The sequence below is a fragment of the Paenibacillus sp. FSL P4-0184 genome, from assembly GCF_038004625.1.
In the GTDB taxonomy this organism is placed as follows: domain Bacteria; phylum Bacillota; class Bacilli; order Paenibacillales; family Paenibacillaceae; genus Paenibacillus_AQ.
In genome coordinates, this window is sequence record NZ_JBBORN010000001.1 from 3079973 (window position 1) to 3195315 (window position 115343).

93 protein-coding genes, 2 riboswitches and 1 other annotated feature (2 of these 96 running past the window's edge) are annotated in these 115343 nt (G+C 44.1%); of the genes, 65 read left to right on the plus strand and 28 right to left on the minus strand.

Annotated features, from left to right (window positions below; genetic code table 11):
* The 18 genes from MKY52_RS13530 to MKY52_RS13615 all read left to right on the plus strand — a co-directional run.
* A protein-coding gene (locus MKY52_RS13530) for a copper amine oxidase N-terminal domain-containing protein (RefSeq protein WP_341051721.1) crosses the window boundary here: on the plus strand, positions 1 to 2478 show its 3' portion. Its footprint begins 186 nt before the window's first position; the window shows 2478 of its 2664 coding nt (coding positions 187-2664); its start codon lies off the left edge, out of view; the stop codon is at positions 2476 to 2478.
* Between the two features lie 243 nt (positions 2479 to 2721).
* On the plus strand, positions 2722 to 3648 hold the full coding sequence (locus MKY52_RS13535) for an EamA family transporter (RefSeq protein ID WP_341053416.1): 927 nt from the start codon (positions 2722 to 2724) through the stop codon (positions 3646 to 3648).
* A 159-nt stretch (positions 3649 to 3807) separates the two neighbouring features.
* On the plus strand, positions 3808 to 4596 hold the full coding sequence (locus MKY52_RS13540) for an isocitrate lyase/PEP mutase family protein (RefSeq protein WP_341051723.1): 789 nt from the start codon (positions 3808 to 3810) through the stop codon (positions 4594 to 4596).
* Positions 4597 to 4603: 7 nt separating this feature from the next.
* Positions 4604 to 5668: a bifunctional transcriptional activator/DNA repair enzyme AdaA gene (locus MKY52_RS13545; RefSeq protein WP_341051725.1), complete on the plus strand. Its 1065-nt coding sequence runs from the start codon at positions 4604 to 4606 to the stop codon at positions 5666 to 5668.
* 193 nt (positions 5669 to 5861) lie between these two features.
* Positions 5862 to 7394 (plus strand): response regulator, encoded by a 1533-nt coding sequence (locus MKY52_RS13550; RefSeq protein WP_341053417.1) that lies wholly within the window; start codon positions 5862 to 5864, stop codon positions 7392 to 7394.
* A 25-nt stretch (positions 7395 to 7419) separates the two neighbouring features.
* A complete protein-coding gene (locus MKY52_RS13555) occupies positions 7420 to 9225 on the plus strand; it encodes a sensor histidine kinase (protein WP_341051726.1) in 1806 nt (601 codons plus the stop codon).
* A 15-nt stretch (positions 9226 to 9240) separates the two neighbouring features.
* Positions 9241 to 10779 carry a response regulator transcription factor gene (locus MKY52_RS13560; protein ID WP_341051727.1) on the plus strand — a complete coding sequence of 513 codons (1539 nt, stop codon included), beginning with the start codon at positions 9241 to 9243 and terminating at the stop codon, positions 10777 to 10779.
* Between the two features lie 115 nt (positions 10780 to 10894).
* Positions 10895 to 12598 (plus strand): sugar ABC transporter substrate-binding protein, encoded by a 1704-nt coding sequence (locus tag MKY52_RS13565; protein WP_341051729.1) that lies wholly within the window; start codon positions 10895 to 10897, stop codon positions 12596 to 12598.
* A gap of 84 nt (positions 12599 to 12682) precedes the next feature.
* Positions 12683 to 13654, plus strand: a complete 972-nt coding sequence (locus MKY52_RS13570) for an ABC transporter permease (protein WP_076120957.1) — start codon at positions 12683 to 12685, stop codon at positions 13652 to 13654.
* A 59-nt stretch (positions 13655 to 13713) separates the two neighbouring features.
* The gene (locus MKY52_RS13575) at positions 13714 to 14616 is read left to right on the plus strand and encodes a carbohydrate ABC transporter permease (protein WP_076120963.1); all 903 of its coding nucleotides are present in this window, start codon (positions 13714 to 13716) and stop codon (positions 14614 to 14616) included.
* Positions 14617 to 14663: 47 nt separating this feature from the next.
* Positions 14664 to 16196 carry a glycoside hydrolase family 43 protein gene (locus tag MKY52_RS13580; protein ID WP_341051732.1) on the plus strand — a complete coding sequence of 511 codons (1533 nt, stop codon included), beginning with the start codon at positions 14664 to 14666 and terminating at the stop codon, positions 16194 to 16196.
* Positions 16197 to 16224: 28 nt separating this feature from the next.
* Entirely contained in the window at positions 16225 to 17244 is a 1020-nt protein-coding gene (locus MKY52_RS13585) for an endo-1,4-beta-xylanase (RefSeq protein ID WP_341051734.1), read from the plus strand.
* Positions 17245 to 17355: 111 nt separating this feature from the next.
* Complete coding sequence (locus tag MKY52_RS13590; protein WP_341051736.1) at positions 17356 to 18150, plus strand: Nif3-like dinuclear metal center hexameric protein; 795 nt, start codon at positions 17356 to 17358, stop codon at positions 18148 to 18150.
* Positions 18151 to 18235: 85 nt separating this feature from the next.
* Positions 18236 to 18409, plus strand: coding sequence for a hypothetical protein (locus MKY52_RS13595; RefSeq protein ID WP_170880375.1), 174 nt, complete (start codon positions 18236 to 18238; stop codon positions 18407 to 18409).
* 221 nt (positions 18410 to 18630) lie between these two features.
* Positions 18631 to 18815: riboswitch (cyclic di-AMP (ydaO/yuaA leader) on the plus strand.
* 106 nt (positions 18816 to 18921) lie between these two features.
* Positions 18922 to 19731: an alpha/beta fold hydrolase gene (locus MKY52_RS13600; protein ID WP_076300380.1), complete on the plus strand. Its 810-nt coding sequence runs from the start codon at positions 18922 to 18924 to the stop codon at positions 19729 to 19731.
* Positions 19732 to 19887: 156 nt separating this feature from the next.
* Positions 19888 to 20946 (plus strand): selenide, water dikinase SelD, encoded by a 1059-nt coding sequence (gene selD, locus MKY52_RS13605; protein ID WP_341053418.1) that lies wholly within the window; start codon positions 19888 to 19890, stop codon positions 20944 to 20946.
* A 57-nt stretch (positions 20947 to 21003) separates the two neighbouring features.
* A complete protein-coding gene (gene mnmH, locus MKY52_RS13610) occupies positions 21004 to 22041 on the plus strand; it encodes a tRNA 2-selenouridine(34) synthase MnmH (RefSeq protein ID WP_341051738.1) in 1038 nt (345 codons plus the stop codon).
* Between the two features lie 51 nt (positions 22042 to 22092).
* The gene (locus MKY52_RS13615) at positions 22093 to 23205 is read left to right on the plus strand and encodes a cysteine desulfurase family protein (RefSeq protein WP_341051741.1); all 1113 of its coding nucleotides are present in this window, start codon (positions 22093 to 22095) and stop codon (positions 23203 to 23205) included.
* A gap of 97 nt (positions 23206 to 23302) precedes the next feature.
* Here MKY52_RS13615 and MKY52_RS13620 read toward each other — a convergent pair whose 3' ends face one another.
* Together MKY52_RS13620 and MKY52_RS13625 are read right to left on the minus strand one after the other, a co-directional pair.
* Positions 23303 to 25024: an exosporium glycoprotein BclB-related protein gene (locus MKY52_RS13620; protein ID WP_341051743.1), complete on the minus strand. Its 1722-nt coding sequence runs from the start codon at positions 25022 to 25024 to the stop codon at positions 23303 to 23305.
* 238 nt (positions 25025 to 25262) lie between these two features.
* Positions 25263 to 26144, minus strand: coding sequence for a helix-turn-helix transcriptional regulator (locus MKY52_RS13625; protein ID WP_341051744.1), 882 nt, complete (start codon positions 26142 to 26144; stop codon positions 25263 to 25265).
* Between the two features lie 160 nt (positions 26145 to 26304).
* On the opposite strand from MKY52_RS13625, the gene MKY52_RS13630 reads away from it, so the two are divergent.
* The 4 genes from MKY52_RS13630 (at position 26305) to MKY52_RS13645 (ending at position 38007) form a co-directional block, all read left to right on the plus strand.
* Positions 26305 to 27702, plus strand: coding sequence for an MATE family efflux transporter (locus MKY52_RS13630; protein WP_341051746.1), 1398 nt, complete (start codon positions 26305 to 26307; stop codon positions 27700 to 27702).
* Between the two features lie 471 nt (positions 27703 to 28173).
* Positions 28174 to 28887 carry a DUF3153 domain-containing protein gene (locus MKY52_RS13635; protein ID WP_076285284.1) on the plus strand — a complete coding sequence of 238 codons (714 nt, stop codon included), beginning with the start codon at positions 28174 to 28176 and terminating at the stop codon, positions 28885 to 28887.
* A 134-nt stretch (positions 28888 to 29021) separates the two neighbouring features.
* Positions 29022 to 30032: a ketoacyl-ACP synthase III gene (locus tag MKY52_RS13640; protein ID WP_341051748.1), complete on the plus strand. Its 1011-nt coding sequence runs from the start codon at positions 29022 to 29024 to the stop codon at positions 30030 to 30032.
* A 454-nt stretch (positions 30033 to 30486) separates the two neighbouring features.
* On the plus strand, positions 30487 to 38007 hold the full coding sequence (locus MKY52_RS13645) for an S-layer homology domain-containing protein (RefSeq protein ID WP_341051749.1): 7521 nt from the start codon (positions 30487 to 30489) through the stop codon (positions 38005 to 38007).
* A gap of 114 nt (positions 38008 to 38121) precedes the next feature.
* Here the strand turns inward: MKY52_RS13645 and MKY52_RS13650 are convergent, their stop codons facing one another.
* Positions 38122 to 39138, minus strand: coding sequence for a LacI family DNA-binding transcriptional regulator (locus tag MKY52_RS13650; protein ID WP_341051751.1), 1017 nt, complete (start codon positions 39136 to 39138; stop codon positions 38122 to 38124).
* A 307-nt stretch (positions 39139 to 39445) separates the two neighbouring features.
* Here MKY52_RS13650 and MKY52_RS13655 point away from each other — a divergent pair, with 307 nt between their 5' ends.
* Entirely contained in the window at positions 39446 to 44341 is a 4896-nt protein-coding gene (locus MKY52_RS13655; RefSeq protein WP_341051753.1) for a carbohydrate binding domain-containing protein, read from the plus strand.
* A 60-nt stretch (positions 44342 to 44401) separates the two neighbouring features.
* Here the strand turns inward: MKY52_RS13655 and MKY52_RS13660 are convergent, their stop codons facing one another.
* Entirely contained in the window at positions 44402 to 44962 is a 561-nt protein-coding gene (locus MKY52_RS13660) for a GbsR/MarR family transcriptional regulator (RefSeq protein WP_042191677.1), read from the minus strand.
* Positions 44963 to 45221: 259 nt separating this feature from the next.
* Between MKY52_RS13660 and MKY52_RS13665 the strand changes: the two genes are divergently transcribed.
* From MKY52_RS13665 to MKY52_RS13700, 8 genes are all read left to right on the plus strand, one after another.
* Positions 45222 to 46418 (plus strand): quaternary amine ABC transporter ATP-binding protein, encoded by a 1197-nt coding sequence (locus MKY52_RS13665; RefSeq protein WP_042191675.1) that lies wholly within the window; start codon positions 45222 to 45224, stop codon positions 46416 to 46418.
* Entirely contained in the window at positions 46418 to 47251 is an 834-nt protein-coding gene (locus MKY52_RS13670; protein ID WP_042191673.1) for an ABC transporter permease, read from the plus strand. Before MKY52_RS13665 ends, MKY52_RS13670 begins: the two co-directional genes overlap by 1 nt.
* Positions 47252 to 47266: 15 nt before the next feature.
* A complete protein-coding gene (locus MKY52_RS13675) occupies positions 47267 to 48136 on the plus strand; it encodes a glycine betaine ABC transporter substrate-binding protein (RefSeq protein ID WP_341051755.1) in 870 nt (289 codons plus the stop codon).
* Positions 48137 to 48400: 264 nt separating this feature from the next.
* Positions 48401 to 49012, plus strand: coding sequence for a TVP38/TMEM64 family protein (locus tag MKY52_RS13680; RefSeq protein ID WP_076285278.1), 612 nt, complete (start codon positions 48401 to 48403; stop codon positions 49010 to 49012).
* 145 nt (positions 49013 to 49157) lie between these two features.
* The gene (gene yunB, locus MKY52_RS13685; RefSeq protein WP_445670993.1) at positions 49158 to 50240 is read left to right on the plus strand and encodes a sporulation protein YunB; all 1083 of its coding nucleotides are present in this window, start codon (positions 49158 to 49160) and stop codon (positions 50238 to 50240) included.
* Positions 50241 to 50309: 69 nt separating this feature from the next.
* Positions 50310 to 51764, plus strand: a complete 1455-nt coding sequence (locus MKY52_RS13690; protein WP_341051757.1) for a hypothetical protein — start codon at positions 50310 to 50312, stop codon at positions 51762 to 51764.
* Entirely contained in the window at positions 51761 to 52963 is a 1203-nt protein-coding gene (locus tag MKY52_RS13695) for a hypothetical protein (protein ID WP_341051759.1), read from the plus strand. Before MKY52_RS13690 ends, MKY52_RS13695 begins: the two co-directional genes overlap by 4 nt.
* Positions 52960 to 53691, plus strand: coding sequence for a glycosyltransferase (locus MKY52_RS13700; protein ID WP_341051760.1), 732 nt, complete (start codon positions 52960 to 52962; stop codon positions 53689 to 53691). The genes MKY52_RS13695 and MKY52_RS13700 overlap by 4 nt, the downstream gene beginning before the upstream one ends.
* A gap of 26 nt (positions 53692 to 53717) precedes the next feature.
* On the opposite strand, the gene MKY52_RS13705 is transcribed toward MKY52_RS13700, so the two are convergent.
* From MKY52_RS13705 to MKY52_RS13720, 4 genes are all read right to left on the minus strand, one after another.
* On the minus strand, positions 53718 to 55667 hold the full coding sequence (locus MKY52_RS13705; RefSeq protein ID WP_341051762.1) for a glycosyltransferase: 1950 nt from the start codon (positions 55665 to 55667) through the stop codon (positions 53718 to 53720).
* Between the two features lie 14 nt (positions 55668 to 55681).
* Positions 55682 to 57103 (minus strand): tetratricopeptide repeat-containing glycosyltransferase family 2 protein, encoded by a 1422-nt coding sequence (locus MKY52_RS13710; protein WP_341051765.1) that lies wholly within the window; start codon positions 57101 to 57103, stop codon positions 55682 to 55684.
* Positions 57100 to 59142 carry a glycosyltransferase gene (locus tag MKY52_RS13715; RefSeq protein WP_341051767.1) on the minus strand — a complete coding sequence of 681 codons (2043 nt, stop codon included), beginning with the start codon at positions 59140 to 59142 and terminating at the stop codon, positions 57100 to 57102. The genes MKY52_RS13710 and MKY52_RS13715 overlap by 4 nt, the downstream gene beginning before the upstream one ends.
* A gap of 153 nt (positions 59143 to 59295) precedes the next feature.
* Complete coding sequence (locus MKY52_RS13720; RefSeq protein ID WP_341051768.1) at positions 59296 to 61077, minus strand: DUF6385 domain-containing protein; 1782 nt, start codon at positions 61075 to 61077, stop codon at positions 59296 to 59298.
* A 479-nt stretch (positions 61078 to 61556) separates the two neighbouring features.
* Between MKY52_RS13720 and MKY52_RS13725 the strand changes: the two genes are divergently transcribed.
* The 4 genes from MKY52_RS13725 to MKY52_RS13740 all read left to right on the plus strand — a co-directional run bounded on the left by MKY52_RS13725 (position 61557) and on the right by MKY52_RS13740 (position 66767).
* On the plus strand, positions 61557 to 62093 hold the full coding sequence (locus tag MKY52_RS13725; RefSeq protein WP_042191654.1) for a hypothetical protein: 537 nt from the start codon (positions 61557 to 61559) through the stop codon (positions 62091 to 62093).
* Between the two features lie 18 nt (positions 62094 to 62111).
* Positions 62112 to 62693, plus strand: a complete 582-nt coding sequence (locus MKY52_RS13730; RefSeq protein ID WP_341051770.1) for a hypothetical protein — start codon at positions 62112 to 62114, stop codon at positions 62691 to 62693.
* A gap of 151 nt (positions 62694 to 62844) precedes the next feature.
* The gene (locus MKY52_RS13735) at positions 62845 to 63510 is read left to right on the plus strand and encodes an alpha/beta hydrolase (protein WP_341051773.1); all 666 of its coding nucleotides are present in this window, start codon (positions 62845 to 62847) and stop codon (positions 63508 to 63510) included.
* A 263-nt stretch (positions 63511 to 63773) separates the two neighbouring features.
* Complete coding sequence (locus MKY52_RS13740) at positions 63774 to 66767, plus strand: carbohydrate binding domain-containing protein (protein WP_341051776.1); 2994 nt, start codon at positions 63774 to 63776, stop codon at positions 66765 to 66767.
* Between the two features lie 126 nt (positions 66768 to 66893).
* Here MKY52_RS13740 and MKY52_RS13745 read toward each other — a convergent pair whose 3' ends face one another.
* Positions 66894 to 67925, minus strand: a complete 1032-nt coding sequence (locus MKY52_RS13745; RefSeq protein ID WP_341051778.1) for a LacI family DNA-binding transcriptional regulator — start codon at positions 67923 to 67925, stop codon at positions 66894 to 66896.
* Positions 67926 to 68046: 121 nt separating this feature from the next.
* On the opposite strand from MKY52_RS13745, the gene MKY52_RS13750 reads away from it, so the two are divergent.
* A complete protein-coding gene (locus MKY52_RS13750; RefSeq protein ID WP_341051780.1) occupies positions 68047 to 69747 on the plus strand; it encodes an alpha amylase N-terminal ig-like domain-containing protein in 1701 nt (566 codons plus the stop codon).
* A gap of 170 nt (positions 69748 to 69917) precedes the next feature.
* Here the strand turns inward: MKY52_RS13750 and MKY52_RS13755 are convergent, their stop codons facing one another.
* The gene (locus MKY52_RS13755; RefSeq protein ID WP_042194496.1) at positions 69918 to 70991 is read right to left on the minus strand and encodes a M23 family metallopeptidase; all 1074 of its coding nucleotides are present in this window, start codon (positions 70989 to 70991) and stop codon (positions 69918 to 69920) included.
* 294 nt (positions 70992 to 71285) lie between these two features.
* Here MKY52_RS13755 and lipA point away from each other — a divergent pair, with 294 nt between their 5' ends.
* Positions 71286 to 72191, plus strand: coding sequence for a lipoyl synthase (lipA, locus tag MKY52_RS13760; protein WP_341051783.1), 906 nt, complete (start codon positions 71286 to 71288; stop codon positions 72189 to 72191).
* Positions 72192 to 72538: 347 nt separating this feature from the next.
* Positions 72539 to 73156 carry a YutD family protein gene (locus MKY52_RS13765; RefSeq protein ID WP_081951311.1) on the plus strand — a complete coding sequence of 206 codons (618 nt, stop codon included), beginning with the start codon at positions 72539 to 72541 and terminating at the stop codon, positions 73154 to 73156.
* A 128-nt stretch (positions 73157 to 73284) separates the two neighbouring features.
* Here the strand turns inward: MKY52_RS13765 and MKY52_RS13770 are convergent, their stop codons facing one another.
* The 4 genes from MKY52_RS13770 to ylbJ all read right to left on the minus strand — a co-directional run bounded on the left by MKY52_RS13770 (position 73285) and on the right by ylbJ (position 78229).
* Entirely contained in the window at positions 73285 to 74724 is a 1440-nt protein-coding gene (locus MKY52_RS13770; protein WP_076285267.1) for a S41 family peptidase, read from the minus strand.
* Between the two features lie 20 nt (positions 74725 to 74744).
* The gene (locus MKY52_RS13775; RefSeq protein ID WP_341051786.1) at positions 74745 to 75929 is read right to left on the minus strand and encodes a copper amine oxidase N-terminal domain-containing protein; all 1185 of its coding nucleotides are present in this window, start codon (positions 75927 to 75929) and stop codon (positions 74745 to 74747) included.
* Positions 75930 to 76086: 157 nt separating this feature from the next.
* The gene (locus tag MKY52_RS13780) at positions 76087 to 76890 is read right to left on the minus strand and encodes an NAD kinase (protein WP_042191633.1); all 804 of its coding nucleotides are present in this window, start codon (positions 76888 to 76890) and stop codon (positions 76087 to 76089) included.
* 76 nt (positions 76891 to 76966) lie between these two features.
* On the minus strand, positions 76967 to 78229 hold the full coding sequence (gene ylbJ / locus MKY52_RS13785; protein WP_341051788.1) for a sporulation integral membrane protein YlbJ: 1263 nt from the start codon (positions 78227 to 78229) through the stop codon (positions 76967 to 76969).
* A 412-nt stretch (positions 78230 to 78641) separates the two neighbouring features.
* On the opposite strand from ylbJ, the gene MKY52_RS13790 reads away from it, so the two are divergent.
* Positions 78642 to 79025 carry a globin domain-containing protein gene (locus MKY52_RS13790; RefSeq protein WP_042191628.1) on the plus strand — a complete coding sequence of 128 codons (384 nt, stop codon included), beginning with the start codon at positions 78642 to 78644 and terminating at the stop codon, positions 79023 to 79025.
* Between the two features lie 36 nt (positions 79026 to 79061).
* A complete protein-coding gene (locus MKY52_RS13795; protein ID WP_341051791.1) occupies positions 79062 to 79772 on the plus strand; it encodes a DUF2225 domain-containing protein in 711 nt (236 codons plus the stop codon).
* Between the two features lie 92 nt (positions 79773 to 79864).
* Here MKY52_RS13795 and MKY52_RS13800 read toward each other — a convergent pair whose 3' ends face one another.
* Complete coding sequence (locus MKY52_RS13800) at positions 79865 to 80095, minus strand: hypothetical protein (RefSeq protein ID WP_042130921.1); 231 nt, start codon at positions 80093 to 80095, stop codon at positions 79865 to 79867.
* Complete coding sequence (locus tag MKY52_RS13805) at positions 80092 to 80283, minus strand: YycC family protein (RefSeq protein WP_149645011.1); 192 nt, start codon at positions 80281 to 80283, stop codon at positions 80092 to 80094. The genes MKY52_RS13800 and MKY52_RS13805 overlap by 4 nt, the downstream gene beginning before the upstream one ends.
* 118 nt (positions 80284 to 80401) lie before the next feature.
* On the opposite strand from MKY52_RS13805, the gene MKY52_RS13810 reads away from it, so the two are divergent.
* Together MKY52_RS13810 and MKY52_RS13815 are read left to right on the plus strand one after the other, a co-directional pair.
* Complete coding sequence (locus MKY52_RS13810; protein ID WP_341051794.1) at positions 80402 to 82201, plus strand: M3 family oligoendopeptidase; 1800 nt, start codon at positions 80402 to 80404, stop codon at positions 82199 to 82201.
* A 426-nt stretch (positions 82202 to 82627) separates the two neighbouring features.
* Positions 82628 to 83038, plus strand: a complete 411-nt coding sequence (locus tag MKY52_RS13815; RefSeq protein ID WP_076285261.1) for an O-methyltransferase — start codon at positions 82628 to 82630, stop codon at positions 83036 to 83038.
* 149 nt (positions 83039 to 83187) lie between these two features.
* Here the strand turns inward: MKY52_RS13815 and MKY52_RS13820 are convergent, their stop codons facing one another.
* Both MKY52_RS13820 and MKY52_RS13825 read right to left on the minus strand, forming a co-directional pair.
* Positions 83188 to 83418: an alpha/beta-type small acid-soluble spore protein gene (locus MKY52_RS13820; RefSeq protein ID WP_042130917.1), complete on the minus strand. Its 231-nt coding sequence runs from the start codon at positions 83416 to 83418 to the stop codon at positions 83188 to 83190.
* A 202-nt stretch (positions 83419 to 83620) separates the two neighbouring features.
* Entirely contained in the window at positions 83621 to 84595 is a 975-nt protein-coding gene (locus MKY52_RS13825; RefSeq protein ID WP_076300354.1) for an aldose 1-epimerase, read from the minus strand.
* A gap of 134 nt (positions 84596 to 84729) precedes the next feature.
* Positions 84730 to 84969, plus strand: a binding site (T-box leader).
* A gap of 61 nt (positions 84970 to 85030) precedes the next feature.
* Here MKY52_RS13825 and trpS point away from each other — a divergent pair.
* Positions 85031 to 86017 (plus strand): tryptophan--tRNA ligase, encoded by a 987-nt coding sequence (trpS, locus tag MKY52_RS13830; protein ID WP_042191616.1) that lies wholly within the window; start codon positions 85031 to 85033, stop codon positions 86015 to 86017.
* 1 nt (position 86018) lies between these two features.
* Here trpS and MKY52_RS13835 read toward each other — a convergent pair whose 3' ends face one another.
* Both MKY52_RS13835 and MKY52_RS13840 read right to left on the minus strand, forming a co-directional pair.
* On the minus strand, positions 86019 to 86207 hold the full coding sequence (locus MKY52_RS13835) for a hypothetical protein (protein ID WP_042130914.1): 189 nt from the start codon (positions 86205 to 86207) through the stop codon (positions 86019 to 86021).
* Positions 86208 to 86315: 108 nt separating this feature from the next.
* Entirely contained in the window at positions 86316 to 87317 is a 1002-nt protein-coding gene (locus tag MKY52_RS13840; RefSeq protein WP_042191614.1) for a metal-dependent hydrolase, read from the minus strand.
* Between the two features lie 241 nt (positions 87318 to 87558).
* Between MKY52_RS13840 and cyoE the strand changes: the two genes are divergently transcribed.
* Both cyoE and MKY52_RS13850 read left to right on the plus strand, forming a co-directional pair.
* Entirely contained in the window at positions 87559 to 88491 is a 933-nt protein-coding gene (gene cyoE, locus MKY52_RS13845; RefSeq protein WP_042191612.1) for a heme o synthase, read from the plus strand.
* A 17-nt stretch (positions 88492 to 88508) separates the two neighbouring features.
* Positions 88509 to 89132: an SCO family protein gene (locus MKY52_RS13850; protein ID WP_305953490.1), complete on the plus strand. Its 624-nt coding sequence runs from the start codon at positions 88509 to 88511 to the stop codon at positions 89130 to 89132.
* Between the two features lie 125 nt (positions 89133 to 89257).
* Here MKY52_RS13850 and MKY52_RS13855 read toward each other — a convergent pair whose 3' ends face one another.
* Both MKY52_RS13855 and MKY52_RS13860 read right to left on the minus strand, forming a co-directional pair.
* Positions 89258 to 89605, minus strand: coding sequence for a DNA primase (locus tag MKY52_RS13855; protein WP_042191609.1), 348 nt, complete (start codon positions 89603 to 89605; stop codon positions 89258 to 89260).
* 131 nt (positions 89606 to 89736) lie between these two features.
* Complete coding sequence (locus tag MKY52_RS13860; protein WP_341051797.1) at positions 89737 to 90924, minus strand: MFS transporter; 1188 nt, start codon at positions 90922 to 90924, stop codon at positions 89737 to 89739.
* A gap of 270 nt (positions 90925 to 91194) precedes the next feature.
* On the opposite strand from MKY52_RS13860, the gene MKY52_RS13865 reads away from it, so the two are divergent.
* The 13 genes from MKY52_RS13865 (at position 91195) to MKY52_RS13925 (ending at position 105589) form a co-directional block, all read left to right on the plus strand.
* Positions 91195 to 91632 carry a hypothetical protein gene (locus MKY52_RS13865; RefSeq protein ID WP_042191604.1) on the plus strand — a complete coding sequence of 146 codons (438 nt, stop codon included), beginning with the start codon at positions 91195 to 91197 and terminating at the stop codon, positions 91630 to 91632.
* Between the two features lie 61 nt (positions 91633 to 91693).
* Complete coding sequence (locus MKY52_RS13870; RefSeq protein WP_076300350.1) at positions 91694 to 92839, plus strand: transglutaminase domain-containing protein; 1146 nt, start codon at positions 91694 to 91696, stop codon at positions 92837 to 92839.
* A 267-nt stretch (positions 92840 to 93106) separates the two neighbouring features.
* Positions 93107 to 95182, plus strand: a complete 2076-nt coding sequence (locus tag MKY52_RS13875) for a peptidoglycan D,D-transpeptidase FtsI family protein (RefSeq protein WP_341051800.1) — start codon at positions 93107 to 93109, stop codon at positions 95180 to 95182.
* A gap of 26 nt (positions 95183 to 95208) precedes the next feature.
* Positions 95209 to 97314: a peptidoglycan D,D-transpeptidase FtsI family protein gene (locus MKY52_RS13880; protein WP_341051803.1), complete on the plus strand. Its 2106-nt coding sequence runs from the start codon at positions 95209 to 95211 to the stop codon at positions 97312 to 97314.
* A 77-nt stretch (positions 97315 to 97391) separates the two neighbouring features.
* Positions 97392 to 98147, plus strand: coding sequence for a Cof-type HAD-IIB family hydrolase (locus MKY52_RS13885; RefSeq protein ID WP_341051805.1), 756 nt, complete (start codon positions 97392 to 97394; stop codon positions 98145 to 98147).
* A gap of 36 nt (positions 98148 to 98183) precedes the next feature.
* Complete coding sequence (locus tag MKY52_RS13890) at positions 98184 to 98669, plus strand: DUF456 domain-containing protein (RefSeq protein WP_042191598.1); 486 nt, start codon at positions 98184 to 98186, stop codon at positions 98667 to 98669.
* Positions 98670 to 98696: 27 nt separating this feature from the next.
* Positions 98697 to 100325, plus strand: coding sequence for a putative polysaccharide biosynthesis protein (locus MKY52_RS13895; RefSeq protein ID WP_341051806.1), 1629 nt, complete (start codon positions 98697 to 98699; stop codon positions 100323 to 100325).
* Positions 100326 to 100403: 78 nt separating this feature from the next.
* Entirely contained in the window at positions 100404 to 100748 is a 345-nt protein-coding gene (locus MKY52_RS13900; RefSeq protein WP_341051809.1) for a thioredoxin family protein, read from the plus strand.
* Between the two features lie 89 nt (positions 100749 to 100837).
* The gene (locus MKY52_RS13905; protein ID WP_341051811.1) at positions 100838 to 101803 is read left to right on the plus strand and encodes a COX15/CtaA family protein; all 966 of its coding nucleotides are present in this window, start codon (positions 100838 to 100840) and stop codon (positions 101801 to 101803) included.
* Between the two features lie 120 nt (positions 101804 to 101923).
* A complete protein-coding gene (locus tag MKY52_RS13910) occupies positions 101924 to 102658 on the plus strand; it encodes a Cthe_2314 family HEPN domain-containing protein (protein WP_042191592.1) in 735 nt (244 codons plus the stop codon).
* Positions 102659 to 102757: 99 nt separating this feature from the next.
* A riboswitch (SAM riboswitch) is annotated at positions 102758 to 102897 on the plus strand.
* A 100-nt stretch (positions 102898 to 102997) separates the two neighbouring features.
* The gene (locus tag MKY52_RS13915; protein ID WP_341051816.1) at positions 102998 to 104014 is read left to right on the plus strand and encodes a methionine ABC transporter ATP-binding protein; all 1017 of its coding nucleotides are present in this window, start codon (positions 102998 to 103000) and stop codon (positions 104012 to 104014) included.
* Entirely contained in the window at positions 104014 to 104673 is a 660-nt protein-coding gene (locus MKY52_RS13920; protein ID WP_339243424.1) for a methionine ABC transporter permease, read from the plus strand. Before MKY52_RS13915 ends, MKY52_RS13920 begins: the two co-directional genes overlap by 1 nt.
* Before the next feature lie 58 nt (positions 104674 to 104731).
* Positions 104732 to 105589 carry a MetQ/NlpA family ABC transporter substrate-binding protein gene (locus tag MKY52_RS13925; RefSeq protein ID WP_341051819.1) on the plus strand — a complete coding sequence of 286 codons (858 nt, stop codon included), beginning with the start codon at positions 104732 to 104734 and terminating at the stop codon, positions 105587 to 105589.
* A gap of 155 nt (positions 105590 to 105744) precedes the next feature.
* Here MKY52_RS13925 and MKY52_RS13930 read toward each other — a convergent pair whose 3' ends face one another.
* Positions 105745 to 105993: a NifU family protein gene (locus MKY52_RS13930; RefSeq protein WP_042130899.1), complete on the minus strand. Its 249-nt coding sequence runs from the start codon at positions 105991 to 105993 to the stop codon at positions 105745 to 105747.
* 81 nt (positions 105994 to 106074) lie between these two features.
* Here MKY52_RS13930 and MKY52_RS13935 point away from each other — a divergent pair, with 81 nt between their 5' ends.
* Positions 106075 to 106329, plus strand: a complete 255-nt coding sequence (locus MKY52_RS13935; protein ID WP_042191582.1) for a YuzB family protein — start codon at positions 106075 to 106077, stop codon at positions 106327 to 106329.
* A 67-nt stretch (positions 106330 to 106396) separates the two neighbouring features.
* On the opposite strand, the gene MKY52_RS13940 is transcribed toward MKY52_RS13935, so the two are convergent.
* Together MKY52_RS13940 and mqnE are read right to left on the minus strand one after the other, a co-directional pair.
* Positions 106397 to 107458 (minus strand): NAD(P)/FAD-dependent oxidoreductase, encoded by a 1062-nt coding sequence (locus tag MKY52_RS13940; protein ID WP_042191580.1) that lies wholly within the window; start codon positions 107456 to 107458, stop codon positions 106397 to 106399.
* Between the two features lie 49 nt (positions 107459 to 107507).
* Complete coding sequence (gene mqnE, locus MKY52_RS13945) at positions 107508 to 108614, minus strand: aminofutalosine synthase MqnE (RefSeq protein ID WP_076285245.1); 1107 nt, start codon at positions 108612 to 108614, stop codon at positions 107508 to 107510.
* Positions 108615 to 108985: 371 nt separating this feature from the next.
* Here mqnE and MKY52_RS13950 point away from each other — a divergent pair, with 371 nt between their 5' ends.
* Positions 108986 to 109345 carry a HesB/IscA family protein gene (locus MKY52_RS13950; protein WP_042191575.1) on the plus strand — a complete coding sequence of 120 codons (360 nt, stop codon included), beginning with the start codon at positions 108986 to 108988 and terminating at the stop codon, positions 109343 to 109345.
* Positions 109346 to 109446: 101 nt separating this feature from the next.
* Positions 109447 to 109899: a GNAT family N-acetyltransferase gene (locus MKY52_RS13955; RefSeq protein WP_076285244.1), complete on the plus strand. Its 453-nt coding sequence runs from the start codon at positions 109447 to 109449 to the stop codon at positions 109897 to 109899.
* 67 nt (positions 109900 to 109966) lie between these two features.
* On the opposite strand, the gene MKY52_RS13960 is transcribed toward MKY52_RS13955, so the two are convergent.
* Positions 109967 to 110176: a hypothetical protein gene (locus MKY52_RS13960; protein WP_042191571.1), complete on the minus strand. Its 210-nt coding sequence runs from the start codon at positions 110174 to 110176 to the stop codon at positions 109967 to 109969.
* Between the two features lie 330 nt (positions 110177 to 110506).
* Between MKY52_RS13960 and MKY52_RS13965 the strand changes: the two genes are divergently transcribed.
* Positions 110507 to 111169 (plus strand): YheC/YheD family protein, encoded by a 663-nt coding sequence (locus MKY52_RS13965; protein ID WP_042191569.1) that lies wholly within the window; start codon positions 110507 to 110509, stop codon positions 111167 to 111169.
* A gap of 314 nt (positions 111170 to 111483) precedes the next feature.
* Positions 111484 to 111627, plus strand: a complete 144-nt coding sequence (locus MKY52_RS13970) for a sporulation histidine kinase inhibitor Sda (protein ID WP_036685584.1) — start codon at positions 111484 to 111486, stop codon at positions 111625 to 111627.
* A gap of 131 nt (positions 111628 to 111758) precedes the next feature.
* Here MKY52_RS13970 and MKY52_RS13975 read toward each other — a convergent pair whose 3' ends face one another.
* The gene (locus MKY52_RS13975; protein ID WP_094877850.1) at positions 111759 to 112733 is read right to left on the minus strand and encodes an NAD(P)/FAD-dependent oxidoreductase; all 975 of its coding nucleotides are present in this window, start codon (positions 112731 to 112733) and stop codon (positions 111759 to 111761) included.
* A 331-nt stretch (positions 112734 to 113064) separates the two neighbouring features.
* On the opposite strand from MKY52_RS13975, the gene MKY52_RS13980 reads away from it, so the two are divergent.
* Together MKY52_RS13980 and MKY52_RS13985 are read left to right on the plus strand one after the other, a co-directional pair.
* A complete protein-coding gene (locus MKY52_RS13980) occupies positions 113065 to 114258 on the plus strand; it encodes an NAD(P)/FAD-dependent oxidoreductase (RefSeq protein ID WP_042130890.1) in 1194 nt (397 codons plus the stop codon).
* Position 114259: 1 nt separating this feature from the next.
* The gene (locus tag MKY52_RS13985; RefSeq protein ID WP_341051822.1) at positions 114260 to 114538 is read left to right on the plus strand and encodes a hypothetical protein; all 279 of its coding nucleotides are present in this window, start codon (positions 114260 to 114262) and stop codon (positions 114536 to 114538) included.
* A 59-nt stretch (positions 114539 to 114597) separates the two neighbouring features.
* Here the strand turns inward: MKY52_RS13985 and hemQ are convergent, their stop codons facing one another.
* Positions 114598 to 115343, minus strand: partial view of a hydrogen peroxide-dependent heme synthase gene (gene hemQ / locus MKY52_RS13990; RefSeq protein WP_042191564.1) — the 3' portion only. 7 nt of this gene lie beyond the right edge of the window; only the last 746 of its 753 coding nucleotides appear in the window; its start codon lies off the right edge, out of view; the stop codon is at positions 114598 to 114600.

Consider the following 115343-nt stretch of genomic DNA (forward strand, 5'->3'; position numbering starts at 1 on the left):
AATGCCACCATCAAGTGGAATCAAAAAGCACAAACTGTAACTGCAACTAAAGATGATACAACGATTATGTTAAAGATTGGCTCAAAGACCGCCACTATTAACAATAAGGCTGTAACTCTAGACGTGCCTGGTTTGAATCTGAAGGGGAGAACGATGGTCCCAACAAGGTTCGTCAGTGAAGCACTGGGCCATGAAGTAGGATGGAACCCCAAGACGCAAGTTGTAACTATAACGACTTCAGCCTCTAACGTTGGAAATGCAGGCCCAGTATCCAACGTAGTAGCGCAGGATGTGAGTGATTTCGGTGATGGTCGTGATCTTCAGGTTAGTTTCACTCGAGCGGCAAATGAGTCACTAGTGGATCATTACCGTGTTTTGATTGTGAAATCAGGGAATATTCTCAACTTGTCGTCCGCACAAACGATAACCTCTTACAATTATTCTACTGTATTACCAACAGGTACTAATCCTTCGATTAAATTGACTTCTGCTTCGAGGACTGTTGATGGTGATTCAATTAAGAGTAATCAAGCGTATGTGGCTTATGTCTTGACGGTTGGCAAAGGAAGTAATACCAGTGCACTTTCTAGTGGATCCTCCACTATGACACTAGTGAATAAGACTGTAGCGGCATTAAATAATGTACAAGTAAATGATATAAGCGATTATGGAGATGGAAGAGATTTATCGGTCAGCTTCAATAAGCTGTCAGATGAGTCGAAGGTAAGTTCTTATCGGATATTTGTTGTCAAAGCTACTAATTATTCGAATTTTAATTTAGCTACAGCAAATAATGTGACCACTGCTAATTACACGTTAGTCAGCAAGACGGGAAATAATATCACGCAAATTTTATCTTCAGGAGCCAGAGATGTGGACGGAGCTCTTGTTAAAACTGGCGTCAGCTACAGAGTGTTTGTCATGGCGATTGATAACAGTAATACAGCTAATAATGTATTGTCTTCTGTTTCCTCTGCAATAACGCTGTCCAATATAGGTGTCTCTAACTTAACTGTCAGCGACGTTAGCAACTATAATGATGGCCGAGATTTAAGGGTGTCATTTACTCATGCGACGGACGAAACCAATATTAGCCAGTATCGTATCCTGGTAGTTCCGACGTCCTATTACAGTACCTTTAGTTTAGCTGAAGCAAATAATGTATCAATTGCCAACTATACAGCGGCTAGTACAAATGGTACTTCCACCAGCCTAACATTGAGCTCGTCAGCCAGAGATGTACGTGGAGCTTTGATAAAGAATGGAGTCAGCTATAAAGTATATATCTTATCTATTGGAAGCGGAAGTAATTCAGGAGGGAATGTTCTTTCGAATGCTTCATCGGTAATTACATTAATTTATGATTCCAGTGTGAGTACAGTCTTTAACTTGAGTGTTAGCGACGTTTATGATTATGGAGATGGCCGAGATTTGAGAGTGTCATTTACTCATGCTTCGGATGAAACATACGTCAGTCAGTACCGAATTATGGTAGTTCCGACTTCATTTTATGGCAGTTTTGATTTATATGCAGCTAATAATGTATCAAGTGGCAACTATACAGCGGTTAGCACAAGTGGGGCTTCTACCAATCAGGTCTTGTATTCGTCAACTAGAGATGTTCTTGGTGATCTGATAAAGAGTGGGAGTAGCTATAGAGTGTATGTGTTATCTGTTGGAAGTGGAAATTATCGGGATTCTAATGAGCTATCTTCCGCTTCATCTATAGTTACACTGTTTAATAATACCAGCTTGAAGGCTGTTACAAACTTAAATGTTAGCGATGATAATGACTATGGTGATGGCCGAGATTTGAAGGTGAGCTTTAATCACGCCACAGATGAAACGTACATTAACCAATACCGAATTATGGTGGTACCAACGTTATATTACAGCAGCTTTAGCCTGTCCGATGCGAATAATGTATCCAGTTCTAACTATACAACGGTAAGTACTTCAGGCAACAGCACCAGTCAAGTATTAGATTCCTCCGCCAGAGATGTTCGTGGTGACGTGATAAAGGCTGGAGTGAGTTATAAAGTGTATGTGTTAACTGTGGGTAGTAATAATTATTCAGGTTCCAATGCATTGTCCTTGGAGTCTTCGATGATTACTTTGTTGGCAAACAAGACTCCAGTGGTCTCTGTAACCAATGTAACGTATAAAGAGGACAATGGTAGAATTCTGATCAGTTTCGTAAAATCAGCCAATGAGTCCAACATTTCAGAATACCGTGTATATGTGGTTCCGTCCAAACAAGGCTTTGGTACGGCGGATGCTCTTGCGGTGAATTCCTCTTATTATTCGTCGGTAGCCCCTAACGGAACGAACCTTTCAATATACACTGCGACAAGGGATGTTAACGGTGTTGCAATTGTTAAAGGTATCAAATATAAGGTGTATGTTCTTGCTGTAGCCAATAATAGCGGTGTACAGAATGGCGGTCTTTCAAATTCAACAGAAGAGTTTGAAATATAACCGAAATAAAGTTAATGTAAACATTTCAAGTTGACACCCTGTGTGATTTATCATATTATAATCCGTGTTGTTATAAGTAAATAAACCAAACTCTATCCAGTGGATGGAGTGGCGGAATTTTGTCAAAGATGTATTCTTTGGTTTCAGTCGCCCCTTGTCATTTCGATGACAAGGGGCTTTATTATGTGATTTGGACGGTTCAATAGGACAGTTCAACAGAAAGGAAAGAAGATTACGATGAATATGAAGTTACTCAAATATGCTTTACTAGTATTTATAGGAGCATGTAGTTATGGATCGCTGTCTACGATCGTCAAGCTTGGAATGAACGATGGATTTAGAATGCAGCAACTGGTCGGGTCGCAATACTTTTTTGGATGGTGCATGCTGCTCTTGTTAGTTGTTTTATTTTCCCGAAAAAAACTCGGGTTAAAGGTGGGTGCTTCGTTATTAGGCGCGGGGATTACCATTAGTATGACGGGTATTTTCTATGGTTTTGCCGTTGAACAATTACCTGCTTCGATTGCGATTGTTCTCTTATTCCAATTTACTTGGATTGGTGTGATTCTGGAGGCTGTTGTAGATAGAAAATGGCCTAGTCGAGAGAAAGTAATTTCGATGGTTATCCTTCTGATAGGAACAATATTAGCTGGGGGGATTCTAGAACCTAGTGTAGGCGAAATGACTACGAATGGTATTGTTTTCGGTTTGATGTCTGCGGTGTCGTTTGCCTTTTATATTTTTGTCAGTGGGAGAGTGGCTACGCAGGTACCTGCTGTGAATAAAAGCTTGTATATGACTACAAGTGCAATGATTATTATTATGGTTGTTTTTTCGCCTTCCTTTATTTATGACGGAGCACTTACAGATGGACTTTGGAAGTATGGTCTTCCTTTAGGGTTGCTTGGTATAGTTATTCCTGTGCTTTTCTTTTCTATTGGTGTTCCGAAACTGGGATCAGGTCTGGGAACGATTCTTGGTGCGGCGGAGTTGCCGGCAGCTGTTGTAGCCTCCGTGTTAGTCCTGCAAGAAGACGTGTCTTTGCTTCGGTGGGTTGGAATTTTCGTAGTTCTGATCGGAATCGCGGCACCTCAAATCATACCGATGCGAACAGGGGAAAAGTCACCTAAACCATCCTCCAAACCATCACTCCGTAAGGTGGAACTTTAAACTGTATACTAACATCGATGGTATGATCAGGTCCTTATAGGATGAGATCATCAATCGGTGTTTTTTTTTGCGAAAAAAGATTGGTGTTAATTTTTCTGGTATAGCGAATCATTGTCTATTATATAGTGGTGCTATTCTATTTAATGGAGATGACCACTGATGAACAGAAATGACTATGACTATTTTAAGTCTTTGCACGATCAAGAGAATCCGCTAGTGCTATATAACTGCTGGGATGTAGCTTCGGCTAAAGCGATAGAAAAAGCCGGTTCAAAGGCTATAGCCACAAGCAGCTTCGCTATGGCGGATGCATGGGGGTATTCGGATGGTGAACAGCTCTCATTTGAGCAGCTACTGTGGGCTGTTACGAGAATAGCAGAACATGTATCTGTGCCATTGACGGTAGATATTGAGGGTGGGTATGCTGTAGATGTAGAGTCCTTAGCCAATAACATAGAACAATTATTCCAATTAGATATATGTGGGATCAATTTCGAGGATCAAAAGGTGAATCATCCGAATGATGAATTATGGGCAATCGAGGAACAAAGTCATCGTATTCGAACTATACAGCAAGTGGCAGCCAAACTTCAAAAGAATGTGTTTATTAACGCCAGAACCGATCTCTTTTTCAAAAACGGGGAGCATTCTTTGGATTTAGTGAATGAAGCAATAGATCGTACCTGTGCTTACGCTGCTGCTGGAGCGGATGGGATTTTTATACCGGGACTCACCGATCGAAACTTGATTGAATATTTTGTGCAGCAGTCACTACTGCCTGTAAATGTTATGGTAATGGATGGTATGATTTCAAATGTTGAATTGGAAGAGCTTGGCGTAAAAAGAATTAGCTATGGACCGTATAGTTACTTTCAAGCACAGCATAATCTTCAAGAAGATGCTCGAGCTATTCTGCAGATACCTGCACATTATTCAGAAATGAGCTAACAACACTATGATCACTAATAAACAGCAAATCGATAAATATTATGAGATGTTAGTCGAAAAAAACTCCAATTATGAAGGTGTATTTTTTGTTGGCGTAAAAACAACAGGTATTATGTGCAGGCCAACTTGCCCCGCTAAAAAGCCTTATAAAGAAAATTGCGAGTTTTTCGCAACAGCCAAAGAAGCTTTGTTAGCTTCATATAGACCGTGTAAAAGATGCCAGCCTTTGTCCAATCCCACGAAAATGTCCTTAGAAGTAAAGCTTCTTGTTGAAGCTATTGAGCGTAATCGGGAAAGAAAATGGACCGATAAAGATTTTGATGAGCTGTCGATAAGTGCAAATACAGCGCGCCGGCAATTTAAGAAGCAATTTGGGATGACCTTTATTGAATATGCACGTTCCAGACGTTTAGGGCTGGCATTCAAACATATCAGGAATGGGGATTCTATCATAAACGTACAACTGGACAGCGGGTATGATTCGAGTAATGGGTTTAGGGATGCTTTTTCAAGAACGATGGGAACGGTCCCGAATCACTCTAAGCAGATTAAAGTGCTGTACTGTACCTGGATAGAAACGATATTAGGGTCTATGCTTGCGATCTCAGATGAAGAGTGCCTTTTACTGCTGGAATTTGTGGATCGAAAGGGACTTGAGAACGAAATTAAGAAATTACGTACTCGCTTGAATGCAACTGTTTTGCCTGAAAAAGTACCGGTGCTTGAGCAAATTGAAGAGGAATTAACTCTTTATTTCGAAGGGCAACTTACGGTGTTTAAATCACCGATTCGCTATTTAGGTTCTGATTTTCAGCAAAAGGTATGGAATGAACTTCGTAGAATTCCTGTAGGCCAGACGGTATCTTACAAGGAGCTTGCAGAGAATATAAACAACCCTTCGGCTTGTCGAGCTGTAGCCAGAGCTAATGGAGCGAATCAATTATCGATCTTGGTTCCGTGTCATCGCGTGATCAATAGTAATGGTGAATTAGGGGGCTACGGCGGCGGCATTGCAAGAAAAGAATGGTTAATCAACCACGAGAACAACGTTAGTTCGAAGGTAGCTTATTAACTAAAAACATACTGAACTCGATGTGTCTGAAAGTCTGGATACGTCGTTTTTTTATGCTTTTACCAGGTTTAAAAGTACTGTTTTAAGCAAAAGAAGGAAAAATTATGAATTCACAACAATATCCAATTGTGTTAGCATAATATATATTTTCATAAGAAAGCGAGCCTTATCTTAGGAGATTGGAGTGAACATCATGCTGAAGGTTCTGATCGTGGATGATGAGCCCTGGGTACTTGAAGGGCTGAGAACGATGATTGAATGGGAAAAATATGGCTTTGAAGTGTGCGCGGAAGCCCATAATGGCTCAGAAGCATTGAGACTTATACAAGAATATAAACCGGAACTGGTCCTAACGGACATTAATATGCCGGTTATTAACGGTCTCGAGCTTATCGCAAAATTGAATGAAGTGATGACAAAGCCTCCGAAGTTTGTGGTATTGACTGGGTATGATGACTTTAAATATGCACGTACGGCATTGCAGCAACGAGTGAATGACTATTTATTAAAACCTATTGATGATGAAGAAATAGAGTCCTTATTAAGCAGGATTACGCCTATGATTCAAAATGAAATCGCTTCCAATGAGGAGCTTGATAAGAAGCAATTCTTTGTCGTAAATAATATCGTCAACCGCCTAATACAAGGCGAGTATAACGAAAATTTAGAGCTTCTAACCCAGAGCACGTTGAAGCTTCAAGCGAATGCAGAATTAATGTGTATTCTTATCGAACCAGCCACATCTTTGAATCCATTTCTTCCACGAACCGTCGACTACTTTCCTCAGGAAAGTACCCATTTCTTTCAAGATCGATCGGGAAGAACAGGGATTATTCTTGAGTCTGCTTATATTGGGAATGAGAGTCTGGACGCTATCGTCAACCAGATTCGTTCGGATTTTGCTGAACAATCACATGAGCCGGTACTCCTGGCGATTAGCACTAGGGGGGTAGGCGTGTGTTCGATTCGAGAAATCTATATGCAGGCGCTTGATGTATGGAAGCGCAAGACACATCAGCAGAAGAAGGGGGTTTTTTATTATTGTGAGCTTAGGGCTCTAAAGAAGAATGAACACCATGAGGATCACTTCAAACTGCTGCTGGATAAGGTCCTGGCAAACGATATAGAACAGATACAGCCATGTGTAAAAGAAACGTTTGCTTTTTTCGTAGAGAATCTATTGACGATTGAAATCGTGCAAGCCCAAGTGGCTCATTTAGAGCTTACAATTTGTACTCTTATAGCCCAAATGAATGGTACTCCAGATACGATGATGATAAAGATTCAGCAAGAATATGGAAATTTAGGGGGATTAAATGATTATTTTGCATTAAGCCGCTATGTTCAAAGTCTATCTATGCTGGCGACGGTCTATTTATCTGAATTAGAGCAGCAGAATGAACAAAATACGATTTACAAGGTGATTCAGTATGTGAATCGTGAATTTCGGAATAAATTGAAGCTTCAGGATTTAGCGCGGCAATTTCATATCAATTCTACCTATTTGGGACAGCTTTTCAGGAAACAAACGGGTCAGGGCTTTAGTGAATATTTAAATGCCAAAAGGATTGAGGAAGCCAAAAGTCTGCTTAAGCGAACGCAGCTGAAAATATCGGATATTGCGGTGCAGGTGGGATTTTCAAATACAGACTATTTTATAGACAAGTTCAAGCTGATTGTAGGGGTAGTCCCATCCGTCTATAAAAATGAAAATAAAAACCAATAGCTCTAGGGGAAGCAAGGTGTTTCGTATGGAGAGAAAAAAATTCAGATTTAGAAAAGCAGTCAATGACATTCCACTGAACTATAAATTTTCCCTCATTTATATTATAGGTGTGCTTCTCCCTATCATTATTATCAACCTTGTTTTTTTGGATCGGATTTCCGATTTGATCAAATCCAGAGAACAGCAAAACTTAGAAATCTCTTTAGAGAGGGCCAGAAAGGATATTCAAGATTTCATTGAGGGTGGAGTAGCAGTTAGTTATACGCTGTCCTCCGATAAGAATCTGTATGAATTGCTAGAGCGGAGGTATGGGAACATGATTGAATTTTATGACACCTTCGACGAACAGCTTCGAGATCGGATGAACAGTTATATGCCAGTTAACAATCAGCTTGAACGAATTACTGTATTTACGAATAATGACTCCATTGTTTCCGGGAGTAACTATCAGGTCATCACGGACAAGGTAAGGGAGAGTGAGTGGTATAAGCAGTTCAGTGCTGCGAATAAACATATGTTTCTTGCTGCTTATCAAATGAGCACAGCGCCTAATGTGGCTTCTAATGCCCCATATTTAAGTGTAATTGAGCGAATGGATGTATACAGCTCACTAAATACCTATGAGAAGCTGCTTAGAATTGACCTGGATCTCAGTAAAATATATGACATTATAATTAGAGAAAAGGATTATTTGAGTCTTTACTTGGTTAACGGGCAGGATGAAATCATTATGTCTGCTCAGAGCGGTTATCAGAGAGGTACGAAGGATCCTTATCCTGTATTCGAGCTTCAGGATGATGAGCGCAAGGAAGACATACATATTGTACCCGTTGGCGGGGCTAGTTATATAAAAAGCTGGCGAATTATAGGGGTTACGCAAGGGGAGCGTATTGCTCAGGCGATTCTGGAGATTCGGATTTATGCAGGTATTTTGGCTTCCATTGTCACCTTGCTCACAACCGCCTTTTTATATGTGATGTTAAGATCCTACAATTATCGGGTGAAACGGTTGTCTAGGCATATGCAGAAAGTAACGAATGAGAAATTCGATCTTATTCAAATCGATGAAGGACAAGATGAGATTGGTGACTTGATTCATAACTTTAATAGAATGACCACTAAAATTAATTCTCTAATTAACGATGTATACAAACTGGAGATTCAAAAGAATAACCTGGAGATGGAAAGAGTAAGGGCTGAACTGAATTTTTTGCAAAGTCAGATGAATCCCCATTTTCTCTTCAATACTTTAAATGCCATTTTAGTGGTCTGTACCAAAAATAATTATTCGGACGTTACAGACATCATTAAGAGTTTATCCAAGTTGCTCAGAAGACTACTTAGCTGGAAAGAAGATCTCGTTACATTGGAAGAAGAAATGACGTTCATTGAGATGTATCTGAAAATAGAAAAATTCCGGTTCAGAGATAAATTTGACTATCAATTTGAGATCGATGAGCAGTCGCTGCAATATAAAATTCCAAAGCTAAGCATGCAGCCGTTAGTAGAAAATTCCTGTAAGCATGGTCTGCAGGCCATAGAAGGACTCGGTATCATTAAAGTAAAGACGGAAATCGAGGATAGTCGTTTGCAAGTTACGATTTCAGATAACGGTAAAGGGATCGAACCAAGCCAGCTTAAAGAAATTTTATTTAATGTTCAAAATGAAGAAGCCTCCTCAGGAACGAATATCGGAATCCGCAACGTGTATCGCAGACTGGAGCTATATTATGAAGATCAGGTTCGCTTTGAAATCAGCAGTGTCCCAAATGAAGGGACCGTTGTCACGTTTGGTATTCCGCTAAAGCTCCTGGAACGAAAAAATAGCTAGAAGGTGAGGGAGCCTATGAAATACAAAGTATTGTTGATCGATGATGAGCCTAGTGCTCTTGAGGGGATGCAGCTATGGATAGACTGGCAGGCGCTTGGCTTTGAAGTATGTGGAACCTCCAGTAATGGCAAAGAGGGCTTACAGTTAATAAGGCAGCTACTGCCGGATCTTGTCATTACAGATGTAAATATGCCGCTAATGAATGGTCTGGAAATGGTTTCCGCCTGGCAGCAAGAGGAGACTAAACCGATTAAGTTTGCCATACTAAGCGGTTATAGTGAGTTTGAATATGCTAAGACAGCTATACGTTATGGCATTAACCATTATCTGATGAAGCCGCTATTCGAAGAAGAGGCTTCAGAAGAATTGAAGGAGATATATCGGGAATTAGAACAGGAAACTCAGAAGCGAAGCTTAAATCAAATGGCAAACTCAGAGGAAGTTGTCGCTCTTCTTAAGAGCATATTGAATGAGAAGGCAGAAGATAAGTCAGACTTTACAGTACTTACACGTCTATCGGAAGGCAAAAGCCTTTGGAATATTTGTTTACTACAGACAGACCCGACGATGTATACGGAAATCAGAGAGAAAGCAGTAGCTCTCCTAACGAATACGGAATCGATGTTTCTGATCGATCTGGAGGCTTATTGCTTTGGAATCGTATACGGCTATCCTTCGGAGTCAGATGAGGGTGCTGCAATATATCCTGCAGTAGCTCCCTTGCTGAAAGAACACCCCAAGCAAGCCATGTATATTGCAGTAGGGGATAGCGAGGGCTCTTTGCTTCAAATTGCGAATAGCTACCGAACGGCGAAAGAAGCACTAATGTATTATTTTTATAATTCGGATCATTCAGGATTCTTGACCTATAAGGGAACCAAAGATAGTCAGTTCAGCTATCACTATGATCAAATTCAACTGATGGATGACTTAATGAGACCCATTAACACACTGGACATAAAAGGCTTTAAACAAGCTGTGGGCTTGGCCTCTCGCAGTTTTCGTGAGATGCGCATTGCTCCAGAGGTTGTGAAGAAGATCGTTATTCATATTATGTATAAGATCGTTGAGTTTACTTCGAAAGCTAGTGAAGTTCAAGTATCCTCCCTGTTAACTCAAATAACAATCCCCGAAATGCGGGACTCGATGATGAAGTTGAACGATTTAATGCGTAATCTTTTATCATGTGGTGAGGCGAGTATTGATATTCTTATAAGAGAACAAAGCCAAAAATCACAAGGGATTGTACAGGAAATCAACAACTATATTGAAGCGCATTATCACGAAAATCTTACAATTAAAAAGCTGTCGGAGGTATTCTTCCTGCATCCAGTATATCTGGGACAATTATTGATCAAGAAGAATGGCATTCATTTTAATGAGCAGCTGCATGACCTCCGGATTAAGGAATCAGCACGTTTACTTCAACACAATAAGTTGAAAAACAGTGAGATCGCGGAGAAGGTAGGATATTCCAATTACAGTCAGTTTCTCAAACAATTTGAAAAAAAGATGCATATGAGCCCTAATGAATTTAAACATAAGAATACCTAAACTTTTTGGGGGTATACCTTTAGTTCTGGCGTATTAACAGTGGCATCATCACCTCTATAATTTAACTTGTAAGGGCTTACAATATGGTTTCACCAACAAAATATGGAGGTGCTTTATGGGGGGCAAGTTAATATCAAAGTTCAAACTTAGTCTGATTGCTGTGTTATCCCTAAGTTTTGCTCTAGCAGGGTGCGGTGGAAATAACAGCGGTAATGCTGCTAAGGGGGAAAACAAACCGGCAGAAACAACAGCTGCAACTGCAGCTGGAACCGATGACAAGAAGGTAGAGCCTTTTGAAGTTAGTATCTTTCTTGGAGAAGCAGGTCAGCAACCCACACCAGATAACAAAATTTACAAAATGATCAAAGAAAAAACAGGTGCATCATTCAGTTTCGAATTCTTGGCAGGAGATCTTAAACAGAAGCTTGGTGTTATGATTGCCGGTTCGGATTATCCGGATCTAATGAGTTCTAATACCCAACTGACGGCAGCAGGCGCTTTTATTCCTCTTGAGGACTTGATTGAAGAACACGCTCCGAATTTGAAAGCGCATTACGCAGCTTACTGGAACATGATGAAGGATCCAAATGATGGACATATTTATACCCTTCCAAACTATGGTGCGTATAACGGTGAGATGAATACAACCTACTATTCTGGCCCAGCTTTCTGGATTCAGAAGGCTGTACTAAAAGATGCTGGTTATCCAACAATTAAAACTTTGGACGAGTATTTCGATCTTATCGTGAAATATAAAGAGAAAAATCCAACCATTGATGGTCAACCAACAATTGGGTTTGAGATTCATAACAAAGACTGGAGAAACTGGGGATTGTTCAACGCTCCTCAGCATCTGATCGGGCATCCTAATGATGGCGGAGTAGTAGTTAAGGATAACGTAGCAGAAATCTTTGCGGATAAAGACTATGCTAAGCAGTACTATAAAAAGCTTAATGATATGAATGCGTTGGGTATTATTGATAAAGAAGCATTTGTAATGGATTATGACCAATATTTAGCTAAATTGTCTAGCGGAGCCGTACTGGGAATGTTTGATCAGCACTGGAACTTCCAGAAAGCAGAAGATTCACTCAAAACACAAGGGAAAGATATGAGCACTTATGTAGGTTTGCCTCTTGTATATGATACTAACACCAAAGATTATTATCTGGATCGCCCTGCTCTTAACTTGAATAATGGATTCGGGATCACCGTCAATGCTAAGGATCCAGTGAGAATCCTTAAACTTATGGACACATTAATTCAAGAAGATTGGCAAAAAACCCTCACTTGGGGTATTGAAGGCGAAGATTATCAAGTGGAAGCCGGTCGCTTTATAAGAACCCAAGAACAACGGGACAACGCAGTTGATGCAACATGGAAGCTAAGTAACAAAGCAGAAGCTTGGTATGCTACTGCTCCTAAAATGCAAGGGTACTTTGCAGACGGTAACTCAACGGATGCGGCAGCCCAACCAGAAGAATATAAAGCAGGGTTGGAAGCGTATGACAAGGAAGTCCTTGACGCATATGGATTCAACAGCTATGTAGATTTCTTCAGTAAGCCTGGACCGAACCCAGTGGCTTATCCAGCTTGGTCGATAGATCTTGTTGAAAATTCTCCAGCAAAAATTGCTGATACGAAGATGGGAGAAGTTAAAACCAAGTACCTGCCAAAAGCAATCTTGGCTAGCCCTACCGATTTCGATAAAGTTTGGACTGAATTTGTTGGAGAACTTCATAAAGCGGATATTAAAGCTTACGAAGATAGAATCAATGAACAGCTTAAATGGAGATTTGATACTTGGAGTGTTAAATAGTTAGAGCTTGCTTAAAAATCAGAAAGTGGTGGCTTATTAGCCAACCACTTTCTGAAATATATGGATGATGTGGGGAGAAAATATATGGATGAGATTTTAACGGGAAAAAAAGTTAACCGGCATCCTAAAAGAAAAAAGAAGCAACCGATTACTATGACCTTGATTAAGAATCAGAAACAGTTGATTTGGATGTCAGTTCCATTGCTGCTGTATATTGTACTATTTGCGTACGTACCTGTTTGGGGATGGACCATGGCTTTTCAGGATTATAAACCAGCTAAGGCATTTGGCGAACAAACGTGGGTTGGCTTGAAGCACTTCAAGGCAATATTTACGGACGATACCTTTCTAAGGGTATTTAGAAATACATTGGCAATGGGTTTAATTAATTTCATTCTAGGATTTATTACCGCGATAGGATTAGCCTTACTTCTTAATGAAATCAAAAATGTATTTTGGAAAAGAACCGTGCAGACCATATCCTACTTGCCGCACTTTCTCTCTTGGATCATTGTAACAGGGATTGTAGGTGTCTCCCTTTCGGTTGGTAACGACGGGATTATCAACATCTTACTCATGAAATTAAATCTTATTGACTCACCAATCCTTTGGCTCAGTGAAGGAAAATATTTCTGGGGTATTGTGGGTGCTTCAACCGTCTGGAAAGAGGTGGGATGGGGTACAATCATCTACTTGGCTGCTATTGCTTCTATAGATCCAGCTTTATATGAGGCTGCTGAGATCGATGGGGCAAACCGGTACAGAAAAATGTTCAATGTAACATTACCTGGAATTAAACCAACCATTGTAATCCTGATGATCATGTCCATAGGACATGTACTGGATGTCGGATTTGAGGTTCCGTTCTTGTTAGGGAACGGTCTTACTGCAGACTGGTCGGATACGATAGATATATTTGTATTGAAATACGGGATTGGGCAAGGGAATTATTCCTTAGCCACTGCGGGTGGTATATTTAAAACAGTCGTAAGTGTAACGTTGCTGCTATTAGCTAACTGGACCTCGAAGCGGCTAGGGGAAGAGAGGCTGTTATAATCATGGAGAAAACTCAATTATTACCTCATAAATCTCCAAAAAGTAATGGTGGAAGACGCATGAGAAATATAGGTCTTGAACCAGTATTGTTCGGTACCTTTAATGCTGTATTTATGGTATGTATAGTTATAGTTACCTTATATCCATTTCTAAATACTATAGCAGTTTCATTGAATGCGGGGAACGATACGATCCGTGGCGGCATTTATCTATTGCCTAGGGAGTGGACTATACAGAACTACAAAGCCGTTTTTGCCTCAGGTACCATTATTCCTGCTTTTTGGATTTCGGTTGCACGAACAGTGATATCTACGATCCTGAATCTATTTCTAACCACAATGCTTGCTTATACTTTAAGCCGGAAAGAATATGTTTTCCGCAAACCGATTACCATTATTTTCGTCCTTACCATGTATTTTAATGCGGGTCTGATACCAAACTATTTCCTTATTAAGGAGCTTCATCTGCTAAACTCGTTTTGGGTATATGTAATACCGACTATGATAAGTGCATTTAATATGATCGTTATTCGTACTTATATTGGTAGCATACATGAAAGTCTTATGGAATCCGCGAGAATCGACGGTGCCGGGGATTTCAAGATTTTCATGAAAGTAGTCTTCCCTTTATGTAAACCTGTTCTTGCTACCATTGCCCTTTTTGTCGCAGTAGGTGCATGGAACGCATGGTTTGATGCTTTTATCTACACCTCTTCCCGCCAGCACCTCAGCACATTGCAGTATGAATTAATGAAGCTAATACAATCTAGTATGAATGCGAACAGTAGCGCAAGTGTAGCTAACGGGGCAGGGGTAACTGCGGAGTCAGCGGGGTCATTGGTAACTCCAAAGTCCATTCGTGCAGCCGTTACTATCGTTGCTTCGGTTCCGATTCTGCTAGTCTATCCATTCATGCAAAAGTACTTTGTAGTTGGAATGAACGTAGGAAGCGTGAAGGAATAAGCAGCTTACAATCACTATTAAGGAATAGGAAGGTTGTTTGTTAAATTATGACCCAATCTCCAATCACATACACAAATCCAATACTTCCAGGCTTTTATCCAGATCCTAGTATTACACGGGCTGGAGACGACTTCTATTTGGTTTGCAGCTCCTTTGAATATTTCCCTGGGGTACCTATCTTTCACAGCCAGGACTTAATTCATTGGACACAAATTGGTCATGTGCTCAATCGTGAAAGTCAGCTAGATACACGTAAGAGCAAAAGCTCTGGAGGTATATTTGCACCAACTATTCGTTATTATGACGGAACCTTCTATATGATAACGACCGAAATACACGGGAAGGGGAATTTCTATGTTACGGCTACGGACCCAGCGGGTCCGTGGTCAGATCCAATCATTATTCCTTACGGAGGCATTGACCCTTCTCTAATGTTTGATGAGGACGGAAAGGTATATGTAACTACCCAGCAGGGGGCAGAGTATGACTCCCACGCCATTCAATATGAGATTGATATTGCTACGGGCGCAGCTTTAACAGAACCAGTTGTCATCTGGACTGGTGATGGTGGACCTTGGACGGAAGGACCACATTTGTACAAAATTAACGGAATGTACTATATCATGTCTGCTTCAGGCGGTACGGCGAAGGAACATCGTGAGATCATTGGTCGAAGTTCCTCGCCGTATGGGCCATTTGAGCGATTGCCTCATCCGATATTAACGCACAGAGGTACCGACAGTCCTATTCAGTATTTAGGACATGCCGATTTGATTGAAGATCGAAACGGTGATTGGTGGGCCGTATTCCTTGGAGTACGACTAGTAGGTTCTAAATATACAGTGCTAGGAAGAGAGACGTTCCTTGCCCCTGTAACGTGGAATGAAGACGGATGGCCGATGATTGATAATAACGAAGATATCGTAGGACTGGATATGAAGGTTCCGCGTGTACCGGGTCAATCACCAAAGCCTGCGCTAAGCGGAAGGTATGACTTTGATGACCATGAATTGCCGTTGGGATTAGTCTTTCTGCGGAATCCGGCAGAGGAAAGCTGGTCACTAAACCAACGTCCGGGTTTTCTAGCTCTTCGAGGGCAATCGAAAGACCTTAATGAAGTGGGTCAGGTGGCCTTTATAGGAAGAAGACAGCAGCATACTTCAGCAGAATGGAGTACATTACTGGATTTTAACCCTACCGTGGACGGTGAAGAGGCAGGGCTTTGTGCCAGATTGGACGAGGATGCACATTATGAGATTGGCTTGGTGCAAAAAGATGGCCACAGAGTCATTGCAGCACAATTAACTATTGATGGAATAACCCGTGTAGAAGCAGAAGTACCAACTACAGCTGAGCGAATTTATCTGAAAATACAGGCGGAGCTTACCGAATACACCTTATTGTTCTCCTTGGATGGGCAGGAATGGAATAAGCTATCTACAGCGGCAGCATACCCATTATCCCCACAGGCCGTAAAAGGAAATGGATTTACAGGTGTTCTTATCGGTTTATACGCGACAGGTCATGGTAAAGTAGCTGAGGTACCTGCCCACTTTGATTGGTTCGATTATCGGTCATAATGAATAGCGTTTGTTAGGAGGGAAATTGTTGAGACAAGCTAGTGATTTTACAGAGCCTGCACTAAAGACAGTGTTCGCAGAGGATTTCAAGATTGGCGCAGCCGTCAACCCATTAACTATCCAATCACAGAAGCATTTGCTTGCTTATCATTTCAACAGTATTACCGCTGAGAACGAGATGAAATTTGAAAGTCTGCATCCACTTGAGGACACTTATAACTTTAGGGCAGCAGACCAGCTGGTTGCCTTCGCCAGGGAACATCATATGGCGATGCGCGGACATACCTTGATTTGGCACAACCAGACAACGGACTGGCTGTTTGAGGATAAGGGCGGAGGACCTGTAAGCAAAGAGATTCTGCTTGCACGAGTTAAATCACATATTCAGACCGTTGTAGGACGTTATAAGGAAGAAATTTATGCTTGGGATGTTGTAAACGAGGTAATCGCTGATGAGGGAGAAGAACTTCTTCGCCAGTCGAAGTGGCTCGACATTGTGGGCCCAGACTTTATCGCCAAAGCGTTTGAATTCGCGCATGAAGCCGATCCAAAGGCTTTGTTGTTCTACAATGACTATAACGAATCCCATCCATTAAAGCGTGACAAAATCTATAAACTGGTGAAGTCGCTATTGGAACAAGGCGTGCCGATCCATGGCGTCGGATTGCAGGCACACTGGAATTTATACGATTCTAGTCTGGATGATATTCGTACAGCGATCGAAAAATATGCATCCTTAGGACTTCAGCTCCAACTGACAGAGCTGGATGTATCCATGTTCCGTTTCGATGATAGACGAATGGACTTAAAGGCAGTACCTGCTGATCTGCTCGAGCTTCAAGCAGATCGATATGAAGCGATGTTCGCACTGCTGAGAGAATACCGGGACGTGATTAGTTCGGTCACGTTCTGGGGAGCAGCGGATGACTATACCTGGCTGGATGATTTCCCTGTTCGTGGGCGGAAGAACTGGCCGTTCCTATTCGATGAAGGGCATAAGCCTAAGCCAGCTTTCCATCGAATTATCACCTCTGCCACGAAATCATAGAGTGGACAAGCTGCTCAAATAATGAACTGTGAACCCGTCCTTATATCGATTAAGGGCGGGTTATTTATACGTTGATAGATTAGTAGAGTAGATCTCAAAGGGCGGATTAAAGTGAGCGTGACAATTAGAACGATTCTGGAAGATTTAATAGGAGCTATGGAACAGATAGATGGGACTGTGGATACTCTTAAGCCGGGGAATCCAGAAATGGTGATTACAGGGATGGTTACGGCATTTTGCGCTACGCAATATGTTGTGGAACGAACGATTGCTATGAACGCCAATTTGTTGATCACACATGAAGGTGTGTTTTACAGTCATCATGAGACGAGCAAGTGGTTAAAGGATGACCCTGTGTCTCGCGCGAAACGGAGTTTGATTGAGCGTTCTGAACTGGCTATTTTTCGTTATCATGATTATTGGCATCGGCATCAACCGGATGGGATCATGGTGGGCTTGCTACGAGAGCTTGAATGGTCAGCCTATGTGGTTGAGCAGCAATCCACTGCTACAATCCTATCGATTCCAGCTATGACGGTAAGTGAAGCGGCTCTGTATATAAAAAGAAAGCTAGGCATCTCCTATGTACGTGCTGCCGGAGACCTATCCCAGATATGCAGACATGTGGGGATATTAGTAGGTTACAGAGGAGGTGGGACGATGGCTATTCCTCTTTTTAATCAGCACAATCTTGATTTAATTATTGCTGGCGAGGGCCCCGAATGGGAAACTCCAGAATATGTGAGGGATGCTGTCCACCAAGGCAGATTAAAAGCGCTGATTATGTTAGGTCATGCGGAAAGTGAAGCTCCAGGAATGAAATATTTAGCTGAAGTTCTGGCACAGAAATACCCAATGATTCCTACTTATTTTATTGCTGAACAACCGGTCTATCAGCTGGTTTAATTTCGTATAAACCGAAATGAAGAATAAATTTGCATATTATGGAGAAAATGATTGGAAACTAGGTCACTGAGAAAGGAGTGTTTCAATGGAAATTCCTTTGGAGGCTGATGAAGTGTTAAGTCGTATCAAAAAGCTTCAAACCGATGGAAGCTCGATCAGCAAAAAACAAGTGAAGCAAAGCGATCCTGATCTTATGAGAAGTGCGCTGTTCTTTTTTCCGAGCTGGGAGCATGCATTGAAAAACGCCGATCTGTTGTAGCCATATGATTGTATAACGAAGCCGAGTGGTTCAGGGATTGATCTCTGATGGCCGCTCGGCTTTTTTTAGATATATTGAGTAAACAAGAGCAAAAGAAAGAGAAAACGAAGTGTATGCTTAATATGAAATGAAAAGCATGGCTTTCAACATTATTTTGCCCACGGCTCAACTTTACAAGAAACCTTACACGGAGTATGATTCATCACATAACTGACAATTACATAAGAAGTCCGCTTAATTTCCGTTAAGGAAAGCGGGGGAACCAACAACTGGGAACCAGTGTAACAATCGGTACTAGTTATGGGGTGAATCCTGTTCCAGGTGCATAAATGCATCCATGCAGGTAGGGCAACTCTCACTGCCCGAATCCGACAGCTAACCTCGTAAGCGTATGGAGAGAGGATGAATGGCGTATTTGATGATGAATAGCCACAGAGAATCCCTCTGTGGTTTTTTGCTGCGTTAAAAAGCAGATATAGTTGTAGAACCTATCTATGAAAGAGGTGTTAACTTTGCCTATTGCTAAACTGAATGGAACTTCGCTCTATTACGAAATCAATGGAACAGGGACTCCGGTTGTGTTTATCCATGGACATGGATTAACACATAGTATGTTCAAGCCACAATTGGAGTATTTTTCTGATAAATATAAAGTGATTCTGTGTGATTTACGGGGGAATGGCAAATCAGGTGAACTACTGCAGGCCCCAAATGAGATTATTGAAACCCAATGTCTAGATATAATTATGCTATTGAATGATTTGGGTATTCGTGAGGCTGTTTTTGTCGGGAGTGCCTATGGGGGGCTCGTCGTTCAACATATTGCGAAACAATATCCAGAGCGAGTAAAAGCGATTGTTGTCGCGGATAGCTTTTGTAGAAGTCAGGCGTCAACGATAATCGGTAAAATCCAGCTTATGGCTGCTTATTGTAGTTGGTTAATGTATTACGCTCCAAGTGAGCTTGTACTGCCTTCGATTCGTATGATGTACCGGGAACGCTGGAATCTGGCTTATAACGAGATTAGAAGAGGACTTCTCGATAAACGTCCACGGGAATTGTATCGGCAAAGGCTGGCTACGAGCCATGTGGATTACACTAGATGCTTAAAGTCTTTTAAGCGTCCCGCCTTATGTATTGTAGGTGACTTTAGTGAATTTGGAGTTAATTGTATGAAGGATATGGTGTCTCAGCTGCCACATGCTCAGTTAGTGATCATCCCTAACGCATTAGATCCTAGTAATCTGTGTCAGCCGGAGAAATTTAATGCTATACTTCAGCGGTTTTTGGAGAAACAGCAGGAAACTCAGCAGATTAGTTGATCTTAGTGGTAAGTGAGAAATGAGGGGCGTCCCATAGCCGGGGAGTATGTACTGGCTACGGGGCGTTCTTCTGTATGTCTGTATTTTGTACAATGCTGTCTACTGATGTAAGATTAAAGATATTCGAGATTAACTATCTAAAGGAGCTGAGTCATGATGTCTCAAGCCGAAACCATAAAATTGACCTCATTATCTTCAAAAGGGGGCTGCGGCTGCAAAATCGGTCCCGCCGATCTCATGCAGGTTATTCGCAGTCTACCACCAACCGTTCCTAATCCGGATCTACTTGTAGGTCTGGATACCAGTGATGACGCTGGGGTATATCGATTAAGTGATGATCTAGCGTTAGTGCAAACTGTTGATTTTTTCACGCCGATCGTGGACGACCCTTATTCCTTTGGGCAAATTGCAGCAGCTAATGCGTTAAGTGATATTTATGCTATGGGCGGCAAGCCGCTTACAGTGCTTAATATTGTGGCCTTCCCTATTTCTGTTTTGGACAAAAGCATTCTCGGTGACATTTTGCGCGGTGCAGCAGATAAAGTGCAGGAAGCAGGAGCAACGCTTGTGGGCGGACATTCCATCGACGATAAAGAGCCTAAATTTGGATTGGCCGTTACGGGCCTTGTGCATCCGGACAAAGTAAGAACGAATGCAGGTGCGCAGGTAGGAGACAAGCTGATTTTGACTAAACCTATCGGTGTGGGCATCTTAACGACTTCTATTAAAAAGGATCAGCTATCCCCAGAAGAAACTACACGCCTTACGACAGTAATGTCTACATTGAATAAAAAAGCGGCTGAAATCATGGAGCCCTATGATGTACATGCTTGTACAGATGTTACCGGATTCGGGTTGCTTGGACATGCCTCGGAAATGGCAAAAGGGAGTAATCACGGACTGATTATTCGTCAAGGCGATGTACCGATGCTGCCAAGAGTAAGAGAGCTCGCGGAGCAGGGCTTTGTTCCAGGCGGTACTAAAAATAACTTTGCCCATTTGGAGGGCAGTATTCTTTATCCGGAAGAGATGGACCAATTAAGCCGTTATATTCTGTGTGATGCTGTGACTTCCGGTGGACTGCTGATTTCTGTTGCTCCTGAACAAAGTGAGGATTTGCTAAAAGAGTTAGTAGATGCAGGTGTGGAAGCGGCATTGATCGGAGAGGTAACGGAAGAACATCCGGGTCAGATTGTAGTTATAGCTGCGCAATAACGCTGTAGTTCAGCTTAGAGGCGACCTAAGAAGTTAGCCACCAGAGGAGAGAGCGCATTGTTTCAGGATATTACACTGGAAGAACTAAGAGTGTTAAAGAATAAGAAGCAGATCACCGTTATCGACGTTCGATCTCCTTCTGAATATAAAGATTCGACATTGCCAGAGAGCTTGAATATTCCTTTTTTTGACGATGAGGAACGAGCTGAAGTAGGTACATTGTATAAACAGACAAGTGTGCAGGCTGCGAAAGAACGCGGTTTGGAGATTGCTGCGGCGAAGCTACCTTCCTTTGTCAAAGAATTTGCTGCGATTCAAGGGGACAAGGCTGTATTCTGCTGGAGGGGAGGTATGCGCAGCCGTACAACTGCGACCGTACTTTCTTTAATGGATATTCACGCTTACCGATTGATTGGCGGCTATAAAGCTTACCGTAAATGGATACTCGATGAACTGGAGTCCTATGAATTCAAGGCGAAGCCTTATGTCATTCATGGAAATACGGGTACAGGTAAAACAAATCTGCTGCACCGCCTGAAGGCACAGAGCTATCCTGTTTTGGATTTGGAAGGAATGGCAGGTCACCGCGGTTCTATCTTTGGCGAGATCGGACTTCATGCAAACAATCAAAAAACGTTCGATAGTCTCCTTATGGAGGAATTAATTAAGCTTGGGGATGCTCCTTATGTACTGTTTGAAGCGGAGAGCAAAAAGATTGGGAAGGTCGTAATGCCCCCATTCATGGCCGAGCAGAAAGAGATTGGAACACAGATTTGGATTGAGATGCCACTACAAGCCAGAGTGCAGCAAATCCTTGAGGATTATCGACCAGAAGAATATAAAGAACAGTGCATTTCAGCATTTCGAAGTATCAAATCGCGAATTCATATCCCCATTGCGGCGGAAATCGAGCGTTGCTTGCAAGCTGATATGTTCGGAGAGGCTGTTGCGCTGCTGTTAGAATACTACTATGATCCTAAATACGATTATACGTCTACTCAGTATGAAGGTATTGAGAGAGTTACCTTTAAGGTGAACAATTTGGATGAAGCTGAGGCTGCGGTGATCTCTTTTTTAAGTAATCAGAAGGTATAAGCTTTATGTATCGTAAAGTATGAGGGGTTTAGAGGAGGCTCGGATTAACAAATGATCTATTTAGACTATAACGCTACAACACCTGTAGATAAGGAAGTAGCAGAGGTTATGATTCCTTATCTTTATGGTCATTTTGGCAATCCTTCAAGCAGTCATTCTTTGGGACAAGAAGCTAAAGTCGGAATCGAGCGAGCAAGAACACAGGTGGCTAATTTCCTGAATTGTACGCCGGGTGAGGTGCTTTTTACAGGAGGGGGCAGCGAGTCGAATAATACCGTCATCAAGGGCGTGGCCCAAACGTATCGACATAAAGGCAATCACATTATTGTGTCTGCTGTGGAGCATCCTGCGGTAATTAAACCGTGTCAGTATCTGGAGCAGTTGGGCTACACGATTACTTATGTACCTGTTGACGCGTATGGAATGGTGCAGGTAGATGATGTGAAAAATCAGCTTACAGACCAAACTATGCTAGTCTCGATTATGCACTCTAACAACGAAACGGGCACGATTCAGCCGATCAAAGAAATAGCCGAGGTCTGCCATGAACGGGGTGCCCTTATACATACCGATGCTTCGCAGTCCGCTGGAAAAGTAGAGCTTGATGTGGCTGAGTTAGGGGTGGATTTTCTAACGCTGGCAGGCCATAAATTATATGCGCCAAAAGGGATTGGAGCATTGTACATCCGAGAGGGCATTCACATCGAGCCATTAATTCACGGAGCGGGTCATGAGCAGGGGAGACGTGCCGGAACGGAAAACACCCCTTATATTATTGGATTAGGAAAAGCCTGTGAGCTTGCTACGGACTTTGCTTCCAGAGAGCGTGTGAAAGAAGTAGCCGATTATTTCTACGATAGATTGCAGAACGCATTTGGCGACAGAATTCACCTGAATGGTCATAGGGATAAACGATTGCCCAACACGCTTAACGTTAGTTTTCTTGGAGCGGTGGGTCACGAAGTGATTGCTTCGCTGGAAGATGTGGCTGCCTCAACAGGTTCAGCTTGTCATTCTGGAGAAACATTGATTTCACCTGTTCTAAAGGCAATGAATGTCTCAGCATGTATTGGGCAGGGAGCGGTTCGTTTTAGTGTGGGACGATATACGACTAAAGCGGAGATCGATGAGGTTATCGGTAAGCTAAAGAACAGCGGCTTCTAAATCCGAAAGATTAGAAAGCTAATGCATCATTAATTTTCAACAAAAGCATTTGTCACTCCTTTAGTAGAGAGGGCAGATGCTTTTGTTGTATTAGTGATTATACGATAGTAAAGCCAGCACTTGCATAACCAGTGACTGTATTTACAAGGGTAAGACCTGTAGCAGTGGCTGAGAATACCATAAGAAGGCGTGTCTGAGGTGTTACAGTGAAATTGATACCATTCGTAATTCCGCTGACAAAAGTTCCTAGATTAATAGTACCAGTGATAGATGGAAGTGGTACTATTGCGCCTGGAATAGGAGTAAATGTGTTATTTGGTGTGGCCGATTGGTACAATTGCGCTGTTACATTTATCGTAGTACCAAGAAGCGATAAAGCAATGGTATTACTGAAGTAAGCAGCAATAGATGTAATCACTCCTGAACGAGGAACCGACATGGCAAAGTTGATAAGAGGTCCAAGAACAGTACCTGTCAAATCAATATTTCCACCAACAAGAGAAATGCCAGTAGCTGAATTTCCGAAGCCTATGAGGCTTGTTGTTCCAACCAAACCACCTAAAACCGTGGTCATAATAATAGGTCCTCCAGATGCTAGCGGAATGATTGCGCCATCACCGGTTGCCCCAGTAACTCCGGTAACCCCAGTAACTCCTGTAACTCCGGTAACCCCCGTAGCTCCAGCAAGCCCGGCAGTACCCGTAGCCCCCGTCGGGCCAGCAAGCCCGGCAGTACCCGTAGCCCCCGTCGGGCCAACAAGCCCGGCAGTACCTGTAGCGCCCGTCGGTCCAGCAAGTCCGGCAGTACCTGTCGCACCCGTCGCGCCAGCAATTCCAGCAGTACCTGTCGCGCCCGTTGCGCCAGCAATTCCAGCAGTACCTGTCGCGCCCGTTGCGCCAGCCAGCCCCGCAGTACCTGTCGCGCCCGTTGCGCCAGCCAGCCCCGCAGTACCTGTCGCGCCTGTCGCTCCAGTTGCCCCTGCTCCAGGACCTGGAGGCCCCTGTATACCTTGCGCCCCAGTCGCACCCGTCGCGCCTGTCCCGCCAACACCATATTCTCCTTGAGGACCCTGAGGACCCTGCGCCCCTTGAGGTCCTTGCGGACCAGTCGCGCCTGTCGCTCCACCAGCAATTAGTAAATAATCTGACGAACTACCTGGTGTTCCTTTGGGTCCGGCAACAGTTGCTATATAAGTGCTGCCATTAAAGGTTACTACTTGACCCGCTGGATACAATGGGCTTTGTGCCGGATTAAAGACTACAATACCTTGCAGCCCTGCACCAGTGGCTCCTTGAGGACCCTGAGGTCCTTGAGGACCTTGAGTTCCTTGGGGTCCCTGAGGACCTTGTGGCCCCGTCGCACCCTTAATAGGTAAGCCGAGCGCTTGTGAAATAGAAGCTTGAATATGTCTGATTTGAATTACCAACTGATCTTTGCAATGAGAGTCTATTTTCGTGGCGAGGACAAAAGATAATAACTCGGCTAACAGCTGTTGAAGATTAGTACCCACGCTCACGACGGAGAAGGGACTGACCTCAGTAGATACAATTGTTATTTCTACTACAGAAAGAAGCTCCGTTCTAAAAGGGCTGCATATCCTAGCCTCATGCAAGAATTCCATGAGCTCTCTTAACACTCTTTGAAGATTGGAAATATGAAGTGTAGTGGGATTCGTAAGTGCGGGAGGTACCACTGTAGCAAGCTCTGTGACTATTTTTAATAGTGCAGCACACTCTCTTTTTCTAACAGGACTGCTTATTCTTCCTTGTTTGTTTAGGATAGCGTCACCTTTAAATGGTCTATGATAATGATCTGACATGCTTCTGTATCTCCTCCTTGAGCTTCTCCTTTTCATACCTTTAAAAATTGGGAACCTGCCCAATCAGCATATTCAGAGAAGCTGAAGTTGTTACAATAATCGTTCTGAAACTCGCTTTAGATGAATCTCTATCAAAAAAAGCAGGCCACCGCAAATTACCGGTAGCCTGCCTTATTGATAGAGTAGTTAAGTAGTATCGTTATTAATAATTGCTAACCCTTTTTACATTCAAGGGAGACTACGAGAAGCGCTGGCGGAATTCCCGCGGAGTGGTTCCCTCAATGCGGACGAAGCTGGAGCTGAAGTAAGGCGCTTGATTGAAGCCGACCTCCTCGGCGATCCGGGCAATCGTGTAACTGGTCTGCATCAGCAATAGTTTACTCTGCTGAATTCGGTAGTGCAGCAGGTAATCCATAGGTGCACAGCCGTATTCCTTTTTCATGCAACGAGCGATATATACAGGATGAAAGTTCAGGTTCTCCCCTAGCTGCTGTGCTGTGATGCGCTCACGGAAATGACTGCGCAAATAGGAGGCAGCTTGCTCTGCACATATTTTGGAGGGAGAGGGACGCTCATGGCGCAGAGAGGCAGATAATTGCTGGAGAACCTCTTGGAATAGCAGCTGCTGCTGAAATGGAGTATCGCTCAAATGGGAATTAGGCGCTAGTTGATTCAGCTGCGAGAGCAGTTCTTCCATCTTGGACGGTTGCAGTAGAGAGGTATATTGGGGCAGCTGTAAGGTAAAAGTGCGTATATTAAATTCGTCTGAATGAAGAGGATGCTCCACTCTGGTGTGTTCTGTCTCTGGTGCTGTAGCCGTAGCCTCGGAGATATTCCAATCGCCCACTGTCTGAAAATGCAGCCAATAATAAGAGGTGTGTTCCTTGCAGCTGTCCGTACTGAAATGATGGCTATCTGGACGAAGAAGCAGTGCCTGACCTGCACGTACCTGAAAGGTGAGACCTCCTTCATTCATATATAGGCAGCCCTGCTTGACTACAAGTAAGTCAAAAACCTTGATATTGTGGCGGCTCATGTGGTAATGCCCTGGTGAGAAGGTGTGCAATCCACTTACGATATAATAGGGCATTGGCGGGACGGTAAAATTAATAATGTTCATGGAGAGATCTCCTTTTATGAGGTTGAAATAATGAAATTATTGGTTTGAAATCTGTACCATCACCAAAAGTATATCATCTATAATTTAGTCTGACCTAAAGAAAAAATATGCTGTTTCTTAGGTCCAGTATGCATGTTTGGTTTAAGGGGAGGTTTATTTAGTGAAAAAAGAAAGACAGGGCTTTGGACTATGGGTATTGGCTTGGCCTATATTTATAGAGGTGTTTCTTCAGACCCTGCTAGGTACGGTAGATACACTCATGGTCAGCCGTATTTCAGACGATGCAGTCGCCGTAGTCGGCATTTCCAATCAATTGTTCGGTGCGTTGACCACACTTTTTACCACCTTTGCGGGCGGGGCGGGGATCCTGATCGCGCAAAGAATGGGTTCAAAACGTTTCAGCGAAGCGCGTACGATTGCAATTATGGGCGTATCGGTTAGTCTCATTCTTGGTATTGTCGTGAGTATCATCCTGTTCTTCTATGCGGGTCCAATAGCGGGGATTCTAAATATATCGCCTGAGCTATTATCACTGTCCAATATCTATATCTCGTATGTCGGTGGAGGTCTGTTTTTGGTGGGGATGATTGCTTCCCTTGGAACAGCAATTCGTAATACAGGGAACACCAGAGGACCAATGTACACAGGGGTCATCATAAATGTCATTCACATTATTCTGAACTATACTTTTATATTCGGGATGTTCGGTCTGCCACAGCTAGGGCTTGCGGGAATCGCAATCTCAAGTATTATCAGTAGACTGGTCGGTGTGATCATGCTGTATACCATGTTTAGAGGTTCCTTCGAGATTAAGATTAGACTTAGGGACTTCCGTATATTCAACGGTAAGCTATTCAAGGAAATTATAAGGATTGCTTGGCCTCTAGGGATTAATTCTTCCTGCTGGGTGTTCTCTCAGTTGATTGTCTATTCCTTTCTAGCCGCACTGGGGGCTGAAGCGTTAGCCGCACGGACATATCTCAACACCTTAGAGTCCTTTTGCTTCACGTTAGGGTATGCAATCGCGCTGGCTGGACAGATACAGATCGCGCATTTGTTCGGGGCAGGGAAGCTGAAAGAGGCTTATCGTAGTGCATATCGCACGCTGTATATCGGCTTGGCTATTGTATCAGCGAACATGTTACTGCTATTTCTTTTCGGCAGGAATCTACTAGGTTATTTTACTTCCGACTCGCGGATTATTGCGATTGGGATTTCCCTACTGGCCCTAAATCTCCTACTGCAACCTTGCAAAATGCTGAATATGGGCATGGGTAATGCGCTGAACGCCATCGGCGATACCCGTTATACGATGTATACTTCCATCGTGTCTATGTCCATTATTGGAGTGGGATGTTCTTACTGGTTTGGAATCAGCTTAGGCTGGGGGCTCACAGGGATCTACTGCTGTATGATTGCTGATGAATTTGTGCGGGGGATGCTTGTTCTAATGCGCTGGAGAGGGAGGAAAGTTATCCGTCAGGCGGATATCGGTTTGAGTGAAGGGAATGCCTCACTACATGGAGCCGGGAAAAGGAGTACTTCGTTAACTATATGAGCGGGACTCTATAAGCCGACCATGGTGGGCAATGGAGTGTAATGATGTCTTTTTGCACCAATAGTGTCTCTGGGGTCCGATAGTTGCCCAAAAGAGCCGTTTTTTCGAAAATAGCGACTCTGGAGTCCAATAGAAAGTTTGAGAACTGCAAGTAACATTGAGCGACAACAAATATCAAGCATTCCAAGCATAACTGAGCACCCTAAGTGCGCCAAGCACCAATCCCCATCTGCTGCGCAATCGCCCACCGAGCTATGGGTGTTGTGTGATGTTTTTGGAGAGAGGCTACCTATGAGTAAATAATTACTTAAGGGTTAGCCTCTTTTTTGTGCGAGTATAAAATTTAAGTTTGATGGTTCTGAAATTTGATTATTCATTCATATAGAATTTGATTCTATGATATAAATGAGTTAGCCTTTAGAGCATGGGTACCTGTTTTATGAATACATACTACTGAAGGGTTTGAGGAAAATGCCGTTAAAATGGAGAGGCTTGACGATCCTAACACTGCTCTTAATGATGATACTAATATCGGGATGTTCTAATGGTACCGTTCACGTCACGGTGAATAAGAATCAAAGCGTAGATTTAGCAATGAATGTGAAATTGGATTCCCGAACAGAAGCATTGATCAACGATAAAATGGAGAAGAGTCTGACAGACAAATTGAAGGAGGAAGGGATTCAGCTAGAAAAACGACAAGAAGGTAAGTCTACAGTCTATGAAATTCAGAAAAATTATGCTTCATTTGAGGATATAGGTTCAACCTCTATGGGGCTGGATATTGTGGATCTACAGCTCGTTACTAAAAAGAACTTGTTATATACCACGTATGATGTTGAGGCACAGCCTCAATTTAATAGTTATATGGATACCATTATGGATAACATGGGGACATTGAGTTTATCAAAGCCGATTATTCGGGCGGTGCTGAAAAACTTGGCATTTGATTTTAAACTAACGTTGCCAATAGATCTAATTGGTGATAATAATGCAGCTGTTGATGAAGGCAGAACACTTACCTGGAATGTTACCCTGGGGGATACGGAGCCGATCAAAATGCAGCTTTATGTGCCAAATGTATGGAATATAGTGATTGTGTTAATCATCCTAGTGGTGGTGATCATTGCTGCGATTCTATTTTTCGTCAGAAAAAGAAAACACCGTAAAGTAAATCGTGCTTAAGTGGTTCGAGATGTATTGATAGTGAGTGCCGGGAAGCCATGCTGCTTTACCGGCTTTCTTTACTTTATAGCAGGTGTAGAGTTATAATTAGTACCAAGTACTAATATCAGATACTAAATGAAGAGGTGATTGGAATGACAGGTGCAAAAATTACAGCTATCGGAACTTATGTCCCGGAAAAAAGACTGACGAATGCCGATCTTGAGCAGATGGTGGATACTGATAATGAGTGGATTGTGGGGCGGACTGGAATTCGTGAACGCAGAATTAGTCGGCAGGATGAATACACAAGTGATTTATGTGTATCGGCAGTACAGGATCTAATGAAACGTTATGGAAAAAACGTTGAGGATGTGGATATGGTCCTTGTAGCTACTAGTACACCTGATTTTTCCTTTCCCTCAGTAGCTTCTTTGATTCAAGACCGCTTAAATATTCCGCAGACTGCAGGAGCTATAGATTTGAGCGCAGCCTGTGCGGGTTTTGTATATGCACTTCATACAGCTCATAGCTATGTTGCTTCAGGGATGCACCGTAAGGTTCTAGTGATTGGTGCGGATACAATCTCCAAGATTACAGATTATACTGATCGCAGTACATGTATCCTTTTTGGTGATGGGGCCGGTGCAGTGCTTGTGGAGAGTGATAAGCAATCGACGGGATTTTTAGGCTTTCAGCTAGCTAGTGATGGCAGCGGCGCGCATCATGTGTATCGCACGGGTCTAGCCCATACGGTGAATAATATTGAACTGGTAGATACACAGATGCTCGTACAGAACGGACGCGAGGTATTTCGCTGGGCGGTCAGAACCGTTCCTCTCGGTGTACAGCAGCTGCTTGAAAAAGCAGAAGTGGGTCTGGAGCAAGTCGATTGGTTTATTCCACACAGCGCAAATATGAGAATGATTGAGCCGATTTGCGAGCGTATGAACTATCCGATGGAGCAAGTGCTGCATAGTCTTGTGAATTTTGGCAATACTTCTGCCGCAACAATTCCCTTAGCTCTTGATTTGGGCATTCGTGAAGGCAAAGTAAAGAACGGGCACAAGATTCTGATGTATGGCTTTGGTGCGGGGCTGACGCAGGCCGGTCAACTGGTAGAGCTGAACTTGGATGATCAAGCAGGGGAGCCGACTTTATTGTGAGTTGTTCAGGTAAACATAAATAATAAAACTTTGTTAAAGCAACGACCGTTTCTCGGTATTTTTTCGAGGAACGGTCGTTTTTGTTTCATTACTAAAAGTATTTTTGGGCATGTATTATGCATGTATTAGGCTACTTTTGTGATCATATTCGGCTAATGGTATGCATATGTTATTCATTTATTAGGCATCTTTTGGGATTGAGTTGGGCGTTTCGACCCATATCACAGTCTTTGGATGCATCTTTTGAATTTTACAGATATTTAATGCTAGGCAAATAAACCATACCTACAATATACACAGCAGACTCCAGTCTACCCAAAAAAAGTATGGGTTGAATGGGATGAAGAAAGGAGGAGTTATCGAATATATCCGAGATAAGGGGAGCTAGCTCATCTGTTGATGGAGAGTTTTCATGTGATTCAAAACTATAAAATAATGCTTGGGAGAGATGATTTTGTACAGAAAAGGTAGGAAATTTGTTGCATTATTACTGGCACTCACAGTGATTTGTTCTACGATGCCGAATATCACCCCTGTGTTTGCAGCTGAAGAATCTGAGATTCTATCTGTAGATCAACCAACGACTTCTGTACCCACCGGCCGATATGAAGAAGCACAGACGATCCACCTCACAACTGCAACGCAGAATGCTGACATTTACTATACACTCGACGGCACGCTTCCGGATGTTCATAGTTTGAAATATAACGGGTCGATCTCGATCTCCAAAACAACGAATTTGTCAGCCATTGCGATCAAAAGTGGTGTGGCAAGTAAAGGAGTAACCTTCTCTTATATCATCAAGACCAAAGAAAAGCCATTGCTCCAGTTTGTAGCGATGTCAGACGTACATGTGGGCTCACATGCTTCAGCAGATGCACGTTATACCCAATTCTTTAATACGATAGGGTCGATTTTCCCGAACCCGGATGCGATACTCGTCGTTGGCGATATGATTAATGATAATGGGAACGACAAGCCTAATGACCATGTGATGGTTCGGGAAATTTTTGAGCAAAATTTAGCTAGAAAGCAGTGGAATAACACCCAGATCCGAATGGCTATAGGTAACCACGATTCCACCGTTGCTAAAGTCAACGAACATTATCCCACGGACTGGTTCACAAGCCAGCCGAATGGCTATTATGAATCTGAAATCGGTGGCTATCATTTCTTATTTTTAAACGGGAACAACTACAACTCAGATACAGGTCAGCGTAATTGGCTAAAGGGTAGACTTGCAGAACTTACAGCTGATCCGAAGAATCAGAATACCCCCATCTTCGTGAATGTGCACCAACCTATATCGAATACGGTAATGGATGGGCAACAGGCATCGAATCCTAATCTTTATACGGATCTCAAAGACTATCCTCAAGTGATTACCTTCTCCGGACATTCCCATCTGAATATTAGTGATGATCGCTCTATTTACCAGAAGGATTTCACTTCAGTTAACCTTGGCTCCATGTCTTACATTGAATCCGATCGCGGTTACTCCCAAGTGACTAAGAAGGGACTTGAAGGACGTTTTGAATTTCCTGTCAGTCAGGCCGACTTCGTTGAGGTATATGCGGATCGGGTTGAGGTGGATCGGATTGCGTTTAACGCAGATCCTGGAGATATCTACACAGACGGTAAATGGACGGCTGAGCCGCAGCCTCCATTCAACAGTGCGGGTACAGTTGCTGGAGACAAGTGGGTCATTCAGCTAAAAGGCTCGACGAATGAAGCAATTAAGAGCAATTTCAAGTACACTACAGCTAACCGTAATAAGGTTGCTCCTGTATTCAATAGTGAACTCGATATAACGAATCAGGATACGGTACCTTTACTTTCCTTTAAGCAAGCGAAAGATGATCAATCTATGCATCATTATGAAATCAATGTTATCGATAAAAGGTCTGGAGTTAGCAGCAAATCTGTGAATGTATTCTCTGACTATTACTTTTCCCCGGTTCCGAATGCAATGAATATTCCACTCGAAGGACTTGCACCTCAAACTTCATACATTGTTCAAGTGACAGCTGTTGATGCCTACGGGAATCGCTCTGCAACGCTAGAGCAATCGTTCACAGCCGGCAATGAAGCACCTGAACTGACGCCAATTGATCCATCGACCATGTGGAAGGATCTAGTTGTCGATATGAGATTGGATGGTAACCTATCCGATGAAGCTAAAGACGTGACAGGGCTTGCAAGTCTAGCAGGCAATGTAACGTATGTCGATGGTAAATCCAATAAAGCTGCGCTCATTGCAGCGGGTAATAGTAATTATATTGATTTGGGCAAACGTGATGATTTGAAATTCGGAGCAGGAAGCTTCACCGTGTCTTTCTGGCACAAAGGCAATCTTTCCGGGGATCAGACTATCCTTTCCAATAAAAACTGGAATAGTGGCGGTAATCTAGGTTGGTATATTGGACCTGCCTCCACCAATGGTATGACCTTAAATATTAGTGATGGAACGAAAAGAGCGGATATTACAGCATCAAGTGTAGGAACGGAGTGGCATCTCTTTACCATTACAGCGGACAGAACAAACAACTTAGCAAAAGTTTATGTAGATGGGACGGAGAAGGCATCGGGGAGTATTGCCTCGCTTGGTACTCAAAGTGTAGATACAACCTTTAACACGCTGATTGGTGTGGATGGAAACAAAGGAAATGGCGGAGCAACGATTACCATAGATGATCTGAGAATCTGGAAGAGATCGCTCACAGCCACGGAAAACAAAGCATTGTCGGATTCCTATAAGGGTGTTCAGCTCTTTACCTTTGAACAGCTCACCACATTAATTCATGACGCTGCATCCTTCCAAAAGAACAGCGATAAAGTCAGTGGTGTATCTTACCCGAAAGACCAGCTGGACGAGCTTGCGAACCAACTTCAGAAAGCCAGACAACTGACGGCAAGTAATAGCCCAACCGAAATTGACCTTGCTTATGTCGAGCTTCAGTGGGTCTATAAAAAAATACAACAGGCAGCAATATATTCCTTTATTCCTAAGAACGCATTCACTATCAACTCCTTTAGTTCTTATGCGGACAATGAAAATGCCAATGCTGCGAACATCCTAGATAACGATACGGCTACGATTTGGCATTCAAAATGGCAGGAGCCTGTCGCTTCATTTCCACATTGGGTGATAATCGACATGAAGGGCAGTAAGAACTTAACTGGTATTGGGCGCACTAGCCGCTTAAGTCAGACGGCTCTGGAATTTCCAAAGGATTTTGAACTCTACGCCTCGGATCAATTATCGGATTTGACCGATCCGGCGTACCTGAGCAATCCGGCGAATAAAGCGATCGGCATATTCCAGAAAACCTGGAAAGGCACGAGCTATCAAGACTTCAATATTCTGGATAAAGCGATACAAGGTAGATATGTGAAATTTGTTGTCACGAGCACCTATAACCCAACCGCTTTATTCACCAGTATGAGTGAAATCGATTTTACTGGTAGCTCAGTGCTCTCTGCGGATACACTTCTACAGATGTCCTTCGAGAATAATTTGGAGGATCAATCTGTAAATGCTATACCGGCAACACCGGTTAAAGATCCACAGTTCGTGAAAGGTCGCGTCGGACAAGCCTTGAGTATCGATTCCAAGAGCTCAGCGCTGCAATATGTTGATCTTGGCAAGCCAACAAGTCTGCAATTCGGCAAGGACAAGAACTTCTCGTTCGCATTTTGGGTTAAATCGCCTTCTGTCTCAGGAGACCCTGCGATTCTATCCAACAAAAATTGGGATTCCGGTGCAAATGTAGGTTACGCCTTAGCGCTGAAGGGAAGTGCACTCCAATGGAACTTTAATACATCCGGCGAATCGCGTGCAGATGCCCAAATTCCAAATGTTGTAGACGGCACCTGGCATCATATCGCCATATCGCATGATCGTGCTTCAGGGCGAGTTGATTTTTATAAAGATGGTGTTCCTGTAAATGTGACCAAAGTTAATGGCACGAACTATCAGGGTATAGCAAGTACCATGACCATTGCAGGTCGAACGGGTACGCTGGATACAGGATTGTCAACCATGATCGGAAATGATGGTACAGGCAATTACAGCAATGCTCTGCAAGTACAGCTTGATGAGCTTCATATGTATGGAAGAACATTAACCGCGCAGGAAGTTTCTAATATGTATAACAGTGCTCCGCCGCTTGCTTCCATTGAGGATTTTTCAGGTTCATTAAATCTGATCGGAGCTAAGCACACGGTTCAAGGTACGCAATTCCGATATAATCTAGATCTGCGTACACCTGATATGACGACTAAAGTGGACAAAGCTGTCGTTGAGATAGCTTATGATCCAGAACAGTTCGAATTTGTCAGCGCATCTCGTGCAACGAAGACAGACGCTTCGACCCCTGGTATCGTTAGACTAGAACTGCCAGGAGGTAATGTCTATAACATCGAGAATCCGCTGGAGTATGCAAAGTCCAGAATCTCGGAGCTCAAATTCAATACGCTTGGTGCTTCCGGCCAAGGCATCATTGAAGTTAAGCATGCGGATTTCTATACTGGATCAACAAAACTAACGATTAAGGCATTTGATTCGGCGCCTGCCGTTATTCAGATCCATGCTAAAGCTTCCGAAGATCTTAATGCAGATGGTTATGTTACGATAGGTGACCTTGCACTTGCGAAAGGCATTTCGGATGAAGAGCTGGCAGATATGGCAGCCCAAGCCCAATACCAGCCCTATAAACGTGTAGTTGTCATCGGGATTGATGGTGGGGGTGTAGCGGTCTCCAAGGATGCTCCTTATTGGGAGACGCCTAGCTCCAAGAAAGAAAAGGTAGGCGATCGCCTGCAAATTCCAGCCATTCGGAACATTATCGAGCATGGAGCTATTAGCTATACGGCTAAAACTACTTTACCTTCCAGCTCATCCCCAAACTGGGGTTCGATGATTAATGGTGTTGGTTATGAAAAGCATGGTCTATATAATGACGATACCGCAGCCTACACATACAGTGAATCATGGGACTACCCAACGGTATTCAAAAAAATTAGGGAGGCATTGCCTGCTACTAAACAAACGGTATTCTCCACCTGGAGCAACATTGTTCAGGGGCATATTGAACCTTCTGTTGGTGTCGAAGGTTATTCCCTAGGAGATGAAGCTGATGTAGCGGCGTTCACGCAATACGCAGCTAGCGGCAAAGCGAAAGATACCTCGTTAATTTTCTTCCAATTGGATGATATGGATGGGGCGGGCCATGGTGATGGATTCTATACGAAGTCGTATTATGAGCAAATAAAGAAGACGGATAAGAACATCCAGACCATCTATGATGCTTTAAAGAACAATCATTTGTTGGAAGACACGCTCATCCTCATGCTGCCTGACCATGGTGGGGGTAAAGAGAATGCAGACGGAACTTTGGGCATGGCAACAAGTCATGGGCAAGACGAGCCCCTTGCCACCACAATCTTCTTCGCGGCGAATGGTAGAACAGTAGCCACCGAAGACGGGAAGGAAAAATTATTGCAAGGTGGGAATACAAGAGACTTGGCTGCAACAGTTCTAACTGCACTTGGCCTGAACCCATCCATTGGAGATTCTCATGTCATTGACGGTATGTTCATACCTCAAACCGAACAGAAACAATCGGGTGCTGCAGATTTGCGATTCACAAAATTAGTTGATGCTGCTACACAAAAGGTTAACGGTTATGAAGTATCAATCAACAATGAGACTTCAGATGTGACAGCCATCGATTTGAATATAGACTCCAGCAGTCTCATCTTCTCATCGATTGAACCGGCTCAACCTGGCGTTAAGATTATGCGCAAAGAGATGGTTAATGGAATGACAAGAATCATTCTAACCTCAACGAATGGCATTCAAGCTGATGCTCCGATTCTTAAGCTACGAGTATCACCACAAGAAAAGGCTACTGCTGTACAAATTACGCAAGCGATGATTGCAGATGCGAAAGGGCATGAAACGATGCCGAATTTGACCACTGCAACTAAAGAAGTACAGATCTCTCAGGCAACACTAGTAGATCTTCAGGTAAACGGTCAATCGTTGATCGGCTTCACACCGGATCAAATGAACTATGCGATTCGTGTACCGAATAATGTTTCGGTCGCAGAGGTCACTTATAAGGTAGCAGATCCTTTACTAAGCGTTCATGTCATAGGTGGTAAATCTCTGCAAGTAGGCGAGAATATGGTGGAAGTGCATGTCCAAGCTCCAGACGGCAGCTCGAATGTGTATACCATTATCGTCATCCGTGAGTCAGAATCCTTACCTAACCAAATTCTGCTGTCCGATCTACGAATGAATGGGGAAACTCTACCAGCTTTTGCACCTAGTACGTTGAACTATAACGTAACGGTTCCCTATAGTACGTCGGTAACGGATATTACCTATACGGCATACGATCCGACTAGCGTAGTTAAGATTACGGGTAGTGGAGCCCTTGAGGTTGGTAGGAACGTCGTGAAGGTTACCGTGACAGCTCAAGACGGATTACAAAATATTTATACGATCATCATTACGCGTCAGCCTGAAGCGGAGTCTTCAAGCAATGCAGATCTGGTAGATCTTCGCGTTAATGGAACTACGATTCGTGGATTTACCTCTGGGCAATACAACTACGAACTGACTGTACCTTACTCGACAACCGTTACGCGAGTAACCTATACAGCAGCGGATCCTATGGCTACTGTATCGATAACAGGCAGTGGAGATTTACATGTCGGCACTAATATGATCACCGTAACTGTGACAGCTCAAGATGGAACCAGACAGATTTACACTATTGCTGTTATGCGCGAAAATGATACCTCGACAACACCACCAACGGGTGGGGGGAACCCAGGATCAAGCGTTACGCCGCCAGTGGTGGTGAAGCCGGAGCTGCCTGCAGGGGCGGTTGTTATCCCAGATGAACTCTTAACGAAGAGTGCTGAAGGAAACATCATCTTGCAGCTTCAAGCGGATAAGAATCAAGTTATGATTCCGATCGATCAACTCGATCAGATCGGCAATAGAGATCTAGAGATTCAAGTGAATGGGGTTCGTGCCATTATGTCCTCCAAAGTATTGAACGAGCTTCGTAAGCTTCTGCCATCAACTGCGAAGACAGCAACAATACTTTTGAAGATGGAAGCCATTCAATCGAATCAACTTACAATAACTACACCGTATTCACGGGTTAGTGACATCATGGACTTCTCATTAATCATGTCAGATGAGTCTGGTAATAAATATTCACTGAAGCAATTCCCAGTACCCGTGAAGATAACACTACCGATTCTAAATGGAACCAATCCAGCTCTAGCGGGTATTTATCGTATTGAGGAAAATGGCAGCTTTACCTATCTAGGGGGGACGATGAATCCGTCCAAAACCAGTCTTACCGTAGATTTGAATCATTTTAGCCAATACGTTGTTCTTTCGTTCCAAAACAGCTATCGAGATGTACCTGAAAGTCACTGGGCATACAAGACTATTCAGGAACTATCTGCTAAACAAATTGTGAAGGGACAATCTGACTCTATGTTTAACCCATCGGGTTCCATCACAAGAGCAGAATATGCAGCTCTCCTCAGCAGAGCGCTTTCCTTAACTGCGAGTCGTCCGACTTCATTCCAAGATGTAGTCGCTGGATCGTGGTACGAAGAGGCGGTCAATGCAACCTTTGAAGCAGGTATTATTCAAGGCGTATCCGAGGATCGTTTTAACCCGAATCAACAGATTACCCGCGAGGAAATGGCAGCTATGCTGGTAAGAGCCTATGCATATCGTACGGGCGTTAAGCCGGAAGCAAGCTCATTCCATGCGACTAATGACAGCTCTAAAGTTAGTTCTTGGGCAGTAACCTATGTACAAGGTGCGCTAGAAGCTAAGCTTCTGACGGGTCATCAGGATGGTAACTTCCTTCCGCAATCGATGACAACCCGTGCCGAGGCAGCTCAGAGTATTTCAAATCTACTTGCGAAATTCTAAAATGAAATTGTAAGTTCCCTACATGAAAAATCCCCTCAAGTTAGACAGTGCCTTAGACATCTTATCGAGGTCTGAGACGTTGTAAACTTTGAGGGGATTTATTTATGTTATACCTTAAGATTTCAATTGGCTTCCGCAGGACTCGCGCACAATAAGTACAGGCTCCACAACAAATGAACCGCCACCTGACTGATTGTTAATCAAGTCATAGAGCATATGGGCAGCGAGGATACCAAGTCGTTGTTTGTTCTGACGGATGGTAGACAGTCTTGGTGTAGTATATTTGCAGGCTTCGATGTCATCACAGCCGATGATGGCGATATCCTCAGGGACCCGGAGGTCATGTTCTTTTAATGCACGGATGGCTCCTAAAGCCAATAAATCAGAGGCAGCAAAAATGGCCTTTGGTAAACTGCCGCTTTGAATTAATTGTTGCATAGCCGTATACCCGCTGGACTCAAAGAAATCGTCGCCATGTACAAACCAACGCCGGTTCAAAGGGAGACCGAAACTTTCGATAGCTTTGGTATATCCTGCTTCCCGTAGATTGGATATTTCTGAATCCGCGGCACTTCCTATAAAACCAAGCTCCCTATAACCAAGAAGGTAAAAATGCTCTACGACCTTAGAGGATATTTGGAAGTTATCTGACATAACAAAGCCTGACTTCTTCCCTGTTAGTTCGAGATCTACCCCGATACAAGGGATACTGCTCATGTCCAGATCGTGGATCGTTGGCTCCATCTTCTGTCCAGATATAATGACACAGCCATCCACATTAAAATGGACAGCGCGCGCGAAGTAATCTCCGCTGCTAATAAATTTTTCGTTTGAAAAGAAGATGAGATCGTATCCCAGTACACCCATCTGTTTCTTGAAGGAGTTTAATACCTCAACGAAAAAAGGGTGCGTAAATTCTACATTAAGCTCACCCGCGAAAATCACACCGATCAGATTTGATTTTTTGGTTGCAAGTGTCTTGGCGGAGTTGGATGGTGAATATCCAGTTTGCTCGATGATCTCCAGGACTCTTTTCTTGGTCTTTTCCGAAACATCGCTGTAATTATTCATAATTTTCGAAACGGTCGACACAGAAACGCCTGCCATTTCGGCAATCATTTTGATATTCATATGTAGTATAAGCCACCCTCCGCTTAATAGTTGGAATATGGGGGAAAGACTGTAGTAGAGCGGTTATTTATGAGTTTTTTTGAATGGAGTGAAGAGTAAAACAGTTATTTTAAGTCTATTCTTATTGCCGAAACAAGTCAAACGGATATTTTAATACTGAGATATATTTCGAAAAAAATAATGTGAAAAAATTCAAAATTATATCTTTACAAATATGGAAATCTAAGCAACAATAACATTGTCGAAACCGATTTCGATTCTTCGCTTGAATTACGAATATTACGAAATTCGAGGAGTGATGTTTAGGATGAAGAGGAATTTCACGGCAGCATTAGCTGCTATGCTCCTTGTCACCGGGCTGCTATCACCGGTTGGGAGCATGAATGCTTCAGCGGCAGAGCCATTAAAGGGAAACTCACCTGATTCAGCGGCAACGAAAGTGGAAAATGAAACAATCGATGTATTGAAAGCGTTTACGGATGTATCTCCAAGCCATTGGGCTGCAGGTCCATTACAGCGTTGGAGCGCAAATGGGATTATAAGTGGATATGACGATGGGTCGTTTCGACCGGGTAAGGAAGTCACAAAGGCAGAGTTCGCGGCTATTATGAATCGTATATTTAATTATCAGGAGCAATCGGATAAGCTTCCAGCGGATGTGCTGGCTACAGACTGGTATAAGAGTGATATTGCCAAAGGGATTACAGCTGGATATTTAAGCAGTGATAAGAATAACAATATTTATCCTTCACATGCGCTTTCGCGTGCTGAGGCGGCACTATCCTTGGAGAAAGTGTTTCGTTTCAATACGGACAAAAGTAGCACAGCAGCATTCACTGATTTGAACGGAGTCAGTGATGAAACTGCGAAAGCGATAGCAGCCCTATCGAGTGCTGGCTTTATTAAAGGTTATCCTGGAGGTTTGTTTAAGCCTGAGGGCGGAATTACACGTGCAGAGCTTGCTCAGCTTGCTGATCGAATGGTTTCGGGACTCATCTTAAAATCTGGAGAGACTTCGCTTGGAACAGTAAAGGGCAATGTAATCATTAATCATGCCGATGTGGTTCTTAAAGATACTGTCATCCAAGGTAATCTTTATTTAACGGAGGGGATTGCCGAAGGGAATGCGAAGCTTGAAGGTGTAAAGGTAACAGGGACTACGTTTGTACGAGGTGGTGGTGAGCAGAGTATTGGCTTACACAATACTTCACTTGGGCCGCTTCAAGTAGCCAAACCTAACGGTAAGGTTAGAATTTATGCCAGCGGTTCAACAGCTGTGGGTACTGTGCAGCTGCAATCCGGGGCTATCTTGGAAGAGAGTAGCGATCTTACGGGAGCGGGCTTTGGGGATGTTGAGATGAACGTCGTTCCTCATATTATCTCACTTCGAGGGATATTTGCAGCGGTTCGCTCGGCAGACTCAGCAGTCAGCGGTTCTTTGCTAAGAATCTCAGGAACTGTTGCCAGTCTTACGGTGGGCAGCTCAACGCAATTGACTCTGGAGAACAATGCACAGGTGGCCGCGTTAATCCTGACTGCGAGCGCTGGAGGCACAGCGATTCAAGGCAGCGGAAGCGTAACCTCAATAGATAACAAAGCCGATGGAGTAACGATTGGCGGCTCGCCATTAAAGAAAGGAAACACTAGTAAAACGACACTGCCAGTAGCAACTTCAGCCTCAAGCAGTTCTGGTAATGGAGGTCCAACACCAACCAACGATCCGTGGACGCTGGTTTGGGGCGATGAATTCAATGAAGGAAGCATTGATCCTACGAAATGGACCTATGACCTTGGAGATGGTTCGCAATTTAACAATCCAGGTTGGGGCAACAACGAGAAGCAATGGTATACAAGTGATGAGAAGAACGCAAAGGTACAGGATGGTAATCTAGTGATTACTGCGCGTAAAGAAGCAGTAAGTGGCAAGGAGTACACTTCTTCGCGACTTAAAACGAAAGGTCTGTTCAGTAAGAAATATGGGAAGTTTGAGATTCGGGCTAAAGCGCCTACCGGAAAAGGGTACTGGCCGGCGATCTGGATGCTGCCGGAGAACTACGAGTACGGGAATTGGGCTTCCTCTGGCGAGATTGATATTATGGAAGGCTGGGGCAGCCGTCCTAATACGGTAGCGGGTACCATTCACTACGGTGGCGAATGGCCAAACAATGTATATTCCGGCAAAGAGTATGTATTTCCAAAAGACACTTCGATTGAACAGTATCATACTTATTCCATTGAGTGGGAGCCAGGTGAAATTCGCTGGTATGTAGACGGTAATCTGTTTTTGACTAAAAATGACTGGTACAGCATTAGCAACGGGCAGCCTGCGAATAATGCTTATCCAGCACCATTCAATCAGGAGTTTCACCTGCTGTTAAATCTGGCTGTTGGCGGCAACTTTGATGGTGATCCAACACCAGAAACCGTGTTTCCAAAATCAATGCAGGTTGATTATGTCAGAGTCTATGAATTGACAGGCCGTGAGTATCGTGAGCCGGTACCAGTAATGCTGGATAAGGAACCTTACTTGGAAGGCTCAAAGCTAGCACTTCCTGACGGCAACCTTGTCTATAACAACAACTTCACGGAGCAGGTTCCGGGAGATGATGGAATGGGCATACCGAATACTTCACACTGGGTTTTGTTTAAAGAACCAGGAACTGATGCTACTGTCTCCACTGTACCGATTGGGGGAAAAAACTTTGTAAAGGTAAATATCGGTAATGCTGGAGGCAATGCTTATTCCGTTCAACCTCAAGCGATCGTATCTGTTGCTAAAGGCAGATTCTATAAGCTCAGCTTCGATGCTAAAACAGACGTTTCACGTAATATTAGCATTAAATTAACGGGGGGAGAATCACGTGGCTTTGCCGCTTATTCCCCAGCTCTTAAGGCAGAGCTGACTTCCCAGATGACCCATTACGAAACGATGTTTCAAATGAAAGAGAACTCTGATATTGCAGCACGGATAGAGTTCAACATGGGTACTAATGCTTCACCAGTTTGGTTCGGAAATGTTCGTCTCGAAGAGATAGAAAGTATTCCGTTCAATCATGATGGCCCGAAGGCACCGCTTGGCAGCGGCAATCATCTGTACAATGGCACTTTCGATCTTGGTGAGCCGAATCGGATGAGTTATTGGCATGTAGAAACAGCTAATGGTGCAACGGCCACTGCTAAAGTAGATGACAAAGGCAAGCTGAATGTGCAGATTGGCGGCAGCGAAAGTGACGAAGTTCGATTGCTTCAGAAGGGAATTCAGCTCATACAGGGCCAAGATTATGAGCTTACCTTTAATGCTGCAGTATCCTCTGCACGTACTGCCACAGTTCAGCTTCTTGGAAAAGACAGCAGCGTACATGCTCAGCAGTCGGTTAACTTAGCCCAAGGTGAACAAGAAATAAAAGCAGTCTTCACCAACCTTGCAGGTGCAACGGATCATGAGGGACAATTTGTATTACTTCTGAACGGTGCTACCGATACAGTCATCTTGGATAACTTCAAGTTGCTGCGCACGAGCTTTTATTATGATCCATCACTTGTCTACTACCCGCTGGTGAATGGTGAATTCAACACTGAATTTCATGCCTGGGATCGGCTGTTGACGGAGCAGGGCGGACAGAGCACTGCTACTGCTACAGATGGAACAGCGAAGTTTAACATTACGAATACGGGTAGTCAGCCATATTCCGTGATGTTGTTTCAAAATAATTTGAAAGCTGCCAGTGGAGTAGATTATGTGCTGGAGTTTGATGCCAGTTCAACCATTGCCCGAAAAATCGGTGTGAATGTTGAAAATGCGTCTTATCAGGCTTCGTTTACAAAAATTGTAGAGCTCACACCAGCAACGAATCATTACACATTCGAATTCCGTCAAGGCAGTAAGGACACATTGTCTCTTAAATTCCTGCTTGGAAAGGTTGAGGGAATTAGTATTCCTCAAAGCCATGATATTATCATTGATAACGTGAAATTTGAAATCAAAAATGCACCGGCCAAACCGCAGGAATTACTAAGTGATAGCAGCAATAACAGAGTTTCGCAGCCGATTGAGCTAACCTTCATAGATCATGAGGATTGGAGAAAGAAAATCGTTGCAGTGAAGGTTAATGGTATAACTCTTGAAACCGAACAGTACACCATTCAGCCTGGAAAAATTACAATCGATGCGGCAGTATTTCCATCCGAGGGCAGCTATACAATCACTGTAGAAGCTGACCACTACGCAAATGGATATGTGCTTCAGACGGTACTTGCTAACGATAACAATCTAGTCATAAATGGCTCGTTCGGCAGTGGTAAGACAGGGTGGTCTACATGGTCTGGAGAAGGTGGTGTTTCTGCGTTTGATGTGAAGGATGGCGTGGCAGAAATTTTGATTACGTCAGCAGGATGGGAGGCGTGGCATACACAATTTTACCAAGAGGGTATCCCACTGGAAGGCGGAAAAACGTATGAGGTGAGCTTTAAGGCGAAATCAACGGTTCCGCGGCAGATCATCCTAGAATACTCCAATACTTCTGCAGCTTCCGCTCAAGCTAAGTTTGATATTACTGCCGATTGGGCAACGTATGGCGCACAATTTACGGTGTCTAACAGCAATCCGCTGAAGCTGAATTATCTGATCGGCAAATCACTGGGCGCTGATCCTAAGGCTAACAGTACGCCACATACGATTTCTTTTGACGATATTGTGGTCCGGGAGGTACAGGGTGGTCCGCCAGTGACACCACCAAGCGGCACGCTGGATAATGGAACCTTTGATGTGGATTCCAAGGGGTGGAGTCAGTATTTTGATGGAATTGGATCTGCTGCTGTAAAAGATGGGGAATTTGCGATAGACCTGACGGGCACAGGGCAAGCTGCCTACAGCGCACAAGTGGATTACGAAAACCTGAAGCTTGTTCAGGGAAAGATGTACACCTTGAAGTTTAAGGCCCGTTCTACGGTAAACCGTAATATTCAGGTAGCTGTGGAGCATAAAGGCGGGGACTACACCAAATATTTGGAAGCTGAGCTTATAGCTTTGACCCAGAATATGAAAGAATTCAGCTACACATTTACCATGAACGGTGCGACAGACGCAGGGGCTCATCTGGTATTTTTACTAGGGCTTATTGATGGGAACAGTACGGAAACGAATAGTGAAATTAGTGCGGGCAGCACGATTTATTTGGATGATGTAAGCTTAATCGAAAGTTAAACGAAAAAAACGGCAGTGGTTTCCTTTTTACAGGAGCACTGTCGTTTTTTTGTTTTGGAATTAAGATTCTTCTTTAGGGATAAATTCGAAGATCTTACCATTCTCAAAGGATTCTATTAATTTTAGCAACCAGCGGTAGTAATTAATGGATTCGGTAATCTTCTCTTCATCTGTATTTAAGAGCTGCATAAGTTTACTATCGTCACTATACTCTTTTTTCATATCGTTAATTTCTGCAAGTGATTTCGCTAGTGAAATCATATTTCCTTCGACGGCTTTTCTCCATTTAATAGAGAAGTAATCACTGAAGTTCTGATGCCAGTCAGGCACAGTGGTAAACAGGTCTTTGCGAGTCCCTCTCCCCCAAACTTTATCGATCATTTTCAGATCTAGGAGGGTACGGACTCCCGTACTCATGGACGTTTTGCTCATTCCCATTGTTTTGCTAAGCTCGTCCAGTGTCACTGGACCTTGATTGAAATACATATAACCGTATAAATGCCCAATGGATAAAGTGATGCCGTATAGGTCCATATTTTTACCGATAGAGTCTATCACGCGTTCACGGGCCTTACTAATCTTCTCTATTTGTTCGGGTGTTAACCCTTCTAAATCGTTCATGATGTCCCTCCTGAGGAATAGGTCGATAGACTGCTGCAACCTTATACAATGTATTGTAATCAAATCCCCCTCCATAAGTAAAGAAATCATGAAGAAAGGAATTTGGTGTAAAACAGAGTATTCTATACATAAAGTACGTAAAGTTAAAACTGTACACTAAATTTTATCCGTATATGGTGTTTGCATGAATTTTCAATAGTCCGGTACACTACTATAAGTGAACTAAACCCGGATATATTTTCGGGAGAAGGAGGACGGCATGGCTATTATAGAGGTGAAAAAGCTAACCAAAGTATTCGGTCATGATGCGGGAAAGGCGATTCCATTATTAGAGCAAGGGTGGTCGAAGGAAAAGATCGCTCAGGAATTAAAGTTGACGGTCGGAGTCAACAAAGCCGAATTCAGCATTGAAGAAGGAGAAATATTCGTCATTATGGGATTGTCCGGCAGCGGTAAGTCAACGTTGGTTCGTTTGTTGAACCGTTTGATTGAGCCTACAGGGGGACAAGTCCTTTTTAAAGGAAAAGACGTCGTGAAAATGAACCCGGAGGAGCTTCGGCAATTTCGGCGCAAGAACATCGGCATGGTGTTTCAGAAGTTCGCATTGTTTCCACACCGGACGGTATTGGAGAATGCGGAATACGGACTTGAGGTTCAGGGCGTAGATAAAAAGAAGAGAACTGAACGGGCCATGGAGGCATTGCATCTAGTGGGTCTAAAGGGATGGGAGAACCATCGCCCGGATCAACTCAGCGGAGGGATGCAGCAGCGTGTGGGACTAGCAAGAGGACTTGCTAATGACCCAGATATCCTGCTCATGGACGAAGCCTTTAGTGCACTGGATCCGTTGATCCGTAAAGACATGCAGCAGGAGCTGCTGGAATTGCAGTCCAGAGTGAAGAAGACGATTGTGTTCATCACTCATGATCTAGACGAAGCCCTGCGGATTGGTGATCGGATTGCATTGATGAAAGACGGTGTTATCGTGCAGATTGGTACACCGGAAGAGATTCTCATTCAACCTGCCAATAAATATGTAGAGCGGTTCGTGGAGGATGTGGACTTGTCCAAGGTGCTAACAGCAGCTCATGTGATGCGGCAACCGGAAACGGTTAGACCTGAGCGTGGACCTCGGGTAGCACTTCAATTAATGCGTGATAGCGGAATATTCAGCTTGTATGTGGTAGACAAAGAAAACAAGCTCTTGGGTGTTATTACAGCTGAGGACGCAGCGCAGGCACTAAAGGATAATAAATCCATCCTAGAGGTTACACGGCGGGAGATCCCTCGTGTATATCCAGAAACGCTGCTCAATGATTTCTTTGAACTAATATCTGAAACACATTTGCCTGTAGCCGTCGTAGATGAAGCGGATAAATTAAAGGGCATTGTGATTAAGGGAGCCGTTCTTTCCGCACTCGCGGGTAACGCGGTACCGGAAGGAGAAGGATCTTAATGGACATTCCAAAACTGCCTTTAGGAAAGGCCCTCGAGTGGTTGGAAAACTGGCTAACTACGTATTGTGGCCCGTTGTTTGACTTTATCGCTACAATAATCGGTGGAATGGTTTCTGCAATTGAAGGTGCGCTGACCTTCCTTCCTGCATTAGTGCTTATCGTACTTATTGCAGCTTTGTCTTATTGGATTGGGAAATGGCGCATGGCTTTATTTGCGGTAATCGGACTGCTCTTAATCGATAATCTCGGATTATGGGGACCTTCGATGCAATCTTTAGCCCTTGTTCTAACCGCCTCGATATTGGCTGTAGTAATCGGTGTACCGATTGGTATTTTGTGTGCGCAGAGAAATGCGGTTAGAAATACAGTTACGCCTATTTTGGACTTTATGCAGACGATGCCGGCATTTGTGTATTTATTGCCAGCGGTATCTTTTTTCTCACTTGGGGTAGTTCCAGGTGTAATTGCATCGATCATCTTTGCGATTCCACCGACAATTCGTTTGACCAATCTCGGTATTCGTCAAGTTTCAGAGGAGCTAGTTGAAGCAGCCGATGCTTTCGGTTCAACACCAACTCAGAAGCTGGTTAAATTGCAGTTGCCGATCGCACTGCCAACGATTATGGCAGGCGTCAATCAGACGATTATGTTATCACTCTCGATGGTTGTCATCTCATCTATGATTGGTGCGCAAGGTGTAGGTGCCTATGTATACCGCGCGGTATCGCAGGCTAAGACAGGAGATGGATTCGAGGCGGGGATTGCTATCGTTATTATAGCTATTCTACTCGACCGTTTAACGCAGAACGCACTAAAACCAAAACAGAGATAGGGGTTTTAAATAGATATGAAGAAAAAGAATATAGGTTTATTCTTGTTAGTGATTATGATGATTACTGTTATTGCCGGATGTTCATCCACTAGTACAGAAAAAGTGAAATTGGCTTATGTGGCATGGGATTCCGAAATTGCGAGTACTTATGTTGTTAAAGAAGTACTTGAAACTAAGCTTGGAGCTACCGTTGAAATGCTGCAGGTAGATGCAGGCCCAATGTGGGCAGGGGTTGCTGATGGTAGTGCGGATGCTATGGTCGCAGCTTGGCTACCAAGCACGCATGCAGCTTATTTAGAGAAGTATGGTTCGAAAATCGAAGATTTAGGTGCTAATTTGAACGGAACTAAAGTTGGTTTAGCGGTTCCAGCGTACATGGATATTAATTCTATTGAAGACTTGAAGAACAGTGACCTGGCAGGTAAATTGAGCAACCGAATTATCGGAATTGAGCCTGGTGCTGGTATTATGACGACGACTGAAAAGGCTATTGCGGAATATGGTCTTAGTGAATATACGCTACTAGAAAGTTCATCGGCAGCGATGGCACAGGAGTTGCAAAAAGCCTATGACAACAACGAGCCTATCGTTGTAACGGGTTGGACACCACACTGGATGTTCGCCAATATGGACCTGAAATATCTGGAAGATCCAAAAGGTGTATATGGTGCGGATGAGCAAATCCATACGATGGTTCGTCAAGGTCTGAAAGAAGACATGCCGAATGTCTATAAGTTCTTGGATCAATTCGAGTGGACAGCAGAAGACATGGCGAAAGTAATGGTTGAGGTTCAAGGTGGGAAGTCACCAGAAGAAGCTGCTAAAACTTGGGTAGAAAACAACCCGGATAAAGTGAATGCGTGGATTCAAGGTGTAGAATTGTAAGTAGATAGAATTCTGTGGTATGATGTGAAGAATCAATGGATTACAAAAGTGTAACTTGTACGCTAACCACTGTTCTTTACAAATGCACTTCATAAGCAAAATCATTCAATAAAACACCCCGGAAGGGGTGTTTTTCTTGGGAATATAAGCAAAGTATTCAAAGGAATATCTATACTTTGCATATATTTTAATGCTCACACTTATGCTTTAGCGAAGTAAATCAGGAGGCAGCTGCTGCAAGGAGTCAAGAGAGGAGACTGCTTCATGACAGAGACCATAAATACCTGGATAGATTGGCTGCTGCAAACGCTTGGCCTTAGTGGACCCTCTATTTTATTTGTGACGATTCCATTGGCGCTGTTGCAGAGTATATTAGGATTTTTTCCGTTCGTAATTTTGATTGTCCTCCATGTGTCTGTATTTAACGTTATTGGAGGTATGATAATTAGTTGGCTGGCTTGTAATCTGGGTGGAATACTGATGTACTTCCTGATTCGACGATATCTTTACAATTGGTTTGATCGAAAATGGAGGTCCAAGCTGAAAAGGTATGACAAATGGCAGCGTTACTTGGACCGATATGGAATTTGGACGCTGGTCCTTCTACGTACGATTCCCATTATTCCGAACAATGTAATCAATTTTATGTCCGCTGTTTCACCGATAAAAGCATCATCTTTTATTTGGGGAACCGTGCTTGGGAATCTGTCCTACATTTGGCTATTCGGTACGATCGGCTCAAGCTTAATCGTCCCTAGGGAAGAATGGAATGGATATATTACTTGGTATGCCGTGTTTATCGCTATTCTAATCGGTATCTTTATACGGCGGCACTGGGACCATCTACAGGAAGATAAACGGAGTAGAATGCACTAATATTAATTGATCATCAAATAAATGAAGAACGTTTCTTTGGCATTATCCGCCGGAGGGAACGTTCTTCTTTTTTGTCTTCTTTCCGAATACCTTAAACTAAGTGGAGGTGGCTTGACCTCTGCGTAAGGTGGGAGGGACTATCGCAATGGGGAGATTAAGAAAATGGGGGAACCGAGGGCTAAGATTACCTGATCTAGGTCAGCTTCGGCTGCCAAAAATAAATGGGGGCGGGACGCCGAGGTACTCTGGAAGAAGCTCCGCGTTCAAGTCAAAACCTAGTAGGGCAGCGGCAAGACCACAGAGTGCACGCTTTGAAGCTAAGCGAAGTAGAAGTCATATGAGATCATCCAGTAGGGCAGAGAGAAAGATGACCGTTTCCGGCGGAAACACGCGTAAGCCAAGAAGCCGGCGCAAATTTTGGTTGATTGCATCGTTGGTATTGATTGTACTTGTACTACAAGCACTGCGATACGTGGAGCTGCACATGAAGCCACCTATCTTGCATTTAGCGCAAATTCGTGTGAAGCAAATCGCAACAGAGTCGATAAATAAAGCGATCACTTCACAAGTTGCGAACGGAGGAAATGCGGAGGAACTAATTGATTGGAAGACCGATAAGAACGGGAAAATATCAGGATTTATGTTGAACTATGCGGAGCATATGCGTATTACTTCGCAAGCAGCAGAGGTAATCCAGACCACGTTACAGGATTTGCATAATCAGACAGAATATATTCCGCTCGGTCAGGCACTAGGTAGTCCTCTCATCGCCTCTTATGGACCTGATATCCCGATCAAGATTGAACCGCAAGGTGCTGTTAAGGTTGAACTCAGCACTCGCCAGCAAAATGCCGGAATTAATATGATTTTAGTTGAGGTCTATATCCATATTGTTACGGAGGTAGCGGTGGTTATTCCTTTTGACATGGAGCCTCAAGTAGTGGATACGGAAATTCCTGTGTCATATTTGATGGTCGTCGGAGACGTGCCTATGTATTACTACGATAATCAGGGTCAGCCTGTCGGAGCTAATGGCAGCAGTGCCCCGGGAATTGCTATTCCTGCACCATCTGTAAGTGGAGATAAAAATGGAGTATCAGATCAGAGCAAGGATACCCCTGGGAATAGCCAAGAGGATAGCAATTCATCACCAGCTGCACCCAATTCTTCGAATACAGGCGCAGCTCATACAGAAGAAGGCGGCAAAGGTGTAAATGGAGGGAATTAAGGGATATCGTGCTTAACCGCTCATAGACTATAGGTAGAGTTGCTTTAAATAAATGGAGCGTGAGTCCAAATGTCACATGAATCGCTGAATATGGAACGCTTGGCAGGGAGATATGGTTTCCTTGAACGTGCCGGACTTTTACCCTTGCCAAGTGAAGATGGGATTTCTATTGTAGTTGAGCTTAGCCGTATGGAATGTGCCAGGGTCTGTTTACCCCTGCTGCTGCGTCACTCGGGAGTGGCTGTGCGCATTATTGCTGTTTCAATGACGCCCGATTTCCCCATGGAGGTATTAGCAAGACAGTTCTCGCCAGAGGAACCAGTGCTCTTCCTACCCTATGAGAAGGAGGAGTATATGCCCAACCTAGCTCTGGCCCATATCGAGACCACCTTTGCTGTTCTGCTTGAAGATTCGATTATGGTATCGCCTGGCTGGTTAAGCGAGTTAATGTGGGCTTCCTTTGATGATGCTTCCGTTAGAGTCATTGCTCCGCGTTCATCTACCGAGAGGGGGGAAGGGAAGAAACGGCTTCACTTTGGTACTCATCATGAATTAGCTGAGCATGTAAGCTACAGTCTTGGGCGGTATCAAGGCGAATGGCGCGAGGTGGAAGTGCTAACCGGATCTTGTCTTCTATTCACTAAGGAATTGGTTCAGCGAATTGGCGGCTTTGACACCTCGCTTCAAGGGCGGCATCTCATGATAGCTGACTGGTGTCTCCGAGCGCGGCAGATTGGAGCGAAACTGGCACTGAGTGAAGCTGTGTATGTTCATGCTATTCAGTCACTGGATAGATACCTGAGAACGAAGGACGAATCCAAACAGACGAATGGCTGGCAGACATACTACAAGAAATGGGCACTTGAAAGCGGGATAGAGAACGAAGAACTTTTAGTACCGCCTACTGAATCCTTAAAATTTCCACAGCCGGTTATACCATTGGGCAGGATACCCTTAGCTTCTCCGTTGGTAACGGCCATAGTGTATTGTGATGAAGCTTGGAATTGTGATGAGCTGAAGGAGCAATGGATAGCTGCACGGGAGCAGCAGAGCTACAAGTCTATTCGCTGGATTTGGATCAGAGATACTTTGGTGGACGCTGCTCCTGACTTTCCGGTTAGCGAACATGATGTAGTGATAACGGTTCATGGTGAGGATGTATGGCTACGGGCGTTAAAGAACGCATCTGCATTATATGAGAGTGAGATCATTCTGTATTTGTCCACTTCTATCCAATATGAGAAACATTATATTGAGCGGGTGGTGAAGGCCATAACCCAAGGCTCCGCTGATCTAATCGTAAGTTTATCGACTGAAATGGAGGAAGCGGGGGTTCATTTGCTTGCAGAGGGAGATTCAGCGCTCACGCTACCTCTTGAACGTGTCGCTTACAAAGGAGGGATCTTGCCTGGGATGATTAGCAATAGGAAGTTTACTTCCCGTCAATTGCTGCTTCACCCTAATGCCTCTCTGGTAATAGGCTATATTGGGGATTTGTCCGATTCCAAGGAGGCACACCCATGAAATATTTAATTCTAAGCGGAGGTTCTTGGGAGGACTACGAATATAAAAGATTGCTAGAGCTTCTTCCCGACCGGGAAGGGGTCTGCTTTGCTGGACGAATGACCAGTGAGCAGCAGACTAACAATCAGATTAGGGCAGTTGCGGCTGCAGATATTTATTCTTTGAACATGAAGCAATATACGATTCTTGTCTCTTCTCCTTATTGGCTCTCAGAGGTTCTCTCCTTGCAGGCAGCTTATGTAGTGGCTCTGCTAGAACGTTGTCCGGAAGAAGAAAAGAAGTGGTTATGGGATAAATACAGCGGTTTGCTTGGCGCAAAGGCTGACCTTGTAGCCACCCGATCTGAACGGATATATTTAGAGCAGAGCTTACGCAGGGAAGGTGTGCTCTATCTCGGCGGGGATCAGCAGGAATCCTATGGAGCTACCTTTCAGGGAGATCGGCTGTATTTTCTTACGGATTATGAGGTGCTGTGGAGGAAGGCCATAGTGAACTTGTGGCAGGATTCAACGATATCACCTGCTGATTGGGTTACTATACAGCTTGAGTTGCGGGCGGACTATTACATTTCCATGTGTGCTAAGCTGCCCAGTCAACCTGTTGTACATTACTTGGCAGCTTCCTATCTGTACTTGTTGGGGGATTCCGTAGCAAACCGCTATCTGGCGCAATCCTTTGAGCTCATGGTGCTGTATGAATATTTAGATTGCCTTCATTCACATTTTCGCTTTTTTTCGGCTATAGAGAGTAAGACTGGGGATTTGGAAACAGCTGTTCAACAATATACAATTACGGCATTTACAGCTGAGGAGAAGCGGGATGCGGAAAGGCTGCGGGGCTGGCTTCACTCCGGGCAGTACGAACTTGTTCGGGCAGAGCTGTTTCGCTTGAATGAGGATGAAGCTGCGGCAGTACGGATTCTGAGTTCGCTCACTACCTCAGAGGCGAAGATGTTATTGATTCAGAATTATATTCGGACCTTCCAATGGGAGAAAGCGTTAGAGCTTCAGCAAGATTTGGAGGGAAGTGTAGATGGGGTTATAGAAGGCACAATACACTTGCTACATGGCAGACGACATGAAGCTATACGCAGCTTCTTGAATGCGGCAGGGCAAGACAATCAGGCGTGGCCGCTTTTATCAGAGATGGCAGATCTAGAAGAGGCTGTAAAACGATTGAAAAGGAGAGTGGAGGGATGAGTAGTCATAGATGGCCTCTCCGCAAAACAGCAGGTAACCGCTTGACCGCTATGATGCAGGTTCGAAACGAAGCTGGAAGGTATCTGGAGCAGGTGCTTGAAGAACTGAGTGAATTCGTGGATGATATTGTAGTTGTTGATGATGGAAGTACAGATCATACGGCACAGTTATGTCGTTCTTTTGCGAAGGTTACGAAGCTTGTGACACTGGAGACCTCCTTGTTTAATCGTGAGTGGGAGCTTAGGCAGATGTTATGGGATTTGGCGGTATCTACGAATCCGGATTGGCTCCTGTCTGTAGACGCTGATGAGTTCTATGAAGAGGCAGCTAAACGGGAGATGAGACGGCTGATTGATCAGGATGTGTATGACTGGGTATCTTTCCGGCTATTTGATTTCTGGGGTGGCACCACCCATTATCGTGAAGATGAACATTGGAATATCCATACGAAGCATACTCGTACACTTGTCCGATATTTGCCGAATTTTCATTATTTCTTCCCGAAAATGGATCATCATGTTCCTAGGCTGCCGCTTTCTTACTCTGTATTGCCGGGTTTTCTTGCCGAACTGCGGGTGAAGCATTATGGATGGGCGGTTCCGCCGGAAGAGCTTCGACTTAAATACTCACGTTATATGGAACTTGATCCAGAGGGGCGCTGGGGGAGTCTGGAGCAGTACCAGTCCATTCTAGATGAGCAGCCCCATTTGATCGAATGGAAAGAATAGCTCTGAAATCCGAATCTGCCAGTCGGTTAGGTCTGACTGGCAGATCTGACGAGCAGCCCCCATGGGATTTGACCTGAGGAAATCCCATGGGGATAAGCTTTTGCCGCGAGTATGAGCTTGTAGTATGAGAGACCGACTTCAGCGGTAGTTCCCCCGATTCTGCGCAAAGCCATTTCATCTGATTGAGCGATCTTTGGAGTTTCCCCACAGGAGCAAGCTATTGCCACATATAAAAGCCATTCGGCGCAGTCCGTCGAAGCATTATAATGAGGGGTTTGACTGAGATAGATGGAACACCACTGTTTCTTTACGGGGATAGGAGCCTCAAGCAATCCATAGTATAAGGGCTGTGGCAGTTTGCACCACTGGAATAAAGAGCCCTCTGATTGTCGATAAAGCGATAATACACTATCCCAAGCACCGACCTGAAGCAGCAATTGTATAGCATAGCTCAGATCAGGAAGAGCAGGCTTAATGTCAGAACGACTTGTTAAGATATGATGAATTGTTAGCATCCCCGGTCTGTATGGCGATATGGAGATAAGCCACTTCATGGCTGATTCAGTATCTCCAGCACGGCAAGACAAAGCCCAGAGATAACCGAGTATAGATGAACGTTCGGAAAGAACAGATGGATTATGAAGCAGCTGCTCAAGCGGTGCGAGGGTGTGTTCCCCCTCTTGCTGCTGAATACAAGCAAGGAAAGCCTGCACAATGATTTGAACGGCTAGCGGTAGCTGCGAAGCAAAAGAGAGAGTGAACAGCCATTCAAAGTCACGAGCATTGAGCGCCGCGGGCACAAGATAGCCTAAGGTAATTGGTGAGAGAGCGTGGATATGGTAGCGGGTCAATGCGATCAGACTTAACCTCTCTCCAGATAGCAGGCTTAGTGGGACAAGCTGTTTCCACGCATCCGTATAATCTGGTTTGAATTGTATAGCAGCCTCGTAGTGTTTCCGCGCGTTTGGATATAGAAATAACTTCTCGCATACTCTGCCCGCTAGTAGTTCTGTTCGATACGTTCCACTTCCCGAAGAAGATGGATATGGATGTGCTGTATACCCGCTCTTCAGTGCTTGCTGCAAGAAGTGTCTAGCTTGTCTAAGCTGTCCTTGTTCGAGCAACAAAGCAGCATAGCCCTCTAATAAATCAGTGAAATCAGGAAACAATAAGCTCCCCGCATGAAAAACTTCCTCAGATTCCTGCTGCCTGTTACATCGTTGTAAGGCATAGGCAGTCTTTAGATAAATATCGGAGGCATACCCGGATTGGGTTGGAACATCAGCGAGTAATGGAAGAAGTACATCTGCCGCTGCATGATATTGTTCCTGTTGATAATGCTCTACCCCTAGTGCATAACGAAGGATGAGATGGTTCGGTTGAAGCTGCAGACCACTATTGATGAGAGCTAAATTGCGCTGGTATTTATTTTTGTGCTGTAGTTCATCCTCTAAATAACCGTAGTGATAAATACGCAATTCAGCGTAAGCAATCTCCCCCGCAGGAAGCTCCCAAATGCTGCTGGCCGTCTCCTCATGAATGATTCCACGAAAGATGATTCTTTTATCGTTTCTGAACAGGCGGCAGACATGATCGGTAACAAAATCCGCTTCAGGGGCGTCACCGATATAGTGGATAATGGGTAGCCAATATCCGTGAATATGCGCTGCGTCCAGCAGGTGCTGGAGCTGCTCCCTCCTCCAATGATCTACAGCCTCATCGGCATCAAGTACTAGAATCCAAGGGGAAGTTGCATGCTTCAGACTTAGGTTTCGTGCTTTCGAGAAATCATTCTCCCAAGTCATATCGATGATCTTTGCACCGAACTTAGTTGCTATGTCTATGCTATTATCCTCAGACCCGGTATCCACAATGATGATTTCTGATACGATTCCTTGCACAGAGGACAGGCATTTCTCCAGGTGGTTCGCCTCATTCTTAATGATCATACAAAGTGTGATATCGGGTGTGGTCATAGGAAACGTCCCTCCTATTCTGAAACTTTGGGAAGCGGAAGAGCTAGGCGTACTCTTTTGACCGCTGGTGAATAGGTAGCAGAAGAGGATAATGAAGCAAGCAGACGATCCGCTAACACAATCTGTGAACGCCCCTGCTCAGATGCTTGATTAAATGCCACTTCTATAGAAATGGGCTGCTCTGTGGCATTTATCAGCTGTGCGGCTGCTTCATTACATCCCTCACTCTGTAATAATTCTAGGAGAATCCTGCTCTTAGTCACTGTGTAGTCTGGCAGATGAGCGTGGAACCAACCGTAAATCTCACTCTCACGACCTGCACATTTCAGGGCTCGTAGTAGCCGGGCAATGACGGGAGTCGGTTCGGGATGAAGCTGTGCGGTTTTGGTGTAACAAGCAATGGCTTCGGTCTCATCACCCATCTCTTCACATAATTGACCCAGCATATAATAGGTTAAATATGAACCGAATCCAGCCTCAGTATGGTAGCCGGGAGGAGCAGCTCCGATGACCAGCGCTTGTAGCAACGATACTTTGGCTTCTGCAAAGGCACCTAATTGTAAGAGTAGAGCCCCTTTGATATGAGCTAAGTCTGGGTAATCCGGATGTGAGCTAATCCCACGGTCACAAGCTGCAAGCGCCCCAGGGTAATCTTTTAATTCTGCAAGCGAACGAATTTCATATTTGTGCAGCAGGTGGATGTAACTTGTATCAGGCGGTGCCTCTTCTAGTGATTGTTGGATATGTTTTAGAGCAGGTTGATACTCCCCCAGACGCATATACTCAACAGCCATATTAAAATGGTGGAAGGGATCTTTAGGATTTAACCTTAGCTGCTCTTTCAGCAGCTCGACATTTCGTTTAATTTTATCTTTCTTGACGACTATCCCTTCTGCGTAACCATAATGATGGATGACTACAGTGGTCAAATGCATCGGTGCCTGGGGTGTAGCTGTTATGATAGCCTCAGCGATCTGTTCGTGAATAATACCGCTAAACCGGTATTTAGGGCGATTACGAAACATCCGAATAATCGGATTGACGGTGATCGTCTGTGAAGCGGGGGTTAGCCCTTTATGATTATGAATGCGTAGGAAAAATGCCTCGTACTCCATATGCTCGGCACATAGCAGTAATTCTCCCTTGCTCTCCTCACTTAATTCCTCATCTCCATCTAGAACAAGAATCCATTGTCCATGGGCCTGCTGGAGACCTGCGTTGCGGGCAGCAGCAAAGTCGCCGCTCCAAGGGTGTTGTATGATTTTGGCCCCGAAGCTTAGGGCAATTTGAACCGTAGCGTCGGTGGATCCAGTATCGACTACAATGATCTCATCGACGACTCCGCGTACGCTTTTTAAACATTGGCTCAAGCTATCTCCTTCGTTCTTAACGATCATGCATAAGGAAATTAGTGGCTTTCTTCTTGAACGGTTCATAGGGATGACCTCCCTTCGCTCTGACGGAAGCTCCACTGAGTGTGCCAAGGTGTACGATTCAGCAAGGTAATGGATTTACGGATAGCTCCGATATCCTCCTGCAATGGGCCATGAGCATGGGCATCATTTAAACTTTGTATAGCGTCTTCCATACTCAGCTTCGCTTGCTGAAGATAACAGAGGGATAAGCCGATCCTTGCGGATTCATGCTCAGGCTCTTGTTCCAGCGCTTGCTGAAACCATTCACTGGCTTCGGAATAATGCCCTTTGTCAAAGATCATCTCACCAATATAAAAAAGCACGCTTGCATCGGCGATCTTATCACGAACAAGTACAATAAATTCCTCTCCTGCGGCCTGCCAATTCCCTTCTTTATATAATGCTGTGGCAAATTCAGATCGATAAGCAGGGAACAGGTCCACTAAAGTATGACTAAGTGTGAGCTGATGCAGCTTTACGGATTGCCCGATGAGGTCGGAAAGGAATGAGGAATATATGTGATCTACCTCTATTTCTACCGGACATGTCACTTGTTGGCGTTGGGATCGCTCAATGTATTCCAGTCCAGAACGAAGTTCACCTGATGTATGGTTGAGCAAGTCCTTTTTAAATTCTCCATATCGTTCCCATTGGCAAATGGCCCAAAGAGTATACCACTGCTTTTGATGCTCTAAACCAAGATGATCTTGGGAAGCTAGTGAGGTCATCTGCCCTATAGCTGTACCCGCGTCTTCTAGCTTGCCGGTGATGATGAGTGATGAGATGATTCTATATGCAGTATCCAATTCCAGTGGAAAAATATCTCGGGATAAGGTGGTTATGGTCTCATAAGCATTTATCTCATATAAACTTTCAATGATCGCGGATCTACTGATTGAGGTAGTTGGGGGGACGAGTTGGATCAGTAAAGTGGCGATTTCCTCATCGGGTACAGCTAAGCGTTGAAAAGCAGCAGCAATCCCCTGCAAGGCGGGCGTATATAAAGAATGGTGTTGAAGTGCACGATGAAAAAATCTCGCAGCATCCTCAAGAAGACCAAGCCGCTGTGAGATTAAACCCATCCGGTATAGGGGGCGAAAGGTACTCATTCCTTGTTCAGATACATATTTTCCGCTAAATACCTCATGTTCTGGAATGGACTCTGCATGTTGATAAGCTAATAGCGCACGTTCCAAAAGGCCTTGGCTCTCCAAAGATTGCCCTAACAAAAAATGCAAATCAGGGTAGTCGCCATAACGCTCCAGTTCAATCATCAGCAAGGGGTCGATCGCATTCATTTTTCCTTGAGCATGATAAATTTTACAGAGATCCCTAATCATCGTAGGACGATAGGAAGCTTCGAGTGCTACATGGTGAAGGCCTTGACGAAGCAACGTCTCAGCTTCCAGAAGACGACCGTCCTGACAGCAATTTACTGCCAAGTTATAGGAGTGGAAAGGATCCTCCGGATATTCGGTTAAAGCGAGGTGCAGCAGGTGTCTATTTCGATTGATTTTATCTTTTCGTGTCATGATTTCAGGTAAATATCCAAAGTGTATAATCTCAAGTTGACTGTGCTCAATCGCCGAGAGGTTATGTTTGCTAAGGATTGAAGTGTCAATTCCCTCATGAATTCTTCCACTATATTGATAACCCTGTCCATTTCGGAATAAGCGGACTGCACTGTGTTTTACCTTATCTTCAGGTCGTACGCCAACCCAATTATCAATGTTTACTGTAAAAGCCTGAGCTTGTGTGTTCTGCAGAAGTCTGCGGAGTTCTGTAAGTGGGGTCTGCAAGCACTCATCGGCATCAAGGATAAGAATCCAATTTGTTGAGGCATGAACGAGCCCTTCATTACGAGCTGCCGCGAAATCGTCTGTCCATTCCCGTTGGAAGACTCTAGCCCCGTGCGCTTCGGCAATAGCTATGGATTCGTCGGTAGAGCCCGTATCGATCATCACAATTTCGTCAGCACCAGCTACGCTTGCGAGACAGTGAGGCAGGAGATCAGCTTCATCTTTTACGATGAGGTGGACGCCAAGCGTAATATTATTCACGGTTGTTCCTCCTTGAAAAGCATTATGTGTTTGTTGCACATATGTATAGCTGCTGACACAAGCATAAACGCCTTCGGCGTCCTTATAGTTAAAGAAAAAGCACATGGATATCCATGTACTCTTTCTTGTTACAACATATGATGGTCATCTGGATTACGTGCCCTGAGCATTGAAACTTACATTGATCGTGGATGCAGAGCCTGAATTGGCTGATTGATAGGATAGGCGGGTATATTTCAGGAATCTGGCTGGCACTATGACATCGATAGAGCCTGCTGCTAAAGGATTATCCCCCGTGGTATCGACGAAATAGTTCGTTCCATCAGCACTGATTTCCACACGTGTGTTGACCGGATTTGCCCCAGTATTGTTAATGAAGAAGGAATACGTTCCCAGTACGCTCGTAGTAACGGCTGGTAGAGGTGTATAGGTGTTAGCAGTCGCAATACCTGTAGAGGTTTGTTCTATAAAGCTGCGTTGTGAAATAGAAGTGACACTACTTAGTGTACCAGCTGTGATCGTAGCTCCGAGCACACTAGTGATGGTGCCGTTAAGAATGTTGGTGACTGTACCTGCGGAAGACAAAGTACCGGCAGTAATTGTAGCTCCGAGTACGCTGGTAATGGTACCGTTTAAGATGTTGGTGACTGTACCTGCGGAAGATAGAGTACCAGCTGTGATGGTAGCTCCGAGCACGTTAGTGATGGTGCCCTCAAGGATGTTAGTAATAGTACCTGCGGAGGACAAAGTACCAGCTGTGATGGTAGCTCCGAGTACGCTGGTAATGGTACCGTTTAAGATGTTGGTGACTGTACCTGCGGAAGATAGAGTACCAGCTGTGATGGTAGCTCCGAGTACGCTGGTAATGGTACCGTTTAAGATGTTGGTGACTGTACCTGCGGAAGATAGAGTACCAGCTGTGATGGTAGCTCCGAGCACGTTAGTGATGGTGCCCTCAAGGATGTTAGTAATAGTACCTGCGGAGGACAAAGTACCAGCTGTGATGGTAGCGCCGAGCACGCTAGTAATGGTGCCGTTTAGGATGTTTGTAACTGTTCCGGCGGATGATAACGTACCTGCTGTTATGGTTGCCCCAAGCACACTAGTGATTGTACCGGCGGTAATGGTAGCTCCGAGCACGCTGGTAATGGTGCCGTCAAGGATATTAGTAATAGTACCTGCGGAGGACAAAGTACCCGCAGTAATGGTAGCTCCGAGCACGCTGGTAATGGTGCCATCCAGGATGTTGGTTATGGTACCTGCGGAAGACAAGGTACCGGCAGTAATCGTAGCGCCGAGCACGCTAGTAATGGTGCCGTTAAGGATGTTGGTAACTGTTCCTGCGGAGGACAAAGTACCCGCAGTAATTGTAGCACCGAGCACGCTAGTAATAGTCCCGTTAAGGATGTTGGTAACTGTTCCGGCGGAGGACAAGGTACCGGCAGTAATCGTAGCGCCGAGCACGCTAGTAATGGTGCCGTTAAGGATGTTGGTAACTGTTCCTGCGGAGGACAAAGTACCCGCAGTAATTGTAGCACCAAGTACGCTGGAAATGGTGCCGTCAAGGATATTAGTAATAGTACCTGCGGAGGACAAAGTACCGGCAGTAATCGTAGCACCAAGCACGCTAGTAATGGTGCCGTTAAGGATGTTTGTAACTGTACCTGCGGAGGACAAGGTACCCGCAGTAATCGTAGCGCCGAGCACGCTAGTAATGGTGCCGTTAAGGATGTTGGTAACTGTTCCTGCGGAGGACAAAGTACCCGCGGTGATCGTAGCGCCGAGCACGCTGGAAATTGTACCATCAAGAATAATCGTAGTTAGATTTCCGCTTGGATCTGTAGTGAGCGGATGATCAATCAGCGAGGCATCCCGGCCGAATATAAGCGTTCTTAGATTATCAGGATTCGCTTGAAAAGAGCTATAGTTAGGCAAAGTTCCTCGTCCTTTCCTTATAAATGATTGAGTTATACCAAAAGACTGGGCTTGGACGTATACACATTCTTGCTTGCCAATACCCTTTGAATGTAGCGTGGAGGCGGAGACTAACAGGGTGATCTCCCTGATTCTTAATGTGTAAGAGATCATCGTTTTAGCTCTGCTTTTTTTGTTTTATTTTGCTGCGCTTTTTAAGCTCCAGGCCGTTATGGATTTCATTCACTTCCTACGGGCTTTCTGGAACTCAATCCATGAAAAGGCCCAAACCGTCGTTTGAGCCCTGAGCCTAAATAAACCGCAGTCCAATAAGCTGCAAACCGATAGGGACAATCCTTAGCCATTCGAATGGTGTGATATTAATATATGGTGGGAAATAGGGGGTGATTGGGCAGAAAAAGCAATATACGCACATTCCCACAACCTGTTACTGAGAGCGGCATAAAATAGAATAAGCTTAAGTACGGGGAGGATAACTCATGCCGAACGACTCAGTATTCAATCAGAGTAGCCAGCCACTTTTTACTGAGCAAGTCAATACGTATGTTGCACCTGGTATAGATTCAGCTCCTGAGGGGGGAGCAGCTAAGGCGGGGTTATTGTTTGGAATCCCATTTACTTCTACGGTAACGACGGCTGCCCCGTTAGTTATTCAGATTAGTAATCCGGGAGGAAGCGGACGTACCTTATATGTATCCCGTGTTACTGCCAGCTCAGCGACGGCGGCAGTTACTTTATCACTACTTCGGAACGCTACGGTCACCGGAACTACCGTCACACCGATTAATTATAATTTTGGCAGTGCGTTAACCAGTGTTATGACAGCAAGAACCTCGACGGCTGCGCCTACTGGAGGTCCGGCTACTCTAGTATCTCTATTGCTGGCGGTCGGTCCGGTCATTGTTGATTTTACAGGACAAATTGTTGTTCCTCCCGGAAATTCCATCACTACCTCCGTAACGATTGCATCGGGGTCATCAGCGGCGACAACGTCTATCAGCTGGTGGGAATATTAGAAACAGGAGGGGATAAATATGCCTAATCAATTTGTATTTAACGACAACGATCAACCACTTTATGTGGATATGGTAAACACCTTCCAAGCGCCAGATATTAGCGCGCCGCCTGAAATAAGCGCTTCGCAAGCCGCAGTCTTGTATTCAACTAACACATCTGCGTCTAGTTTGGTCGTACTTAGTCTAATCTCCGCAATCGCTTCTATTCGGATTAGTAATGCTTCAGGCAGTGGGAAAACTGTTTATATCTCACGTATAAGCGGCAGTATTGGCGGTTCTTCTCTACTATCTGCAATGTCGGGTAGCTTTACAATTGTAAAAGGAGGGACGGTAACTTCACCAGCAACCTTAACGCCAACGAATAATAATTTGGGCAGCTCAGCGACGAGTGCGATGACCGTTCAGTCTTCCACAGCAGCCATTAGCGGGGGAACGACGCTTTTCAATTATCAATTGGCACCGGGGGCTTTCACACAGAACTTTACGGGTAGCATCATTGTCCCGCCTGGGACTGCTATTTGTGCTAACGTAACCTCATCCAGCTCCGCCGTAGGTTTAACGATTACCTCAGTGTTGGGTCTTCTTTGGTGGGAACAATAGCGTTCTTGCTGCGAACCATTCACAGAGCTGAACCTTGACATCACTTGGGTTGAGGTTTTACATAAAAGGATGGAATGTATAGAAAATAAAGGGGATTGGCATTATACAATAAAGTTGCATGTCAGATTTGAATGTGAAAAGAGGGACAATTATGGAAAGTTGTTTATTTATTCATGGCTTTACCGGAGGTGAGCATGAGATCTCTCCCTTGTCCCAGTTTATGGAGCAGCATAATTACCGTTCCAGAACGTTTACCCTGAAAGGGCATGGGGGGAGCAGGAATGATTTATTGCATTCGGATCGACATGATTGGCAACAGAGTGCTGAAGATGAATTGACAGAGCTGTTAAAGACGGATGAAGGTGTTCATCTGATCGGCTTTTCTACCGGTGCCCTTATTGCTTCACATCTTTCTGTACGGTATAAACCCTGGATCAAATCCCTTACTTTATTGTCCACTCCCGTATTTCCGCTGAATCCCGTGGAGATTCTTAAGACTCTTGGGAGCTTTTCCATGCTAAAAACGTATATTAATAAATTCACTTCAACGCCCCCAAGGGCGACAAGAGAGTTTCAACGATTGGTCCGGGAGAGTTTTTCAATCTATCCGCATATTGAGACTCCAACCTTGATCGTGCAGGGTAAGCGAGATCATCTGGTGAAGACTCGAAGCGCTGACTTCCTGCAGCATACGATTCCTACAGCCCAAAAACAGGTGATAATGGTGGATAACAGTGGTCATATGGTTTGTCATTGTGAAGATAAGGACCGGATTATGAATGAAGTATTGCATTTTATTCAGAGTGCAGGAAGCTAAGCATATAAGGTGAATAATGAACCCCAAAGAGCCCCCAATAAGGAGGCTCTTTTTCTTGGGAATTTTATTTTTTATAGCTTGACAACGCATTCATAATCATGGTAATTTTTAGTTGGGAAACCGGTTTCCCTAAAATTATTTGTTTTTTGTGTTAAAGACGTTAAAAACATTAGAGACATCACTGGGCGGGCTTGGTTTTTAATCAAGGAAGTAGGTTTTAGAGTGTTATGAATACGCTTTAATAAGAGAGGGAGATGCACGCAATGAAACGTAGGTTATGGTATGTACCCGTTCTAATTACATCTATTCTTCTTTCTACCGTGATTAATTTGTTTGTCTTAACACCGCAAAAAGCTGAAGCGGCAAGCATCGGCACGATTAATGAGAACGACACTATTTATCAGATTATGGTTGACCGATTTAATGATGGAGATACTTCCAACAATGCTACTGGTGCGGCAATTCGCTATGGAGAAAACTCTGAGGAAGATTTCCGTTATATGAAAGGCGGAGACTGGCAGGGGATTATCGATAAGCTATCATATATTAAAAATATGGGCTATACCGCGATTTGGATTTCCCCAGTGGCTGAGCCACAAATGACTAACCGGGATAACAACGGTACCGGTAAAAATACAGCCTATCACGGATACAACGTTAAGAACCCTAACGCTGCCAATCCATACTTCGGAACGAAGGAGAAGCTGAAAGAGCTTGTGGATTCCGCACATGCGCTTGGCATCAAAGTAGTGATTGACGTTGTGCCAAACCACGTCGGTGATTATATGCTAGGTTCCCAAGCCTATTATGATATCCCATCATTGCAGCCAGTGGCTCCGTTCAATAATCCAGCATGGTACCACCATAATGGAGATATTAACTGGTCTCTAGCGGATGGAAGATATGATCAGTGGGCGCAGGATTACTTAGAGAATCATGATTTGGGCGGGCTAGATGACATTGATTTCGATGTTCCTGCGGCTAAGCAGGCGATATTCGATTCCATCAAAGGCTGGTTTGATTATACAGGCGCTGACGGTGCGCGTGTGGATGCTGCCAAGCTGATGAAGCCAACAGATATTGGTGAACTACAAAATTATTTGGGCGTTAATACATTTGGCGAGAATTTCGACGGAAATGCTGAATTTGTCTCACGTTGGGTCGGAAACAATAAGGAATGGGGCATGCTCGATTTCCCAATGTTCTTTTCCGTACTTAACAGCTTTGCTTATGAGCAGTCTTTTGAGTCCAATATCAAAAGCACCTTGGCACAGGATTCCTACTACAACGGGAATGCCAATCACATGGTTACCTTTATCGACAATCATGACCGCAACCGTTTTCTAACGGAAGCCGGGGGAAGCGTTGATAAGCTGCAGAATGCTTTAACCTTTATTTTTACAGTTCGTGGAACACCGGTTGTCTTCCAAGGAACAGAGCAGAACAAAGGCAATGGCAACAGTCAGATCATGACAGGCGGTATTGCGGATACTTGGAACCGTTGGTCTATGGTGAAACGGGATGCAAGCGGAAACGTGATTGAGAACTATTTTAATGAAAATGCCAGCACCTACAAGCACGTAGCCAAACTTAATGAAATTCGTAAAAATAACCCAGCACTACGTACAGGTACTCAACGTGAAATGTGGGCTGCACAGAACTTATATGCCTTCTCACGTCGTATCGACACTGGAACCAATCAAGGTCAAGAAGCTATCTCTGTATTTAGTAATCAATCTAATGGTTCGCAAACGGTAACCATCCCGCTGCGCGCCGAGAGTAGTTTGACTGCAGGAACAGTTTTGTATAATCAGCTGAATACTGCAGATACAGTGACTGTACAATCAGGCGGAGTAACTGGAAAGCAAATTACTGTAACTGTAGGTGCGAATTCAGCCAAAATCTATGCGAAACAACAACAACCATCAGAAACAGTTCCTCCAACTACTCCGACTAATGTAACGGCAACTGTTCAGAATGCATCTAGCGCTTTGATCAGCTGGACGGCTTCTACCGACAACGTAGGCGTAACTGGATATGAAGTTTATCGTAATGGTGTCAAGGTAGGCACAACGGCGACTACTTCCTATACGGACAATGGTTTATCCGCTAGCACTACCTATAACTACACGGTAAAAGCATTTGATGCCGCAGGCAATCTATCTCTTCTTAGTGCGATTGCGTCTATTACAACACCAGCAGGGAACAGTGTCACGATTTACTATAAGCAAGGTTATACCTCGCCTTATATTCATTATCGCCCAGTAGGAGGTACATGGACGACATCTCCGGGTGTGGCTATACCTGTATCTGAAGTAGCCGGATACAACAAAATAACGATTAATATCGGCTCCGCCAGCCAGCTTGAAGCATGCTTTAACAACGGCAGTGGCACATGGGATAGTAACGGGGGGAGCAACTATCTATTCGGTACTGGAACCTGGACTTATACGCCAACAGGAAGTATTACATCGGGTGGACCAGTGACACCAACACCAACACCAACGCCAACACCAACAGTAACACCAACAGTAACACCAACAGTAACACCGACACCAACACCAACGGTAACACCGACACCAACGCCGACAGTAACCCCAACACCAACGCCAACGGTAACCCCAACGGTAACCCCAACACCAACGACTACACCGACTGGCAACACTGCAACGATCTATTATAAGAATACGGCTTACAGCAGCTCTTACATTCATTACAAGCTGGATGGGGCGACAGTCTGGACGACGGCTCCTGGTGAACAGCTTCAAGCTTCTTCTTTCCCAGGATATAAGTCGATTACAATTCAGCTGGGCACTGCATCCGGACTGACCGCAGCCTTTAATAATGGCAGTGGTACATGGGATAACAACGGCAGCAGTAATTACCATTTTGATGCTGGAACCTGGAGTCTAGTGAACGGAAGTATCAGCGCAGGGGAACCTCAAGCAGACAGTGTGACGTTTCGTGTAAATGTTCCAGCGTCTACTCCGGCGAGCGGACCTGTGTATCTTACCGGTACCTTCAACAGCTGGAATGCAGCGGATCCAGCCTATCAACTGACTAAAGGTAGTGATGGGGTGTATTCCATCACACTGAGCTTACCAGCAGGAACAGCGGTGCAATATAAAGTTACGCGGGGCGCTTGGACTAATGTGGAGGTAAACTCGAACGGATCGGACATTTCCAATCGAACGCTTACTCCAGCAGGCGGCGCACAAACAGTGAACCTGACCGTGCAGCGTTGGAAAGATCTATAAGTTGCTATAAGAGTGGATCATAATACCTTTCACATGACAAGGAGCGGCCCCCCCGTGTGGGGCCGCTCCTTGGTAAGTAGTACGAAGCTTTTTCATTGTAGAAGATACAATAGAAAAGTAGTCCAATTATGAAGTTGCTCCAGAGAATTTAGCTCTCATCGTGGATTCACGTGGAATTAGTTCTGGCTCTAGTAGCAAATGCTTGTGGGGCGCATCATTGCCACGAATGCGCTCCATCAGCAGCTGCCCTGAAGATACACCCAGCTTAAACGTATCGATATTAAGCGAAGTTAAAGGAGGTGTTGTATATCGGGACAGCGGATATTCATCGAAAGCGGCGATGCCGAGTTCAGATGGAACATCAATTTCGAGTGCTTTTGCGGCTTGAAGCACCCCAAAGGCTACATAACTGTTCATACACACCACAGAGTCTGGCCGTTCTTCACGCTGCAAAAGCTCAAGTGCAGCATGATAGCTATCATGTTCATCAGCCTTGCAGTTAATGATGCATTGCTGAGGAACGGTAAGGTCAGCCTGCTGTAATGCGCTTAAGTATCCACCTAGGCGATGTGTATAAATTTTTTCCTGCTGCTGCCCGCCTATGAAGGCTATCTTTGAATAACCTTGTTCGATGAGATGCTCGGTCAGCATGTTGCCGCCTGCTTCATTATCGAAATCAACCCAACTTCCGGGGGTCATAATCTCTCCAATGGAGATATAAGGAAACTCCAGTTGATTCAATTCTTCAGATAGCTCTTCAGTCAGCACGGAGTTGTTGGCAATAATACCGTCGACACGTTTGCTAAACACAAGCCTATTTAGAAAATGGCCTTCTGGACTGCTATGTTGCACATTGGAAATGGTCAGCTCGTATTTTAAAGGTGCAATTACGCTCTCGATTCCACCAATAATGTTGTAGAAGAATTGGTTCAGAAACTCACTTTCTTTAGACATATCGACCAGTAAGCCAATATTGCAGCTGCTTTGTCTAGCTAACCCAGTAGCAATACTGCTTGGCGTGTAGTTCATTTGCTTCATAATCTCTCGAACCTTTTGTTTCGTTTCCTGTGATATTTTTGGGGAATCATTTAGTACTTTAGATACAGTAGATTTAGCCACATTGGCTGCTTTAGCAATATCAGAAATCGTTACTTTCATCGTCGTCCCTCATAACTTGAAAACGGTATTTGTAACCATAATAACACAAATTTAGCAGTCTCTCTAATGATGTATGAACAGATAGATAGAACGATAAAAGTATAGAAGGAGTCCATAAGTTATGCCTCAATCATGGTTTGTATATCATACAAGTGAAGATCCATTTGCCTATCCTGTAGGTACAGGGACCCTGAAGCTCAGATTATTTACACAAGCTGGACAGCAATTATCCTGTACCGTAATCCACTCGGATCGTTATGATTCTCCGGGGCAAGAAGTTCCTTTGCAGATGGAGCGGATTGGGTCGGCCGGTATTTATGAGATTCATGAAGCAATTATTCAGACCAGCACTAGAAGAAGCAGATATCTATTCCATATAGCGAATGCTGCGGGGCAGTATATCTGGTATGGAGAGAGGGGCACGTCGGAGAATCGGGAGCGTGCAGGTTCTTTTCAATATGCATATCTTCACCATTCTGAGGCTTTGAAGTTACCGTTATGGAGCCAGGATGCGGTGACCTATCAAATTTATCCTAGCAGCTACAATGGTGGAACTCTAAAAGGCATTACGGACAAAATACCTTATCTACAGCAGCTTGGTGTGAACACTATTTACATGACGCCTGTATTTGAATCTCCTTCGGAGCATAAATATAACACCTCCGATTATTATAAGATCGACCCTGCATTTGGCGATGTAGATGGATTGAAGACGCTAGTCAGTGAGGCACATCGTCATGGAATTAAGGTCATTTTGGATGCCGTATTTAATCATTCGGGAGATCAATTCTTTGCTTTTAAAGATGTGATGGAAAAAGGCGAGCAGTCTCCATATAAAGATTGGTTCTTTATTCGTTCTTTTCCCGTAACACAGACGCCTGCCCCGAATTATGAGACATTCGCTAAAGCTGAAGCGCATATGCCTAAGCTGAATATGGATCATCCCGAGACGGCAGATTATATGATTGGAGTTGCCAAGTATTGGATTCGTGAAACAGAGATAGACGGCTGGCGTCTTGATGTAGCGAATGAGGTCAACCCGGCTTTTTGGTCCCGCTTTCGGCAAGAGCTAAAGTCTGAATTTCCTGAAATTCTACTCATTGGAGAGATAATGCATGCATCTGGGCCTTGGCTTAGAGGGGATCAATTCGATGGTGGCATGAATTATGTGCTTCGGGATGCCGTGCTGGAATTCTTTGCAGAGCAGTCAACAGGGCCAGATCGCTTTATGGAGCAAGTACTCCATCAGGAGGCGCTGTATAATGACCAGGCGAATTCGGCTATGTTTCAATTGATTGGCAGTCATGATACGTTGCGTTTTCTTACAGCGTGTAAGGAGGGGGGACGTGGCTGGGACCGCGAGAGTACGGCAATACAGCGCATGAGGTTGGCAGTTTTTTTTCAGATGACTTATATCGGTATTCCGATGATCTATTATGGGGATGAGGTTGGGATGGAAGGAGCTACGGACCCTCACTGTAGAAAAGCTATGGTATGGCAAGAGCAAGCTCAAAATACAGCGCTGCTGAAGTGGTATCAAGAGCTGATATTCCTAAGAAAAAGCTGTGATATTCTACGAAAAGGTAAGTTTCGTCCTTGGTTCACGGATGAAGTCCGTAATGTCTTCAGTTATACACGGGGAATGGATCAAGAGAAGATAGGTTTAATTATCAATAATTCTCCGAACGCGTACGAGCTTGAGCTTAATGTATATCGTTCGGATAAGAATTTGCTTACCGATTTACTGTCAGGAGCTACTTTTAAAAATAATAACAAGCTTATAGTGAGCATTGAACCGTTTGGATGTTTAATGTTGTACTAAAATAGAATAAGGCCTCTCTTCAAAAGAAGGGGCCTTATTCATCAAGAAACGGGTGTCATCTCCAAAGGATGGCGAAGCCGGGTTTTTAAAAAAATATAAGAAAGTATAAGTTTCACGCTATACATTATCCTTATATTTCTCGCATAAACGCTGACCGTCCTTTAGGGACGCTAAAGGCGTTTTTCCTTGTTTGTAGCACTTTTTTTATTTTTGTTCTTTAAGTCTCTATACTCCTGATTCTCCCATTGTTTTAGCAACGGAAAAGGGTCGAAAGCCCATTCAGTAATCCCTCGGTCACGGTAGATACCAAAATGTAGATGTGGCGGGAATTTCCCTTGTGTTCCTGGATTTCCGTAACCTGAGCTGCCAACCCAGCCAATGATTTCACCTGGTGAGACGATATCTCCACGAGAAATGGATTTGTTATACCCGGATAAATGGGCGTAATAATGGTAACGGTTCTCGATATCACGAATTCCAATTCTCCAGCCACCGTAGCGGTTCCAGCCTTTAGTTTCCACTAAGCCAAAGCAGGTGCTGCGTACCGGCATACCTTGCGGTGCAAAGAGGTCAGTCCCTTCGTGAATACGTGCCCCACCCCAGCTTCTGCCGGTTCCCCAAGTGCTACGATAAGAATAAGAATTACTTAAGGGAAGTGGAAAAGCATTACCTGATAGGTCAAGCCGACCAAAATGCTCATATAGCTTAGCGAACTGAGCTATGCGCTGAGAGGCACGACCATTGTGATAATACTCCCAAATGCCAATGCTGAAATCATTAGCTGAATCACCATATTTCTGCAAGTGTCTAGCCATACTATATAGAACATCAGCATCATTCTCTGGATCGGCGATTCCATCACCTGAGCCATCACGGCCGAAGCCGTTAAAGAAAGTGATGGATTCAGGAGAAGTATCCTCCTGATCCGGGTTGAGTGGACCGGACCATACGGGTGCTGGAATCATGATTCCAGTAAGACGGTTGGTGACGGGTTTGTCTGAGGAACCTTTTTTGGCGATGGTGCGTTCATATTGATCAATGGCTGCGAATCTAAACCAAGGGATTCCAGTGGCTGCACTCAGTTGATCATAAATCCCCCTACGGGCAGACCATATGGATTCTTTGCTAGCATTAACAGAATTGCCGCTGCTTTCCACCGGTTGGACTGTAGCCTGTACTGCAGCTGCTGGAACGGGAAGGCCTAAACCACCCCAAAGGATAGCGGCCGCGGACAGACATAACATAGTTCTCCGGTTATTAGTATTCTTAAATAGGGCCAGCAAGATAACAGCCTCCTTTTGTCCGGGCGTAGAATTGAATGTAGGCACTTCGGATAAAGCTTTTATTATAGATTGAAGCAAAAGGCTACTTTTTATCCGTTCTTGTCTAAAGGTACCAGTAAATTCTTCGCCGGAATCGAAGTTGAGATGCCCTGCATATTTCACAAAAACAGGCAATTGTAAAGCGCACATGGTATAATATGAGGCAGCATCTTTCATCTGCAGCATCACATTCAGGAGGAAGCGGGGTTTATTATTTTGACGAATAAAACAGCAAAGCAGCCTAAGCCGGATTGGATTAGAATCAAGCTAACTACCGGTGATAACTATCAGGAAATCAAGAGCATGATGCGTTCTAAAACTTTACATACCGTATGTGAAGAAGCTAGGTGTCCGAATATTTATGAATGCTGGGCAAATCGAACGGCTACCTTTATGATTCTTGGTGATATATGTACTCGCGCATGCCGTTTCTGCGCTGTGAATACAGGGTTGCCGACAGAGCTGGACCTGCAGGAGCCTGAACGTGTAGCAGAAGCTGCAGAGGGAATGAACCTTCGCCATTGCGTGGTGACCAGTGTGGCCCGTGATGATCTTGCGGATGGTGGCGCCCAGATTTTTGCTGAGACGGTAGCGGCAATTCGTAAACGCCTTCCGTTATGTAGTGTTGAAGTATTGATTCCAGATTTCCTGGGAGAACGGAATAGTCTAGAGATTGTTATGAACAGTAATCCAGACATTCTTAACCATAATATCGAGACGGTGGAACGGATGTCAGACCGTGTACGGGCTAAAGCAAAGTATCGCCGTTCGATGGAACTGCTGCGCAGAGCTAAGGAAATGAAGCCGGATATTCCTACCAAATCAAGCATTATGCTTGGAGTCGGTGAAGAGTGGGATGAGATTTTACAAGCAATGGATGATTTACGAGCCGTAAATTGTGATATATTGACTTTAGGACAATACTTGCAGCCTTCTCCAAAGCATTTGAATGTGGAGAAATATTATCCACCAGAGGAATTTGCGCTGCTCAAGGAAGAGGGATTGAAGCGTGGCTTTAGCCATGTGGAATCAGCTCCGCTTGTTCGCAGCTCTTATCGTGCGCATGAGCAGGTGAAATCTGCCGCTCAAGCTCGTGAGGAGCGCGCGGTTTCTTCTAGTTAATTTTTTATTATTCAAGGTAGCAGGGGGTTGAAGGAGCGGAGCGATCTGAAGCTCCCCACCCCTAGGTTACACATAAAAAACGTTGATTTGAGTCATTGGAGAGAAATGTTGGAGCTGTAGGAGCGTTAGCGTTCGCCTGAAAGCTTTCCGAAGGAAAGCTAGCATCGTAAGCATACACTGTTGATTAATTTCACCGCTGAATGCGGTTCAAATAAAAGAAATTAATCAACAACAGCGACCGAAAGCCCAATATTTCTCGGAAATGACGGCATAATCAACGCACCCTCCCCACAGAAAGGCAGGCGACAAAAGGTTTGATCGTTATAGGCGGAAAAGGCTACGAACTAATGTTAGATCATAAGGATGGTTGGAATCCGGAGGCGTTTCGCGGAAGATATAGCGAAGTGCTGGAAAGATACGACTACATTATTGGTGACTGGGGTTACAGTCAGCTGCGTTTGAAAGGTTTTTATCGGGACAACCACCCAAAGGTGAATCGGGATACAGCGATTTCTGGCATGGTCGATTATATTAATGAATATTGCAATTTTGGCTGCGCATATTTTGTGTTGCATAAGTTAAAAGAGGTACCACAAGAAGGTTTGTTCAAGGATATTCTGATCAAAGAAATACCAGAGCCGAGTGAGGAAGAAGATTCGGAGCTAGAAGCTGAAGATAATGATGGAGCGGCTATAGATAAAGAGCTCTCCTCTAAAGAAACATCATCTAAGCAAGGTTCGAATTCATCTGCTGCATTTAAAGAGATGACTTCTGCTAAGGATAGACCTCTGAGAGAACATCAAAGCCGAAATCACCGGGGTAAAGATTCGCAAGGGAAGAAATCCAAAAAGGAATTTCAAAGCAGACCACCACAAGGTCAATCCCAAAAACCCCAAAACACACAAAAGCCTCAAAATAATCAAAATACACAAAACACACAAAACATAGAAAATCCACAATCTTAACGATGAAAGCTGACCATAAGTAGAGTCCTTCTACGAATGAGACAGCTTTTTTCTTTTGAATAGATATGTACAAATATTAAAGGCAGCAAACCTCCATCTCTGGAGAATTGCTGCCTTTTCTTATGGATCTATTTTATAGATAATTTCAATTGCTTCTGTGTAGCATTGTAACTCCATACGAGTGCCGGAAACTTCTTCTTAAAGGCATTTAATTCAATGTAGGTCTCACCATTCTGAGATAGCGCCTCTTTGGAGGAAAGCGTAAAGCCGGTAGATGTGCCTGTTCCGCTCTTTACGATGACCTTCTTGTTCTTCGCATCCCAGGTGATCTCGCCCTCGACAAGCGCAGCCAGCACCAGCGATGAAGCATAAGTTTTATCGCCCTGCTTCACAAGACCAACATTACCAGCAAAAGGAACCCCGTTGATATTTAAGATATGATGATCTCCGGTGACTTCTAAAGTCTTCATTCCAGCAATCTGCAGGGCGGTAATCAACTGTGCAGTTTTCCCTTTTACCTCAATATCCGGTGCGAGACCAATATGATTAAAGTCTTCTTTTTTAGGTGTTAGATATTTCTGCGTGGTCAATTTCAGCATGTCGCCATTAGACACTGGAAGTAGGCTTTGGATACGCGCTTTGCCGTAAGAACGAGTGCCTACAACAGTAGCCAGCTTGTTATCGCGCAGGGCGCCCGTAAGAGCTTCTGACGCACTTGCAGTGTATTCGTTGGTTAGAATTACGACGGGCACACCGATTTTGCTGCCACTAGTAATCGTTACAGGAGTTAACGCGCCACTTTGATCAGAGGTATACATCATGATGCCTTTATCCATAAAACTAGAGGCAATGTTGTATGCCGAATCCATGTAGCCACCCAAGTTATCACGTAAATCAAGCACCATGGATTTCATTCCCGCTGTACGCATCTTCTTCAGCATAGCGGCGAATTCTTCATCAGAATTCTGTGTGAAACCACTTAGCGAAATATAGGCAATCTTCGGACCAATGAGGGTTCCAAAAACGGAAGTCGAGTTCAATTCATTTCGGGTGACAACATAAGATTTTGTGACACCATTTCTGAGGATCAGCAGGGTGACCTTAGTGCCCGCGGCTCCACTTAGTTCCGAATCATCCGTTTCGTCAACAGGTATTCCGTTGATTTTGAGAATCGTATCGCCGCGTTTCAAGCCTGCCTTTTCAGAAGGAGAACCTGGAGAGATTTCTTCGATGTAGAGCTCTGTTGGCGTATATTGAAGTTTAACACCGATGCCAACGTATTCGAGATCAACCGCATGTTCAAATTGCGCCGCTTCCTCGGAATTGAAGTATTGGCTGTATGGATCATCCAGTGTGTTCACCATGCCGTCAATTGCTCCGCGAATCAAAATATCTTTATCTACATCTGAAAGATTATAGTTCTCCAATAGCTTCATTACTTCATTAATAAGATCACTGTTGTCTGTGGAAGCTTTAGCGGCATCTGCAGCGGAAGCCAGTGGAGCAAATGTAATAGATAAAGCTAGACAGCTGGTTAACAGTGCACTTATTATTTTTTTTGATTTCATGGAATCAAACACCCTTTTTATTAGGATTTCACAAGTTTATTGTAGATGCTATATGTGTCATCGATTGTCCATACACCAGTATCCGACTTGGATAGAATATAGATAAGGCCTTGCTCATAAGTCTCCTCTTCACTAGCTTCCTTGTCTTTGCTTTCTACATATATAGCAGCTTCTTTGGCACTGTAATAATAAATATTTGAAATGCCTGGAGTATAGGTAATATCATACGAAGCAAAGAAATCATCCAAATCTGCCTTGAGAGAGGAATCATATTCTTCTCCATATGAAGTCATCGTGGAAAGAACTGCTGTAGGATTCTGTTCGTTCATTGCTTGATAATACTTGCTAATAGTACCTTTGATGGCATCCGCATCGTTTTGAGGGATGTTGGCTGCTGGTTTTATACCTTGTTCACGAGTAAGGAGAACGGTCGAGCTTTGGGATTCCACGGATGAAATCTTCCAGCTTCCGTTCTTGCGGACCAGGGTATATACGTATTCATTCTCTGTATCTGGAGTATAAGCCCCACCTATTCTGCGTGAACTTTCAAGCGTATACACAGTGGCTTCGTCAGCTGTAATGTCGAGGATTTCCAAGCTATCAATAGTATTCTTTATGTCAAAAGCTTTAAAAGATTCATTGAGTTCGGCCACTGATTCCGTGTAAGAGTACTCCGAATCCATAAGGGAGTAGAAGCTAGTCGCTTTTTCTTCATTGAAATATTGATTAGACAAACGGATTAATGCTGTAAGGGCTGCTTCGTCCTTACCTTTGGAGACAGGAGTAGTAATTTGTACACTTCTACTGGTAGAATTCCAGACAGCTGTGCCCCCGGTTGCCTCTGCGATAAAACGCAAAGGGATGTATGTAGTGCCGGCTGAGGAAACTGGTGCAGTGGTTAGTTTTTTTACGGTTCCGTTAACAGTAGCGCGGTTACTGCCAATTTTGAGGGTAATCGCAAGATTTGAACTTTTTCCTGTTACCGTTCCAGTTTTGGCATCCCAGAGAACTTGAAGTCCAAGCTTCTCAAAGACAACCCGGAAAGGTACAAGTACAGAATTGTTCGCTAAGTATGGGGATCCAGCGGTGAAGGAAACCTTACTTCCGTTAATATAAACATCAATTGGTTTCGATGCTGCAAAAGCCGGGACCGCAAGTATGAGGGCCAGTAGACTTATGCTTAAGAGGGATAAAAATCTTTTCAACAGTACTCTCTCCTTTTATGTAACTCTTTGTAAAATAGCCTCATTATACCATTTGGCTTCTCTCTCAGTCTATCAGTTGGTGTTAGTTTTGTCACACAAAAAAGCCGGAGAAATGGATATCTCCAGCCACTGAAAATCGTTGGATCGAAGGTTAATCTTAAACCAGAAAAGCTTCACGTACACGGTTCCAGAACGGAAAAGGACGGTACCTGGCGAAACTGACCTTCTTGTCCGATACTTGGCAGCGTACTGAAATCAGATCATCTACTGGGATATTGTTATGATCTATCGTGAGTAGTAAGCGCTGATCCTTACATGAAAGAATATCGCAATGGTGATGCTTCGGCAGTAGTAATGGCGACCCCATTGTTCGAAATACGCGGTTGTTAATTGAGGCGATTTCGGCAATCTGCAGCGCTTCTATAGATGGGTGAACCATGGCTCCCCCAAGGCTTTTGTTATAGGCCGTGCTACCAGAAGGAGTAGAAATACAAAGCCCATCACCCCGGAACATTTCGAAGGTAACATCATTGATGTCAACTTGAATCATTATAGTTCCATCTACCCCTTTAAGGGTAAATTCATTTAGGGCAATGTGGGACGAAGAACCGGATTTCTTGTGAATTTCCAGCTCAAGCAACGGATATTTCACGATACGAGGTTTCTGAGGCTCAGAATCCTCGGTTCCGCACATGTAGTCGATTAAGGTGGGTAGCTCTTCCGCTTGCCAGTCCGCATAGAAGCCTAAGTGTCCTGTGTGCACACCTACGAAGGCTAGATTGGGGATTTGATCGATAAAGGTATGAAAAGCGTGCAGCATTGTGCCGTCTCCGCCAATAGAGATGACGATTTCGGGAGACTCGGCATCCAGTTGCAGGTCCCGCTCCGCCGCCAGCTTGTGAAACTGCTCGGCAAGTTTGATTGATAGTTCATCACCGCGGTCCAGAACATAATATCTCAAGATGTACAGGCTCCTTTTGTATAATTCAGTCATACACCGATCATAATCAATCTTGACCCGGAACACAATATGTTAATCAACTTCGCCGTACCCATCGAATCATTGTCATGAATACAGGGATAAGCAGTGAGACTAGAATTGCAGCAGTTAATAATAGGCTCAGCAGGGCGAGGCTTGCCGTGATCCCTGAGGCAGAAGGAGTAAAGGCAGCAGAGGCTGGTAATGATACCCATGCGGTAGACAGCCCTGTTTTCATCACAGGGTTCCAGAGCAGCAAGACCAATCCTGATGCGAGTATGGCGTGAATTAGCCGTGCAGTCAAAAATGGCAGATACCGCAGCCCGGTACCGTTCAAAATACTTGCCACCTGGGCATGTACAGATAATCCGCCCCAAGAGAGAATGAAGGCAGCTGCCGCTACCTTGAACTGAAGCGGGATGGAAGCTGCGGCTTCACCTGCTGAACGGGCACCGATCGTCACCTCAAAGAATCCGCTAATGAGAGCCTGAGCTAGTTCTGGAGGACCACCTACAAGGGACACAAGATGTCCGGTCATGTTAAAGAGGGAGGATAGGATACCGGCACGGGCTAGCAGTTCCATTAGCACATTGAAGAATACAACCAAACCGCCTACGACAATAATAAGCTTTAGCGAGGACTGGATAGCTCCCTTTAAAAGCTCCCCAAAGCTCCGTCCATCTTTGCGCCGAGCCTCCTCCATGGCAAGAAGTGCTGCATGGATTCTTCCAAAACCTTTTTTGGCTGGAACAGAGGGGGCAGTAGAACTAGTTATGGATGGGTCTTGGGAGGGGGAGCTCTGTTCTTTGCGTCCATGGAACGACATTAGCAAGCCAACAATCAAACCGCTCCCATAGTGGGCGAGGGCTAGGATGAGCCCCAACGATGCGTCTCGAAAGAAACCAACGGATACTGCACCTAACAGAAAGATTGGGTCAGAGGAGGTTGTGAAAGCGACTAATCGTTCGCCCTCTACTCTGCTAATCAGATTCTGTTCCCGCAGCTTAGCGGTTAATTTAGCGCCAACAGGATATCCTGATACATATCCCATCGCAGCGACAAACCCGCCGCTACCTGGTATACCAAAAAGAGGGCGCATCAATGGATCGAGCAGTGCTCCGAAGAGATGAACGATCCCTAGGCCTAGCATGATTTCGGATATGACGAAGAATGGAAATAGGGAGGGGAATAACACATCCCACCAGATGGCCAGGCCTCGTAAGGCTGCGCCAAGGGATGCCTCCGGATGAAGCAACATCAGCAGCATACAGCCCGCCAAAGTTAATCCCAGCAGTGGGCCGCCAATCTTTTTAAAAGTCATAATTAACGCCTCCTGATCTATGGTTAGATGTATGCGAAAAGAAGGACAAACAGCACAAAAAAAATAAAGGAAGCGGTTACATAAATCGGTGCTTTTTCGTTCGAAATATGATATTATGTAAATAAGAAATGCACCCTCTGTTACAAGAATAAATGGGATGGAGTGATGGCGATGAGCGTTGTAGCCGGAGTTCTCGTTTGTGCTTTTGTATATGTGATCCGGGTCTCTCTCGTCCCTTCAGGTGATGAAGAATTTCGGACCTACTGACAATAACCTCCAGGCGCTAAACTATAGTTTAGCGTCTTTTTTCTGCCGTTTAGGGGCACTTTCGACGGATATCCGAGCCGTGCTTTTTTTTGGTATAATAAAGTAAGAAACGTTTCATTAATATGGAAGAGAGCTGGTAACCTCAATGAATCCAAATGAGAGTATATATGAAAACCTAGGAGGAGCTGAGGCGCTACATCGATTGGTGGAAGTGTTCTATGCCAAAGTGCAGCTTCATCCGCAGCTGGGTCCGCTATTTCCTGAAGACATTTCTCCTGTTCTGGAGAAGCAGTATCAATTCCTGACACAGTTTTTTGGCGGTGGCCCATTGTATTCAGAACTGCATGGACATCCCATGATGAGAGCAAGGCATATGCATATTCCCATTACTCCAGAACGTGCTGAAGAATGGTTGCAGTGTATGAAAGAGGCGCTTGAGGAGACCGGCGTAGAAGAGCCGCTACGTTCGTTCGTGCTTAGCCGTCTTGCAGGTCCCGCACATCATTTTGTTAACATGCCCCAGGAATAATAAGGGACAGGTTGATCCTGAAAGGAATGAGAGTACTTGCCAGAGTTAATACCCCTATATTCTATTAAGGTCAAATGTTGCAATTGTGAACATGAATTTTCAACCTCTCGCGTACGCCCTAGCCTAAAAAAGGCTATCCGCCGCGATGCTGATTTTTGCGCATATTACAAAAACGAGAATCCGGATTATTATGTTGTACGTGTCTGCCCGAGTTGTGGGTTTGCCTCTACAGAAAATTCAGCGGACAAGCTGACGGATCTGCAGCGAAAAACATTTAATGAACAGGTAGGAAAACGATGGAAGAGCCGTGACTTTGGGGATAAACGAAGCTGGGAAACTGCACTAGAGACCTATAAACTGGCGCTTTTATGCGCTCAAAGTATTAACGATAAGGATCGAATTATTGCAAGTCTGCTTCATCACATTGCCTGGTTGTATCGGTATCAAGGGAATACGGAACAGGAACAACGCTTTTTGCGCTATTCATTAGCTGAATATGTGAAGGTATACGAAAAAGACGGAATAGCTGGCAATGATGCCCGGCTCATGTATCTTATCGGCGAACTTAACCGGCGCATCGGAGAGTTCTCTGTGGCTGTAATGTGGTTCTCCCGCCTGATTAATGATCAGAAGATTATGGATGCTGCGATGATTCGAGCTGCCAGGGAGCAGTGGGTTGTGCTAAGAGAGCAAATGCGCGGCGAAGCTGTAGATATTGATGCCGATGGATTGCCTTCAGGTTCTTAAAGCTTCACGAACAACAAAAAGCGCAGAAGAGAGTAATGCTCTCGTCTGCGCTTTATAAAAATGGTAAGATTGGGATTTAGATGACCTTCTATTTATCGGACTGCCCGATCAAATAGGAGGTAATCTCCGTCGTTATCTACAACTGTGGGACTGGCGCTGCAACATGGGAAGACAAGTAGTTTTTTCTTGCCGTCACGAACGATTTGCAATTCTTTTGGCTTCATAGGGAGAAGAACATTCTCCGAGTTGCAGAAAGGGCAATACTGCACATACATATCGCCTAAAATAATGTCATAAGGCCAGGTATGACTAAAAGGAATCATTGTGAACCCTTCCCAGAAGGAGACTCTTCATTTCCATCCTCAGCTTGCGGTGAATTCTGCTTTTTGGATAGCTCAGCTATTTTTTGTAGCAAAATATGTTGGGGCATATGCATCAAGTGTTCCAGTGGAACGCCTAGTTGCTTGGATAACGTTATGGCTGTTTCCGGTGAAATTTGTAGTGGCTTCATATGGATGCCCTCCTAAAGTTTATCGGCTATGAATGTTCCGGTATCGTTATTCACTTTACCATGGTGTTAAGTCAATTACAAAGAAAACCAAATGAGAGCAAAGGAATGGTGAGAAGACATGAAACAACCATTATCACTGACTTGGGAACTTGATTCCATATTTCCTGGGGGATCGTCCTCGACTGAGTTAGAAAGCTTTTTAAAGAATCTTGAACAAGATATTACAGCCTTGCAGGGTCTGGTGAAGAATGCTGTAGCTCCAACGGATGTTGAGTCTACAAAGGCGCTGGACGAGGTTATAGAACTGCTTCAGAGCTGTTCAGGAAGACTTGTGGAGGTCTCTTCCTTCGCAGACTGTCTGGGCGCTCAGAATCAAATGGACAAAGGTGCGGTAAGACTGGCGGCTCGAGTGACAAGTATGCGTGCCGGATTCGAAGGCATTAGCTCACAATTCAGTAACGTGCTTCGTCAGACTACAGACAAGGTATGGGCAGAGTGGATGGCACGTCCGGAGATTGCTCCATTAACGTTCGTGCTGAGCGAGAGCCGTGACTTGGCCCGTGAGAAGATGAGCCCAGAGTTGGAAAGCTTAGCGCTTGAACTAGCCGTTGACGGATATCATGGATGGAGCGGGCACTATGATACAATTGTAAGCTCGATTAAGATCCCATTTGAGGATGAAGAAGGAACAAAGCTGCTCTCCGCAGGTCAAGCTTTTAACAAGCTGGATGATCCAGATCCGAAAGTACGTCAATCCATGTTCCATAAATGGGAAGAAGCATGGACCGAAGCAGCAGATAACTGTGCGGATACCTTGAATCACTTAGCAGGCTTCCGTCTGAAGCTCTATAAAGGAAGAGGTTGGGAAGATATTCTGAAAGATCCGCTGAGCATCAATCGCATGTCACAAGATACTTTGAATGCGATGTGGGACGTGATTACGAATAGCAAGCCTGCACTCGTGACCTATCTTCAGCGTAAAGCTAAGCTGCTTGGACTGGATGCTCTTTCCTGGGTAGATGTCGAAGCGCCAGTGGGTAAATCTTCAGGTAAAATCCCATATGATCAGGCCGCTAAAGATATCGTTACCCAGTTCCGCAAGTTTAGTCCGAAGATGGCAGAGTTTGCAGAGCGTGCTTTTGATAATAACTGGATTGAGGTTGAGGATCGTCCGGGAAAACGTCCTGGAGGTTTCTGTACATCCTTCCCTGAGAGTAAGGAATCGCGGATTTTCATGACTTATAGCGGTACAACTTCCAATGTTTCAACCTTGGCACATGAGCTGGGACATGCTTATCATTCTTACTTGCTGGATGATCAACCTGTATTTAATCAGAACTACGCTATGAACGTTGCAGAGACTGCTTCAACCTTCGCAGAGGTCATTGTATCTGACGCTCAGGTTAAAGCCGCTGGCAACGCTGAAGAGAAACTGGCGTTGCTTGAAACGAAAATTCAAAACAGCGTAGCTTTCTTTATGAACATTCACGCTCGGTTCTTATTCGAGACTCGTTTTTATGAGAAACGTAAGGAAGGCCTTGTAAATGCTGAGGAGCTGTCTGAATTGATGGTGGAAGCACAGAAGGAAGCCTTCTGTGGGGTGCTTTCGGAATACCATCCTCATTTCTGGGCTTCTAAACTGCATTTTTATATCACAGATGTGCCGTTCTATAACTTCCCTTACACCGTTGGCTACATGTTCAGCACAGGCTTGTATCGACTGGCTCTGCAAGAAGGAGCGTCCTTTGCAGACAAATACGATAGCTTGTTGCAAGATACTGGTGTGATGACTTTAGAGGATTTGGTACTTAAGCATCTGGGTGTGGATCTTACGAAGCCGGACTTCTGGCAAGGCGCTACAGATCTGATTGTAGCTGACATTAATGAGTTCTTGGAGATGACGGAGCAATTAGTTTGAAAAAGTCTAAACTAAGACAAATTTAGCGGTAGAAAAAACAACGATTTTTCAGCATGAACACGCAAAAGTCCCTGATACAGGGACTTTTTTTAATGATAAAATGTCGAAAAATCACGATTTATAAAAATAAATATGCGATTAATCTATGGATTTCGCGCATCTATAGGGATAATAACCCAATTTTGCCGAATAATGTTGTTTGCCATTTGTTAGTAACCTATAATGAGTCTTAAGCCTTATATAAGGCACGCTAGAGTACCACTTGGCTGAACTCACAAAAATAAGCAAGCGCTTACGAAGTCAGTTCTGCGAAGTGCACTCAAATCAAGCTATGCTCACAAAACGAAGTGAATGCTTTCGAAGCAAGTTTTGTACGATGTGAACTCGAATGAAGCTATGCTCACAAAACTTTTAGGAGGAGAAGTAATGCTTAAGACGGAACAACTATCATTAGCGAGACAGATGGATATGGTGTTTAAGGAGCTGCAGGAAGAATTATCGGGATTAACTTCTGGTACGGTTTTTGTGCAAATACGAAATAACATGATCGGAAAATTCGGGATACGACATAATCCTCTTTCTGGGCGAAGCGGGGGATTCACTGATGCAAAAGAAGGGATGACAGATGGACAACAGTCTTCTTTTCGACTAATGGCGCTGGAAAGCCTGAAATACAAGCGGCGTTGGACGCATGGTGAGATTTCTTATGAATTCGCCATTAGACAGGGAATGGTGATTGTAGATGCTACATTGGAGTCCAATTATAATATGGCGAATCTAATGATTCGATCGCCTCGTAATGCCTTTGCTGAAAGTTCCGAACAGTTTTTTGGTTAAGCGTTGTTTACATAAAATTTCAATAATTGTGAAAATCAAAAACCCTCCCACAGCTTCAGAAAGAAGTGTGAGAGGGCTCAAAAGCTACTCGGTTTTAGGCTTTATGCTTGATATCGCCCTAGCCGGATAAAACACTTAAGATAACGTTGTTACTGACGACCAGACAGTTGTTGTTCTGCCAGTTGTACTAGACGTTTAGTGATGTAACCGCCCAGAGAACCAGTTTCGCGAGAAGTGTAGTTCCCGTAATAACCGTCAGCTGGGATCGTTACTCCAAGCTCCTGTGCTGCTTCATATTTCAACTGTTGCAATGCCGCAGTTGCTTGAGGAACGACCAGGTTATTGGAACGGCTGCTACGACCTTGACCTGCTTGACCCATGTGTGTCACCTCCTTCGCCCGTTGTGAAGATAGTATGAGCGCTAAGAGGTTAATTCATGCATCACTTCGAAAGGTTTTAAGGATGGTAATTATTAGTGAAATAAAAGTGAGGATAGAAATCCTTTATTGCTAGGGATTACACAAAAAAATCGGTCTTCCCTTACGTAATCGCAAGGCAAGACCGATATAATGTATATCTGCTTTAAATCTCAGGATAGATCATTTCCAGCACGGTGGATAGATTCTGACTCTGACCGGGTTCTACCGTTAAAAGACCTGTGAAGGAAGCATCCTCGGATACATTCGGTGCATTCGCGAGCCATGTATAGGGCTCAATGCACAGAAATTGATCCGCCGGTCCTTTGGTATATAACACCCAGTGACGGAATAGATTTTCGTCAGCAGTATAACGAAGGCCATAACCATCATCGCGTAATAATAAGGCTTCTACAGGCTGTTTTTCTCCAATACGTAGAGCAGTATCAAAATTAGTTCCCTGCATGTTCATTCCGGTGTTCAAGGCTTCCAGATCACCAAGTGGAATCAGATTGCCGCTAGGGAGCAATTCATCGTTCAGTTCATAAATACTATTTACTGGGAGCTTAAGATTCCAGCGCTCAGGTTCTCCATCAATCATAAACCAGGTGTGATAACCGATCCCAAAAGGAATTCGATGATCTCCAAGATTTGTAACCTTTAAAGTTTGGGTAAATCGGGCTTCCTGAAGCCTAAACGTCATTTCGAATTTAAGTGGGATAGGGAATTGCTCCATCCAGTGTGGATCATCTTCCGTTCGGAATTCAGTAGTGACCGCGCAACCATCCTCATCTTCTTCAATATCGCTGACACACCAGGCCTGAGTTCGGTGTAGACCATGAATATGATTGTCATTAGCGGTATTCTGGTCAAATTGATAACTTGTACCCTCGAATTGAAATTGGCCCTTACGAATTCTTCCGGGTGGAATTAATAGCGGCATGCCAAAATGGTAAGGTTTTTGCATAAAGAAAGCTTGATCGCTTTCATCAGGCCGCCGTAGAATTTCCCGTTGTTTCTTGACATCAAACAATGAAATCACGTTATTTCCTAGTCGCGGCAAAAGCGTGACTTCCAGTTCACGGCTGTGCAAAATATAAGTATCATAACCGCCCCACTGCCCTTTGGTCACCTGTTTCATGAGATATGCTCCTTTATCGTAACTGTAATCGAATAGAACATGGATAACCTTATCATAACAGATTTATACGGTAGTGGTTAAGTGATTTGACAACTTCTCTTTATGGTTCTATGATGAAGGCATTAATTCATGATGATAATGTGATGACGGGGACAAGTAGGCAGGCATTGCACCTTCAGAAAGCCGGTGGTTGATGCGAACCGGTAGGACAAACCTGATGAATGGACCCCTGAGCGCCGAGCTTGAACGGGAGCTAGATGCCCTAGTAGACCGGCCGGATCTTCCCCGTTAACGGAAGACTAAGGCTGTTTTTTTCTTGTCTAAACAAGATTAAGCAGCGAATAAGGGTGGCACCACGGTCTCACGTCCCTTGCGGATGAGGCTTTTTTTGCGTTCTCGGAAACTTAGAAATGACATCAAACGGAGGTCTATATTATGAAAAAAGTAATGTCAGGCATTCAGCCAAGCGGTTCACTTACACTGGGGAACTACATTGGAGCACTGAAAAATTTTGTGAAGCTGCAAGATGATCATCAATGTTTCTTTATGGTTGTCGATATGCATGCAATCACTGTAGCACAAGATCCTGCGGCACTTCGTGAGCAGTCAGAGTCCGTAGCGGCCCTCTTTATTGCAGCAGGAATTGATCCTGCACGTTCTAATGTCTATATGCAGTCGCATGTGCCACAACACGCTGAACTGGGCTGGATCATGACGACACTTACAGCAATGGGCGAGTTGGAGCGTATGACCCAGTTTAAAGATAAATCATCAGGTAAAGATTCTGTTGGCGCTGGTTTATTCGTCTATCCTTCCTTGATGGCAGCAGATATTCTTGTTTATAACGCAGATCTTGTGCCGGTCGGAGAAGATCAGAAGCAACATTTGGAGCTGACTCGTGATTTAGCTGGCCGCTTCAATAATCGTTTTGGCGAATTCTTTACCATTCCGGAGCCGTACATTCCAGAGGTGGGTGCTCGTATTATGTCTCTGGATGATGGTACCAAAAAAATGAGCAAGAGCAACCCTAACGCTGGCAGCTACATTGCTCTGTTGGATTCACCGGACGTGATCCGTAAAAAAATCAGCCGTGCAACGACTGATTCAGGACGTGAAGTAATTTTTGATCCAGCTAATAAGCCAGAGATCAGTAATTTGATGAGTATTTATTCCGAATGTTCTGGAATGACACTCCAGCAAATTGCCGATCGTTATGAAGGGCAAATGTATGGCGGCTTTAAGAAAGATCTTGCTGAAGTGGTTGTATCTACGCTTGAGCCTTTACAACAAAGATATAATGAAATTCGTAGCTCGGGTGCGATTACAGATATTCTTGCTGAAGGTGCTGGTCGTGCACGTATTGTTGCAACTGAGACGTTGAATGGAGTTAAAGAGCGGATGGGATTTCTGCCAGCTCGTTAATCTAATCAGCGCTTAGGCTTTCCTGTTTGCGTCTGATCTTGGCCTTGAGGATAAATCCCCAGCCAATATTCATGACACAGAGAAACCCGAGCAGAAGTGCCAACCAAAAGCTATAACTGATCGCGATTGAAGCGGCAGTAAGAATAAGAATAGAAGAACAAGCGAACCAAAGTGAAAGTCCTTTACCCATTAAGAGAGCCTTCCTTTCTATGTCTGCTAAAATGAATCCCGGAGTATTATTATCATACTCCGGGATTTTTTGTGATTATAGAATAGATCTCTGCGTAAGTCTACAGTTTCATCGTAAAGAACCAGGGTCAATGGAAAATCGTTTGTCGAGCTTCTCGCTGCTAAGCCAACCTACATAAGTATTTAAAGGTCGATATTGATTGTCCATCACTAATACAGCCACAAACGGGTATTGTTTGCGATGTAAATAACGTACGTCCCCCCAGCGCACCATATATCCTGAAGGGAGTTCCTCGACTTCGGCTACTGCATAAGAGGTGAAGTATAGAAAGGACTGAATATCAGGGTGCGACTTGGAAATCTCCACAGCAGGATGAGTCGAGCATACAGCATGTTTGAACCATTCCAGTCGGTTATTGACTAACTGCCCAACATCATAGCTGCCATCTTTTTTCACCTTGACTACGTTCCAGCGCTTTAGTGAAATTGTAGGGATTACAATATAACGTTCGCCGGCACTATGATGTAAATCCTTAAGCTTAATATTACGCGTGAGACGTGCGTGAACGACGGTTCTCCAAATATAATAAAGAATAGTACATGCATACAGTGTAATAAATAAAGGTTGCGGTGGAATGATCCCGGTGATCCAGAGAAGGATGGCTGCGATATGGCTACCAAATATAAATGGATCAAAAATGTGGATGATGTTCCATGCAATCCATTTCTCCGTGAATGGACGTGCAGCCTGAGTGCCATAGGTATTAAATAGATCAGAAAATACGTGAACACCTACACCAATGAAGCTCCAGAGCGCAATATGGCTTAGAGCTTGTAAATCAGTAAAACCAAATAAGGGGCCTAACACGAAGGAAATCAGCGCAGGCCACAGAATTAGAAAGGGTAGGGAATGTGTGATTCCTCGGTGATTTCGAATATACATTGCATTGTCCTTCAGTCGTAGCGCAGTATCGGCATCAGGAGCCTGAGAGGCGAGCACTGTTGCCAGCATAACAGCCCCGGCCAGTTTCGGATCAGAAGCAACGATGGGATCAACGAAGGAAAGCCCGGCTAAGCCTAGGCCCATAACTAAATGTGTAGCAGTATCCATTGGTCAGTTCTCCTTTGTTGTTCGGAAGTTCTCTATTTAATAATTACCCAAATACAGCTCTGGTTATTAAGGGGATTGAAATAAATACAAAATAAATATTGTCACGTAATTGTCGAATTCATGAACTTACTGTTCCATGACTGTCAAAGTCTTCACGGGTTTGTTATGATAAAGTTAACAGCGAAGTTAAAAAACTTCGGTTAGAACGTTACATGTTCGTTTAGAAGGAGGATCATTAGGTGTGGACAATCATATAACATTTCAAGCTTCTTCCGACTCTGCAGCCATGTCTGCAAAATCGCCACCGGAAGGTGCTAGCTGGCGTGATTTCATTGCAGTAACAAAACCCGGTATTATCCGATCTAACCTTATTGCGGCCTTTGCGGGATATTGGCTGGCCTCGGGTTGGGATGTTCATTACGGCAGATTAGTTCTGACTCTGCTCGGTACAATGCTGGTTATGGCTTCGGCCTGCGTTTTTAATAACTATTTCGACCGGGATCTGGACATGAAGATGGAAAGAACCCGTGAACGGGGGCTTCCTACAGGACGACTGAAACCAAACACTGTATTATTATACGCCATTGGGCTTGGTATTGCAGGTTTGATCGTGCTGTTTGCTTTTTCAGGAATGCTTGCCGGTCTGTTTGGAATTGTTGGCATGTTCGTTTACGTAGTAGTATACACGCTTTGGTTGAAGCGGACATCAACATGGAGCACCTCCGTAGGGGCGATTTCTGGAGCAATGCCCCCGGTAATTGGTTATGTTGCGGTTTCAGGAACGGTTGATCTAGGCGCTTGGCTGATCTTTGCCATGTTGTTTCTATGGCAACCCCCTCACTTCTGGGCGTTGGGCATTAGACGTAAAGAAGAATATAGAGCGGCAGGATTTCCATTACTACCTGTAGTTAAAGGAACGCGACGTACGAAATTTCAGATGATTCCTTATGTAGCCCTTTTGCTGCCTATTCCAGTATTAATGTACGCCTATGATTACGCAGGCATATTTTTTCTAATCATTTCATCAGCGTTGTCCTTGGCTTGGTTAGTATTGACCTTGATGGGCTTTAAGGCTAAAGATGATGAAGTCTGGGCGAAGAAGAATTTCCTCTTCTCCATTAACTACCTGACAGTTAGTTTGATCGTACTTGTATTGAATACGATTCACGGTTAAGAAGAGGGAGGGTATACGTGTCCGTGCAAACCTTTAAGCGTTATAAATGGACTTGGCTTCTGCTAATACTTGCTTTGATTATGGCTGGTTATCTGGCAATTAACTCTTTGAATTTAGGAAAAGAAAAATTGCCAGTAATCGGAGAAGTGCAGGACTTTTCTCTTGAAAATGTGAATGGAGACCAGGTTACTCTGGCTGATACACAAGGTAAAGCACGGCTGGTATACTTCTTTTTTACACAGTGTCCGGATGTATGTCCTATAACTACGTTTTTGTTATCTCAGACACAGAAGATTCTGGTCGAGGATGGCAGTTTTGGTAAAGATACGGGGTTTGTCTCTATCTCTTTTGATCCGAAGAATGATACTCGGGAAGCTATTAAGGCTTTTGCAGACCGGTTTCAGGCGAATTATGATGGATGGTATTTCTTGCGGGGGGATCAGGAAGAAGTTCGTAAGTTAGCGACGGATTCTTTTAAAGTACTAATCGCAGGGAATTCCAAAGAAAATTTCGTACATGCCAACCGTATAGCGTTAGTTGACCGAGACAATCAACTTCGTGCATTGTATGACGCAGGAGATACGGAGAACGTAACTCCTGAATTTCTTGCCGATCAGCTGACGAAATTGGCTCGGGAATAGAATATCAAACATTAAACACGCCTTTTTCGAATCCCTCTTTATTGAGCGGATAACGAAAAAGGCGTTTTTTTAAATATACGATAGTATAAGTTTCATGCTATACATTATCCTTATACTTGTTTCAGCTAAAATGGAAGTGGTTCAGGGTAGACGATGAAATCTTCCAATCCGGCTTTTTCGAGCTGAGTGATGTTGTATTCATCAGGCGTACCTTCCACACCAGCATATCCGCGACGAGTATAAATATGATCGGCATCAGGGAAGGCATCCCGGAGCACACTGCGTATTTTTTTGCCAGAGCTATCGTTATCCAAATAAAGGTATACTTCTCCATCTCCTACTTGTTGCCGGAGGGATTCTAATTTTAGTGTATTTAATGTACCAAAGGTACATAGGATTTCTACTTCCGGTACCAGCACGCGGCGTAATCTGCTGCGATCGTTCTTACCTTCGACAATAATCGTTATGGACATTAGCTGACAATCACCTCCGGGAATGGGTCCAAGCTTCAGGCTCATTATAGTTTACCGAAGGATCGTCATTTTTAACAACTGTTTCTGCAGGAAAGTCTTCATTCCCCGGGAAATGTCGTAAAAGCAAAGAATCATGCGGCTCGCCCGCTCCATTTGGAAGTGAGGTTCGATAGTTTACCAGTGTTTTTAGGTGGAAGAAGAAGTAATGCTACCATTAGTAGTAGAAAGGCTATGAAGTAAGGAGAAACGAAGGACCTTAGCTGTCCAGCAGCCACGGGCCCAGCGAATGCACCAAGTGACATGGCTATCGACTGCATGGAGAAAGTCCGACCCATTCGCCCAGGGCCACCGAGACTAATAAAGAGTGATGCCATTGCAGGAAACAACACTCCTTTGGCTGCGCCGAGCATAAAAAGAATCGCAGCAGTCGGAATCCTGTGAAATGAGGCGAGTGCAAAGAAGCTGATGGCCATTCCCAGTAATGCTGCTGCTATTCTTCCCCCCGGTGAAAGACGGTTCAGAAAGAGCATACTGAGCGTTACCAAAGCACCTAAACTGAGAAGTGACAGTAGTATACCAGTGGAAAGAATACTGTTGCTCCCTGTTTGAGATAGTGGGAGCTCGAAAAAGAGAACGCCTTGTGAACAGGAAACGAAAAAAGGTAAAAGGTAATACCGTTTGGATACCAGATCATCATCTTTCGTTGGTATAGAAGGTTTATCTGGAACTTTTAATGCTGATTGCGCTGAGCTTAGCGGCTTTAATATATGTCTCGAAGGTGCAGGTACACTAAAAAAAGCCATGATTCCTGTTGCAATAAGGAGCCATCCAAGTGTGGTGAAGGTGCCAGAGTAGCCGGCTTTTGCTACGATAAAAGCTCCCGCAGCAGGCGATACAACTGAAGCTAACGTATGAACGATACCATGTCCGGACATATATTTACCCTGCTCTGTGGCATCCGATGACAAAGAAGCGAGTAACGTCATACAGGCTGGAGAGAGGAAAGCGAGCACGAATCCACTTGCTGCTCTTAGCATTAGCAGATGCCATGGAAGCTGTACATGAGCTTGCAGCAGTAGGATAGCTCCCGCTGCGACAAGGCTGAAGACGATGTAGCGGCGGGAGCCATTACGATCGACGAGTACGCCTGCAAGCAGATTGCCGGGAAGGTGGGTCAACGAGTACATGCCCATCATCCAGCCAATAAAGGTGGGTCCCGCACCAAGAGAGATGGCAAAGGGCGTAAGGACGGGATACTGAGCATGTAAATCGAAGAACGCCAAAAAGAGAAATAAGTATAGCCACAGCGCAGTTTTCACAGGGAAACACCTCCGAGAGCCACCTACAGCACAAGTGAATGCAGGACGGCGTAATAATGAAGAACCAATTCTTAAGCACTACTTGTACTTTACGTGGGACAGAGAGGGCTTATACCGCTTTTTTAATTCCGCTAGTAGGTATACCTTTTACGGAGGGTGGAACCATGAATTATGATGGGTATTCATGTATAATAATTAATATTGGCGTTATGTCTATGGGAAGAGAGAATCCTTGGGACGAAACTAGGCGATAGGGGTGTTGTGAGATTGATGGATCCAGAGGTATGGTCACAGTTTATAAGGGAAAATTGGCTAGTTATTGTAATTGCGCTTGTCCTGCTGTTTGCGGTTGTTAATTTGGTTAAAACCGTTCTGAAATGGGCGATTGTCATTGTGATCGTTGTAGGTTTGTTCATCTATAGTGGTGTTACAATGGACCAAATTGGTAACGCTGTGAATAAGGTGGCAGATGGAACGGTAAGCACGCTGAAGAAGGAAGCGCAAGAGGTTATGCTTAAAGAAGCGCAGGATGCGAAGTACACTTCGAATGGAGACGGGACCTTTACGATTACAACGCCGAATATTGAAGTGAAGGGCGCAGCGGGTGAAGATAAAGTAGAGGTTACTTTCCGTGGTGTGAGTCTTGGAAAGTGGAGTGTTACAGATACGACAAAAACATTTATCGAGGAAGCCCGAAAACATCAATAACAGGCTTGGACTCAAAAATATAACAAGCGAGTAAGCACGCGACTGAAAGGAGAGAGCGGATATGATAAACGGATGGATGACTAGTGTGAGTGATGCTAATATCATCTCCATCGCCCTCCTGCTGGTTGTAGTCTTCTCTCTATTGCAAGGCTGGAGCAGAGGTTTCTCAAGCGCTACCGGAAGGTTATTTGGGCTGCTGGGAACAGGATTATTTACTATAGCATCTTTGGTATTAGCTATCCCAGCTGCGGCCTACCTCAATCCCTATGTAGAGACTTGGGCATCGGGTATTAGTCTTCCTGATACGAAGCTTACACAGTGGCAGCAAATTTATTATACGGCGGTGTCTGTGTTATCAGAATCACCGCTAGTTCGATTTCTATTGTTACTCCTGATTTCTTATCTGTTAATTCGTATGCTCTTAGGACTGTTATCCATGTTGCTTCCTTTTCCACAATTGCGGCGTACTAAGAAGTTTAAAGACAGAAAGATTACGCAGGTAAGCCGTATGGGAGGAGCAATGGTTGGATTAATTATCGGCTTAATGCGTAGTCTGGTAATTGTTCTCGCTCTTTTCATCTGTGTTGGATTAAATCCGGAGAGTGGATTTAGTCGTTATGTGGAGTCCTCTCCAATCTATAGTCAGAGCGCTGCTGCTGTATTTGAACCTATTGTTGGTGAGACTGTGCAGAAGAAACTTCCTATTCTGACAAAGACCGTTGCAGCAGAGATGAATGATATCCTTCGCAGAAAATATGAGGTTATCGATCATGAAATTCCTCAGGATATTATAGGAGCAGCAGAAGACATTGTTGGACAAGCGCAAGATGAAGAGAAAAAAGCGAGACTTCTCTATGATTGGGTAGGTACACGCGTGACTTACGATTATGCTAAAGCTGACAATTATTTGCAAAACAGGGTCTGGCATGAACAGACACCACAGGATACATTCGACACTCGGCAAGGGGTGTGTATAGACTATGCCCGACTGTACGCTGTGATGGCTCGTTCACAGGGCTTGCAGGTACGGGTTGTAACAGGTCAGGGTTATGATGGGCGTGGCGGTTATGGTGCACATGCTTGGAATGAAGTATATATAAGTGATCGGCAAGCTTGGATTCCGCTGGATCCGACTTGGGCTAGCAGTGGAGATTGGTTCAATCCGAAGGATTTTGATGAAACGCATATTAGGGAGAACGCCCTCTGAGTGAGGGCGCTGAACTCCTGGGGTGTGGTACAATAAACTCAAGTAACGTCAGTTCTAACTTAAATGCGAGGGCATGCTCACAATAAGCAGCTAAGAACTCACCTTCATCATAAGAGTAATGTCTCAGGCAAAGGGTTGTCAGACATTTTTTTAAAAATATAAGAAAGTATAAGCACTATACTTTATGTCTTATATTTCTCGCTTAAACACTTACCCTCCTTATAAGGACGGTCAAGGCGTTTATGCTTGTAGAAGGGGAGAAAGCTGGTGAGTTTGTTTGGTAAGCAGCTCCCGCCTAAGGACGGGATATCTTCAAGAAATTCTGTAGGCTTGAGACTGAATATTTTTTTCTTTGGCACTTTTTTTATTTTTTGTATTATTATCGTACGTCTTGCAGGTTTACAGTTTACTGAGGGAGCTCTGTTGAGTGAAGAAGAAACGAGCCGGGAAACGAAAATTGTTCCGCTCGCAGCGATGCGTGGGATTATTTTTGCTGCCGAAGGAGAGCAGATTGCCTATTCAACACCTACGGAGTCGCTTTACCTTACATTAACTAAAGATTATACAGCTAGAACGACAGATAAAGTAACGGGTGAGACCTCACTTACGGAGAAGGCGAAGTACAACTCCGATATGCTTGCAGCAAGGCTTGCAGCTGATTTTGCTAAATATGGAGATCCGAATGCACCGAAGCTGACGCAGCAAGATATCTTGGATTCATTAGATTTAGATTTCAAAAAGTATTTAGGTTATGTGCCGCGACGGATCAAGACTGGATTAATTCCAGAGGAAATAGCCTATTTCATGGAGCATAAAGACAATTATCCGGGGCTAACGATCGTGGAGGAGAGTGTTCGTCACTACGATAAAGATACGGTAGCGGTGCAGACAGTCGGCTTTGGAAAGCCGTTTAAATCGACTGAAGATATAGCGATGTATAAGAATGTCCGTAGTGAAATGAAAAAAGATTCTCCCCCTGGACTTATGTATAAAGCAGAAGAATATGTGGGGTTTGATGGTCTGGAAATGCAGTATCAACGAGAGTTACGAGGAGAAAATGGTTATCAGGTCATTTCGGTGACTCCTCAGAATATGGCTGAGAAGGTTGAACAGAACGTTGCTCCTGTAAAAGGTAATAATATTTGGATGACCATTAATAAGAAGATTCAGATGAAGACAGAACAGGCCATATTGGATCAGATTAAATGGCTGCATTCCAATGCTGTTCAAGGTGAGACGCATCCAGATGCTTTAACCGGATACGCCGTAGCAATGGAAGTGGAGACTGGTAATATTGTCGCCATGGCAAGCATGCCGGATTACGATTCAAATGTATGGACTAAAGACTCCTTACCAACACCTGTTTGGAATAAAATAATGAATAATCATCTAAACGGTACGATTACTTCGAATTCATCTGGTAGATCAGGTCATGATTTTAGTTCACTTGTATTTATGGGATCTACGATCAAACCATTAAGTGTGTTAATTGGTTTAAAGGAAGGTTTCTTTAATACCTCAACAACCTATTCAGATGTGGGCATTACTTATTTCGGTAAGGATAATAAATCATCCGTAAGAAATTCATCGGGTCACGTATATGGTTCACTAGATCCGGCCAAGGCGATTATGAATTCCTCTAATGTATTTATGATTGATATGGTGGGTAAGCAACTTTACAAGAAATATCCGGGGGATAAAGGCATTGAGGTATGGGACAGATATATGAAAGAGTTCGGGCTGGGTGTATCTACGAAAAGTGGTCTCCCAGGTGAATCAGCGGGCCAGATTAACTATACTGATCTTAAGGCCGCAGGCAGCTCGCAGGCCGCACTTATCTATGCTTCTTTTGGCCAACAGGGCAGTTATACTACATTGCAGCTTGCCCAGTATGCTTCTACTCTTGCAAATGAAGGAGTGCGTATTAAGCCTCAACTCGTTAGCAAGATCACGGATGCGCAAGGTAAGGCGGTTAAGGAATTTCAAAGAGAAGTGCTTAATACGGTAACGTTTGACAAATCCTACTGGAAAGAGATCAAACAGGGGATGAGCAGTGAAGTTAGTGCCTTTGATGATTTTCCTTATGATTTTGCACGTAAGACAGGTACCTCTGAAAAAACAGACAGAAAAAATATAAACCGTGATAATGGGGTATTTATTGCCTTTGCTCCGCGAGAAAATCCGAAGCTAGCCGTAGCGGTTGTTATACCAGAAGGGGGCTTTGGCTCCAAAAGCGCTGCTCCGGTTGCTCGTAAAATTTTTGATGCCTATGATTGGGAGTACGGGCTCGATGGTGTGCCGAAAAAGAATGTCACTCCTGCGTCAGACCCCGTTCAAGAATAATTAGAGAAAAAGGAGAGAAATAAACTGTGAGTTTTTTCCGTAAGCAGGCCTCACCTCCAGATGAGACCAACAGTAAAAGTTCCATAGGCCTGCGACTCAACGTGTTTTTCTTTAGCACGTTTGTTATATTTTGCGTAATTATTATACGCCTGGCTGTGTTGCAATTCGTGGAAGGACCCACTTTAACTGAAGTGGAGACAAGCAGAGATACCAAAAATGTACCGCTAGCTTCCATGAGAGGTGTAATTTATGCTGCTGAAGGTGAGAAGTTAGCGTACTCTACACCGGTTCAATCGCTGTATATTACGCTCAATAAGGAGTATACCGCTAAGCAAACAGATAAAATTACCGGTAAAACTACCCTAACTCCAGAAGCTAAAGCCAAGTCAGATGCATTGGCAGCCAAGCTGGTAGCTGATTTCAATAAATATGGTGATCCAAAAGCTGAGAAGATGACAGAAGAAGATGTTATTGACGCACTGGATTTATATTTCCGGAAATCACTTGGCTTTATGGCACGGCGAATTAAGGCGGACCTGACTACTCAGGAAGTGGCCTATTTCATGGAACATAAGGGAGAATACCCAGGCCTTGAAATTGTCGAGGAAAGCATTCGTCATTACGATAAAGATACGGTTGCCGTACAGACGATAGGTTATATCAAGCCTTTTAAATCAGCAAACAGCCTTAATATTTATAAGAATATCTTAAATGCTATGAAGAACAATCCGGAGCCAGGACTAACGTACAAGGACGACGAATTTGTCGGATTTGACGGCCTGGAGCTGCAGTATCAGAGAGAGCTTCGGGGACAAAACGGCTATCAGGAAATCTCCGTCAATCCACAGAACATGGCAGAGAAAGTCGAGCGTGTAGTCCCTCCTGTGAAAGGCAATGACGTCTGGACAACTATTAATAAGAACATTCAGATGAAGACAGAGCAGGCGATTATGGATCAGATTAAGTGGTTGCATTCCAATACTGTACAGGGTAAAACGCATCCTAATGCTTTAACTGGTTACGCTGTAGCGATGGAAGTCGATACGGGGAATATCGTCAGTATGGCAAGTATGCCGGACTACGATACGAATATTTGGACATCGGGATCCTTATCCACAGATGTCTGGAACAGTATCATGGATAACTACCAGAACGGTACCATTAATCCGATTTCTTCAGGGACGTCAGGTAATGGACTTAGGTCTGTACTGCTACTAGGTTCAACAATTAAACCTTTGAGCGTACTGGTGGGTCTGAATGAAGGTCTCTTTACAACCTCAACCTACTATCCGGATAGAGGTTTCGCGACTTTTGGTAAAACAGGTCATGAAACTAAGGTAAGAAACTCCGGAGGACATGTGTACGGTTCTATGGACCCTGCAAGAGCGATTGAGAAATCGTCGAATGCGTTCATGGTGGATATGATCGGTAAACGATTGTATGACAAATACAAAAGCAAAGGCGTAGATGTCTGGGATAAGTATATGAAAGAGTTTGGACTTGGTGTATCCACGGGAAGTGGTCTGCCAAATGAATTCTTAGGACAGATTAACTATACCAATATAGAGGCTGCAGGTAGTGCCCAAGCGGCACTTGTATATGCTTCTTTCGGCCAACAAGGTAGTTATACGGTGTTGCAGCTTGCGCAATACGTAGCTACACTTGCTAATGAAGGACAGCGGATTAAACCTCAGCTAGTTAGCAAGATTACAGATGCTGACGGAAAAGTAGTCAAGGAGTTCGGTCGTGAGGTAATAGATGAAGTAACAGCCTTTGATAAATCCTACTGGAAAGAAATTCAACAGGGTATGCGAAGTGAAGTTAGTGCTTTTTCTGATTTCCCTTATGATTTTGCTCGTAAGACGGGAACATCTCAACAAGTGGCGAAGGGTCAAATTCGCGATAATGGTGTATTTATTGCCTATGCCCCACGAAATAATCCTAAGCTGGCAGTAGCCGTAGTCATTCCAGAAGGGGGCTTTGGTTCCCAGAGTGCTGCGCCGGTCGCACGCAAAATTTTTGATGCTTATGATTGGGAATATGGACTTGATGGCGTTCCGAAGAAGAGTCTGCAGTCAGGTAATAATACGAATGATCCTGCGAATGAAGGAACGACTACAGGTACTCAGTAACATTGACTCTAAGGTGAATAATGATTAAAAAATAAACAGCTGCTCTATTGAGAGCATAAAAGAATGGAGGGGTGGCAATGACTGCCAAATACCGCCTGCTTGCTTTGGATATGGATGGAACCCTACTGAATGATGAACAGATTATTACACCTACAACGGTGAAATGGCTTCAGAAGGCGGTCGACGCAGGCGTTCACGTCTGTCTGTCGACAGGCCGGGCTTTTACAAGTGCATTTCCATATGCTGAGCAGCTTGGACTAGAAACACCTATGATTACTGTGAACGGTAGTGAGATATGGCGAGCACCACATGAAATTTATCGGCGATCCTTGATGGACCCTATGCTGGTACAACAAATGTATGAACTTGCTAAAGAAGATGACATCTGGTTCTGGGCCTATTCTACAGAAAAAGTCCACAAACAGGATAACTGGGATGGGGATGTAACGGGCAGAGAATGGCTTAAATTCGGTTATCATACTGAAGATGATGAGCTTCGTCATAAGTTGCTGCTTCGTCTTCAAGATATGGGTGGATTGGAGATTACGAACTCCTCTCCACATAACCTGGAGATTAACCCTCTAGGAGTAAATAAAGCAGCCGGAATCATGGAAGTCTGTAAGTTGCTAGGACTAGACATATCCCAAGTTATAGCGGTTGGTGACAGCCTCAACGACCTTGCAGCGATTCAGCAGTCAGGGCTTGGGGTTGCCATGGGCAACGCTCAGGACACGGTTAAAGAAGAGGCTGACGCTGTGGTGGCTTCTAATAATAATGATGGAATTGCAGAAGTCATTCAAAAATATATTTTTAATGAAGCTATTGCGAAGTGAATCCATAGAGCATATTTGCTATTAGGAGGTTAAGTATTGACGATCCTGGGTTGGATTCTTATTATTGCTTTATTTGCCGTAGGGCTAGCCGGGGCTGTGTATCCTATACTGCCGGGTGCACTTGCGATTTATCTTGCTTTTTTCGTATATGGCTGGTTCTTTTCATTCGAGCCTTTTGGTGCTTGGTTCTGGATCATTCAAACGCTGATCGTTGTAGTTCTATTTATTGCTGATTACGTTGTAGGAGCGTGGGGCGTTAAGAAATTTGGCGGCTCGCGTTCATCGATTATCGGGAGTACGATTGGGCTAATCATTGGTCCTTTTGTAATCCCAGCCTTTGGACTTATTATCGGTCCGTTTCTGGGTGCCTTTATAGGAGAATTGATCGTGGGTTCTTCACCAGCTAAAGCTGCCAAAGTAAGTGTAGGATCAATACTTGGGTTGTTTAGTAGTACTGTTGTCAAAATTGTGCTACAAATTATTATGGTCGTCCTCTTTTTTATATGGGTCGTCCGGTTTTAATTTTAACAGTGAAGAAGGGGAAATGGTTTGTCCAAGAAAGAGTCTTTCGTAAAAGGCACGCTTATCCTTGCTGCTGCAGCTTTGGTGGCAAGGGTACTCGGGCTTGTCCAGCGGGTGCCGCTGGATCATATTTTTGATGATGTGGGGAGAGCATCATTTGGGGTATCGAACAATATCTATTTAATGCTGCTCACCGTGGCTACAGCAGGTATTCCAAGTACGCTCAGTAAGATGGTCTCCGAGCGGTACGCTCTGAATCGTCCAGAAGAAGCTAGACAAGTGTATCATGCAGCATTGATATTTTCGGTAGCAGCAGGGGTAGTTATGACTGCATTGCTGTATTTCGGCGCTCCGTTCTATGCGACACATATTGCTGACGTACCTGAATCAGCGATGGCAGTTAGGGCTATTGCACCTGCGCTTTTACTTTTTCCGGCGATTGCCATGATGCGCGGTTATTTTCAAGGGCGCAACAATATGATGGCTGGTGGTATTTCACAGATTGTAGAGCAGTTCGCTCGCGTACTAGTCGCTATTTTACTAGCTTATATTCTATTACAGCAGGGGTATAACAATACAACTATAGCTGCGGGAGCCTCCTTCGGTAGCGTAATTGGTAGTATTGCAGCATTTGGTGTCATGATTTATTTTGCAATCAAGCTGCGCCGAGAGGATAAGCAGCAAGGATTAAATTACGATACCACTCAAAAATTGCCGATTTGGGGAATTTATAAGGATATTTTCACACTTTCAATTCCGATCGTACTCTCTTCACTTACGATTCCCGTAGTGAATGTAATTGATACTTCTTTGGCTGTTCCACTGCTTATCGATCAGATGGGTAGAGAGAGTGCAACAGCAGCTTTGGGTATACTAACCACGCGTGCTCAAAGTGTGGCCGGAATTCCACCAGTACTAGCCATTGCGCTAGGTACCTCGCTGATTCCGATCATTTCAGCTGCTTATGCCCGTCGTGATGAGGGACACTTGAAGAAGCAAATTACACTTGCTTTGCGGATTTCTATCCTGACAGGGATGCCAATTGTGTTGGCACTTGTGGCAGCAGCCTATTCTGTAAACGGGTTATTGTTCAGCAGCTTGGACGGAAGCGGAATTGTGGCGATGCTTACGATTGGAACGATCTTTCAGATCACCATGATGACAACGAACTCTATCTTGCTCGGTATGGGCAAATCACGCATTTCAATGTATTATGTGCTAGTGGGTATTATTGTTAAATTAGTCGCAAGCTTCTTACTAAGTAAGATATTTGGGATCTACGGGATTATCGGCGCAACAGCACTTTGTTTCGTAGTTATTACTATTCTTAACTTACGGATGCTGAAATCCATTGTACCTTTCGAAATTATGGGTAAACGGTGGGGTGGCTTCGCAATTGCGGTTCTGGTGTCCGGTGGTATTGGTTTTGGACTTAACCAAGCTGGAATTCTGTTAACAGATCTAATGCCTGCACGTCTGGCGTTTCTGATCACTTGTCTTGTTGTAGGGGCCGCAGTTGTTGTTATTTATCTGGTCATGCTAATTGTACTGGGTGTGCTTACTAAACAGGAAATCTCCAGTTATCCGCGTGCATTGCAAAAATTGCTCCATCCGCTGATGAAATTGCAGCCTGCGCGTGTTCGTATGAGAGAATAAGTTTGACTTCTGCATGACATTTTGCTTCACTTAAAGAATAGAAATTTGACAGATATGGAAGAAAGGACTGAACAAGCTATGGACAAAATTAGTTCTCCTGCTGAATTTCAGGTAGCCATTCAATCTCCTCGATTAACTGTAGCCATCTTCAAGGCGGACTGGTGCTCAGATTGTAAATTTATCGATCCTTTTATTCCTGAGGTAGAGCAAGCCTATGCAGATCGTCTAACGCTGGTTGAGGTTGACGTTGATGCTGTGGGTGACGTTAGTCAGGAACAAAATATTATGGGTATTCCAAGCTTTGTCGCGTATTCCGATGGACGTGAACTGGTTAGATTCGTTAATAAATTGCGTAAATCCCGCGAGGAAATTGAGAATTTCCTGGATAAAGCGGTTCAAGTGCATCAAAGCATTCAACAGTAATTCCGGAAAACCACCGCTTTCGCCTGTTCGAGCAAAAGCGGTGGTTTTTTAAGATGCTTCTTCATTACTAAAAACTGCGGGTGATATTTTTGTCGACAAATCAGTTGAAATGGCTTAGTTATCTTACTTGCCTTATCATGTTCCTCGCTGTACTAGGGGGAGCGGTTGTAACGAAGACTGGATCGGGATTGGAATGCGGAAATGAATGGCCGCTCTGTCATGGGAAATTGATTCCGGCCTATACTGTAGGTTCGATGATTGAATACACCCATCGCTTGTTTAGCGGATTGGCAGGGTTATTGTCACTTGCCTCGATGATTGCCTTTTGGCGTTATGCTCGAAATCGGAGGGACTTGTTAGTATATGCATTCATGACGTTGCTGTTTGTAATTGTTCAAGGTGGTATGGGAGCGCTTGCAGTGATTAAATCCCAATCTGCTGCTGTAATGGCACTGCATATGGGCTTTTCCTTGATTGCTTTTTCAAGTTCTCTAATGCTGGCTCTAGGAACTAAAAGGCGACATGAAGCAGGTGAGTACGATCCTAAGATGGAGCTTCAGAAGAAACCCGTCAGTAAGGCTTTCCGCAATTTAACCTGCTTCACGGCCTTATATTCCTATGTTGTTGTTTATATTGGAGCCTTTGTTAGTCATACGGATTCGCGCGGTGGATGTTCTGGCTGGCCGCTCTGTAACGGTGAATGGGTTCCCGAGCTTTCCGGGGGAGTAGGTATTGTTTTTACGCACCGGATTGCGGCTTTGATCTTATTCATTCTTACTGCGGTGCTTGGACATTTAGCTTTTTGGAAACATAAGGATTACCCAGAGCTAAGAGCTCTTGGCGTAGCGGCTGTTCTGCTGTGCTTGATGCAGGTATTTAGTGGAGCTGCTGTTGTTTACACACTAGATAATGAAAGATTGTACATATTTGCCGCTTTGGCTCATATTTTGTTGATCGCTAGTTTGTTTGGTGTCTTATGTTATATGAGTGTAAGAGTCTGGCAGCTGAATCGTGCGAGAAATGTAGGTGTTGAAAAAATACAACGAATCCAATGACACCGTTATAACACCCTTGGTAGAAAGTTCCCACCGTGGATAGAGTCGCTTTACCTGCGGAATAATAAAGTGGAAATCGGTATATCGTGGTGCTGGACAAAACTTTAGGAGGACTGGGATATGCTGCGGGTTATACTTGGAGAGCCGCCTCGAAAGAACAGCGGTGTATTGGCTGACGCGATGGAGAACATGGCCACATTTGCAGCCTTACTACGCAAGGAAATGAATGCTCATGAGGATAATGACCATGAGTACCGCAAGCTGGAGATTTGGACACGTGGACTGATCTCCTCATTGGATGAATTGGAGCAAAGCTGGTTCGCAGCTGCTTTTTACCGGAAATCGGTAATCGCTGGTTATATGGATGATATGTCACCAGTGGAACAAGGCGATTATGCGCGGTATGTTTATTTTTATAAAGATGGATTTATTCGTGTGTTCTCTCTTCTGGACAAGCTTGGAACGGTACTGAATCATTTTTATGACCTCAAAACCTCCAAATTAAAAACGCACTTTTCTTATTTTACAGTACTGCGTCAACTTCAGTTATTGAATGTGCATCCTGCGCTAGCGGATCAACTGGAACAGATCAAGAACTCTTATCGTGATCCACTGGAGAATCTACGCAAGCGTAGAAATGCTGAAATTCATTATATGAATTCCGAAATGCAGGATGATTTATGGCAGCGACATCAAGGCCTGCATGACAAAATTCAGCTTGAGGATTTAGATAGCCATCTTGAGGATTTAAAGCAGTCCCTTGAAATGAACTGTAAAACATTAATCGCGGCATTCAGCTACAGCAATGAACAGCTGCGTAAGGAAATAAGCAAGGCAAAGCGTGTACAATCCTAGCGTTCAAGATATTTCCTTTTGACAAAAAACAAGAAACTTACTATACTTATGCTTGCATTAAAGTCTGTACGAATTCAAACATAAAATTTCATACTCTATATCTTATCGAGAGTGGCGGAGGGATAGGCCCGATGAAGCCCGGCAACCGATTTGTATACAGCGCGATTAGCGTTATGTACAAATGTCATGGTGCTAATTCCTACAATGACGCAAGGTTTGTGGTCGTTGGCAGATGAGAAGGCATTGTCTAAATAAACACACAGAGCCTCTTGCGATCTGCATCGATCGTCGGAGGTTTTTTTGTATGGAATAAGTGAATTATAAAGGGGGCGACGAGCGTTGATTAATCTAAAAGGAATAACAAAGGTATATGGAAAAGGCAGCCATGCGGCTACAGCACTTTCCGGATTGAATTTGTCTATCGAGAAAGGTGAAATATTCGGAGTTATTGGCCATTCTGGAGCGGGAAAAAGCACATTGATCCGTTGCATTAATCTGTTGGAGCGTCCGACAGAAGGGGAAGTTTGGGTAGATGGCATTGAACTAACTAAGCTTACTCAAGGTCAGCTGCAGGAACAGCGACGCAAAATTGGGATGATTTTTCAACATTTCAATCTGCTATCTTCTGCGACGGTGTACGATAACATTGCTTTTCCTCTGCGACTCACAGGCACCTCGAGAGCAGATATTGATACTAAAGTGAAAGATTTGCTTGCCTTAGTGGGGCTTGAAGAACACAGGGATAAATATCCCTCCCAATTATCAGGAGGACAAAAGCAGCGGGTCGGCATCGCACGGGCACTTGCCAGCGACCCTGATGTGCTGCTGTGTGACGAAGCAACCTCTGCGCTTGACCCACAAACGACAGACTCTATTCTTAAGCTATTGCTCGATATTAATAAACGATTCCATCTGACCATTGTGCTGATCACTCACGAAATGCACGTGATTCAGAGCATCTGCGACCGTGTTGCGGTCATTCATGGTGGTGGTATCGTTGAGCAAGGTAAAGTCACGGAGGTATTCCTGAAGCCGCAGCATGAGGTCACTCGCGATTTCATTCGCAGTGAATCACAGAATGAGGGCCCCCTTCGTACGGCGCTTGACGCTGCTGCTGGGGACAACTCTCAGGCCGTCAAAATTACTTTTTTCGGAGAGAAGACCTACGGCTCTGCACTTTCCAATGTAGTACGTGAGACAGGTGTTAGCTTCGCCATTCTGCATGGTACCATCTCAACGATAAAAGACGTACCTTATGGACAAATGATTGTTCGGTTCGAAGGTCCAGCTGAAGCGATCTCTGTGACGATAGCCGAACTAACCGCTCAAGGCCTTGAAGTGGAGGTGATTTCGTAATGAATTTCGCAGACTTAAACTGGCAAGAAATGATGGATGCTACAGTTGCTACCTTGCAAATGTTAATATTCTCTGGATTGTTCACAATTATTCTTGGTTTACCACTCGGAATTCTATTGTATTTATGGGGAAGATCGAATAGTATAGTAATCAGAGTAATTTACTCGGTCTTATCGTTCGTTGTAAACATCCTACGTTCGGTACCGTTTATCATTTTGATGGTAGCATTAATTCCATTTAGCAAAGCCGTTGTTGGAACTTCCATCGGAGTACTCGGTACGATTCCACCACTCGTGATTGGTGCAGCTCCATTCTTTGCTCGCTTGGTGGAAACGGCATTAAGAGAAGTGGATCGTGGAGTAATCGAAGCGGCGCAAGGGATGGGAGCATCCACGAATCAGATCGTTATGCGTGTTCTTTTGCCAGAGGCTCGTCCAGGTCTGCTCGCTGGGGTTACGATCACACTGGTTACACTGGTCTCCTATACGGCAATGTCCGGGATGGTAGGCGGCGGCGGGCTAGGGGATCTAGCGATTCGTTACGGATATTACCGGTATGAGAAGGAAGTTATGATTATCTCTGTAGTCTTGATGGTCATACTGGTGCAATTGCTACAAATGGCCGGTGATCGACTAGTACGACATTTCACACGGAAATAAGGTACGTCCATATATAGCCTTATTCATACAAATACCAAGGATAAGAGGGGGATTTAAAATGAAAAAATTACTACTTACTTTTTTTAGTCTGACACTGGTTGTGGTGCTGGCTGCTTGCGGCAATAACAATAATGCTTCTAAATCGGCTGCTACTAATGCACCAAAAGATGGTGCTGCAACTGAGTCTTCCGCAGAACCTGTAAAATTGGTGGTTGGTGCTTCACCTGTTCCACACGCTGAGATCCTAAAAGCTATTGCCCCATTGCTTGAAGCGCAAGGAATTACATTAGAAATCAAAGAATTCACTGACTATGTTCAACCAAATGTTCAGCTTTCAGAGAAGAATCTGGATGCTAACTTCTTCCAACATCAACCTTACCTGGATGACCAGAATCAAAAGAACGGTTCGGATCTAGTTTCTGTTACAGCCGTTCACGTTGAACCTTTTGGTGCTTATTCCAAAAAAATCAAATCCATCGACGAGCTGGCTGATGGTGCGAAAGTTGCCATCCCGAATGATGCTACAAACGGTGGTCGTGCACTGATCCTGCTTGCCAAAAATGGACTGATTTCTTTGAAAGATGATACCAACATCACATCTACCCAAGCAGATATCACTGAAAATAAGAAAAACCTTAAAATCATCGAGCTAGATGCAGCAATGTTAGGTCGTCAATTGGATGAGGTAGATCTTGCCTTGATTAACACTAACTATGCTTTGGAAGCTAACCTAGTTCCTACTAAAGATGCTTTGTTCATTGAGGGTACGGATTCCCCTTATGCTAACATCCTTGTAGCTCGTCCTGACAATAAAGAATCTGATGCAATCAAAAAGCTTGCCGCTGCACTGAATTCTCCAGAAGCTAAAGCTTTTATTGAAGAACAGTACAAAGGCTCGATCATTCCAGCATTTTAAGACAGAAAGCTGACTTAATCTCTAATACAGCATAAAACCCGCTGCCTAATGGCATGCGGGTTTTATGCTGTATGTTGTAGGGGAAGTGTAAATCCTCTATAATAAGAAAATCCCGATCTCCTGAAGAGGAGGATCGGGAATGATATTGAATGGGATTAGAATACTTGCATAACTTCTTGTACGCCTTCTACTTCTTCAAGAAGGGCGCGTTCAATCCCGGCTTTCAAGGTGATCGTGGAGCTTGGGCAGCTGCCGCAGGCACCCATAAGTTTCAACTTAACGATGCCGTCTTCTACATCGACCAGTTCAACGTCGCCGCCATCGCGTTGCAGGAACGGACGAAGCTTATCCAGCACTTCCAATACTTCATCATACATTTCGGTGCTTTGTGCATTCTCACTCATTTCTCAATCACTCCTTTCGTAAGTTCATTATAGTACAAAAAGTTAAAAAATAAAATGGTTAGGCGGAATAGGGAGATCATCATGAGACCAATTATTGAATTTTGTGCCAGTAACATGGGTCACGGAACAGACAAGCTAATGCATAAGCTGGAGGAAAATCCAGATTACGATGTGATCGAATACGGATGCCTGAACAATTGTGGGGAATGTTATTTAACCCCGTTTGCCATGGTTGAAGGGGACATCGTTGCAGCAGATACTGTTGACGAGCTAGAAAAGAAAATTGATACTAAAATCAAAGAGCTAGAGGCTTGGTTTAATATGGACCTTGATTAGTGCTTTTTGTGGAAAATAAAGGGCTGCTCTTTTTCGTATTTATAACGGAAAAGAGCAGCCCTTAGGTTTATCCTAAAGTGCGTTTTGACATCCAGAGCACCCCGCTCTTAAGGATACGGGGAACCCGTCCTTTGACGGAGCGTTGGCCCATCAGACCAAATCCAGCTTTCTTGCCTAGTGAGCCTAAGGTACCCTTTAGACGAATAGGATGAAGCTTAGGGGTCTCGCCGCGCCACATGGCTTGAATAACCTGAGCAACCTGCTCACCCTGCGCTCCTGCGGCTTGTGCGCTTGGAGCGAATGGTAGGCTGGCACAGTCGCCAATTACATACACTTCTGGATAATCAGGTACACGATAATATTCATCCAGAATGATTCGTCCTCCGCGATCCTTTGGGACTGTTAATTCCTGAACAACCTTCACCGGTTGGATCCCCGCGGTCCATACCGTAACATCTGAAAGAATTTCCTCTGTACCGTTAAAAAGCGCATCTTTCTCTACATGGGATACGGAGACACGTCCGAGTGTCTGTACTTGATGGTGGTGAAACCATTCCTCCACGTACTGTGACAGCTTCGCAGGGAAGGCAGATAAGACACGTTCACCGCGATCCAGAATAGCAATATTAAGATCTGGTCGGCTCTCCCGAAGCTCTGCCGCCAATTCCACTCCACTTAGTCCTCCGCCTACAATGTTTATTGTTCCATAAGGTTTCACATCGTTTAAACGTTGATAAGTTTCGCGTGTTCCTGCAAAGGTCTGGATACTGCAAGTATATTGATCAGCTCCAGGGATGTTATGGTAATTGTCGGTACAACCTAGTGCAATAGCAAGTATGTCATAAGACACAGTCTCGTCAGGCTCCATTGTAACGATTCTACTCTCCAAATCAATGGAACTCACCTCACCGTAACGGATTGTGAGACGGGGATGAACCGGAAACTGGATCCGCAAGTGATAGTCAGTTACTGTACCTGCGGCAAGCGCATAATATTCCGTTTTGATTCCTTGATAAGGCATTCGGTCAATTAAGATAATTTCAATATCCTGTGGAAGGTGATTATTGAGCAATTCTTGAATTAGGGCCAAGCCGCCATAGCCGCCGCCCAGAACGAGTAGTGTTCTCATGCTGACCGAACTTCCTTTCCAATATAGGATAACGGATCTAGGTAGTCTTTTATTCGTATACCTTTATCGCATTGTAGAACGTGTCGCGTTCTACTGGAATTCGTCCAGCACCTTTTACTAACCAGATCAATTCATCGCGAGTGAGGCCTTCAGGTGTTAAGGCACCAGCCGCATGGCTAATGCGTTCTTTAAGAATAGTACCATGGACGTCAGAAGCACCGAAGTTCAGTGCAACTTGAGTAAGCTGAGGACCGATATTAATAAAGTACGCTTTGATGTGATCGAAATTATCCAGCATCAATCTGCTGATCGCAATCGTCTTCAGATCCTCATAAGCGGAGTTGCGGCGCATAATCCCTGCATTCTTGTTCTTAGGCTGCATAGATAATGGAATGAATACCATAAAGCCATTGGTTTCATCCTGTAGATCCCGGATCTGCATCATGTGCCGGATACGATCTTCATGAGATTCAATCGAGCCGTAAAGCATAGTTGTATGTGTCTTCATGCCAAGCTGATGTGCTGTTCGGTGAACTTCTAGATATTCTTCCACATTAGCTTTATCTACGCGCATTTTTTTACGGTATTGATCGGATAATATTTCTGCGCCACCACCAGTAAGCGTCTTAAGTCCTGCAGCACGCAGCTGCTCGAGTACCTCACGAATACTCAATCCGCTAATTCGGGTGAAAAAATCGATTTCGGCTGCAGTGTATGCTTTTAAGGTTACCTCAGGGAAACGTTCATTCAAGGCTTTTAAAGAATCCACGTAATACTGGAAAGGAACCTTGTCATTATGACCGCCTACGATATGGAATTCGCGCACACCTGGATGAATATGCTGTTCGACATATTGCACCATTTCCTGACCGGAAAGGGTATAAGCACCCTCTTCTCCATCATCTTTGCGGAAATTGCAGAATGCACAGTGAGATTCGCAAACATTGGTGAAATATAGACTCATGTTTTCGATAAAATATACCCTGTTGTTGTTCTTTGCAAGATTGACTTCATTTGCTAATTGGCCAATCGTAAGTAGGTCGTTACTTTGATATAAATAAACGCCATCTTCTAAATTCAATCTTTCGCCGCCACGAACTTTTTCAATAATGTTCATCATTCGGGCGTCTGTTTGGGGGGTGAAAAGAGTAGACATATAATAAATTCCTCCTGAAAGTTTTACGGGGTCCATTGCCCGCAGATAATTCCCAGACTTACCCAGACGGTAGCTGTTCATTCATGAAAATAAATCGGAGGTTTAGCCTCCGTGACAAATTTCCGAATTTTTACTTATGTTTGCCTTCCTTATTATAAACCTCTCTTATAAGGGGATCAACAGCTGGATATGGATGGTTTATTTTGGTGCGGCAGGTCAGGCATAAGGCAGTTGTGACTTGAGGGTAATGGAATAGTCGGTTATACTGAGTTTATTAAGTATATATTTTTAAAAAAGTAATTTTTGACCGGAAGGTCCCTTAAACATAAGTTTTTCTGTTGAATTAAGTTAATTTATAGGAGGATATGATCATGATTAATATTAGCGAAAAGGCAGCAGAACAATTAAAGGCGATGCTTGCTGAACAAGAAGTGCCGAACATGTTCCTCCGTATTGGAGTAACGCCCGGCGGTTGCAGTGGATTCTCTTACGCTATGGGCTTTGATGATAATGAAACCGATCAGGACGTATATATGGACATCCAAGAAATGAAGGTTGTCGTGGAGAAAGAAAATCTTCGTTACCTTGATGGTCTCGAAATTGATTTTGAAGAATCCGGCATGACAGGTGGCTTCACCATTAATAACCCGAACGCTACTGCAACCTGTGGCTGTGGCTCAAGCTTCCGTACAGCTACGGATGCAGGAAAACCGAACGAAGAGCCTTGCTAATCGCGACGTTACGCCTTCAAGCCCCATGTTGAGTTCTACAACACGGGCTTGGAGGTTTTTTTTATTCTCAATGACAAAAGTCATCACAAGGAGCTCTAAGCATGCTAATTAGGAAATTAAACGCAGAAGAACAACCACCCTTACATTTGTTGTTATTAGCCGATCCTTCCCTAAGTCTTGTTGAAGCGTATTTAAAAAGAGGGCAATGTTTTGTAGCTGAAGTGGAGAATTGCATTATAGGTGTCTATGTTTTGCTACAAACGAGACCTGAGACAGTGGAGCTAGTAAATATAGCTGTTGATGAGAATCAGCAAAGTAAAGGGATAGGAAAGCAGTTGGTCTATCATGCGATTCAGAATGCGAGATTACTTGGTGCGAAGACGATTGAAGTGGGTACTGGGAATTCTAGTGTAGGACAACTGGCTCTTTATCAGAAATGTGGATTTAGAATTACCGGAATCGATAGAGATTTTTTTATCAGACATTATAGTGAAGAGATTGTTGAAAATGGGATCAAGGTAGTGGATATGATCCGTCTTACGCTAGATATATGAGTGACATAAAAGCAAAAGCCCTCCGATGGAATTCCTCGAGAGGGCTTTTGTTTGTTCCTGCGTACAATTAGGCTGGAATAATAAACTTGTAATTAATCATAAACACGATGAGCCCTGCGGCTCCAAGGGAAAAGGCAATACAGCCAGCACCCAGTGCTCTGCGCCTGTCTTTAATGAATTTAAAGCCAATAGCGCAGATCAGTATAGTCGTTCCAGCCAATACGATGGACATCCCAAGCATGGCCACCCAATATAATACCTCGAAAAACTGAGCCATTCCGAGCCCTCCCCGCGCTGTTTTTTAGCGAGCCTCTAATTCATTATTATATAGTAGGAATTGAAAATGTAACCGCTATTAATAATACAACGATTTTGAAGATTATTCTAGTTATAGTGAACTCATCCATTGCGATTTAGATGTCGAATGTTCAGAAATGAGGTTCTACAAAATCTGCAATCTAACCTGCGAGGTTGAGAATGTTGTCGATACAAGCTCTAAGCCCTTTTTGCTAAGAGCTTCCTCCTACACGGACAATCATACAAGAGGGTGGGGCCTTTTCTGAGTAATGTATAGGGTAGGCTGGAATGTGAAAGGAGGGAAAGGACGATGTCGGGAAGACAATTGGCTAGCAAATGGTTGAAGACAGAAGCATTGCTCAGTGACGCGAGGGTTTCTCATTATATACCAATGACGAGGGTGTATTCGGCTGACTCACTGTTAGCCATGCTCCGGAGATACGGAAATGTTGTTATTAAACCAATAGTTGGCGGTGGAGGCTACGGTGTAATTAAAGTGTTTCGGGATAGTCGAGGTTATGGATTTACTTATATGGACAGAACTCGAATTTACAAGGACTTTAGATCCATGAGACGAGCGCTTCATTTCGTCAAGGTTAGACGTAAATATTTGATTCAACAGGGGATTTCTCTCGCCAGAATTGGTGGGCGTCCTATTGATTATCGGGTCAAAGTAGTGAGAAATGGCGGTGTTTGGGAGTTTCGCTCTATGGTGGGAAGATTGGCCCGGCCTGGCCTGTTCGTAACTAATTTATGTAAAGGAGGCACGATGCTTTCTTGTCGAGAAGGACTTCGCAGATCCTTGCCTCGAATTAAAGCCTCAGCGAAGAAAGCAGAAATGCGCAGGCTAACGCTCGTATGTATCGAACTGATGGAGCGGCATTTCCCTGGAATAGGCGAACTGGGTTTTGATTACGCCGTGGATTATTCAGGTAAAATATGGATTCTGGAGGTTAATACAAGACCTCAGTAAATTAACAAAAATTTTAGAATTGACGATAATAGAGTAGTAAGATAAAATTGCGTTTAGTTGCGTTCTTTTGGGGTAAATTATATTGTGATTTATTTACAATAAAAATATATTTTTAGCTGTATACAAGTGGTTCAGTCCTGTGTATAACTATTATCCCCATATTCCACTGTGCAGTTATCACCTTTGTAACGCTTACGCACATATTATACACAGGATTTCCACATGTACTTGTGGATAACACGAACGCTTGTTCGAAAAATGATAGTTTGATATGATAGATTCAGATCCAAATACAGGAAAGGTAGATGAACGTTATGGTTGAATTGTCCGATGAGATGCTTCTAGACTCTTACCATAGAGCGATAGAACTGCAACTAGAGCATGATTTCATCGCTCTTCTACTCGTTGAGATTCGCAAACGAAACTTACACTCTCCAGTTCATGCGGTTCTTCATTAAAAGAGCGCAAAGTATACCTTTGTAGCTGGCTACATATAAATAAACCGCGAGTCACAAACATAAAAGGGTATCCTGATAGGCTAGTATTGATAGGCCTGTCAGAATACCCTTTTTTATTGTGGTAGATAGAATTAGAGTTTCATATTACTACTGTGTCCTGGTGAAAGCTTGGCTTCCGGATCGATGTAGACTTTTGCATTATTCACAGCCGTTGGGGCTTCGCCGAATCCTACAGCAATTAGCTTCAGCTTACCTGGATATGTGGTGATATCGCCGGCTGCAAAGATTCCCGGAATACTCGTTTCCATACGTGAGTCAACGACAATGGAGTTCCCTTCAATATCGATACCCCACTCTGCAATGGGTCCCAGAGAGGAAACAAATCCGAAATTGACGATTACACTGTCGACTTCGATTTCTTGTGTTTCCTTGGTCTTGATATGAGATAAGGTAACCTTAGTAATAAACTCGTCACCATGCAGTTCTGTAATTTCAGTAGGTGTAATTACGTTAACTTTGGAAGCCATCAGATTCTCTACGCTGTGCTCATGCGCACGGAATTTATCCCGGCGGTGAATCAGGGTTACTTGCTCCGCGATCGGTTCCAGCATTAGTGCCCAGTCTACTGCGGAATCTCCACCACCGCTAATCAGAACTTTTTTATCTTTAAAGGCATTTAAATCATTTACAAAATAATGAAGGTTGGCTTTTTCAAACCGTCCTGCGTCTGGCAGTTCTAAACGACGAGGTTCAAAAGCGCCTACGCCAGCTGTAATGATAATAGCTTTACTGTGATATTCTGCTACATCGGTTGTAACTACAAAATGGCGTTCGTCCCGTTTCTGAACAGAAATTACTTTCTCCTCCAGCCGGATATTCGATTGGAACATATCCATTTGCCGTGTCAGGTTGTCAACCAATTCTTGTGCAGTTACTTTTGGAAAACCTGCTACATCATAAATGTATTTTTCAGGATAAAGTGCAGCAAGTTGTCCTCCCAATTGGGGCATACTTTCAATAAGTGTTACTGATGCCTGACGCATGCCACCGTAAAATGCGGCAAACATGCCAGCTGGACCGCCACCTATGATTAAAAGGTCGCTCATAGGAACGCCGGATTGCTCTTGTGTCACGGGATATTACACCTCCGAGTTGATATATTCATTTTGCCATACTTGTATTCTTTCTTATTATAAACATTGTGACACATACCTGCAAAGAAAGACTTTAGAACACAATAAGAATGTGACGTTTTTTAGTATTTTAATGTTTGATTAATAGTACACTAAGGTTTACAATGGATATGGTCAATTTAGAAATCCTTTAAGTTTGATTGGAATTTCTTCTAAATATAAGTGTATAAATTCACAAAAAGGACCGTACATTGTTTCAATAAAAAATACAAAGACAGATTTACCTCTTGGAAGGAGCCGGAACATGAGTAGTATTCCCAAAATCGTAATCTTAGGCGCGGGCTATGGGGGTATTTTGACCGCACAGCGCTTACAGAAGGCTTTGAACTATAATGAAGCGGATGTCACGCTCGTAAACCGTCACGAGTACCACTATTTTACTACCCATCTACATATGCCTGCCGCGGGTACAGACAGTATTGAACACACTCGGGTGTCTATTTCTAAACTAATCGATGAATTCAAGATCGATCTCGTTAAGTCATCTGTTCAGGAAATTCGTACCCAGCAGAAAAAGATTATTTTGGAGGATGGTACTCTTTCGTATGACTATCTCGTCATTGCTTTGGGCGGAGAGCCTGAAACATTCGGTATTCCAGGACTTGATAAATACGCACTGACGATCCGGAGCATCAACTCCGTTCGTTTGATTCGTGAACATATTGAGTATCAATTTGCCAAATATAAGAACGAGAACAATGCTCAGGAGCATATTAATTTCGTAGTCGGTGGTGCCGGCTTTAGCGGAATTGAATTTGTGGCCGAATTAGCTGACCGCATCCCTGGGTTGTGCAAAGAATTTGACGTTGATCCAAGCATGGTAAATATATATAACATAGAAGCTGCTCCAACAGCTCTGCCTGGATTTGCTCCAGAACTTGTTGAGTATGCGATGAACTTGCTCACTAAGAAGGGTGTTACATTCAAGATGGGCGTTGCGATCAAAGAATGTTTACCAAACGGTGTAATTCTGGCATCAGGCGAAGAGATTAAGGCTTCTACAATTGTCTGGACAGGCGGAATTCGAGGGAATCGTCTGATTGAAGCTGCAGGATTTGAAGCTATGCGTGGACGTGTGAAAGTAGATGAATATTTACGTGCACCAGGCCAAGACAATATCTTCATTATTGGAGACGGCTCCTTGATGATCAACCCAGAAGGACGTCCTTATCCGCCAACGGCACAAATTGCTATGCAACAGGGAGAGTGCTGTGCACATAATTTGGTGGCTGCGATCCGTAATCAACAACCCAAGAAATTCGCATTCAGCAATAAAGGAACAGTAGCTTCTCTAGGTAAAGGTCAAGGGATTGCTGTAGTTGGCAGCAAAACTTACAAGGGCTGGACTGCAGCTCAATTGAAAAAAGTTGTGGATATGCGCTATTTGTTCATTATCGGTGGGATTCCGCTGGTTCTGAAAAAAGGAAGATTCTTATAAGATGCGTCACTGCAGCGTGCAGGTGCGTGGATTGCTGACCCGAGAAGAATTGGACCGATACAACGGACTGATTGAGGTTGGATCTTATCTGGAGGATCAGAATCAGTACGATCTAGCGTATGTTGTTCAAAAGGAAATTGATCTGCTCATTCTCCCTGGCATTGAACGCTTAAAGGAAAAAGGGCGAGCGCGTGACAGGGCTACGGCTGAATATTTGGAAAGTCTGCGTGATGATGAAGATGACAGCGAAGAGGATGAGAAAGCAGGAACTTCGTTATAGCATTTAAAAAGGGTGAGTCTCCATAAAGATCTGGAGACTCACCCTTTTTATTATTACAATTACAATTTAAGCATTTCTTCAAAAGAATCCTCAGTCAGCAGGTTGCCGACATAGAAAGGTCCGAATTCGCCGTAGCGAGCACTGACTTCGTCAAAGCGCATTTCGTAAACCAGCTTTTTGAATTGTAGCGGATCTTCAGCGAACAGGGTTACGCCCCATTCCCAATCATCAAAACCAACGGAGCCGGTGATAATTTGTTTCACCTTACCAGCATAACCACGTCCGATTAATCCGTGAGAAGCCATCAGCTCCCGACGTTTATCCATATCAAGCATATACCAGTTATCGGCGAGCTCGCGTTTCTTGTTCATTGGATAGAAGCAAATATGCTTCGCTTGCGGCAAAACAGGTTTTAGACGTGCGATAACATGCGGATTCTGCATAGGATCACTACCATCGCTGCCCCCCGCAAGGTAATTGCTTAATTCAACAATACTTACGTAGGAATAGGCTTTAGTTGTATATTGAGCAAAAGCGATTTTGTTAAAGGCCGTCTCAAGCTGGTTCAGATCTTCCAAGCTTTCGCGCAAGAACATCATTACGAAATCGGCCTTCTGGCCAACGATGGAATATACCGCGGAGCTGCCTTGTTTGGCTTCTTCGACAGGACTCCATTCTTGCATAAAAGCATGTAATTCTTCCAGAGCAACGGCACGTTCTTCATCATCTGCTGCCGTCCATGCGGTCCAGTTCAGTGAGCGGAAGTCATGCAATGCATACCAGCCTTCCAGTGTCATAGCGGCTT

Excerpts from the sequence above, each read along its gene's own strand:
- MKY52_RS13535 (WP_341053416.1), top strand. The coding sequence starts at position 2,722 with ATGAAGTTACTCAAATATGCTTTACTAGTATTTATAGGAGCATGTAGT.
- MKY52_RS13540 (WP_341051723.1), top strand. The coding sequence starts at position 3,808 with ATGAACAGAAATGACTATGACTATTTTAAGTCTTTGCACGATCAAGAG.
- MKY52_RS13545 (WP_341051725.1), top strand. The coding sequence starts at position 4,604 with ATGATCACTAATAAACAGCAAATCGATAAATATTATGAGATGTTAGTC.
- MKY52_RS13550 (WP_341053417.1), top strand. The coding sequence starts at position 5,862 with ATGCTGAAGGTTCTGATCGTGGATGATGAGCCCTGGGTACTTGAAGGG.
- MKY52_RS13555 (WP_341051726.1), top strand. The coding sequence starts at position 7,420 with ATGGAGAGAAAAAAATTCAGATTTAGAAAAGCAGTCAATGACATTCCA.
- MKY52_RS13560 (WP_341051727.1), top strand. The coding sequence starts at position 9,241 with ATGAAATACAAAGTATTGTTGATCGATGATGAGCCTAGTGCTCTTGAG.
- MKY52_RS13565 (WP_341051729.1), top strand. The coding sequence starts at position 10,895 with ATGGGGGGCAAGTTAATATCAAAGTTCAAACTTAGTCTGATTGCTGTG.
- MKY52_RS13570 (WP_076120957.1), top strand. The coding sequence starts at position 12,683 with ATGGATGAGATTTTAACGGGAAAAAAAGTTAACCGGCATCCTAAAAGA.
- MKY52_RS13575 (WP_076120963.1), top strand. The coding sequence starts at position 13,714 with ATGAGAAATATAGGTCTTGAACCAGTATTGTTCGGTACCTTTAATGCT.
- MKY52_RS13580 (WP_341051732.1), top strand. The coding sequence starts at position 14,664 with ATGACCCAATCTCCAATCACATACACAAATCCAATACTTCCAGGCTTT.
- MKY52_RS13595 (WP_170880375.1), top strand. The coding sequence starts at position 18,236 with ATGGAAATTCCTTTGGAGGCTGATGAAGTGTTAAGTCGTATCAAAAAG.
- selD (WP_341053418.1), top strand. The coding sequence starts at position 19,888 with ATGTCTCAAGCCGAAACCATAAAATTGACCTCATTATCTTCAAAAGGG.
- MKY52_RS13615 (WP_341051741.1), top strand. The coding sequence starts at position 22,093 with ATGATCTATTTAGACTATAACGCTACAACACCTGTAGATAAGGAAGTA.
- MKY52_RS13620 (WP_341051743.1), bottom strand. The coding sequence starts at position 25,024 with ATGTCAGATCATTATCATAGACCATTTAAAGGTGACGCTATCCTAAAC.
- MKY52_RS13625 (WP_341051744.1), bottom strand. The coding sequence starts at position 26,144 with ATGAACATTATTAATTTTACCGTCCCGCCAATGCCCTATTATATCGTA.
- MKY52_RS13635 (WP_076285284.1), top strand. The coding sequence starts at position 28,174 with ATGCCGTTAAAATGGAGAGGCTTGACGATCCTAACACTGCTCTTAATG.
- MKY52_RS13640 (WP_341051748.1), top strand. The coding sequence starts at position 29,022 with ATGACAGGTGCAAAAATTACAGCTATCGGAACTTATGTCCCGGAAAAA.
- MKY52_RS13650 (WP_341051751.1), bottom strand. The coding sequence starts at position 39,138 with ATGAATATCAAAATGATTGCCGAAATGGCAGGCGTTTCTGTGTCGACC.
- MKY52_RS13655 (WP_341051753.1), top strand. The coding sequence starts at position 39,446 with ATGAAGAGGAATTTCACGGCAGCATTAGCTGCTATGCTCCTTGTCACC.
- MKY52_RS13660 (WP_042191677.1), bottom strand. The coding sequence starts at position 44,962 with ATGAACGATTTAGAAGGGTTAACACCCGAACAAATAGAGAAGATTAGT.
- MKY52_RS13665 (WP_042191675.1), top strand. The coding sequence starts at position 45,222 with ATGGCTATTATAGAGGTGAAAAAGCTAACCAAAGTATTCGGTCATGAT.
- MKY52_RS13670 (WP_042191673.1), top strand. The coding sequence starts at position 46,418 with ATGGACATTCCAAAACTGCCTTTAGGAAAGGCCCTCGAGTGGTTGGAA.
- MKY52_RS13675 (WP_341051755.1), top strand. The coding sequence starts at position 47,267 with ATGAAGAAAAAGAATATAGGTTTATTCTTGTTAGTGATTATGATGATT.
- MKY52_RS13680 (WP_076285278.1), top strand. The coding sequence starts at position 48,401 with ATGACAGAGACCATAAATACCTGGATAGATTGGCTGCTGCAAACGCTT.
- yunB (WP_445670993.1), top strand. The coding sequence starts at position 49,158 with ATGGGGAGATTAAGAAAATGGGGGAACCGAGGGCTAAGATTACCTGAT.
- MKY52_RS13690 (WP_341051757.1), top strand. The coding sequence starts at position 50,310 with ATGTCACATGAATCGCTGAATATGGAACGCTTGGCAGGGAGATATGGT.
- MKY52_RS13695 (WP_341051759.1), top strand. The coding sequence starts at position 51,761 with ATGAAATATTTAATTCTAAGCGGAGGTTCTTGGGAGGACTACGAATAT.
- MKY52_RS13700 (WP_341051760.1), top strand. The coding sequence starts at position 52,960 with ATGAGTAGTCATAGATGGCCTCTCCGCAAAACAGCAGGTAACCGCTTG.
- MKY52_RS13705 (WP_341051762.1), bottom strand. The coding sequence starts at position 55,667 with ATGACCACACCCGATATCACACTTTGTATGATCATTAAGAATGAGGCG.
- MKY52_RS13710 (WP_341051765.1), bottom strand. The coding sequence starts at position 57,103 with ATGAACCGTTCAAGAAGAAAGCCACTAATTTCCTTATGCATGATCGTT.
- MKY52_RS13725 (WP_042191654.1), top strand. The coding sequence starts at position 61,557 with ATGCCGAACGACTCAGTATTCAATCAGAGTAGCCAGCCACTTTTTACT.
- MKY52_RS13730 (WP_341051770.1), top strand. The coding sequence starts at position 62,112 with ATGCCTAATCAATTTGTATTTAACGACAACGATCAACCACTTTATGTG.
- MKY52_RS13735 (WP_341051773.1), top strand. The coding sequence starts at position 62,845 with ATGGAAAGTTGTTTATTTATTCATGGCTTTACCGGAGGTGAGCATGAG.
- MKY52_RS13740 (WP_341051776.1), top strand. The coding sequence starts at position 63,774 with ATGAAACGTAGGTTATGGTATGTACCCGTTCTAATTACATCTATTCTT.
- MKY52_RS13745 (WP_341051778.1), bottom strand. The coding sequence starts at position 67,925 with ATGAAAGTAACGATTTCTGATATTGCTAAAGCAGCCAATGTGGCTAAA.
- MKY52_RS13750 (WP_341051780.1), top strand. The coding sequence starts at position 68,047 with ATGCCTCAATCATGGTTTGTATATCATACAAGTGAAGATCCATTTGCC.
- MKY52_RS13755 (WP_042194496.1), bottom strand. The coding sequence starts at position 70,991 with ATGTTATGTCTGTCCGCGGCCGCTATCCTTTGGGGTGGTTTAGGCCTT.
- MKY52_RS13765 (WP_081951311.1), top strand. The coding sequence starts at position 72,539 with ATGTTAGATCATAAGGATGGTTGGAATCCGGAGGCGTTTCGCGGAAGA.
- MKY52_RS13770 (WP_076285267.1), bottom strand. The coding sequence starts at position 74,724 with ATGAAATCAAAAAAAATAATAAGTGCACTGTTAACCAGCTGTCTAGCT.
- ylbJ (WP_341051788.1), bottom strand. The coding sequence starts at position 78,229 with ATGACTTTTAAAAAGATTGGCGGCCCACTGCTGGGATTAACTTTGGCG.
- MKY52_RS13790 (WP_042191628.1), top strand. The coding sequence starts at position 78,642 with ATGAATCCAAATGAGAGTATATATGAAAACCTAGGAGGAGCTGAGGCG.
- MKY52_RS13800 (WP_042130921.1), bottom strand. The coding sequence starts at position 80,095 with ATGATTCCTTTTAGTCATACCTGGCCTTATGACATTATTTTAGGCGAT.
- MKY52_RS13805 (WP_149645011.1), bottom strand. The coding sequence starts at position 80,283 with ATGAAGCCACTACAAATTTCACCGGAAACAGCCATAACGTTATCCAAG.
- MKY52_RS13810 (WP_341051794.1), top strand. The coding sequence starts at position 80,402 with ATGAAACAACCATTATCACTGACTTGGGAACTTGATTCCATATTTCCT.
- MKY52_RS13815 (WP_076285261.1), top strand. The coding sequence starts at position 82,628 with ATGCTTAAGACGGAACAACTATCATTAGCGAGACAGATGGATATGGTG.
- MKY52_RS13820 (WP_042130917.1), bottom strand. The coding sequence starts at position 83,418 with ATGGGTCAAGCAGGTCAAGGTCGTAGCAGCCGTTCCAATAACCTGGTC.
- MKY52_RS13825 (WP_076300354.1), bottom strand. The coding sequence starts at position 84,595 with ATGAAACAGGTGACCAAAGGGCAGTGGGGCGGTTATGATACTTATATT.
- trpS (WP_042191616.1), top strand. The coding sequence starts at position 85,031 with ATGAAAAAAGTAATGTCAGGCATTCAGCCAAGCGGTTCACTTACACTG.
- MKY52_RS13835 (WP_042130914.1), bottom strand. The coding sequence starts at position 86,207 with ATGGGTAAAGGACTTTCACTTTGGTTCGCTTGTTCTTCTATTCTTATT.
- MKY52_RS13840 (WP_042191614.1), bottom strand. The coding sequence starts at position 87,317 with ATGGATACTGCTACACATTTAGTTATGGGCCTAGGCTTAGCCGGGCTT.
- MKY52_RS13855 (WP_042191609.1), bottom strand. The coding sequence starts at position 89,605 with ATGTCCATAACGATTATTGTCGAAGGTAAGAACGATCGCAGCAGATTA.
- MKY52_RS13865 (WP_042191604.1), top strand. The coding sequence starts at position 91,195 with ATGGATCCAGAGGTATGGTCACAGTTTATAAGGGAAAATTGGCTAGTT.
- MKY52_RS13870 (WP_076300350.1), top strand. The coding sequence starts at position 91,694 with ATGATAAACGGATGGATGACTAGTGTGAGTGATGCTAATATCATCTCC.
- MKY52_RS13885 (WP_341051805.1), top strand. The coding sequence starts at position 97,392 with ATGACTGCCAAATACCGCCTGCTTGCTTTGGATATGGATGGAACCCTA.
- MKY52_RS13900 (WP_341051809.1), top strand. The coding sequence starts at position 100,404 with ATGGACAAAATTAGTTCTCCTGCTGAATTTCAGGTAGCCATTCAATCT.
- MKY52_RS13910 (WP_042191592.1), top strand. The coding sequence starts at position 101,924 with ATGCTGCGGGTTATACTTGGAGAGCCGCCTCGAAAGAACAGCGGTGTA.
- MKY52_RS13920 (WP_339243424.1), top strand. The coding sequence starts at position 104,014 with ATGAATTTCGCAGACTTAAACTGGCAAGAAATGATGGATGCTACAGTT.
- MKY52_RS13925 (WP_341051819.1), top strand. The coding sequence starts at position 104,732 with ATGAAAAAATTACTACTTACTTTTTTTAGTCTGACACTGGTTGTGGTG.
- MKY52_RS13930 (WP_042130899.1), bottom strand. The coding sequence starts at position 105,993 with ATGAGTGAGAATGCACAAAGCACCGAAATGTATGATGAAGTATTGGAA.
- MKY52_RS13935 (WP_042191582.1), top strand. The coding sequence starts at position 106,075 with ATGAGACCAATTATTGAATTTTGTGCCAGTAACATGGGTCACGGAACA.
- MKY52_RS13940 (WP_042191580.1), bottom strand. The coding sequence starts at position 107,458 with ATGAGAACACTACTCGTTCTGGGCGGCGGCTATGGCGGCTTGGCCCTA.
- mqnE (WP_076285245.1), bottom strand. The coding sequence starts at position 108,614 with ATGTCTACTCTTTTCACCCCCCAAACAGACGCCCGAATGATGAACATT.
- MKY52_RS13950 (WP_042191575.1), top strand. The coding sequence starts at position 108,986 with ATGATTAATATTAGCGAAAAGGCAGCAGAACAATTAAAGGCGATGCTT.
- MKY52_RS13955 (WP_076285244.1), top strand. The coding sequence starts at position 109,447 with ATGCTAATTAGGAAATTAAACGCAGAAGAACAACCACCCTTACATTTG.
- MKY52_RS13960 (WP_042191571.1), bottom strand. The coding sequence starts at position 110,176 with ATGGCTCAGTTTTTCGAGGTATTATATTGGGTGGCCATGCTTGGGATG.
- MKY52_RS13965 (WP_042191569.1), top strand. The coding sequence starts at position 110,507 with ATGTCGGGAAGACAATTGGCTAGCAAATGGTTGAAGACAGAAGCATTG.
- MKY52_RS13970 (WP_036685584.1), top strand. The coding sequence starts at position 111,484 with ATGGTTGAATTGTCCGATGAGATGCTTCTAGACTCTTACCATAGAGCG.
- MKY52_RS13975 (WP_094877850.1), bottom strand. The coding sequence starts at position 112,733 with ATGAGCGACCTTTTAATCATAGGTGGCGGTCCAGCTGGCATGTTTGCC.
- MKY52_RS13980 (WP_042130890.1), top strand. The coding sequence starts at position 113,065 with ATGAGTAGTATTCCCAAAATCGTAATCTTAGGCGCGGGCTATGGGGGT.
- MKY52_RS13985 (WP_341051822.1), top strand. The coding sequence starts at position 114,260 with ATGCGTCACTGCAGCGTGCAGGTGCGTGGATTGCTGACCCGAGAAGAA.